The organism is Streptomyces roseirectus (genome assembly GCF_014489635.1).
In the GTDB taxonomy this organism is placed as follows: domain Bacteria; phylum Actinomycetota; class Actinomycetes; order Streptomycetales; family Streptomycetaceae; genus Streptomyces; species Streptomyces roseirectus.
Genome location: NZ_CP060828.1, coordinates 7377242 through 7491134 on the forward strand (window position 1 = coordinate 7377242; position 113893 = coordinate 7491134).

100 protein-coding genes, 1 tRNA gene and 2 pseudogenes (2 of these 103 cut by a window edge) are annotated in these 113893 nt (G+C 72.1%); 48 read left to right on the forward strand and 55 right to left on the reverse strand.

What is annotated here, in order from left to right:
- Positions 1-13, reverse strand: the 5' end (the start) of a protein-coding gene (locus IAG44_RS31710) for a cupin domain-containing protein (RefSeq protein ID WP_187750506.1). It extends 224 nt beyond the left edge of the window; the window shows 13 of its 237 coding nt (coding positions 1-13); it begins with the start codon at positions 11-13; its stop codon lies beyond the left edge, outside the window.
- Between the two features lie 46 nt (positions 14-59).
- Between IAG44_RS31710 and IAG44_RS31715 the strand changes: the two are divergent.
- The 3 genes and pseudogenes from IAG44_RS31715 to IAG44_RS31725 all read left to right on the forward strand — a co-directional run.
- Positions 60-374, forward strand: a pseudogene (locus IAG44_RS31715) (MarR family transcriptional regulator); the annotation flags it as partial.
- Between the two features lie 154 nt (positions 375-528).
- Positions 529-1395 carry an alpha/beta fold hydrolase gene (locus tag IAG44_RS31720; RefSeq protein ID WP_187750508.1) on the forward strand — a complete coding sequence of 289 codons (867 nt, stop codon included), beginning with the start codon at positions 529-531 and terminating at the stop codon, positions 1393-1395.
- A 107-nt stretch (positions 1396-1502) separates the two neighbouring features.
- Positions 1503-2117, forward strand: coding sequence for a class I SAM-dependent methyltransferase (locus IAG44_RS31725; protein WP_187750509.1), 615 nt, complete (start codon positions 1503-1505; stop codon positions 2115-2117).
- A gap of 97 nt (positions 2118-2214) precedes the next feature.
- Here IAG44_RS31725 and IAG44_RS31730 read toward each other — a convergent pair whose 3' ends face one another.
- A complete protein-coding gene (locus IAG44_RS31730; RefSeq protein ID WP_246562195.1) occupies positions 2215-2718 on the reverse strand; it encodes a ribonuclease FAU-1 family protein in 504 nt (167 codons plus the stop codon).
- A 10-nt stretch (positions 2719-2728) separates the two neighbouring features.
- Positions 2729-3661 (reverse strand): GNAT family N-acetyltransferase, encoded by a 933-nt coding sequence (locus tag IAG44_RS31735; protein ID WP_187750511.1) that lies wholly within the window; start codon positions 3659-3661, stop codon positions 2729-2731.
- Positions 3662-3758: 97 nt separating this feature from the next.
- Here IAG44_RS31735 and IAG44_RS31740 point away from each other — a divergent pair, with 97 nt between their 5' ends.
- Positions 3759-4127: a GntR family transcriptional regulator gene (locus tag IAG44_RS31740; protein WP_187750512.1), complete on the forward strand. Its 369-nt coding sequence runs from the start codon at positions 3759-3761 to the stop codon at positions 4125-4127.
- Between the two features lie 83 nt (positions 4128-4210).
- Here the strand turns inward: IAG44_RS31740 and IAG44_RS31745 are convergent, their stop codons facing one another.
- From IAG44_RS31745 to IAG44_RS31765, 5 genes and pseudogenes are all read right to left on the reverse strand, one after another.
- Positions 4211-5308, reverse strand: a complete 1098-nt coding sequence (locus IAG44_RS31745) for a DUF5925 domain-containing protein (protein WP_187750513.1) — start codon at positions 5306-5308, stop codon at positions 4211-4213.
- 120 nt (positions 5309-5428) lie between these two features.
- The gene (locus tag IAG44_RS31750) at positions 5429-6229 is read right to left on the reverse strand and encodes a polysaccharide deacetylase family protein (RefSeq protein WP_187750514.1); all 801 of its coding nucleotides are present in this window, start codon (positions 6227-6229) and stop codon (positions 5429-5431) included.
- On the reverse strand, positions 6226-7287 hold the full coding sequence (locus IAG44_RS31755) for a glycosyltransferase family 2 protein (RefSeq protein ID WP_187750515.1): 1062 nt from the start codon (positions 7285-7287) through the stop codon (positions 6226-6228). The genes IAG44_RS31750 and IAG44_RS31755 overlap by 4 nt, the downstream gene beginning before the upstream one ends.
- 245 nt (positions 7288-7532) lie before the next feature.
- Positions 7533-8336 (reverse strand): annotated as a pseudogene (locus IAG44_RS31760) (glycosyltransferase family 2 protein); the annotation flags it as partial.
- Positions 8337-8890: 554 nt separating this feature from the next.
- Positions 8891-10099, reverse strand: a complete 1209-nt coding sequence (locus IAG44_RS31765) for a S8 family peptidase (RefSeq protein ID WP_187750516.1) — start codon at positions 10097-10099, stop codon at positions 8891-8893.
- A 319-nt stretch (positions 10100-10418) separates the two neighbouring features.
- On the opposite strand from IAG44_RS31765, the gene IAG44_RS31770 reads away from it, so the two are divergent.
- Positions 10419-11216, forward strand: a complete 798-nt coding sequence (locus tag IAG44_RS31770; protein WP_187750517.1) for an SGNH/GDSL hydrolase family protein — start codon at positions 10419-10421, stop codon at positions 11214-11216.
- A gap of 6 nt (positions 11217-11222) precedes the next feature.
- On the opposite strand, the gene IAG44_RS31775 is transcribed toward IAG44_RS31770, so the two are convergent.
- The 4 genes from IAG44_RS31775 to IAG44_RS31790 form a co-directional block, all read right to left on the reverse strand.
- Positions 11223-12803 (reverse strand): serine/threonine-protein kinase, encoded by a 1581-nt coding sequence (locus IAG44_RS31775; RefSeq protein WP_187750518.1) that lies wholly within the window; start codon positions 12801-12803, stop codon positions 11223-11225.
- Between the two features lie 45 nt (positions 12804-12848).
- Complete coding sequence (locus IAG44_RS31780; protein ID WP_187750519.1) at positions 12849-14537, reverse strand: urease accessory protein UreH domain-containing protein; 1689 nt, start codon at positions 14535-14537, stop codon at positions 12849-12851.
- Positions 14534-16471: a tetratricopeptide repeat protein gene (locus tag IAG44_RS31785; protein ID WP_246562196.1), complete on the reverse strand. Its 1938-nt coding sequence runs from the start codon at positions 16469-16471 to the stop codon at positions 14534-14536. Before IAG44_RS31785 ends, IAG44_RS31780 begins: the two co-directional genes overlap by 4 nt.
- A 176-nt stretch (positions 16472-16647) precedes the next feature.
- Complete coding sequence (locus IAG44_RS31790) at positions 16648-18180, reverse strand: DUF4331 domain-containing protein (RefSeq protein WP_187750520.1); 1533 nt, start codon at positions 18178-18180, stop codon at positions 16648-16650.
- Positions 18181-18387: 207 nt separating this feature from the next.
- Between IAG44_RS31790 and IAG44_RS31795 the strand changes: the two genes are divergently transcribed.
- The 3 genes from IAG44_RS31795 (at position 18388) to IAG44_RS31805 (ending at position 20185) form a co-directional block, all read left to right on the forward strand.
- Positions 18388-18930, forward strand: a complete 543-nt coding sequence (locus tag IAG44_RS31795; protein ID WP_010354373.1) for a sigma-70 family RNA polymerase sigma factor — start codon at positions 18388-18390, stop codon at positions 18928-18930.
- Complete coding sequence (locus tag IAG44_RS31800; RefSeq protein ID WP_187750521.1) at positions 18927-19781, forward strand: anti-sigma factor; 855 nt, start codon at positions 18927-18929, stop codon at positions 19779-19781. Before IAG44_RS31795 ends, IAG44_RS31800 begins: the two co-directional genes overlap by 4 nt.
- A gap of 128 nt (positions 19782-19909) precedes the next feature.
- Positions 19910-20185: a hypothetical protein gene (locus tag IAG44_RS31805; RefSeq protein ID WP_187750522.1), complete on the forward strand. Its 276-nt coding sequence runs from the start codon at positions 19910-19912 to the stop codon at positions 20183-20185.
- Between the two features lie 372 nt (positions 20186-20557).
- On the opposite strand, the gene IAG44_RS31810 is transcribed toward IAG44_RS31805, so the two are convergent.
- Together IAG44_RS31810 and IAG44_RS31815 are read right to left on the reverse strand one after the other, a co-directional pair.
- Positions 20558-21340 carry an ABC transporter permease gene (locus IAG44_RS31810; RefSeq protein WP_187750523.1) on the reverse strand — a complete coding sequence of 261 codons (783 nt, stop codon included), beginning with the start codon at positions 21338-21340 and terminating at the stop codon, positions 20558-20560.
- Positions 21337-22338 carry an ATP-binding cassette domain-containing protein gene (locus IAG44_RS31815; RefSeq protein ID WP_187750524.1) on the reverse strand — a complete coding sequence of 334 codons (1002 nt, stop codon included), beginning with the start codon at positions 22336-22338 and terminating at the stop codon, positions 21337-21339. Before IAG44_RS31815 ends, IAG44_RS31810 begins: the two co-directional genes overlap by 4 nt.
- Before the next feature lie 63 nt (positions 22339-22401).
- Here IAG44_RS31815 and IAG44_RS31820 point away from each other — a divergent pair, with 63 nt between their 5' ends.
- Positions 22402-23118 (forward strand): TetR/AcrR family transcriptional regulator, encoded by a 717-nt coding sequence (locus IAG44_RS31820; RefSeq protein ID WP_187750525.1) that lies wholly within the window; start codon positions 22402-22404, stop codon positions 23116-23118.
- A gap of 17 nt (positions 23119-23135) precedes the next feature.
- Here IAG44_RS31820 and IAG44_RS31825 read toward each other — a convergent pair whose 3' ends face one another.
- The 3 genes from IAG44_RS31825 to hmgA all read right to left on the reverse strand — a co-directional run bounded on the left by IAG44_RS31825 (position 23136) and on the right by hmgA (position 27262).
- Positions 23136-24266, reverse strand: coding sequence for a type ISP restriction/modification enzyme (locus tag IAG44_RS31825; RefSeq protein WP_187750526.1), 1131 nt, complete (start codon positions 24264-24266; stop codon positions 23136-23138).
- Between the two features lie 909 nt (positions 24267-25175).
- Positions 25176-25925 (reverse strand): GntR family transcriptional regulator, encoded by a 750-nt coding sequence (locus tag IAG44_RS31830; RefSeq protein WP_187750527.1) that lies wholly within the window; start codon positions 25923-25925, stop codon positions 25176-25178.
- On the reverse strand, positions 25922-27262 hold the full coding sequence (hmgA, locus tag IAG44_RS31835; RefSeq protein WP_187750528.1) for a homogentisate 1,2-dioxygenase: 1341 nt from the start codon (positions 27260-27262) through the stop codon (positions 25922-25924). The genes IAG44_RS31830 and hmgA overlap by 4 nt, the downstream gene beginning before the upstream one ends.
- Before the next feature lie 162 nt (positions 27263-27424).
- Between hmgA and IAG44_RS31840 the strand changes: the two genes are divergently transcribed.
- From IAG44_RS31840 to IAG44_RS31870, 7 genes are all read left to right on the forward strand, one after another.
- Entirely contained in the window at positions 27425-28189 is a 765-nt protein-coding gene (locus tag IAG44_RS31840) for a nuclear transport factor 2 family protein (RefSeq protein WP_187750529.1), read from the forward strand.
- Positions 28186-28803, forward strand: a complete 618-nt coding sequence (locus IAG44_RS31845; protein ID WP_187750530.1) for a TetR/AcrR family transcriptional regulator — start codon at positions 28186-28188, stop codon at positions 28801-28803. The genes IAG44_RS31840 and IAG44_RS31845 overlap by 4 nt, the downstream gene beginning before the upstream one ends.
- A gap of 111 nt (positions 28804-28914) precedes the next feature.
- Positions 28915-31146 carry a molybdopterin oxidoreductase family protein gene (locus IAG44_RS31850; protein WP_187750531.1) on the forward strand — a complete coding sequence of 744 codons (2232 nt, stop codon included), beginning with the start codon at positions 28915-28917 and terminating at the stop codon, positions 31144-31146.
- Between the two features lie 135 nt (positions 31147-31281).
- Entirely contained in the window at positions 31282-32721 is a 1440-nt protein-coding gene (locus IAG44_RS31855; RefSeq protein WP_187750532.1) for a CitMHS family transporter, read from the forward strand.
- 70 nt (positions 32722-32791) lie between these two features.
- Positions 32792-34054 carry an MFS transporter gene (locus IAG44_RS31860; protein WP_246562199.1) on the forward strand — a complete coding sequence of 421 codons (1263 nt, stop codon included), beginning with the start codon at positions 32792-32794 and terminating at the stop codon, positions 34052-34054.
- 192 nt (positions 34055-34246) lie between these two features.
- Positions 34247-35545, forward strand: a complete 1299-nt coding sequence (locus tag IAG44_RS31865; protein ID WP_187750533.1) for an ABC transporter ATP-binding protein — start codon at positions 34247-34249, stop codon at positions 35543-35545.
- Between the two features lie 125 nt (positions 35546-35670).
- A complete protein-coding gene (locus tag IAG44_RS31870; protein ID WP_187750534.1) occupies positions 35671-36990 on the forward strand; it encodes an MFS transporter in 1320 nt (439 codons plus the stop codon).
- Here IAG44_RS31870 and IAG44_RS31875 read toward each other — a convergent pair.
- The gene (locus IAG44_RS31875; RefSeq protein ID WP_187750535.1) at positions 36956-37615 is read right to left on the reverse strand and encodes a TetR/AcrR family transcriptional regulator; all 660 of its coding nucleotides are present in this window, start codon (positions 37613-37615) and stop codon (positions 36956-36958) included. The two genes, IAG44_RS31870 and IAG44_RS31875, sit on opposite strands and share 35 nt — an antisense overlap.
- Before the next feature lie 65 nt (positions 37616-37680).
- On the opposite strand from IAG44_RS31875, the gene IAG44_RS31880 reads away from it, so the two are divergent.
- From IAG44_RS31880 to IAG44_RS31890, 3 genes are all read left to right on the forward strand, one after another.
- Complete coding sequence (locus tag IAG44_RS31880) at positions 37681-38832, forward strand: acyl-CoA dehydrogenase family protein (RefSeq protein ID WP_187750536.1); 1152 nt, start codon at positions 37681-37683, stop codon at positions 38830-38832.
- Positions 38833-38909: 77 nt separating this feature from the next.
- The gene (locus tag IAG44_RS31885) at positions 38910-39194 is read left to right on the forward strand and encodes a YiaA/YiaB family inner membrane protein (protein WP_187750537.1); all 285 of its coding nucleotides are present in this window, start codon (positions 38910-38912) and stop codon (positions 39192-39194) included.
- Between the two features lie 86 nt (positions 39195-39280).
- Positions 39281-39907, forward strand: coding sequence for a TetR/AcrR family transcriptional regulator (locus IAG44_RS31890; protein ID WP_187750538.1), 627 nt, complete (start codon positions 39281-39283; stop codon positions 39905-39907).
- Positions 39908-39951: 44 nt separating this feature from the next.
- On the opposite strand, the gene IAG44_RS31895 is transcribed toward IAG44_RS31890, so the two are convergent.
- Positions 39952-40413, reverse strand: a complete 462-nt coding sequence (locus IAG44_RS31895) for a MaoC family dehydratase (protein WP_187750539.1) — start codon at positions 40411-40413, stop codon at positions 39952-39954.
- Positions 40414-40555: 142 nt separating this feature from the next.
- Here IAG44_RS31895 and soxR point away from each other — a divergent pair, with 142 nt between their 5' ends.
- Positions 40556-41020, forward strand: coding sequence for a redox-sensitive transcriptional activator SoxR (soxR, locus tag IAG44_RS31900; RefSeq protein ID WP_187750540.1), 465 nt, complete (start codon positions 40556-40558; stop codon positions 41018-41020).
- Positions 41021-41035: 15 nt separating this feature from the next.
- On the opposite strand, the gene IAG44_RS31905 is transcribed toward soxR, so the two are convergent.
- Positions 41036-41938, reverse strand: a complete 903-nt coding sequence (locus tag IAG44_RS31905; protein ID WP_187750541.1) for a hypothetical protein — start codon at positions 41936-41938, stop codon at positions 41036-41038.
- A 252-nt stretch (positions 41939-42190) separates the two neighbouring features.
- Between IAG44_RS31905 and IAG44_RS31910 the strand changes: the two genes are divergently transcribed.
- Positions 42191-42997: a G1 family glutamic endopeptidase gene (locus IAG44_RS31910; RefSeq protein WP_187750542.1), complete on the forward strand. Its 807-nt coding sequence runs from the start codon at positions 42191-42193 to the stop codon at positions 42995-42997.
- A gap of 115 nt (positions 42998-43112) precedes the next feature.
- Here the strand turns inward: IAG44_RS31910 and IAG44_RS31915 are convergent, their stop codons facing one another.
- The gene (locus IAG44_RS31915; protein ID WP_187750543.1) at positions 43113-43715 is read right to left on the reverse strand and encodes a hypothetical protein; all 603 of its coding nucleotides are present in this window, start codon (positions 43713-43715) and stop codon (positions 43113-43115) included.
- A gap of 231 nt (positions 43716-43946) precedes the next feature.
- Here IAG44_RS31915 and IAG44_RS31920 point away from each other — a divergent pair, with 231 nt between their 5' ends.
- Positions 43947-46703, forward strand: a complete 2757-nt coding sequence (locus tag IAG44_RS31920; protein WP_187750544.1) for a penicillin acylase family protein — start codon at positions 43947-43949, stop codon at positions 46701-46703.
- Positions 46704-46749: 46 nt separating this feature from the next.
- On the opposite strand, the gene IAG44_RS31925 is transcribed toward IAG44_RS31920, so the two are convergent.
- On the reverse strand, positions 46750-47994 hold the full coding sequence (locus tag IAG44_RS31925) for a serine-threonine protein kinase (protein ID WP_187750545.1): 1245 nt from the start codon (positions 47992-47994) through the stop codon (positions 46750-46752).
- A 194-nt stretch (positions 47995-48188) separates the two neighbouring features.
- On the opposite strand from IAG44_RS31925, the gene IAG44_RS31930 reads away from it, so the two are divergent.
- The 3 genes from IAG44_RS31930 to IAG44_RS31940 are packed head-to-tail and all read left to right on the forward strand — an operon-like array spanning position 48189 to position 51230.
- Positions 48189-48953 (forward strand): SDR family oxidoreductase, encoded by a 765-nt coding sequence (locus IAG44_RS31930; RefSeq protein ID WP_187750546.1) that lies wholly within the window; start codon positions 48189-48191, stop codon positions 48951-48953.
- A complete protein-coding gene (locus tag IAG44_RS31935) occupies positions 48950-50611 on the forward strand; it encodes a class I adenylate-forming enzyme family protein (protein ID WP_187750547.1) in 1662 nt (553 codons plus the stop codon). The genes IAG44_RS31930 and IAG44_RS31935 overlap by 4 nt, the downstream gene beginning before the upstream one ends.
- A 25-nt stretch (positions 50612-50636) precedes the next feature.
- Positions 50637-51230, forward strand: a complete 594-nt coding sequence (locus IAG44_RS31940) for a TetR/AcrR family transcriptional regulator (protein WP_187750548.1) — start codon at positions 50637-50639, stop codon at positions 51228-51230.
- An 84-nt stretch (positions 51231-51314) separates the two neighbouring features.
- Here the strand turns inward: IAG44_RS31940 and IAG44_RS31945 are convergent, their stop codons facing one another.
- The 3 genes from IAG44_RS31945 to IAG44_RS31955 all read right to left on the reverse strand — a co-directional run bounded on the left by IAG44_RS31945 (position 51315) and on the right by IAG44_RS31955 (position 54019).
- Positions 51315-52529, reverse strand: coding sequence for an acyl-CoA dehydrogenase family protein (locus tag IAG44_RS31945; RefSeq protein WP_187750549.1), 1215 nt, complete (start codon positions 52527-52529; stop codon positions 51315-51317).
- Between the two features lie 5 nt (positions 52530-52534).
- Complete coding sequence (locus IAG44_RS31950; RefSeq protein WP_187750550.1) at positions 52535-53560, reverse strand: phosphotransferase family protein; 1026 nt, start codon at positions 53558-53560, stop codon at positions 52535-52537.
- Between the two features lie 162 nt (positions 53561-53722).
- Positions 53723-54019, reverse strand: coding sequence for a hypothetical protein (locus tag IAG44_RS31955; RefSeq protein WP_187750551.1), 297 nt, complete (start codon positions 54017-54019; stop codon positions 53723-53725).
- A 134-nt stretch (positions 54020-54153) separates the two neighbouring features.
- On the opposite strand from IAG44_RS31955, the gene IAG44_RS31960 reads away from it, so the two are divergent.
- On the forward strand, positions 54154-55116 hold the full coding sequence (locus IAG44_RS31960; RefSeq protein WP_187750552.1) for an NADP-dependent oxidoreductase: 963 nt from the start codon (positions 54154-54156) through the stop codon (positions 55114-55116).
- A gap of 924 nt (positions 55117-56040) precedes the next feature.
- Here the strand turns inward: IAG44_RS31960 and IAG44_RS31965 are convergent.
- Positions 56041-56400 carry a DUF202 domain-containing protein gene (locus IAG44_RS31965; RefSeq protein ID WP_187752933.1) on the reverse strand — a complete coding sequence of 120 codons (360 nt, stop codon included), beginning with the start codon at positions 56398-56400 and terminating at the stop codon, positions 56041-56043.
- Positions 56397-56789 (reverse strand): YidH family protein, encoded by a 393-nt coding sequence (locus IAG44_RS31970; protein WP_187750553.1) that lies wholly within the window; start codon positions 56787-56789, stop codon positions 56397-56399. Before IAG44_RS31970 ends, IAG44_RS31965 begins: the two co-directional genes overlap by 4 nt.
- Before the next feature lie 65 nt (positions 56790-56854).
- Here IAG44_RS31970 and IAG44_RS31975 point away from each other — a divergent pair, with 65 nt between their 5' ends.
- Positions 56855-57631 (forward strand): hypothetical protein, encoded by a 777-nt coding sequence (locus tag IAG44_RS31975; RefSeq protein ID WP_187750554.1) that lies wholly within the window; start codon positions 56855-56857, stop codon positions 57629-57631.
- On the opposite strand, the gene IAG44_RS31980 is transcribed toward IAG44_RS31975, so the two are convergent.
- Both IAG44_RS31980 and IAG44_RS31985 read right to left on the reverse strand, forming a co-directional pair.
- Positions 57603-58121 carry an NUDIX domain-containing protein gene (locus IAG44_RS31980; RefSeq protein WP_187750555.1) on the reverse strand — a complete coding sequence of 173 codons (519 nt, stop codon included), beginning with the start codon at positions 58119-58121 and terminating at the stop codon, positions 57603-57605. The two genes, IAG44_RS31975 and IAG44_RS31980, sit on opposite strands and share 29 nt — an antisense overlap.
- A 1394-nt stretch (positions 58122-59515) precedes the next feature.
- Positions 59516-60409 (reverse strand): DMT family transporter, encoded by an 894-nt coding sequence (locus IAG44_RS31985; RefSeq protein ID WP_187750556.1) that lies wholly within the window; start codon positions 60407-60409, stop codon positions 59516-59518.
- 478 nt (positions 60410-60887) lie between these two features.
- On the opposite strand from IAG44_RS31985, the gene IAG44_RS31990 reads away from it, so the two are divergent.
- From IAG44_RS31990 to IAG44_RS32000, 3 genes are all read left to right on the forward strand, one after another.
- On the forward strand, positions 60888-61931 hold the full coding sequence (locus IAG44_RS31990) for a tetratricopeptide repeat protein (RefSeq protein ID WP_187750557.1): 1044 nt from the start codon (positions 60888-60890) through the stop codon (positions 61929-61931).
- A 118-nt stretch (positions 61932-62049) separates the two neighbouring features.
- Positions 62050-62787, forward strand: coding sequence for a molybdopterin-dependent oxidoreductase (locus IAG44_RS31995; RefSeq protein ID WP_187750558.1), 738 nt, complete (start codon positions 62050-62052; stop codon positions 62785-62787).
- Positions 62771-63409 (forward strand): cytochrome b/b6 domain-containing protein, encoded by a 639-nt coding sequence (locus tag IAG44_RS32000; RefSeq protein ID WP_187750559.1) that lies wholly within the window; start codon positions 62771-62773, stop codon positions 63407-63409. Before IAG44_RS31995 ends, IAG44_RS32000 begins: the two co-directional genes overlap by 17 nt.
- A 53-nt stretch (positions 63410-63462) precedes the next feature.
- Here IAG44_RS32000 and IAG44_RS32005 read toward each other — a convergent pair whose 3' ends face one another.
- The 4 genes from IAG44_RS32005 to IAG44_RS32020 all read right to left on the reverse strand — a co-directional run bounded on the left by IAG44_RS32005 (position 63463) and on the right by IAG44_RS32020 (position 67385).
- Positions 63463-64479: an L-idonate 5-dehydrogenase gene (locus IAG44_RS32005; RefSeq protein ID WP_187750560.1), complete on the reverse strand. Its 1017-nt coding sequence runs from the start codon at positions 64477-64479 to the stop codon at positions 63463-63465.
- A 14-nt stretch (positions 64480-64493) separates the two neighbouring features.
- The gene (locus tag IAG44_RS32010; RefSeq protein ID WP_187750561.1) at positions 64494-65252 is read right to left on the reverse strand and encodes an SDR family oxidoreductase; all 759 of its coding nucleotides are present in this window, start codon (positions 65250-65252) and stop codon (positions 64494-64496) included.
- 10 nt (positions 65253-65262) lie between these two features.
- Positions 65263-66660 (reverse strand): GntT/GntP/DsdX family permease, encoded by a 1398-nt coding sequence (locus tag IAG44_RS32015; protein WP_187750562.1) that lies wholly within the window; start codon positions 66658-66660, stop codon positions 65263-65265.
- A 215-nt stretch (positions 66661-66875) separates the two neighbouring features.
- Positions 66876-67385, reverse strand: a complete 510-nt coding sequence (locus tag IAG44_RS32020; RefSeq protein ID WP_187750563.1) for a gluconokinase — start codon at positions 67383-67385, stop codon at positions 66876-66878.
- 141 nt (positions 67386-67526) lie between these two features.
- On the opposite strand from IAG44_RS32020, the gene IAG44_RS32025 reads away from it, so the two are divergent.
- A complete protein-coding gene (locus IAG44_RS32025) occupies positions 67527-68228 on the forward strand; it encodes a FadR/GntR family transcriptional regulator (RefSeq protein WP_187750564.1) in 702 nt (233 codons plus the stop codon).
- A 30-nt stretch (positions 68229-68258) separates the two neighbouring features.
- On the opposite strand, the gene IAG44_RS32030 is transcribed toward IAG44_RS32025, so the two are convergent.
- The 4 genes from IAG44_RS32030 to IAG44_RS32045 form a co-directional block, all read right to left on the reverse strand.
- Positions 68259-68654, reverse strand: a complete 396-nt coding sequence (locus IAG44_RS32030) for a YchJ family protein (protein ID WP_187750565.1) — start codon at positions 68652-68654, stop codon at positions 68259-68261.
- 32 nt (positions 68655-68686) lie between these two features.
- The gene (locus IAG44_RS32035; RefSeq protein WP_187750566.1) at positions 68687-70036 is read right to left on the reverse strand and encodes a M1 family metallopeptidase; all 1350 of its coding nucleotides are present in this window, start codon (positions 70034-70036) and stop codon (positions 68687-68689) included.
- A gap of 65 nt (positions 70037-70101) precedes the next feature.
- Positions 70102-73944 (reverse strand): Pls/PosA family non-ribosomal peptide synthetase, encoded by a 3843-nt coding sequence (locus tag IAG44_RS32040; protein ID WP_187750567.1) that lies wholly within the window; start codon positions 73942-73944, stop codon positions 70102-70104.
- Positions 73945-74214: 270 nt separating this feature from the next.
- Positions 74215-74299: transfer RNA gene (locus tag IAG44_RS32045), tRNA-Leu, on the reverse strand.
- Positions 74300-74483: 184 nt separating this feature from the next.
- On the opposite strand from IAG44_RS32045, the gene IAG44_RS32050 reads away from it, so the two are divergent.
- The 3 genes from IAG44_RS32050 (at position 74484) to IAG44_RS32060 (ending at position 77187) form a co-directional block, all read left to right on the forward strand.
- Positions 74484-75809 carry a M20/M25/M40 family metallo-hydrolase gene (locus tag IAG44_RS32050; RefSeq protein ID WP_187750568.1) on the forward strand — a complete coding sequence of 442 codons (1326 nt, stop codon included), beginning with the start codon at positions 74484-74486 and terminating at the stop codon, positions 75807-75809.
- 132 nt (positions 75810-75941) lie between these two features.
- Entirely contained in the window at positions 75942-76175 is a 234-nt protein-coding gene (gene chpH, locus IAG44_RS32055) for a chaplin ChpH (protein ID WP_187750569.1), read from the forward strand.
- A 142-nt stretch (positions 76176-76317) separates the two neighbouring features.
- A complete protein-coding gene (locus IAG44_RS32060) occupies positions 76318-77187 on the forward strand; it encodes a chaplin (protein ID WP_187750570.1) in 870 nt (289 codons plus the stop codon).
- Between the two features lie 196 nt (positions 77188-77383).
- Here the strand turns inward: IAG44_RS32060 and IAG44_RS32065 are convergent, their stop codons facing one another.
- Positions 77384-77572: a DUF5703 family protein gene (locus tag IAG44_RS32065; RefSeq protein ID WP_187750571.1), complete on the reverse strand. Its 189-nt coding sequence runs from the start codon at positions 77570-77572 to the stop codon at positions 77384-77386.
- Between the two features lie 47 nt (positions 77573-77619).
- On the opposite strand from IAG44_RS32065, the gene IAG44_RS32070 reads away from it, so the two are divergent.
- Complete coding sequence (locus IAG44_RS32070) at positions 77620-78336, forward strand: hypothetical protein (RefSeq protein ID WP_187750572.1); 717 nt, start codon at positions 77620-77622, stop codon at positions 78334-78336.
- Between the two features lie 52 nt (positions 78337-78388).
- On the opposite strand, the gene IAG44_RS32075 is transcribed toward IAG44_RS32070, so the two are convergent.
- Together IAG44_RS32075 and IAG44_RS32080 are read right to left on the reverse strand one after the other, a co-directional pair.
- On the reverse strand, positions 78389-80761 hold the full coding sequence (locus IAG44_RS32075) for a helix-hairpin-helix domain-containing protein (RefSeq protein WP_187750573.1): 2373 nt from the start codon (positions 80759-80761) through the stop codon (positions 78389-78391).
- Positions 80758-81744: an aldo/keto reductase gene (locus IAG44_RS32080; RefSeq protein WP_187750574.1), complete on the reverse strand. Its 987-nt coding sequence runs from the start codon at positions 81742-81744 to the stop codon at positions 80758-80760. The genes IAG44_RS32075 and IAG44_RS32080 overlap by 4 nt, the downstream gene beginning before the upstream one ends.
- Positions 81745-81902: 158 nt before the next feature.
- Here IAG44_RS32080 and IAG44_RS32085 point away from each other — a divergent pair, with 158 nt between their 5' ends.
- The 7 genes from IAG44_RS32085 to IAG44_RS32115 all read left to right on the forward strand — a co-directional run bounded on the left by IAG44_RS32085 (position 81903) and on the right by IAG44_RS32115 (position 89706).
- A complete protein-coding gene (locus tag IAG44_RS32085; protein WP_187750575.1) occupies positions 81903-82958 on the forward strand; it encodes an LLM class F420-dependent oxidoreductase in 1056 nt (351 codons plus the stop codon).
- Between the two features lie 927 nt (positions 82959-83885).
- The gene (locus IAG44_RS32090) at positions 83886-84668 is read left to right on the forward strand and encodes a ferritin-like domain-containing protein (protein WP_187750576.1); all 783 of its coding nucleotides are present in this window, start codon (positions 83886-83888) and stop codon (positions 84666-84668) included.
- 117 nt (positions 84669-84785) lie between these two features.
- Positions 84786-85469 (forward strand): histidine phosphatase family protein, encoded by a 684-nt coding sequence (locus IAG44_RS32095; protein WP_187750577.1) that lies wholly within the window; start codon positions 84786-84788, stop codon positions 85467-85469.
- Between the two features lie 87 nt (positions 85470-85556).
- Complete coding sequence (locus IAG44_RS32100; RefSeq protein ID WP_187750578.1) at positions 85557-86147, forward strand: DUF3090 domain-containing protein; 591 nt, start codon at positions 85557-85559, stop codon at positions 86145-86147.
- Positions 86111-86944: an SCO1664 family protein gene (locus IAG44_RS32105; RefSeq protein WP_187750579.1), complete on the forward strand. Its 834-nt coding sequence runs from the start codon at positions 86111-86113 to the stop codon at positions 86942-86944. Before IAG44_RS32100 ends, IAG44_RS32105 begins: the two co-directional genes overlap by 37 nt.
- A 138-nt stretch (positions 86945-87082) precedes the next feature.
- Positions 87083-88312, forward strand: coding sequence for a cysteine--1-D-myo-inosityl 2-amino-2-deoxy-alpha-D-glucopyranoside ligase (mshC, locus tag IAG44_RS32110; RefSeq protein ID WP_187750580.1), 1230 nt, complete (start codon positions 87083-87085; stop codon positions 88310-88312).
- A 425-nt stretch (positions 88313-88737) separates the two neighbouring features.
- Positions 88738-89706: an SMP-30/gluconolactonase/LRE family protein gene (locus tag IAG44_RS32115; protein WP_187750581.1), complete on the forward strand. Its 969-nt coding sequence runs from the start codon at positions 88738-88740 to the stop codon at positions 89704-89706.
- A gap of 47 nt (positions 89707-89753) precedes the next feature.
- Here the strand turns inward: IAG44_RS32115 and IAG44_RS32120 are convergent, their stop codons facing one another.
- The 8 genes from IAG44_RS32120 to IAG44_RS32155 all read right to left on the reverse strand — a co-directional run bounded on the left by IAG44_RS32120 (position 89754) and on the right by IAG44_RS32155 (position 98173).
- Positions 89754-90671 (reverse strand): PAC2 family protein, encoded by a 918-nt coding sequence (locus IAG44_RS32120; RefSeq protein WP_187750582.1) that lies wholly within the window; start codon positions 90669-90671, stop codon positions 89754-89756.
- Positions 90672-90825: 154 nt separating this feature from the next.
- Positions 90826-91497, reverse strand: coding sequence for a FadR/GntR family transcriptional regulator (locus tag IAG44_RS32125; protein WP_187750583.1), 672 nt, complete (start codon positions 91495-91497; stop codon positions 90826-90828).
- A gap of 98 nt (positions 91498-91595) precedes the next feature.
- Positions 91596-92882 carry an amidohydrolase gene (locus IAG44_RS32130; RefSeq protein WP_187750584.1) on the reverse strand — a complete coding sequence of 429 codons (1287 nt, stop codon included), beginning with the start codon at positions 92880-92882 and terminating at the stop codon, positions 91596-91598.
- On the reverse strand, positions 92879-93628 hold the full coding sequence (locus IAG44_RS32135) for a phosphorylase family protein (protein ID WP_187750585.1): 750 nt from the start codon (positions 93626-93628) through the stop codon (positions 92879-92881). Before IAG44_RS32135 ends, IAG44_RS32130 begins: the two co-directional genes overlap by 4 nt.
- On the reverse strand, positions 93625-94494 hold the full coding sequence (locus tag IAG44_RS32140) for an ABC transporter permease (protein ID WP_187750586.1): 870 nt from the start codon (positions 94492-94494) through the stop codon (positions 93625-93627). The genes IAG44_RS32135 and IAG44_RS32140 overlap by 4 nt, the downstream gene beginning before the upstream one ends.
- A complete protein-coding gene (locus IAG44_RS32145) occupies positions 94494-95534 on the reverse strand; it encodes an ABC transporter permease (protein ID WP_187750587.1) in 1041 nt (346 codons plus the stop codon). The genes IAG44_RS32140 and IAG44_RS32145 overlap by 1 nt, the downstream gene beginning before the upstream one ends.
- A 1-nt stretch (position 95535) precedes the next feature.
- Entirely contained in the window at positions 95536-97110 is a 1575-nt protein-coding gene (locus tag IAG44_RS32150) for an ABC transporter ATP-binding protein (RefSeq protein ID WP_187750588.1), read from the reverse strand.
- The gene (locus IAG44_RS32155; protein WP_187750589.1) at positions 97091-98173 is read right to left on the reverse strand and encodes a BMP family ABC transporter substrate-binding protein; all 1083 of its coding nucleotides are present in this window, start codon (positions 98171-98173) and stop codon (positions 97091-97093) included. The genes IAG44_RS32150 and IAG44_RS32155 overlap by 20 nt, the downstream gene beginning before the upstream one ends.
- A 316-nt stretch (positions 98174-98489) precedes the next feature.
- Between IAG44_RS32155 and mtnA the strand changes: the two genes are divergently transcribed.
- Positions 98490-99521: an S-methyl-5-thioribose-1-phosphate isomerase gene (gene mtnA, locus IAG44_RS32160; protein WP_187750590.1), complete on the forward strand. Its 1032-nt coding sequence runs from the start codon at positions 98490-98492 to the stop codon at positions 99519-99521.
- 60 nt (positions 99522-99581) lie between these two features.
- Here the strand turns inward: mtnA and mtnB are convergent, their stop codons facing one another.
- From mtnB to IAG44_RS32175, 3 genes are read right to left on the reverse strand one after another with little or no spacing between them, the layout of a single operon-like run.
- Positions 99582-100190 (reverse strand): methylthioribulose 1-phosphate dehydratase, encoded by a 609-nt coding sequence (gene mtnB / locus IAG44_RS32165; RefSeq protein WP_187750591.1) that lies wholly within the window; start codon positions 100188-100190, stop codon positions 99582-99584.
- A complete protein-coding gene (gene mtnC / locus IAG44_RS32170) occupies positions 100187-100906 on the reverse strand; it encodes an acireductone synthase (protein ID WP_187750592.1) in 720 nt (239 codons plus the stop codon). The genes mtnB and mtnC overlap by 4 nt, the downstream gene beginning before the upstream one ends.
- Positions 100903-101487: a 1,2-dihydroxy-3-keto-5-methylthiopentene dioxygenase gene (locus IAG44_RS32175; RefSeq protein ID WP_187750593.1), complete on the reverse strand. Its 585-nt coding sequence runs from the start codon at positions 101485-101487 to the stop codon at positions 100903-100905. The genes mtnC and IAG44_RS32175 overlap by 4 nt, the downstream gene beginning before the upstream one ends.
- Before the next feature lie 349 nt (positions 101488-101836).
- Here IAG44_RS32175 and IAG44_RS32180 point away from each other — a divergent pair, with 349 nt between their 5' ends.
- From IAG44_RS32180 to mtnK, 4 genes are read left to right on the forward strand one after another with little or no spacing between them, the layout of a single operon-like run.
- Positions 101837-102937: a substrate-binding domain-containing protein gene (locus IAG44_RS32180; protein WP_187750594.1), complete on the forward strand. Its 1101-nt coding sequence runs from the start codon at positions 101837-101839 to the stop codon at positions 102935-102937.
- Entirely contained in the window at positions 102924-104462 is a 1539-nt protein-coding gene (locus IAG44_RS32185) for a sugar ABC transporter ATP-binding protein (protein WP_187750595.1), read from the forward strand. Before IAG44_RS32180 ends, IAG44_RS32185 begins: the two co-directional genes overlap by 14 nt.
- A gap of 20 nt (positions 104463-104482) precedes the next feature.
- Positions 104483-105529, forward strand: a complete 1047-nt coding sequence (locus tag IAG44_RS32190; protein WP_187750596.1) for an ABC transporter permease — start codon at positions 104483-104485, stop codon at positions 105527-105529.
- Positions 105530-105538: 9 nt separating this feature from the next.
- Complete coding sequence (gene mtnK / locus IAG44_RS32195; protein ID WP_187750597.1) at positions 105539-106711, forward strand: S-methyl-5-thioribose kinase; 1173 nt, start codon at positions 105539-105541, stop codon at positions 106709-106711.
- A gap of 88 nt (positions 106712-106799) precedes the next feature.
- Here the strand turns inward: mtnK and IAG44_RS32200 are convergent, their stop codons facing one another.
- The 4 genes from IAG44_RS32200 to IAG44_RS32215 all read right to left on the reverse strand — a co-directional run bounded on the left by IAG44_RS32200 (position 106800) and on the right by IAG44_RS32215 (position 111985).
- Positions 106800-108416, reverse strand: coding sequence for a glycerol-3-phosphate dehydrogenase/oxidase (locus IAG44_RS32200; RefSeq protein ID WP_187750598.1), 1617 nt, complete (start codon positions 108414-108416; stop codon positions 106800-106802).
- Positions 108417-108460: 44 nt separating this feature from the next.
- Positions 108461-109999, reverse strand: coding sequence for a glycerol kinase GlpK (gene glpK, locus IAG44_RS32205; RefSeq protein WP_187750599.1), 1539 nt, complete (start codon positions 109997-109999; stop codon positions 108461-108463).
- A 98-nt stretch (positions 110000-110097) separates the two neighbouring features.
- Complete coding sequence (locus tag IAG44_RS32210; protein ID WP_187750600.1) at positions 110098-110883, reverse strand: MIP/aquaporin family protein; 786 nt, start codon at positions 110881-110883, stop codon at positions 110098-110100.
- A gap of 337 nt (positions 110884-111220) precedes the next feature.
- Positions 111221-111985, reverse strand: coding sequence for an IclR family transcriptional regulator (locus IAG44_RS32215; protein WP_187750601.1), 765 nt, complete (start codon positions 111983-111985; stop codon positions 111221-111223).
- Positions 111986-112508: 523 nt separating this feature from the next.
- Here IAG44_RS32215 and metH point away from each other — a divergent pair.
- Positions 112509-113893, forward strand: partial view of a methionine synthase gene (gene metH, locus IAG44_RS32225; protein WP_187750602.1) — the 5' end (the start) only. Its footprint extends 2137 nt past the window's final position; the window shows 1385 of its 3522 coding nt (coding positions 1-1385); the start codon lies at positions 112509-112511; its stop codon lies off the right edge, out of view.

Here is a 113893-nt window from a genome sequence, read left to right on the forward strand (position 1 = left end):
GGATGAGGGGCATGGGGGTCCTTCTGTGGGGTTGCTCGGGATGTCGTGAGGTTCTGTGAGGGGTGGTCGCGCGGGGGTTCGAGGGGGTTCGGCCCGCGCATGGGTTCGCGTTTGTGCGGTTGGCTCCGGACGGGGCGAGTGTGGGGGAGTTGGCGGTGCGTCTGGGGGTGACCAAGCAGGCGGCCAGTCAGATGGTGGAGGAGTTGGTGCGGAAGGGGTATGTGGAGCGGCGGGCCGCCGAGGAGGCGGCTGCGGAGGTGGTGGGGGAGTGGGGGGGGAAGTGGGGGGAAGTGTTGGGGGAGGGTGGGGTGCGGGTGTTGCGGGAAGGGCTGGGGCGGGTTGGTGGGGGTGGGGGTGTGCGGCCTGTGTGGTGAGGGGTGGTGGGGAGGAGTTCAGTTTTTACTGACGCGTAACTTCACAGGGGGGCTACTCGTCCGTAACTTGAACAGTGAACAGCATCCTCGTGATCCGGATCACAGGGCTTAGTGCCGTTGCACCTCCCCCCTTGAGCCGCAAGGAGATCGATCGATGCTGCGTTGGAGACGTCTGTTCAGACCGCTGGCCGCGTTGGCGTTGGCGGCTGTCGCCGTCACTGTTCCCGCTTCCGGTGCGCGGGCCGAGGGCTCGGCCGGCGTCAGCAGTGGGTGGAACGATTACTCGTGCAAGCCGTCGGCCGCGCATCCGCGGCCGGTTGTTCTGGTCCATGGGACGCTTGCGAACTCCGTGGACAACTGGCTCGGTCTCGCGCCGTATCTGGAAGGGCGCGGGTACTGCGTGTTCGCCCTGGATTATGGGCAGTTGGCGGGTGTGCCGCTGATTCATGGGCTCGGGCCGATCGACAAGTCGGCGGAGCAGTTGTCGGCGTACGTCGACAGGGTGCTGGCCGCGACCGGCGCGAAGAAGGTGGACGTCGTCGGGCACTCGCAGGGCGGGATGATGCCCCGGTACTACCTGAAGTTCCTCGGCGGGGCGGCGAAGGTGAACGCGCTCGTCGCGATCGCCCCCAGCAACCGGGGGACGACCCTCAGCGGACTCACCAACCTCCTCCCCTACTTCCCCGGCGCCCGCGAATGGCTCAACCTCAACACCCCCGCGCTCGCCCAGCAGATCACCGGCTCCGACTTCCTGACGAAGCTCAACGCCGGCGGTGACACGGTCCCCGGCGTCCAGTACACCGTCCTCGCCACGAAGTACGACGAGGTCGTCACGCCCTACCAGTCCCAGTTCCTCACCGGCGCCAACGTCAAGAACGTCCTCCTCCAGGACCTCTGCCCCCTCGACCTCTCCGAGCACGCGCTGATCGGCCTCACCGACCGCATCACGTTCCACGAGGTCGCCAACGCGCTCGACCCGGCACGGGCCACGCGGACGACGTGCGCGTCGGTCTTCAGCTGAGCGATTGCCGTCCCCTGGGGGCCTGTCCGGTGGTGTTCACGCCGGGCGGGCCCCTTGGGGTTTCCGGGCGGGGGCGGATTGTCAGTGGTGGGTGGCACGCTGGGGGCATGAGTGATCTACGTGGTGGTGCGGTGGCGGGCGGGGTCGACTGGGACCTCGCCGCGGGGGCCTTCGACGAGGAGGCGGATCACGGGCTGCGGGACCCCGAGGTGCGCGCGGCCTGGGCGGACCGGATGGCCGCGTGGCTGCCGCCGAACGCCGCTGACGTGCTCGATCTCGGCTGCGGCACCGGCAGCCTGTCGCTGCTCGCGGCCGAACGGGGGCATCGGGTGACCGGTGTGGACCGCTCCCCGGCGATGCTCGACCTCGCCCGCGCCAAACTCGCCGCGTACGACGCCGAGTTCCTGCTCGGGGACGCGCAGGAGCCCCCGGTGGGAACGGCCCGGTTCGACGTCGTCCTCGTCCGGCACGTCCTGTGGGCGCTGCCCGATCCCGCGCGGGCGCTGGCGAACTGGCGGGCGCTGCTGCGGGAGGGCGGGCGGATGGTGCTGGTCGAGGGGGTGTGGGGGTCGGTCACACCGGTGGGGATCCCGGCGGAACGGGTGGTCGAGCTGGTGGAGGGAGGTGGGGGGAGTGCTCGGGTGGAGCGGTTGGACGGCGATGATCGGCTGTGGGGTGGTGCTGTGGATGACGTCCGGTATGTGGTGGTGGCGACGGTGTGAGGGGGCGCTGTCGTGGGGCGGGGGTCCTGGGGAGGGCCGGTGTGGGCGGGCGACTCATCCGCCCTCCGTCCCGTCCGCTCGACAGCGCCGGGCGCCGCTACGCCAGCAGCCCCGCCAGACCGCCCTCCGTGCGCGCGTGCGCCTCCAGTTCGTCCAGTGCGCGGGTCGCGGCCGACGCCGCGACCGGGTCACGGGTGCGCAGGCCGCTGGCCTCGAACTCGTCCTCGTCCAGGCGGCGGACGTCGGTGCGGGTGGCGTTCAGCCAGAGGTCGAGGTCGAGGTCTTCGACGGTGAGGGTGTCGCCGGTGCGGACGGCGGGGCGGGTGATGTCGCAGTACCAGCCCTTGAGGGTGCCGTCGGCGGCGCGGACCTCCTTGATCGCGTACCAGCGGTCGCGCCAGTAGTGCTCGGTGAACACGTCACCGGGCTCGAAACGGACGAAGCCGAAGTCACGGGTGCCCGCGCCGGCCCAGGGGGCGCGGACGGTGACGCGGGTGCCGTCGTCGGCGAGGAGGTCGGCGGGGTAGCGGATCTTCGTGACACCGGCTTTGACGAGGACGACGTCCAGGCGGGCGGCGTTCCGGTCGGCCGTGCCAGTCATGGGCGTGCCCTCAGGCGACGTCGCGGACATAGCGCACCTCCGTCGCGCAGATCTCGTACCCGAACCACTTGTTGATCGCGAGCATCGGACCGTTGTCCGTGTCGTTGCCGGTGAGGGCGACCGTGCAGCCGGCCGCGCGGGCGCGGTGCAGGGAGGCGTTCTTGGCGAGTTTGGCGAGACCCTTGCCGCGGTGGGCGCGGGCCGTGCCGGTCATGGCGGTGTGGTAGCGGCCGGCACCGTCGGTGTGGGCGACGCTGAACGCGGCCGGCTGCCCGTCGACCACGGCGACGACCGTCAGATCGAGGTCCAGCAGGGGGTGGCGCCAGTTCTCCGCGACCCACGCCTCGTAGTCGGTGAACTCGGCGCCCACGTCGCTCGGTTCGTCGGCCGTCACCTCGGTGTCGAGGACGAACAGGGGGCGCGGGTCGGCGGCGAAGTCGGCGCCCGTCCGCAGCTCGACGCCCGGCGGAAGGCGCTCGGGCAGCGGCGCGAGGGACGCCGTCGTCAGGTCGAGGCGCAGGAAGTGGGCCGAGCGGCTGGCACGGTACCCGGCGCGCTGCGCGTACGCGCGGTTGCGGGGCGCGTCGAGGGTCCACGCGTAGAGATGTGTCGCGCCGAGGCCCGTCAGGTACTCCTCCGCCGCCTTGCGCAGGGCCGTGCCCGCGCCTTTGCCCTCGTGCGCCGGGTCGACGTACACGTTCAGGAAGCCCTTGCCGGGCTCCGGGGCGTCGTGGGCGAGGCCGAGCTGGGCGGTGCCGACGATGACGCCGTCCTGTTCGGCGACCAGCTTGCGCGCACGCGCGTCCGGGTGGGTGTGGGTGATTTCGTGGGCCACCGAGGCGGGGGTGAACAGGAGGAACGGGAGGGCGGCGTCGCGGACCCGGCAGAAGCCTTCGAGGTCGGCGGGCGCGTCGGGGCGGAGGTCTCGTACGGTGATGGTCATATGCGCGCAGATTAGGCGGGCGCTGGCGGGGGACGCCTCCTATTTTCAGGGCGGTCGCGCACGGCGTCCGGCCGCTCGGGTGCGGAAGAATCGGGGGATGACCTTGCAGATCGACATCGTCGAGGGCGTCGCGCCCTACGAGCAGGTACGCGCGCAGATCTCCGAGCGGGCCCGGACCGGGGCGTTGCCCGTGGGGTACCGGCTGCCCACCGTCCGCGCCCTCGCCGAGTCCCTGGGGCTCGCCGCCAACACCGTCGCCAAGGCGTACCGGGCGCTGGAGACGGACGGCGTGATCGAGACGCGGGGGCGCAACGGGACGTACATCGCGGCGGCCGGGGCGGCCGCGGAGCAGGAGTTGGCGGCTGCCGCGCAGGCGTATGTGGAGCGGGCGCGGCGGTTGGGGTTCGGGGAGGAGGCGGTGGTGGGGGCCGTGGGGGAGGCGGTGCGGGCGGCGTACGGGGGGTGAGGACGGGGTGGAGTGAGGTGCTTGCCGGAGCTTGGGGTGCGCGGTGGGTTTGTCGATTTATGGACGGTGTTCCGCTCCGGGTGTCACAGGTACAGCCCCGCCTCCGCGTTCCCCCTCGGCTCCGGGAGCGACGTCGGTGAGGTGCCCCGGCGCAGGGCGTACAGCTCGGCCAGCGTTGCGCCGTCGCGGCCGATGCCGTCCTCGGTGCCGAGCCAGGACACGGCCTCCGGGCGGGTGAGGGGGCCGACCTCGACGCGGGCGAGGCAGCGGCCGGGGCGGACGACGGCGGGGTGCAGGCGTTCGAGGTCCTCGTTGGTCGTGATGCCGACGAGGACGTTGCGGCCCTGGCCGAGGAGACCGTCCGTCAGGTTGAGCAGCCGGGAGAGCGCCTGGCCCGCCGTGTGCTTCGCCTCGCCGCGGATCAGTTCGTCGCAGTCTTCGAGGAGCAGCAGGCGCCAGCGGGACTTGCCGCCCGGGTCGTCCTCGCCGATCGCGATGTCCATGAGGTAGCCGACGTCGGAGAACAGCCGCTCGGGGTCGAGGACGCAGTCCACCTGGCACCAGTCGCGCCAGGTCCGGGCGAGCGTGCGCAGCGCGGACGTCTTGCCGGTGCCGGGCGGGCCGTGCAGGAGGAGCAGCCGGCCGGCGATGTCCTCCGGGGTGGTCCGCATGAGGCCGTCCATCGCGTCGGCGACGGGCGCGGTGTAGTTGGCGCGGACCTCCTCCCAGGTGCCGGCGGAGATCTGGCGGGTCGTGCGGTAGGGGCCCCGGCGTGGGGAGGCGTACCAGAAACCCATGGTCACGGCCTCGGGCTGCGGTTCGGGCTCGTCGGCCGCGCCGTCGGTCGCCTCGCCGAGGACCTTCTCGGCGAGTTCGGGCGAGGTCGCGGTGACGGTGACGTCCGCGCCCCGGTTCCAGCGGGAGATCAGCAGGGTCCAGCCCTCGCCCTCCGCGAGGGTCGCGCTGCGGTCGTCGTCGCGGGCGATCCGCAGGACCTTGGCGCCGGGCGGGAGCAGGGTCGCGCCCGCGCGGACGCGGTCGATGTTCGCGGCGTGCGAGTACGGCTGCTCGCCGGTCGCGAACCGGCCCAGGAACAGGACGTCCACGACGTCGGACGGCGAGTCGGAGTCGTCGACGGTGAGCCGGATCGGCAGGGCGTCGTGCGGGCTCTGGTCAGACATGTCCGCCATGATCCGGCACGGGGGCGGAGCGTGCACCCGTTTTAGGGGGTAGCGGTTGACGTACTTGAGGGGGACGTACGACGGTCCCCCTGCCGTCGTACGGGTACCCCCTGAGCCCCCTCAACTCAGCGCCCCCACCGCCCTCCTCGCCGTCTTGCGGGCCCCCCGCACCAACGCGTACCCCTTGGTCAGCGCGCGGTCGCCGGCGAAGGTCCGGGTGAGGGAGTCGCCGTCGAGGAGGCGGGCGAACTCGGCGGCCGAGGTGCGCCGGCGGACGGTCACCCGGCGCAGGGCGTACGGCCCCTGCGCGCGGTGGGCCAGCGCGTTGCCCACGGCCAGCGCCTGGGCGAACCCGCTCTCCCGGACGGCGGCGCGGACCCGGCGGTCGGAGTAGCCGTACGGGTAGGCGAACGACACGGGCGGCGCGCCGAGTTGGTCCGCGAGGAGGTCCCGGCAGCGGGTCAGCTCGGTGCGCAGGGACGTGTCGTCGAGCTGGTCGAGCTGGGGGTGGGAGTGGCTGTGGCCGCCGATCTCGACGTCCGCGTCGGCGAGTTGGCGGATCTGGGGCCAGTCCAGCATGGTGTCGAGGGCGCCGCCGGTGTCGTGCGCGCCCTTGATCCAGCCGGTGGAGACGAACAGGGTCGCGGGGAAGCCGTGCCCGGCGAGGGACGGGAGGGCGTGGCGGTGGACGCCCTCGTAGCCGTCGTCGAAGGTGATGAGGACCGGGCGTGGGGGCAGGGGGCGGTTCGTGCGCCAGTGGGCCGCGAGGCCGGCCGTGGTGAGCGGGGTGCGGCCGCGCGCGGCGATCAGGTCCATCTGGTGCGCGAACGCCTCCGGGGTGACCGACAACTCCCTTGTCGCCGGGCTGGGTTGGTCGGCGATCGCGTGGTACATGAGGATGGGGACGCGGGTGTCGGTCATGCGGCGTCCTCGATGGGGTCGTCGCCACAGCCGGGCGTGCTCCGTGACGCGATCTCGACTGCCTCGCCGGCCACCGCCGTTGCCGTGTCGATCGGGACCACCGCGAACGTCGTCCCCTGCCGCCGGGCCCGTACCGCGCCGACGACGTAGCCGGTCGCGGCGGTCAGTACCCCGGCGATGATCGCCCCCGCGCGCTGGGCTCCGCCGGGGCGGGCCCGCAGGGCGTCGCGCAGGCCGCGGGCGACTCCGGCGGGCAACACCCGTGTCGTGTACCGGCGTTCGGACTCCAGGCCCTTGCCGGCGCCGACGCTGCGGGCGACCAGCGCCTTGGACAGGCCCTCGGCGTAGGTGCGGGTGCGGAAGTAGGCGAAGTGCTCGCGGGCCGCGGGGACTTTGTGGTGGATGACGGCCCGGTCGTCGACGAGGAGGATCGCGTCGGGTCTCATGTGGCCGAGCCTGATGCACAGTTCGGTCTCCTCGCCGCCCATCGGCCGCTTGTCGCCGTCGCGTCCGATGCCGCTGGCGAACCCGCCGACGAGGTCGAACGCGCCGCGCCGGAAGGAGGCGTTGCCGCCGAGGATGTTGCGCACCCGGACCCGGCCGGGCGGCAGACCCCGGTAGGAGCAGCCCACCACCCAGTCGAACTCCTCCGGGAACCAGGTGGGCCGGCGCCCCGAGGACCAGACGGGCTCGCAGCGCCCGCCGACCGCCAGGACCCGGGGGTCGCTGTACGGGTCGGCGAACCGGCGCAGCCAGTCCCGTTCGGCCACGGCGTCGTCGTCGAGGAAGGCGATGATCTCGCCGGTCGAGGCGGCGATCCCGGTGTTGCGCCCGGCGGACAGGCCGCGCGGCCCGGCGTTGGGGAGGACCCGTACCTCCGAGGTCTCCCCGTACTCCAGGGCCAGGCGTGCCAGGAGCGCCGGGTTGTGGTCGACGACCAGCAGGATCTCCCGGGCCGGCCGGCTCTGCGCCCGCACCGAGGAGACCGCCGCGAGGACGTCGTCCCAGCGGTCCTCGGTGTAGACGCAGATCACCACCGAGATGTCGAGCGGGGTCACGCGACCTCACCCCGGGCTGCGCCCAGCTCCCGGCTCGCGCCCGACTTCCGGGCGGCGTCCAGCTCCAGACCGGCGTCCAACTCCCGTGCGGCGTCGGACTCCTGGGCCAGGCCGGTACCCGGGCCGGCGTCGAGCGCGCGGCCCGCGTCGGTCCTCTGGGCAGGGCCGGCGTCGAGCCCCCGGCCCCCGTCGGCCGCCGAGGCCGGGTCCGGCACGCGGGCGGCCTCCACCCCGCCCGCCCCCTCCAGCAGCGGCGACCGCCGGGTACGCCGGCGCAGTGCGCGCCGGTTGGAGCGTTCCTTGAGGATGACCCGTAGTACCCGTAGCCCGTCCCGGACGGCCCGCAGGTTGGAGACGCCGTGGATGCGCAGGTACTCGTGGCTCGGTATCTCCTGCACCTTCAGCCCCGCCTTGACGACCCTGATGTTGATCAGGGTCTCGATCTCGAAGCCGGTGCAGTCGAGGTCGATCTTGTCGAGGCAGTGCCGCCAGAACGCGTTGTAGCCGTAGCAGAGGTCGGTGTAGCGGGCACCGAACTTGCGGTTGACGACGGCGCACAGGGCGCTGTTGCCGAGCCGGCGGATGAAGGTCATGTCGTCGGTGCCGCCGCCGTTGGCGAAGCGCGAGCCCTTGGCGAAGTCGGCGCCGGAGACCAGCGCGGAGACGTAGGAGACGATCTCGTTGCCGTCGGCCGAGCCGTCCGCGTCGACCATCACGATGATGTCGCCGGTGCACGCCTCGAACCCGGTGATCAGGGCGTCGCCCTTACCGCGCCCGCGCTGGGGGACGACCTTGACGCCGGGCCACAGTTCGCGGGCGACGCGGACGGTCGCGTCGGTGGAGTTGCCGTCGACCAGGACCACCTCGTGGATCCAGTCCGGCAGGGTCTTGAAGACGTACGGCAGGTTCTCCGCCTCGTTCATGGCGGGGATCACCACGCTGACCGGCGGGGTGATCGCGAGGTGCGAGGAGATCGGGCGGTACGCGGCGGCCGTCTGGTCCGCGTGTCGGTCCCGGTCCGTGCTCGCCGGTTGCAGAACGGAACTCATGGGTCTGGTCCCTCTCGTCCGGCGGACCGCCCGCCCCAGGGGCGGCCCGGCTGGAAATCCGGTTCGAAAGGGGGGTTTCTCGCCCGGAGCGGCCAGGGCCCGGCGCATGCGACGTGAGCGCGTCGCGTCCGCCGGCCCGGGTACGCCGGGTGATGGCAAAGCTGACCGGCCGCCGGAAAACGACGACGGCCGACCGCGCGGCACGGCCCGGTCACCGTGACGGTCACCAGGCTCGGCACCCCCCTACCGCGCCCCGCACCGGTTGCCGCCGCGGTCCCTGAGCCCTCCCCTGGAGCCGATGCCGACGGTCCGATGCGAGTGAGATGTACGACGGTATTGATGAATGAGCCTGTATGGCAAGACCTGAAACGGGGGCTCACATTTTTGTTCGTTTGACCGATACACGCCCTGTCGTCCGTCTGTGGTTCCCTCTCCGCCCCGGAGAAATCCCTGATTTTCCGGCCCTGACATGGGAGTTCCCCGGAGGCGGTGGGGCGCCTCCGGGGAACGGTTACATCACCTGAGATGTACGGGTATTACGGGACCTACGGGTATTACGGGACGAGCTTCAGCAGCCGGTTGGGGGAGCCGCTGCCGGGGCTGGTGACGACGCTCGGGGTCGAGCCGGACACGAGCGCCGAGGCGACCTGCGCCGGGGTCGCCGACGTGTGGCCCGCGAGGTAGATTGCCGCCGCGCCCGCGACGTGCGGCGTCGCCATGGACGTCCCGGAGATGGTGTTGGTGGCCGTGTCGCTGGTGTACCAGCCGGCCGTGATCGAGGAGCCCGGGGCGAAGATGTCGAGGACCGAGCCGTAGTTGGAGTAGCTGGCGCGGGCGTCGGTGTTGGTGGTGGCGCCGACGGTGATCGCCTCGGTGACCCGGGCCGGGGAGTACGAGGAGGCGTTGGCGTTGCTGTTCCCGGCCGCGACGGCGTAAGTGACCCCGCTCGCTATGGAGTTGCGCACCGCCGTGTCCAGCGCGGCGGACGCGCCGCCGCCGAGCGAGAGGTTGGCGACCGAGGGCCCGGAGTGGTTCGCCGTCACCCAGTCGACGCCCGCGATGACGCCCGCCGTGGTGCCGCTGCCGCCGTTGTCGAGCACGCGCACGGCGACGATCTTCGCCTTCTTGGCGACGCCGTAGGTCGAGCCCGCGATCGTGGTGGCGACGTGCGTGCCGTGGCCGTTGCCGTCGGCGGCGGTGGTGTCGCCGTCGACCGCGTCGTAGCCGTACGAGGCGCGCCCGCTGATCTGGGAGTGCGTGATGCGGACGCCGGTGTCGATGACGTACGCCGTGACGCCGCTGCCCGCGCTGTCGGGGTAGGTGTAGGTGCCGGACAGCGGCAGCGCGCTCTGGTCGGTGCGGTCCAGGCCCCAGGGGGCGCTGGTCTGGGTCGTGTCGGCCAGGCGGACGGTCTGGTTCTGCTCGACGGCGGCGACGGCCGGGTCGGCGGCGAGTCTGCGGGCCTCCCGCGCGGAGAGGGTCGCCGTGTAGCCGTTGAGCGCGGAGCCGAAGGTCTTGTCGACCGTGCCGCCGTACTCCTTGATCAGGCTCTTGCCCGCGGCCGAGGCCGACTTGAGGCCGGCCCGCTGCTTGAGGGTGACGATGTAGCTGTCCTTGACGGCGGTGGGGGAGCCGGCCGCGACGACCGTGCCCTCGGCCGGGGCGGCCTGGGCGGGGAGCGCGGTGAGCCCGCCGGCGAGGGCGGCCGCCGCGACGGTGACGGCGGCGGTCAAGCGGGCCTTGTCGCTACGCAGTTGTGCCATGACGAGGGGGTCCTCCTCTGGGCGTGCCGCTCCTGGGTGGGGAGGGCGACTGTGGGGGAATGCGCACGTCGTCGCGCACATCCGCCGCTGAACGTTGCGTTCCGCTCGCGGCGTCGGGTAAAGACTCCGCCGTCTACCTGCGTAGAACAAGGGGGTTGACGATCTGTCAACAAACTTGACATGTACGCGAAATCAAGCGGGCGGAAAGCGGCAGAAAACGGTCCCGGTAGATCCTCGAAAGTCTTGGCATGGGCACTTCCCGTCAACACGTGTGGTTGCTACGACAGTTGTGGCAAGCATGCTGCTAAAGGGAGGTTCCATGAGACGTTCCCGATTTGCCGTATTCGTCAGTGCGACGCTCCTCGCCGCCGGCGCCGCCCTCACCGGGGGAGCCGGCCCCGCCCAGGCCGCCACCGGCGGTTACGTCGCCCTCGGCGACTCCTACTCCTCCGGGGTCGGCGCGGGCAGCTACATCAGCTCAAGTGGCGACTGCAAGCGCAGCACCAAGGCGTACCCGTACCTGTGGAACGCCGCCCACGCGCCGTCCTCGTTCACCTTCGCCGCCTGCTCGGGCGCCACCACCGGCGACGTCCTCGCCGGCCAGCTCGGCGGCCTCAACTCCTCGACCGGGCTGGTCTCCATCAGCATCGGAGGCAACGACGCGGGCTTCGTCGACGTCATGACGACCTGCGTCCTCGGCAGTGACAGCACCTGCGTCAACCGCATCAACACCGCCAAGGCGTTCGTCGACTCGACCCTCCCCGGCCGGCTCGACGGCGTCTACGACGCGATCAGCTCCCGGGCCCCCAACGCCCATGTGGTCGTGCTGGGTTACCCGCGCTTCTACAAGCTCGGCACCACCTGTGTCGGCCTCTCCGAGGCCAAGCGCAGCGCGATCAACGGCGCCGCCGACCACATCAACACCGCCATCGCCAAACGCGCCGCCGACCACGGCTTCACCTTCGGCGACGTCCGCACCACCTTCGCCGGACACGAGATCTGCTCCGGCAACTCCTGGCTGCACAGCCTCGAACTGCTCAGCCTCAGCGACTCGTACCACCCGACGGCGGCAGGGCAGTCGGGCGGGTATCTGCCGGTGCTCAACGCCAACGACTGACAGAGCTCAGTAGGTTGCGGAAGGTGAGGGGGAGGCTTCGCCCGACGGGGTCTCCTCCTCGCACGTCACCGAGAACGGCACCGAGTTGGACGTCGCCTTCGCGGGCCGGCGCACCTCCACCCACAGCTCGTTCTCGAACGTCCCGCTCTGCCGGCCCGTCGTCAGAAAGACCCGCGCCTGCTGCGAACGGCTCCCCCCGCCGGCGAACTCCAGTGTCCGCCAACCGGAGTCGACGGCCTTGCCGTCCTTCGACACCCACCGGTACGACACCGTCGCCGGCACCCGGCCCACCGTGAACGTCGCGGTGAACGCGGGAGCCGCGGACTGCTCCGGCGGACACGGCCCCGAGTACTCCGTGCCCCGGCCCGACACGCTCACCGCGACCGTCTGGGGCGGCGGCGAGGACGACTTCGACGCGCTCGGCGAGGGAGTAGGCGACTCGGAGGGCTCCTCGCTGCGACTCGCCGGCGGCGAACTCACGCCCTGCGACTGGCTGTTGGTCTGCTGACCGCCCTTGGCCTCGCCCCCGTCGCGGTTGTTCAGCAGCGCGTACGTCAGCCCTCCGATCGCCAGCGCGATGGCCAGCACCCCCGCGACCAGGACGGCCGTCGCCCGCCGGTTCCCGCCGGCGGACTCGGGCTGGTCGCGCACCAACGGCTCGGTGGCGGGCTGCTGTCGGTAGGACGGCTGCTGGTACGGCGGGGGCGGCGGAGGCGGCGCCGCCGCGAGCGTCGGCGTGTACGGCACCGTCCGCGCCGTGCCGCCCGCCGCGATGATCCTCAGGTCCTGCTCCGCGCGGCCGGCGGGCAGCCGTTCGGCGGGGTCCTTGCGCAACAGGCCCTCGATGACCGGCGAGAGAGGACCGGCCCGGCGCGGCGGCGGCAACTCCTCGTCCACGATGGCCCGCAGCGTGCTCAGCGGGGTGTCCTGGCGGAACGGCGACTGGCCCTCGACCGCCGTGTAGAGCAGCACGCCCAGCGACCACAGGTCCGACTCCGGACCCGGTGTACGCCCCAACGCCCGCTCAGGGGCCAGGAATTCGGGCGAGCCGATCACCTCGCCGGTCATCGTGATGGCCGAACTGCCCTCGTACGTCGCGATCCCGAAGTCCGTGAGGACGACCCGGTCGTCGTTCGACAGCAGCACGTTGGCCGGCTTCACGTCCCGGTGCAGCACCCCCGCGTCGTGCGCCGCCCGTAGCGCCGACAGCACCTCGGCACCGACGTACGCGGCCCGCGCGGGCGCCAACGGGCCCTCCGCGTCCAGGAGTTCGGCCAGCGAGATACCGCGCACCAGCTCCATCACGATCCACGGACGGCCGTCCTGCGCGGCGACGTCGTACACCGTCACGACGTTGCGGTTCGCCACCCGCGCCGCCGCCCACGCCTCGCGCTCCAGGCGCGCGTACATCCGCTCGACCTCGTTCGCCGGCAGACCGGCGGGCGCCCGGACCTCCTTGACGGCGACCTCGCGGTGCAGGACCTCGTCCCGCGCGCGCCACACCGTCCCCATGCCGCCCTGGCCGAGCGGGGTGAGCAGTCGGTAGCGGCCCGCGATCAGCCGCTCTCCACCGGGTCCCTCTGACATCGCGCCCCCCTCTTCGCACCCTCGCGAATTCTCCCCGAAACCGGCTCAACCCACCACAGTGGACGCCCCCTTGAGCATCAGACCGACGCCGAGCGCCACGACGATCAGCGCCGACCACAGCGGCATGTTGCGGCGGACGAGGGCGACGAGCCGGTGCGACGTCCAGCGCGGGCCCTCGTCCAGCAGCCGGGAGACCCTGCTGCCCAGCCGGACGACCGCGAAACCGGCGGCGGTCAGGGTGAGGGCGAGGCCGACGCCGTACGCGACGACCAGGAGCAGGCCGAACCACGCCTGGCCGAGGGCCGCCGCGCCGACCAGGACGACGACGGCGGAGGGGCTGGGGACCATGCCGCCGGCGAGACCGAGGAGGATGGTGCCGCGCAGGGTGGGGGCGGTGGAGTGGGTGTGGGTGTGGCCGTTGTGGGTGTGCGTGTGGGTGTGGGGGGTGTGGTGGTGGTCGTGGGGGTGGGTGTCGTGACTGTGGCTGTGGGCCGGGGAGTTGGGGAGGGCGGAGGTGTGGGCCGGGGTGGACTCGGCGCCCACCAGGGCGAGTTGGCGGGAGGGGGTGGGCTCGGGGGAGTGGTCGCCGTCGTGGGAGTGGGGGTGGCCGTGGTCGTCGCCGTGGCTGTGATCGTGCGTGTGGCCGTGCCCGTGGCTGTGGCCGTGACCGTGGCTATGTCCGTGCCCGTGCCCGCGGTTCTGCCAGGCCCGGCGCAGCAGGGTCACGCCCGCGACGGCGACCAGGGCGCCGCTCGCGAGGCCCAGCCAGGTGATGACGGAGGGCGCGGCGGCGGAGCCGGCGGTGACGAGGAGGCCGAGGGCGACGACGCCGATGGTGTGGGTGACGGTGACCGACGCGGCGAGCGGCAGGACGTCCTTCATGCGCGCCTTGCCGCCCCGCGCGGCGGCGGTCGCGGCCATGATGGTCTTGCCGTGGCCCGGCGCGACGGCGTGCATCGCGCCCAGGAAGATCGCGAGGACGATCGCCAGCGCGGCGAAGCCGACCGTGAGGTGCCGGCGCGCGACCAGGTCGTCCAGCGCCTGCGTCCAGCGGTCCGCGCCGCGCGGGAGGACGGCGGCGCCGGGCGCGGTGCGCTCGTCCGCGTCCTCGGCCAGGGCCGGGCCGCCGGGGCGGATCGTCGTGGCGGCGGTCGTGGTGTCCGCCGGGGAGGACAGCAACTCCTGCGGGTACGTGGTGAGTTCGCCGGAGATCGACTTCTCGGGGACGTCCGAGTCGGCGAGGGTCATCCGGTCGCCGCGTGCCGTGATCTCGCGCCAGCCGGGGCCGGTCGAGGCGCCCGCGCTGTGGAAGGCGAGGGCGATCGACTCGGTCTCGGGCAGCGGAGCCGTGAGGTCGCACTCGACGCGCAGGGTGTCGAGGCCCGCCTGACCCGGATGGACGACGGCCTTCGCCGACGTCGAAGTCAGGGCGACGGAACGGCCGTTGACGGTGAGGCGGCTCTCGGCGGCGGCCGTCTCGCAGCGTTGCCCGGCCCACGGGGTGAGGCCGCCCGCGCGTTCGATGGCCGGCTTGGCCTGGGTCGCCGGGATCTCGGCGAGGTCTTCGACATGGGCGACACGGAGCTTGCCCGGGGCGGCGACGAGGCCGTCGTACCGGTTGACCGTGAAGTTGCCGAGTGGGTGCGCGCTCGCGTTGGCGGTGGGAAGGAGCGCGAGCGCGCACCCGGCCGTCAGGACGGCCGCACCGGAGGCGAACAGACGACGGGAGATCACTGGTTCGCCTCCAGCGACTTGAGGACGGCGCGCGCGGTGCGGGCGCCGAGGGGGGAGAAGCCGGGGTTGAGGCCGAGGGCCTTGGTGAGGTGGGCGCGGGCGTTCTTCCTGTCGCCGGTCGCGTTCTCGATGACGCCCCGGTGGTAGAGGAAGGACGCGTTGCGGTAGCCGGTCGCGGTGGCGCGCCTCGCGTACGGAAGGGCTTCCGCGTCACGGCCGTTGACGTGCAGGGCCCACGCGAGGGCGTCCGCCGTGTGGACCGTCTCCCGGCGGTTCCACTCCGCCTGGGCCGCGCGCAGCGCCGCCTGCTTGTCGCCGTGGTCGGCCGCCGCGAGGGCCGTGTCCAGGTCGGCGTTGACGCCGTTGGCGCGGGCGAGGGCCGTCCAGGCGTCGACGAGGGCGTACTGGTCGGCGGCCTTCACGCGGTCGCCGTCCGCGCCGCGTGCCTCGTACAGCTCGCCGAGTTCGACCAGCGGGCCGGGGAGCGGGTATTGGGCGACGACTGACTCCAACCCCTTGACGGCGTCGGTCTGTTGGCCGTGCGCCGCCTGGGCCTTCGCGCGGCCCTCCAGCGCCGGGAGGTAGTCCTCGTCGGCGGCCAGGGCACGGGCGTAGTCGGTGAGGGCGGTGGTGTGGTCGCCCTGGTTCCAGGCGAGTTGGCCGAGCTGGGTGGCGACGTACGCGATGTCGCCCTTGGCCGTCGCACTCGCGAGGGCCTGTTCGAGGACGCGGCGGGCGGTCGTCACGTCGCCGCGCAGCTCCTGGACGTACGCGTACCGGGTGAAGACCGGGATGCCGGGGCGGCGGGTGTCGGCCGTCTCCGCCGCCGTCAACGCCTCGTCGTAGCGGCCGAGTTCGACCAGGGCGTCGATACGGGTGCACAGGGCGCGTTCGTTGTACGGGTTCTCCTTCAGGACCTGGTCCGCGTACTTCAGCGCGCCGGGGAAGTCGTGCCGGGCCGCGGCGAGGGCCGCGCGGCCCGCCAGTGCCTGGCCGTTGCCGGCGGAGAGGTCCAGGGACTTCGTGAACGCCTTCTCCGCCTGGGGGTAGCGCGAGGGGTCCCCCTTCGTGCGGGCCTGCTCGACGTACGCGAGACCGAGCGTGGCCCAGCTCCCGAAGTCCCTTGGCTGCGCACGGAGATGGGCCTGCAACGCGGTGATCGCGCTGTCGATGTCCCCGCTGCTGAGGAGGCCCGGGGAGACCGCCGCCGCCGTGGCGACCGGGGCCGCGGTCCCGTCCTTCATCGCACCGAACGCGATCGCCCCGCTGGTGAGGGCGACCGCCAACATCGCGGCGCAGGCGCCGAGTTGCGCCGCACGCCAGCGGCGGCCGGCGGCAGCGGCGCGGCGGACGGCGGCTACTCGGGGGTCGAGGGCGGGGGAGTCGGGGGCTTCGGACGGGATGTCGCCGGCCGGCGTGGGGGAGCCGGGCTCCGCCGGAACCGGGGCGTCGGAGCCGGGCTCAGTGGAAGTCGGGGCGTCGGAGCAGGGTTCGGCGGCAGCCGGGGGCGCGGTGGACGCGGTTGCGGGCGTGGGGTCCGCGGCGGCGTCCGTCGTGCTTCCGGCGTCCTTCGCGGAGCCCCCGTGCGCCAAGTCGCCCCGCCGCACGGCTTCGTCGGCGTCGGCGCCCGTCGCCTGCGTCGAACCGGCCGCCTCCGCAGGGGTGTTCTCCTGCCGCCGCACCTCTGCTTCCGGGCCGGCCTGTACCGAACCGTCCCGCCCTGAACCGGAGTTCGCCGGTGTCTCCTCGGTCCCCTTCGAAGAGTGCGCCGGTATAGAGGAGTTGGCCCCCGCTGGGGTGGCCGTGGGTGTCGGTGCCGCTTCGGCCTGCGGTGAACTTCCCTCGGGCCGCTGCCCCTTCGGCTCGTCGGTGGGGTCCGGGGTGTGCCCGGAGTCCGTCCGGTCCGGTTCGCCGTTGTCGGTGCGCGGGGCCATGCCCTCTCCTCGGTCGCTCTCGGTTGTCCTGCGGTCGGCGCGGCCCGGCCCGTGGGGGATGGGGTGGGCCGGGCCGCGCCGGTCTGCGGGGTGGGCCGGGGAGGTGCAGGGGCCTCCCCGGCTCGCCCGGTCACTGCGCGGGCGTCAGCGCGTCAACACGTCAACGCGCCGGCGCGTCAGTACGCGCGCCCCCGGCGCCGGAACCACATGAGGCCGCCGCCGATGAGCAGCACCCCGGCCGCGCCGGCCCCGGCGGACGCGGCGATCAGGGCGTTGTTGTCCGTCCCCGAAGTCCCCGACGGCTGAAGGGCGTTGCCGAGCTGGCTGCGGACGTCGTTGCCGCCGTCGACACCCTTGGCGACGGGACCGCGCGACCCCTCGGTGGGCAGGGCGACGTACGGGAAGGACTTCTCGAACTCCTTGTCGTTCTTGTCGACCGCGTCGCCCAAGTCGTTCTTGGCGCCCACGAGTTCACCCTCGACGACCTGGAGCGCGGCGTCGATGACGTCGTCCGTGAGGCGACGCCCGTTCGGGAAGCCCGCGTTGTCGCCGTCGAGCACACCGAGCCGCTTGGGGGCGGCGGTGGGCTTGATCGACGTGTTGAGCCGCAGCTGCTCAGAAGGCGTCACGTACGGCGGCTGGTTGAGGCCCTTGACGCCCTTGAGGAACACGTCGACGAGGTCGTTGCGCGGCTCCGCCGGGGCCTTGATCTTGTAGATCGCCTCGATGAGCTTGGGCAGTTCGGGGTTGGTGACGTTCTTCAGGAACTGCCCGTCGTCCTTGGGCTCGGACGCGTTGAACTTGTCCTTGTCCTTGATGGGGTTGACGACCTCGTTCACCAGCGGGTTGCCGAGCCGGGAGACCTGCTCGAACTTGCCGCGCGCGTTCTTGCGCTGCGTCGTCGACCAGATGCCGACGACCGGCTGGTGCTCCGCCTGGCGGATCATGTCGTTGGGCACCTGGAGGGCGATCGTGTTGACGTTGTAGCCCTTGAGGGTGTCGTTGCCGACCTCGGAGAGGTTCCCGCCGTACAGCAGGTCGAAGACGCGCAGGTCGAGGAAGAACGGGTCGTCGGCCTGGCCGGCGAACGTCTTCGAACCGTTGGAGAGCTTGTAGATCGCTTGGTCGCGCAGCTTGGCGTAGTTCGGCATCGACGCCTTGCCGACGTTCGACGGCGCCACCGGCACATCGTTGGCGATCTTCGTCTTCTGCTGGACCTTGCCCCGCTTGAGCTTGATCAGCTCCAGGTCGTAGGTCTGCGTGACGTTCAGGTCGGGGTCGTCCAGGCTCTCGACCGCGCCGGTGTTGTAGAGGAACGTCTTCTTGTTCTTCACATGCGTCTTGAACGTGTAACGGAACGTCAGATCCTGGCGCGCGTCACCGTCGTTGTCGATGTTGAGGTCGTACTGCGCGTCCTCCGCGAACGGGAAGAAGTTCGGGCCGCCGGCCGGTTCCTCGAAGGGGATCCAGTTGGCGACGAGCGTCGTCGTGTCCGGGTGGTCCGGGCTCACGAACGCGTACACGTCGGTGTTGTCGTACTGCGGAGTGCCGGAGATCAGCGGAGCTTCGCGGTGGCTGGACGCGGCGGCGACGCCCGGTTCCAGCAGGGCCACCGAGGCGGCGGTGAGCCCGCCCGCGGCCAGCGCGCCGCAGATGAGGGTCGCGATGCTCCTGCGCCCCGCGGCGCTCCGGAAGTGAGGTGTCGTCATGCCGTCCGTCCTGAGGTCCCAACTTGCTTGACGGACGGGTATACGGAGCGGAGGGCCTGTTCGGATTGGTCGATCCGAAAAAAATTTATTTTGGGTCCGCACCCGCGTTTTCGGCCCGTGCATCCGTACCTCCACCGGAGGTGTGTGCGCGTGCGAGTGCCTGGGGTGACGGGACGGCCCGGCTGCGGCCGCGGAGAGGGGAACCGCATGGAGGCGGACGACCTGCTGGTACTCGTCGCGCGAGGCGACCAACGGGCCTTCGAGCAGTTGTACGGTCTGGTCTCCGGCCCGGTGTTCGGACTCGTCCGGCGCGTGCTGCGCGATCCGTCCCAGTCGGAGGAGGTGGCCCAGGAAGTGCTGCTCGAATGCTGGCGCTCGGCCGCCACCTTCGACCCCGCGCGCGGCAGCGCCCTGTCCTGGATCCTCACCCTCGCCCACCGCCGCGCCGTCGACCGGGTGCGCAGCGTGCGCGCGGCCGGCGAACGCGAGCAGCGCGAGGCCCTGCGCACCCACCACCCCGCCTTCGACCAGGTCTCCGAGGAGGTCGAGGCGGGCATGGAGCGCGAGTGGGTGCGCCGCTGCCTCGGCCGGCTGACGACGCTCCAGCGGCAGTCCGTCACTCTCGCGTACTACGACGGCTACACATACCGTGAAGTGGCCGAGCGGCTTTCCCTGCCGCTGGGCACGGTGAAGACGAGGATGCGCGACGGGCTCACGCGGCTGCGCAACTGCCTGGGAGGTGCCGCATGAGCGTCCTGAACCGTCTGCTGCGCAGAGGTGACCTCCACTCGCTGGCCGCGCCCTACGCCCTCGACGCCCTCGACGGCGACGAGCGGCGCCGGTTCGAGAAACACCTGCGCTCGTGCGCCTCCTGCGCCGCCGAGGTCCGTGAACTCGCCGAGGACGCGGTCCGGTTGGCCTGGTCGACGGCGGCTCCCGCGCCGGCCGCGCTGCGCGACCGGGTGCTGGCCGCCGTCCAGGTCACCCCGCAGGAACGGGCGGGAGCGACGGGGACGGCGGGGGCGGCACGCTCCGCGCCGGAGCGCGCACCACAGCTTCCGCCGCACGTGTGGGGCGCGCAGCCGCCGCCCGCGCGCTCCCGTGCTTCCCGCGCCCCGCGTGCGCGCCGTCCGCTCTTCGTGCCGTTCGCCACCGTCACCGCCGCCGCGGCCCTCGTCGTCGCCGGCCTCTTCGCGGTCCAAACCAGCCGGACGCAGGACCAGTTGGACGCCGCCGAAGCGCGCGCCCGTGACATCGCGCAGGTGCTCTCCGCGCCCGACGCGCGCGCCGGGAACGGGCAGGACGCGCAGGGCCGCGGCATCGGCGTGATCGCCTCCGCGTCGGAGGGCGAGGCGATCGTCACGCTGCGCGGGTACGGCTCCCTCGCGGACGGCCGGGTGCGTCAACTCTGGCTCATGCGGCCCGATGTGCAGCCCCGCTCGCTCGGACTGTTCGACGGCGACACGCCCTTGGTGGCGACGGGTCTCACCACCGACGCGACGTCACTCGCTGTGACCGTCGAGCCCGCTGGTGGTTCACCTCAGCCCACTTCGCAGCCAGTTGTCCAACTCGCCCTGAAATCTGTTGGATTCGGAGAGTAATCGCGGGGGAGTCGTCAACCCCCTTGCGGGGAAGGTCAATCGTGTGGACGCGATACACGCGTGACCCCCGGGGGAGATAGGGTTACCCTGCCCGGGGTCGGGTGGACTCGTACGGGTGGGGAGTGACGATGGAACAGATAACGATGCGAAGCAGGGCGAGGGTCCCTGCGATCACCTGCGGCAGCAGCGCGACCAGTTCGCGGCTCGACCGCCACCTCTCGGTACTGGCGGGCCCCGCCATACCGCAGCGGGAGACGGTCGAGGCGACCTCGCTCATGCGTGAGCTGACCGCGCGTGACACCCAGCACCAGCCCAGCGACCAGGGTCGCCGAGTGAGCCGCGTCTCGCTCTTCGCCCCGCTGCGCCGGCTCCGTCGCACCCTCTTCGGCGGCCGTCGGCACTGAATCCCGCCACGGCGCGCCCGTCACGGCGCCTCGAAGACCCGCGCTCGGGCGGTCCGCCGCCCCGCCGCGCTCCCCGCCGCCCGTCATCCCCACGGCGCGCGGCGGAGCCCGGCGCATCCCGAGCGCGGGCGCCTCACCCCCCGATCGACGCCGGACCTCCCCGACCCCGGCGACCCGCAAGGGCTACCCGTAGTACTCCCCGACTCGGGTGCCCCCTGGGGACGTTCCCGTAATACCCCTGGTACTCCCGGCCGCCGGGCGCCCACCCGGCTCCGGCGACCCGTAAGGGCGTACCCGTAGTGCCCCGGAGCCACCCCGGCCTCCGGGACCACCCGACACCTCCGCTGCCGCTCCACCCCGCCCCGGCTCACCTCACCCCGTGGCGCGTGCGTATTTCCGCACCGCCAGCGGCGCGAAGACGCCGATCAGCAGCGCGCACCAGGCCAGTGAACCGGCGACCGGATGAGCCACGGGCCAGGCCGCGCCCTCGGGCACGGGCGCGTTGCCCAGAAGGTCACGCAGAGCGGTCGTCACCGCGCTGATCGGGTTCCACTCGGCGACCGTCCGCAGCCAGCCCGGCAGGTTGTCGACCGGGATGTACGCGTTGGACAGCAGCGGCAGCATGAAGGTGGAGCTGCCGAGTTGGCCCGCCGCCTCCTCGCTGCGCGAGAGCAGCCCGAGGAAGACACCGACCCACGTGCAGGCGAACCGGAACAGCAGGAGCAGCGCCAGCGCGCCGACCGCACCGAGCGCCGAGCCCTCGACCCGCCAGCCCACCGCCAGCGCCACCAGCAGGAACGGCACGGTCCCGACCGCCGTGACGACCAGATCGGCCACCGCCTGCCCCAGCGGCACCGCCGCCCGGCTCACCGGCAGCGTCCGCAGCCGGTCCGTCACCCCCCGATGGACATCCTGCGCCGCCTGGAACATCCCCGTCATGATCCCGTTCGCGGCGGTCGCCACCAGCAGCCCGCCGACGAGCACGGTGCGGTACCGCTCGCCCGGCATCGCCAGCGCGCTGCCGAACACGTAGCCGAAGAACAGCAGCATCGTGATCGGCATCGTCTGGGTCAGGATCACCAGCGCCGGATTGTTGCGCACCCGCAGCAGCTGACGGCCCAGCATGGCCGTCCCGTCGTAGGCCAACCCGCTCATGCCGCAGCCTCCTTGAGGTCGCCGGTGCCGCCGATGCCGGCGGTGTCGTCCGTGTTGCCGGTGTCGTCGGTGTTCCGGGTGAGCCGCAGGAACACCTCGTCGAGCGTCGGCGCCCGCAGGCTCGCGTCGAGCAACGGCACGCCCGCCGCGTCGAGTTCGCGCACCAGAGCGGGCAGGGTGAGGCCGGGGCGGCGCGAGATCGCCCCGACGGCGCCGCGTTCGTGGTCGAACGACGGCTTGCCGCCCGTGAGTTGGTCGAGCACCGCCGCGGCCCTCGGCAGCGCGTCCGGATCGGCGACGACGGCCTCCGCGAACGCGCCCACCAGCGCCTTGAGTTCGGCCGGTGTCCCGGTCAGCGCGGCCCGGCCCCGGTCCACCAGGGTGATGTCGTCGGCGAGTTGGTCGGCCTCCTCCAGGTACTGGGTGGTGAGGAGGACGGTGGTGCCCTGCCGCTTCAACTCCCTTACGGCGTCCCAGATGTCGTTCCTGCTGGCCGGGTCGAGACCGGTCGTCGGCTCGTCGAGGAAGAGCACCGCCGGACGCCGGACCAGGCTCGCGGCCAGGTCGAGCCGGCGCAGCATCCCGCCCGAGTAGGTCGAGGCCGCCCGGTCCGCCGCCTCCAAGAGGCCCATGCGCTCCAGCAGTTCGCCGACGCGCCGGTCCGGCCCGGGGACCCGGTGCAGCCGGGCGAACAGCCGCAGGTTCTGCCGGCCGGTGAGGTCGCCGTCCACGGACGTGCTCTGCCCGGTCACCCCGATGGCACGGCGGACGGCGGCGGCCTCCCGGACGAGGTCGTGCCCCGCCACGCGCGCCGAGCCCGCGTCGGGCCGCAGCAGCGTCGTCAACAGCCGCACGGCCGTCGTCTTGCCCGCGCCGTTCGGGCCCAGGACGCCCCGGACCGTGCCTTCCGGGACCGCGAGATCGAGGCCCGTCACGGCGCGGGTCTGCCCGAACCGCTTCTCCAGACCTTCACTAAGTACAGCGTACGTAGAAGTCATGGCGTGACCATAGCGCACTACGTACGGTGTACGTAACTACTATGAGGGGCGAGGTGATGATCGATGGCGAGGCGTCCGGCCGTGCCCGAAGTGATCTGGGCCCGTCCCGAACGGACCGGCCGGGGGCCGAGGCCCGCGTACACGCGCGCCGACATCGCGGCGGCGGCCGTCCGCATCGCCGACGAACAGGGGCTCGACGCGGTCTCCATGCGGCACGTCGCCGCCGAACTGGGCTGCGGGACCATGTCGCTCTACAACTACGTCCCCCGCAAGGAGGACCTGTACGAGCTGATGGTCGACCTGGTCAGCGGCGAACACGAACTGTGGGAGCCGGGCCCTGACTGGCGGGACGACATGCTGCGGGTCGGGCGCCAGACCCGGCGGCTGATGCTGCGCCACCCCTGGCTGCCCGGCCTGATGTCACCGGTCTACGGGTTCAGCCCCAACGCCCTGCGCTACCTCGAACACTGCCTGACCTGCCTCGATCCGCTGACTGACATGCGGTACGGCATGAAGCTGCAACTCGTCGGGATGCTCAACGGGGTGGTCACCACCTACGTCGCCAACGAGCTGGCCACCGCCGAGCGGACGCGGTCGCTGCCGTGGTCCGTGGAGGAGGAGAACGCCGTCCGGATCGCGTACCTGGGGACGCAGGTGGCGAGCGGGAAGTATCCCCGGATGGGCGCGGCGTTCGCGGAGGATCCGGGGCCGATCGATCTGGAGGCGGTGTTCGAGGAGGCGCTGCGGCGGGTGCTGGACGCGTTCGTGCCGCGCGGCTGACGGGCCCGCGGACGGCGTCACAGCAGAGTGAACTGGCCCGCCGGTCCCTCCTCCTGGAAGTCCAGGACCGAGGCCGGGTGGTGATACCTACGGGGTACGGGGAGTACGCCCGCCTCGCGCAGGTCCTCGATGCCGTGCTCCACCTCCAGCGGGTCCCGCAGGTCCGCCAGCAGCGTGAGGACCGTGATCAGCTCCAGGAGTTCGGACGTCCACGACTGGGGCCAGGTGCGGGGGCCGATCGCCGACAGGGTGCCCTGCTCACCGGGCTCGGTCCGTGCCGCGAACCACTGCTCCAGGATCCTCGTCCCGCCGTGGGTGAAGTCCCACGCCTCCCGGGGGACCGGGGAGACGCGGCCCTCGTCCAGGTGCAGGGTCTCCTCCTCGGGGTCGTACCTGAGGGTTACGGGTCGGGGCGGGAGCGGGGCCCGGACGTAGGGGCGGCGACCGCCGGGGAGCTTCGGGCGGTCGCCGTTGCGGCGGTGGAGCCACAGCACGTGGTGACCCCTGCGGGTTCCCTCGGCCCAGGTCTCGGGGTCGCTCGTCAGGGGGACCCGTAGTCCTGAGGTAGTGGTCGCGAGGATCCAGGCGAGGACGTCCTCGGGGCCCGGGATCTCCCCCAGACGGGCGGCGAGGTGGTCCAGGAGACCGGGGGCCAGGTTGGGTTCCTCGGCACCGGGACGGCGGTACAGGGGGCGGATCCGGGAGCCGCGGACGAGGGGGAGGCGCGAGGTGGCCAGCAGGCCGTCCGGGGTCTCCACCAGGAACACCTGGTGCTCGTCGGCGACCCGCCACAGCTCCGGGCGGGCCACGTCGATCAGCCGGTGGTCCGGGATCAGCCACTGCTCGTCGTACGGGGCGTACAGGACCCGGATCGGCGCCGGGCAGGGGCCCGAGGCGTGCGCCAGCCGGCCGGTCCCCGTTGCCTGCCCCGGCAGTTGGGCCACCGTCGAGTGCGGACCACGGACCCTGCTCACCTCGAACAGGCCCTCCCGCTCGGCCCCCTCGGCCCGCAGCAGCGCCTCCCAACGGGCCTTCAGAGCCCCCTCGTCAGGCCCCGCCGGCCACCCCCGGCCCAGCCGTGGGGGCCCGACGGACCACGGCATGAGGTCCGCGAGCGCCGGAGCGTCGTCGTGCGTCACGCTGGGCATGGTACGACGGAGCCGACGCGGCTCGTAGGGCGGACATAGGGGTTCATGTCGACGCGGGCCCACCGGAACGCACGTCCACGACGGCCCTTGGCCGGGGCCGCTCCACCGTGCCCCGGTCCCGGACGGCGACCCCGCGCCGCGCCGGCGATCTCCTCGACCCGGCGTGGAACCACCCCGGCCTGGGGCGCGGCGCACGGACCGAGGCCACAGCACCGGCCGATCGGCTCGACGCGGCGCCGCGCAGGTACTGCTCGGCAAGGACGCCTGGACGCCTCGGACGCCTCGGGCGCCTTGGGCGACGGCCCGCCGAACCCCACGGGCCCGGCCCGCAGCAGCCGGAAGGCGTTTCGGTCGCGGTGCCGCGCGGCGGGTGGAACGGACGGGTGTTCGTGGGCGTCGTGCGGCGGCGCCGCGTGACCGACAGCGGGCGAACGGCCCTCACGGCGGCGCCGGTTGAACAGCGCCCGACGATGTCACGAACCTCGGACGCCGCGCCCCGGCGCGCTTCTCCGGCGGAGCCGCGCCGCCTGGCTCGGGCTCGGTGTCCGCCTGGTCCGGCGGTTTTGTGGGTCTCGGACGGTGTGCTTCGGTGGGGTTCTCCGGCGGGGCTGTGTCGTCTGGCTCGGGCTCGGTGCCCGCCCGGCCCGGCGGCTTCGCGGGCCTCGGACGCCGTGCCCGGCACGGTGGTCCGCCGGGGCGACCCGCGCTCGGGTGCCCTGCCCGCCCCGGCGCCCTGGCGTCCCGGCCCTCGGCGAGCGCGCCGCGCCTCTTCGCCGATCTCACCTCCGCCCTGCGGAGCGCCCGCCTCGGACGGACGGTTGCCTGACTCGGCCGCCCGCCTCAGAAGGCCGCCCGACCTGGCCGCCCGCCTGACCAGAACGGTGTGCTCGCGCCCCGTCGCCCCCCTCCTCACGGCGCCTCCAGCGTCACCGTGAACGAGAACCGGTCCCCCCGGTAGTGGATGACGGCGACGTCCAGCACGCGCCCCGACGGGTCGTACGTGACGCCCGTGTAGTGCAGGATCGGGCTCAGCAGGGGGACGTCGAGGAGGCGGGCGGTCTCCGGGTCGGCGAGGCGGGCCTCGACGGTGTCGGTGATGCGGGCGATGTCGGCGTGGACGACGTCCCGCAGGACCTTGGTCATGGGGTGCCGGACGAGGTCGTCGGGGTCGACACGCGCGGCGAGTTCGGGGCGCAGCCAGTTGCGGGCGTGGTTGGTGGGCTCATCGCTCGCCTCGTCGCGGCGCAGCCGGTGATAGGCCGTCACCTCGGCCAAGTCCGGGAAGTGCTCGGCGAGTTCGGGCGGTACGGGAACCGTGCGCGTGTCCAGCAACTTCGTGCGCATGCCCGACTGCTGGGCCACGATCGCGTCGACCGACCCCAACAGCCGTACCGGCGTGCCGCGTTGGGCGCTCGGTTCGATGAAGGTGCCCCGGCGCCGGTGCCGGGTGATCAGCCCCTCGGCCTCAAGTTCCTTGAGGGCCTGACGCATCGTCAGGACGCTGACGCCGTAGTGGGCCGCGAGCTTCTCCTCCGTGGGCAGGCGCAGCGGGTCGTGCGGTGAGCGCCCGAGGATCGAGGCGCGCAGCGACTGCGAAACCTGGTACCAGAGAGGGAGTTTGCGGTTCAGGGTGAGCGAGTCGGGCGCGAAGGAGGTCACGGCGCCTGCCGGAAACGCCAGTGCGAGGGCCGGAAGTGCCGCTCCAGGCCCCGCCACACGTCGTCGTACCGCTCCTGAAGGTGCTCCCCGGCGTGCGGCGCGAGCGTGATCGGCCAGCGCGTCTCGAACATGAACGCCAGCCCGTCGTCCAGGCGTTGGGGCTTCAGCTCGGCCTTGCTCGCCCGCTCGAACGTCTCCCGGTCGGGGCCGTGCGCGGACATCATGTTGTGCAGCGAACCCCCGCCCGGCACGAACCCCCCTTCCCCGGAACTCTTCGCGTCGTACGCCCCCTCGATCAGCCCCATGTACTCGCTCATCACGTTGCGGTGGAAGTACGGCGGCCGGAACGTGTCCTCGCCGACCAGCCAACGCGGCGCGAACACCACGAAGTCGACGCCGGCCAGCCCCGGTGTGTCCGACGGCGACGTCAACACCGTGAAGACCGACGGGTCGGGGTGGTCGTACGAGATGGTCCCGATGACGTTGAAGCGGCGCAGGTCGTACACGTACGGGACGAGGTTGCCGTGCCAGGCGACGACGTCGAGCGGCGAGTGGTCGTACTCCGCCCGCCAGAGGTTGCCGCAGAACTTGTTGACGACCTCGACGGGCCCCTCGACATGCTCGTACGCGGCGACCGGGGCCCTGAAGTCCCGTGGATTGGCAAGGCCGTTGGCGCCGATCGGGCCGAGGTCGGGGAGACGGAAGTGGGTCCCGTAGTTCTCGCAGACGTACCCGCGTGCCGTCTCGTCGAGGAGGGTGACCCGGAACCGGACGCCTCGCGGGATCAGGGCGAAGTGCCCCGGCTCCGCCGCGAGTTGGCCGAACTCCGTGTGCAGGAGGAGCCCACCGTGCTCCGGGACGATCAGCAACTCGCCGTCCGCGTCGGAGAAGACGCGGTCCATCGAGGCGTTCGCGTGGTAGAGGTGCACGGCCATGCCGGTGCGCTGGGTGGCGTCGCCGTTGCCGCCGACCGTCCACAGCCCGCCGACGAAGTCGGTGCCGGGCGCCGGTTCGGGCAGGGGGTTCCAGCGCAGGCGGTTGGGGTCGGGGACGGTCTCGGTGAAGGGACCCGTACGGATCGCGCCGTTGTCGATCCGGGTGAACGCGGGGTGCGCGGCCGAGGGGCGGATCCGGTACAGCCACGAGCGGCGGTTGTGGGCGCGCGGCTCGGTGAACGCCGTACCGCTGAGTTGTTCGGCGTACAGGCCGAGCGGGGCGCGCTGCGGGGAGTTGCGGCCCTCGGGGAGGGCGCCGGGTACTGCCTCCGAGCTGTGCTCGTTGCCGAAGCCGGTGAGGTAGGTCAGCCCCTCGGCGGTCTTGCGCGCCTCCGTGCCCATGCTCGCTCCCTCGCGCGTACGAATCCTCTGCACCACCGTAGGATTCAGGGCTCTGCCCCGCAAGAGTTACCCCCGTAGTCCTCTGGTAGGACGATCACCGGGTGACGAGAACCAGACTCCAGGGGGATTCGAGTGCCGGACCGCTGTTCTAGGCTCACCGGCATGTCGTGGATGCGTGGTCTCATCGCCGCGCTCGTGGTCTGTGTCCTGCTGCCTGCCGGACTCGCGGGCTGCGGGTCGGGTGCCGGGTCGGAACAGGGGGACGGGAAGAACGGGGCGTCGACCGCCCCGGTCGGCAAACTCCTGGAGCACACGGACGAGGCGGGACGCCAGTACCGGGAGGTCGGCGCGAAGGGGGCGCCCTGGGTCGGCGTCCAGGTCGAGCCGGAGTCCGACGGGAGCTGGGAGGTCCGGCTCACCCTGCGCAACTTCCGGTTCTCCCCGCAGGGCGCCGCGCCCATGGCCGTGGAGGGGCGCGGGACCGCGCGCCTGTACGTCGACGAGAAGGCGCTCGCCGAGCTGCGCACCCCGATGTACCGCATCGGCGCCGGCTACCTCCCGCACGGCACGCACCACGTCACGGCACGGCTGTACGCGGACGACGGGACGGTGTGGGCGGTCGACGGAAAGGCCGTCGAGAGCACGGCCGACATCACGGCGTCCGAGCCGGAGGAGTCGAAGTCGCCGTCCGGGACCCCCGCCGGAAGTACTACGGGTACCACCGGGGGAGGCCCGACCCCCAAGCCCTCCCGCGAGGGACCCCCCAAGGGTTCCCCCTCTCCCTCGACAGGGGCGACCGGGGTACTGGGCGCGGGCGCGCCGCACACGGCGGTAGCCTCTAGCACCTCCGCGCAGTCGAGCGCGGCCGGTGCCCCTCCCCGTACCCAGGGGCGAGGCACAGCGGTCCCCGGCGGAAAGGCGTCATGAACTCCGTGCCCCAAGCGACCTCGCTGCGCCGCGCGCCCGTCCAGCGGCGCAGCGCGGAACGGCTGACCAGGATCCTCGACGCCTGCGCCGACCTCCTCGACGAGGTCGGCTACGACGACCTCAGCACCCGTGCCGTCGCCCAGCGGGCCGGCGTCCCCATCGGCTCCGTGTACCGCTTCTTCGGCAACAAGCGGCAGATGGCCGACGCGCTCGCCCAGCGCAACCTCGAACGGTACTCGGGGCGGGTCAGGGAACGGCTCGGGCAGGGCCCCGCCGGGGACTGGCGGGCGGCCATGGACGTGGTGCTCGACGAGTACCTGGAGATGACCCGCAGCGCCCCCGGCTTCTCCCTCGTCGACTTCGGCAACCAGATCCCGGTCGGCTCCCGGCACGCGGAGCCCAACACGCGCGTCGCCGACCGCCTCACCGAGCTGCTGTCGGACTACCTCGACCGCACCCCCGACGACGATCTGCGCCGGACCTTCCTGATCGCCGTCGAGACCGCCGACACCCTCGTCCACCTGGCCTTCCGGCTGGCTCCCGAGGGGGACGCGAAGGTGATCGAGGAGACCAGAGAGCTACTGCGCGCGTATCTGGCGCGGGTGCTGGACTGAGAGAGCCGAACCGAAGCCCGTCCCGAGTCCCCCAAGGGACTCCCCGTAATACCTACCGGTCGGTACGCTCGGGTCGTACGAGCGTCAGCGTCGCCGCACCGGGAGGAACCCATGCCCCGCACCGCACTCCGTGTCTGCCCCCTGTGCGAGGCCACCTGCGGGCTGACCCTGACGATCGAAGGGAGCAGGGTCACCCAGGCCAGGGGCGACCGCGACGACGTGTTCAGCAAGGGGTTCATCTGCCCCAAGGGCGCGTCCTTCGGGGCGCTCGACGGCGACCCCGACCGGCTGAGCGCACCGCTCGTCCGCCGGGACGGCGAGCTGCGCGAGGCGACCTGGGCCGAGGCGTTCGACGCGGTCGCGGCCGGCGTCCGGGGCGTCGTCGAGCGACATGGGGCCGACTCCGTCGGCGTCGTGCTCGGCAACTCCAACGTGCACACCGTCGCCGGCGCCCTCTACCCGCCCGTCCTGCTCGCCGGCCTCGGCACGCGCAGCTACTTCACCGCCTCGACGGTGGACCAGATGCCCAAGCACGTCTCCAGCGGACTCCTCTTCGGTGACGCCAACGCCATCCCCGTACCCGACCTCGACCGCACCGACCACCTGCTGCTCATCGGCGCCAACCCCCTTGAGTCCAACGGGAGTCTGTGCACGGCCCCCGACTTCCCGGGCCGCCTCAAGGCGCTCAAGGCGCGCGGCGGCACCCTCGTCGTCATCGACCCGCGCCGCACCCGGACGGCGAAACTCGCCGACCGGCACATCGCGATCAGGCCCGGCACCGACGCCCTCCTGCTCGCCGCGACGGCCCGCACCCTGTTCGAGGAAGACCTCGTGAAACTCGGGGAGTTGACCCCGCACGTCGACGGCCTCGCCGAACTCCGGGACGCCGTGGGCGAGTTCACCCCCGAGTCCGTCGCCGAAGCCTGCGACGTCGACGCCGGCACGATCCGCGCCCTCGCGCGGGACCTCGCCGCCGCCCCAACTGCCGCCGTGTACGGGCGGATCGGCAGCTGCACGGTCCCGTACGGCACGCTCGCGAGCTGGCTCGTGGACGTCCTGAACATCCTCACCGGCAACCTGGACCGCCCCGGCGGCGCCCTCTTCCCGCAGGCCCCGACCGACCGGACACCCCGCCCGGCCGGCCCGAGCCACGGGTTCGCCCTCGGCAGGTGGCACTCCCGGGTCGGCCGACACCCGGAGGCCAAGGGCGAGTTGCCGCTCTCCGCGCTGGCCGAGGAGATCGACACGCCGACGGCCGAGGGCGAGCCGATCCGCGCGTTGATCGCCGTCGCCGCGAACCCGGTGCTGTCCGCGCCGGACGGCGACCGGCTCGACAAGGCGCTGGCCGGCCTCGACTTCATGGTCAGCGTCGACCCGTACCTCAACGAGACGTCCCGGCACGCCGATGTCGTCCTGCCCCCGCCGCCGCCCGCGCAGAGCCCGCACCACGACTTCGCGCTCAACACCCTCGCCGTCCGCGCCCAGGTCCGTTACAACCGTGCCGCGGTCCCCCTGGAACCCGGGCGCATGGCCGAGAGCGAGATCCTGGCCCGTCTGACTCTCGCCGCGACCGGCATGCACGGCGCCGACCCCGCCGCCGTCGACGACATGGTCATCGCCCAGACCCTCGGCAAGGCCGTCAAGGAAGCGCACTCCCCGGTCCACGGCCGCGACCCGAAAGATCTCGCGGACCAACTCGCCGGTGAGAACGGCGTGGAGCGCCGCCTCGACCTGATGCTCCGCCTCGGCCCCTACGGCGACGGCTTCGGCACCCGGCCCGACGGCATCACCCTGGAGAAGGTCCTCGCGCACCCGCACGGCATCGACCTCGGCCCCCTGCGCCCGCGCCTCCCGCAGCCGTTGAAGACCCGCAGCGGCAGGATCGAGCTGTTCCCCGAGCCGATTGCCGCCGATCTGCCACGACTTGGGCGCGCACGGGACGAACTCCCCGCCGGACTGGTCCTGGTGGGCCGCCGCCACCTGCGCTCCAACAACAGCTGGATGCACAACGTCCCTGCCCTGACCGGCGGTTCGAACCGCTGCACCCTGCACGTCAACCCCGAGGACGCCGAACGCCTCGGCATCGCCGACGGACAGGACGTGCGTGTGCGGGGCGCCGGGGGAGCGGTCACCGCGCCCGTCGAGGTGACCGACTCGGTGCGGCGCGGCGTCGTCAGCCTGCCGCACGGCTGGGGCCACAGCCGCCCCGGAACCCGCCTGAACCACGCGGCCCTCGACCCCGGCGTCAACGTCAATCAGCTCCTCGACGGCGGCATGCTGGACCCCCTGTCGGGGAACGCGGTCCTCAATGGGGTGCCCGTGGAACTGAGCCCCGTCGACTGACGTCTTTCTGACCTGGAGTTTTGCGCTTATTGCTCGCGTGTCAACGTCTTGTTAACACTTCCCGGCGCCACCTAACGTCGTCGCACCGCCAGCCCCCGGTGGGATGTTCAAGGGCGAACGTTAGGTGTCCAACTCATGCTGACCATCCTCGGCTTCACCATGATCGCGACCTTCTTGGTCCTGATCATGCTGAAGAAGATGTCGCCGATCGCGGCGCTCGTACTGATTCCCGCGCTGTTCTGCGTGTTCGTCGGCAAGGGCGCCCACCTCGGCGACTACGTCATCGACGGCGTCACCGGTCTCGCCCCCACCGCGGCGATGCTGATGTTCGCGATCGTCTACTTCGGTGTGATGATCGACGTCGGCCTCTTCGACCCGATCGTGCGGGGCATCCTCAAGTTCTGCAAGGCCGACCCGCTGCGGATCGTCGTCGGCACGGCACTCCTCGCGGCGATCGTCTCCCTCGACGGCGACGGCTCCACGACCTTCATGATCACCGTCTCGGCGATGTACCCGCTCTACAAGCGGCTGAAGATGAGCCTGGTCGTGATGACCGGCGTCGCCGCGATGGCCAACGGCGTGATGAACACGCTGCCCTGGGGCGGGCCGACGGCCCGTGCGGCGACCGCGCTGAAGCTCGACGCCAGCGACATCTTCGTCCCGATGATCCCGGCGCTGGGCGTCGGCCTGCTCTTCGTGATCGCGCTCTCCTACGTCCTCGGCCGGCGCGAGCGCAAGCGGCTCGGTGTGCTGACGCTGGACGAGGTGCTGGTGGAGGAGAAGGAGTCGGAGACGGTCCTGGTCGGCGCGGGTACGCCGGGTACTACGGGGGCTACGGGCTCCAAGGCCGCCGCCGGAGGCACTGCGGGTACTACGGGTACTGCGGGTACTACGGGCAGCGGCGACAGTACGGACTCCGAGGACGACGACGGCTTCCGCGCCCTCGACCCCGACCGGCCCACCCTGCGCCCCAAGCTCTACTGGTTCAACGCGCTCCTCACGGTCACCCTGCTCACCGCGATGATCATGGAGTGGCTGCCGATCCCGGTGCTGTTCCTGCTCGGCGCGGCCCTCGCCCTGACCGTCAACTTCCCCCACATGCCCGACCAGAAGGCCCGTCTCGCCGCGCACGCCGAGAACGTCCTCAACGTCTCCGGGATGGTCTTCGCCGCCGCTGTCTTCACCGGCGTCCTCAAGGGCACCGGCATGGTCGACCACATGGCCCGCTGGCTCGTCGACAACATCCCCGACGGCATGGGCCCGCACATGGCCTTCGTCACCGGCCTGCTGAGCCTGCCGCTCACCTACTTCATGTCCAACGACGGCTTCTACTTCGGCGTCCTGCCCGTGCTCGCCGAGGCCGGCCAGGCGCACGGCGTGTCCTCGCTGGAGATCGCCCGTGCCTCGCTCGTCGGACAGCCGCTGCACATGTCCAGCCCGCTCGTCCCGGCCGTCTACGTCCTCGTCGGCATGGCGAAGGTCGAGTTCGGCGACCACACGAGGTTCGTCGTCAAGTGGGCCTGCCTCACCTGCCTGGTGATCCTCGCGGCGGGCATGCTCTTCGGGATCATCTAGGACAGGTACGTCTGGGGCAGGTACTACAGATACAGGTACTAGGGGAAACCCCGTACAACCGGAGGTATCAGTGGGGCCCGGCAGGAACCGCGGCTGGCTGCTCAGGCTCGTCGTCGCCTTCTCCTTCGCGCAGGGGGCGGTGTCGATGGCGCGGCCCGCCGTCTCCTACCGGGCCCTCGCGCTGGGTGCGGACGAGCGGGCGGTCGGTGTGATCGCGGGGGTGTACGCGCTATTGCCCCTGTTCGCGGCGGTGCCGCTGGGGCGGCGCACGGACCACGGGCGGTGCGCGCCGCTGCTGCCGGTGGGCGTGGTGCTGATCGCGGGCGGCTGCGCGCTGAGCGGGGTCGCCGGCTCGCTGTGGGCGATGGCCCTGTGGAGCGGGGTGATGGGGCTCGGGCACCTCAGCTTCGTCATCGGCGCGCAGTCGCTGGTGGCCCGGCAGTCCGCGCCGCACGAACAGGACCGCAACTTCGGCCACTTCACCATCGGCGCCTCCCTCGGGCAATTGGCCGGGCCCGTCGCCGCCGGCGCCCTCATCGGCGGCCACGACCTGGCCGGCACCAGCGCCCTCGCGCTGCTCGTCGCGGGGGCGGGCGCGGCCGTCGCGGTCAGCTCGCTGTGGCGGATCGAGGACCGGGCGACGATCCCCACGTCCCGTGCGCGGCAAGGCGACCGGGTGTCCGTGACGGGGATCCTGCGGACCCGGGGAGTGCCCGCCGGGATGCTCGTCAGCATGTCGGTGCTGTCCGCGACCGACATCCTCACCGCCTATCTGCCGGTGGTCGGCGAGGACCGCGGCATCTCGCCGGCGGCCGTCGGTCTGCTGCTCAGCCTGCGCGCCGCCGCGTCCATCGCCTGCCGGCTGATCCTCACGCCGCTGCTGCGCCTGCTCGGCCGCACCCGGCTCCTCACCCTGACCTGCCTGCTGGCCGCGCTGCTGTGCGCCGCGATCGCGGTTCCCGTGCCGGTGTGGGTGCTCGGCGTCGTCCTCGCGGCCCTCGGCTTCTGCCTCGGCGTCGGCCAGCCGCTGTCCATGACGACGGTCGTCCAGGCGGCCCCCGCCTCCGCCCGCTCGACCGCCCTCGCGCTGCGCCTCACCGGCAACCGCCTCGCCCAGGTGGCGGCCCCCGCCTCCGCCGGCCTCCTCGCCGGCGCCGTCGGAGTGGCGGCCCCCTTCCTGCTCCTGGGCACCCTCCTGCTCCTGTCCTCGGGGGTGGTCCTGCGGGCACCGGCACCCGAGAGGGACGAGAACCCCCAGGAGGACGACCCCCCGAACCGACCCGTACGCCAGGACTACCCCCTGAGTCGCAAGACCGAGGACCGACACCCCTAGGGGTATCCCGCACCCTGAATGGGGCATCCCGCACCCTGAATTCGGACGTCCGCTTTCTCATACTTCGGGACTAGGGGTCCCGAAGCCTTCCCCCGGGGTGGCCCGTCCATTAGCTTCCCTTGCTCACCCGTCCCGTACGACCCGTGAGGGACGGCCGAGGGCCGGGTGCCGGCGCAGCTGGGGACGAGTCTCATGACACGCGCGATCTCTCTGCACGATGTGAGCAAGGCTTATACGAAGGGCGTACGGGTGGTGGACGGTCTGACGCTGGACGTCGGGCCGGGGGAGTTCCTGGTGCTGCTGGGGCCGTCGGGGTGCGGAAAGTCGACGGTGCTGAGGATGATCGCGGGCCTGGAGGAGATCAGCGAGGGCGAACTCCTGCTGGACGGCGCGTACGCGAACGATCTCCCGCCCGCCGAACGGGACATCGCGATGGTGTTCCAGAACTTCGCGCTGTACCCGACGATGACGGGCCGCGCCAACATCGGCTTCCCGCTGCGCATGGAGGCGCCCGGCGCCGACCCGTCCCCCCAGGTCGACGCCACCGCTCGGATGCTGGGCATCGAGGACCTGCTGGAGCGCTACCCGTCCCAGCTCTCCGGCGGCGAACGCCAGCGCGTGGCGATGGGCCGGGCGCTGGCCCGCAGACCCTCCGCGTTCCTGATGGACGAACCCCTCTCCAACCTCGACGCGAAACTCCGCACCCACTTACGCGCCGAGATCGCGCAGCTGACGACGGGGCTCGGCGTCACCACCCTGTACGTCACCCACGACCAGGCGGAGGCGATGTCGCTGGGCGACCGGGTCGCCGTCCTGCGCGGCGGCGTCCTGCAGCAGGTGGACACCCCGCGCAACGTCTACGCGCTGCCCCGCAACGTCTTCGTCGCCGCGTTCATCGGCACCCCCAGGATCAACCTGCTGCGCGGCGTGGTGCGCGCCCCGCTCGACGGCGCGATGTCGATCAACCTCGGCCGGCAGGCCCTGCGGCTGCCCGAACCCCTGTCCGCCGAGCACAAGCTGCTCCGCGTCCAGCAGGGCCGCGAGGTGATCGTGGGCCTGCGCTCGGAGGCGATCCGGGTCGCCCCCGGCAGGGCGGCGCGCCCGGGGGAGGCCCTGATCACCGGCCTCGTGCGGCACGTCGAGTTCCAGGGCCACGAAGTCCTCGCCCACTTCGACACGGGCTCGGCCCCCGCCCAGGTCCCCACCCTGGAGTCCCCCCGCCCCGACCTCCCCCGCCCGCCCCGCCGCCGCAGAACCCCACCCCTCCTGACGCGGTTACGCCCCCACCCGGCGCCCCCGGAGACCCCGCCCCCTACCCCTCAGGTAGTAGTCCCCGGCGACCTGATCGTCCGGACCACTCCCGATCTCGACCTGCGCCCCGGCGCCCAGCTCCCCCTGCTGGTCGACCTCACCCGCCTCTTCGTCTTCGACCACCGAGGCGAACGCGTCTCCCCGGCCCCGGCCCACCACCTCCCCGACCTGGCGGAATGACCCACCCGCACCACCGAACCCAGAAACGGGTCGAGCACCCCGCTTCTCGTTCATCCCGTTGACCCCATACCGTCCGGTCAGTATGTTCCCGGGAACGTCCCCCGCGCCCCACGGAGTGTGCACGCATGGACACGTTCCCCACCGCTCACCCCCGTACCACCCCTGGCTCCAAGGCGTCCCACCGCCGCGTCGCCACCGCCGCCGCGCTCGCCTCGGCCGTCGAGTGGTACGACTACTTCGTCTTCGGCATCGCCGCCGCCCTCGTCCTCGGTGACCTGTACTTCCCCTCGGGCAGCTCGACCGCCGGCATCCTGGCCGCCTTCGCGACGTTCGCCGTCGGTTTCCTCGCCCGCCCCATCGGCGGCATCGTCGCGGGCCAGCTCGGCGACAAGCGGGGCCGCAAACCGATGCTCGTGCTCGCCCTGACCCTGATGGGCCTCGCGACCACCGGCATCGGACTCCTCCCCACCTACGACACGATCGGCGTCGCCGCGCCGATCCTGCTCGTCCTGCTGCGCGTCGTCCAGGGCGTCGCCGTCGGCGCCCAGTGGGGCGGCGCGATGCTGCTCGCCACCGAGTACGCGCCCGAGGGCAAGCGCGGCATCTACGGCAGCTTCGTCCAACTCGGCGTCCCCATCGGCGTGGTGAGCGCCAACTCCGTCTTCCTGCTGGCCGGCGCCTTCACCAGCGAGAGCGCGTTCGAGGCGTGGGGCTGGCGAGTCCCGTTCGTCATCGGCCTGTTCGTCCTCGCCCTCGCCTGGTACATACACACCCGCGTCGAGGAGACTCCCGAATTCCGGGCGGCGGAACAGAAGTTGGCCGAACAGGAGAAGTCCGAACAGGGCTCCCCGCTGCGCACGGTCCTACGCCACCACCTCGGCACCGTCCTCCTCGCCGGCGGCTCCTTCGCCGTCAACACCGCGACGTTCTACATCCTGATCACCGGCGTCCTCGACTACACGACCCGCGACCTCGACATGAAACGCGGCGCGGTCCTCACCGTCTCCCTCTGCGTCAGCCTCACCCAACTCGTCCTGATCCCCGCCTCGGCCGCCCTCTCCGACCGGGTCGGCCGCATCCGGATCTACGCCCTCGGTGCGGCCGGCATCGCCCTGTGGGCCGTCCCGATGTTCCTGCTCATCGACACCGGCTCGCTGCTGTGGCTGGCCGTCTCGACCTTCGTCGCCGGCTGCTTCCTCAGCATCATGTACGGACCCCAAGCGGCCCTGTTCGCCGAGCTGTTCACCCCCGAGATGCGCTACACCGGCGCCTCGCTCGGCTACCAGATCGCGGCGGTCGCGGGCGGCGGACTCGCCCCGTTCGTGATGGTGCTGCTCCTGGAGACGACGGGGACGTCGATGTCGGTCTCGGCGTACATCATCGGCCTCGCCGTGATCGCGCTGCTCTCCATCAAGGTCCTTGCGGACCGGGCCCGTTCACGCTGATCCGGGCGAACTGGGCCGCGAGGCCGTCCAGCAGCGCCGTCAGCCCGGTCTCGAAGGCCCGCTCGTCGATCGTCTCCTGCCGCTCGGCCAGCAGATGGGCCTGGCCGAGGTGCGGATAGTCGCCGGGGTCGTACGCGGCGCGGTCCTCCACGAAGCCACCCGCGAACGACCCCAGCGCGGAGCCCATCACGAAGTACCGCATCAGCGCCCCCACGGACGTCGCCTGCGCGGGAGGCCAGCCCGCCCGGACCATCGCCCCGTACACCGCGTCCGCGACCCGTAGTCCCGCAGGTCTACGACCCGGACCCCGGGCCAGTACCGGGACGATGTTGGGGTGGTCGCGCAGGGCGGCCCGGTAGGACATCGCCCAGTCGTACAGGGCGGTGCGCCAGGGGCGGCCGTCCTCGAACATCGACAGGTCCACCCGCGCGCTCACCGAGTCGGCGACCGCCTCCACGATCTCGTCCTTGGTGGCGAAGTGGTTGTACAACGACGGCCCGCTGACGCCGAGTTCGGCGGCGAGCCGGCGGGTCGACAGCGCGTCGAGCCCTTCCGCGTCGATCAGCTCCCGGGCCGCCTCGACGATCCGTCCGGTGCTCAGCAGGGGCTTGTGCGGTCGGGCCATGGCGCTCATAGTAGGGCTGCGCCAGAAAACTAGCAGTGATAATTTACCCTTACAGGAATCGCCGCATGAATCTGGAACTCACCGAGGAACAGACCGCCGTCCAGCGGCTCGCCCGGGACTTCGTCGACCGCGAGATCACCCCGCACGTCCGCGACTGGGACCGCGCCGAGGCCGTCGACCGGGGCATCGTCAAGAAGCTCGGCGAGGTCGGCTTCCTCGGCCTCACGGTCGACGAGGAGTACGGCGGCTCGGGCGGCGACCACCTCGCGTACTGCCTGGTCACCGAGGAACTGGGACGCGGCGACTCCTCCGTGCGCGGCATCGTCTCCGTCTCCCTCGGCCTCGTCGCCAAGACGCTCGCCGCGTGGGGCGGCGAGGAGCAGAAGCGGCGCTGGCTCCCAGGGCTGACGTCCGGCGCGCTGATCGGCTGCTTCGGGCTGACCGAGCCGGGGACCGGCTCCGACGCCGGGAACCTCGTCACCCGGGCCGTACGTGAGAGTGACACCTACGTCGTCAACGGCACCAAGATGTTCATCACCAACGGGACGTGGGCCGACGTCGTCCTGCTCTTCGCCCGCTCCACCGACGCCCCCGGACACCGGGGCGTCTCCGCGTTCCTCGTCCCCACCGACACCCCGGGGCTGACCCGCCGCACGGTCCACGGCAAGCTCGGGCTGCGCGGGCAGGCCACCGCCGAGCTGGTCTTCGAGGACGTCCGCGTGCCCGCGTCCGCGCTGCTCGGCGAGGAGGGGAAGGGGTTCTCCGTCGCGATGTCGGCGCTCGCCAAGGGGCGGATGTCGGTGGCCGCCGGGTGCGTCGGGATCGCGCAGGCCGCGCTGGACGCCGCCGTCGGGTACGCGGGGGAGCGGGAGCAGTTCGGGACGCCGATCGCCGGGCACCAGCTCGTTCAGGAGCTGATCACCGACATCGCGGTCGACGTCGACGCCGCCCGGCTGCTGACCTGGCGCGTCGCCGATCTCGTCGACCGGGGGCTGCCGTTCGCCACCGAGGCGTCCAAGGCGAAGCTCTTCGCGTCCGAGGCGGCCGTGCGCGCGGCGGGCAACGCGCTCCAGGTCTTCGGCGGGTACGGCTACATCGACGAGTACCCGGTGGGCAAGCTGCTGCGGGACGCGCGGGTGATGACGCTGTACGAGGGGACGAGCCAGATCCAGAAACTGCTGATCGGGCGGGCACTGACGGGGGTGTCGGCCTTCTGAGGTACCTCCTATGACTGAGTACTTACTGAGTACTACGGCGGATGTGGCGCGGGCCACGTCCGCCGAGACTCATCCCCATGAGTGACACACCCAAGCAGCAGAGCACGACCGCCTTCTACGGCCAGGCCGTGGCCTCCTTCTCCGTCGCCATGGCGGCCACCGCCGTCGGGATCTACCAGCTCAGCGCCGACGCCTGGGTCCGCGCGTTCCTCGCGATCGCCGTGCTCTACCTCGTGACGTCCTGCTTCACCCTCGCCAAGGTGATCCGTGACCGGCAGGAGGCCGGGAAGATCGTCAGCCGGGTCGACCAGGCGCGCCTGGAGAAGCTGCTCGCCGAGCACGACCCGTTCGAAAAGCTCTGACCGGAAGCTCTGACCGGCTGCCCTAAGCGCTCGCTCACCCGGGGCGGTATGGTAGGGCGACTGTCTGCGAGAAGGGTCGGTGAGCGATGAGTACGGCGCAGGACACGATCGGCGGCGAGGCCGAGCCGTGGGAAGAGGTCACGCCCGACGCGGCCCGGCGTCTGCTCGTCGCCGCGGTCGAGGCGTTCGCCGAGCGCGGCTACCACGCCACCACCACCCGTGACATCGCGAGCCGCGCCGGTATGAGCCCGGCCGCGCTCTACATCCACTACAAGACCAAGGAAGAGCTGCTCCACCGGATCAGCCGCATCGGCCACGACAAGGCCCTCGGCATCCTGCGCACCGCCGCCCGCCGCGAGGCCGGTGCCGCGCAGCGCCTCGCCGACGCCGTCAGCTCCTTCGTCCGCTGGCACGCCGTCCGGCGCACGACGGCCCGCGTCGTCCAGTACGAACTCGACGCGCTCGGCCCCGACGCCCGCGCCGAGATCGTCGCCCTGCGCCGCGAGGTGAACGCGGAGGTCCAGGGCATCCTCGACGACGGGGTGGCCTCGGGGGAGTTCGACGTCATCGACGTCCGCGGGACGACGCTCGCGATCCTCTCCCTGTGCGTCGACGTCGCCCGGTGGTTCAACGTCAACGGGACGCGGACGCCGGAGGAGGTCGGCGAACTGTACGCCGACCTCGTCCTGCGGATGGTGGGGGCGGCGAAGTAGCTCTGCCGGGGTAGCACTCCGGGAGTAGCCCCCGTGCTGCTTCTCTAGAGGTAGTACCGCGACACCGACTCCGCCACGCACACCGGCTTCTCGCCGCCCTCGCGCTCGACCGTGAACGCGACGGTGAGCTGGACGCCGCCCTGCACGTCCTCGACGGAGCTGATGCGGCCGGTGGCGCGCAGCCGGGAGCCGACCGGTACCGGGGCGGGGAAACGGACCTTGTTCGTGCCGTAGTTGACGCCCATCTTCGTGCCGTCGACACGGATGAGCTGGGGGCCGAAGAGGGGCAGCAGCGAGAGTGTGAGGTAGCCGTGCGCGATGGTCGTCCCGAACGGGCCGGCCGCCGCCTTCTCGGGGTCGACGTGGATCCACTGGTGGTCACCGGTGGCCTCGGCGAACAGGTCGATCCGCTTCTGGTCGACCTCCAGCCAGTCGCTGTACCCCAACTGCTCGCCCACCGCCGCCTTCAGCTCGTCGACGGACGTGAAGATCCTCGGCTCTGCCATGGTCCCGGCCTCTCGCTGTGAATCCCGAAGTGAAGTCCCGAAGGGGGAAGTCCCGAAGTCTAAGCAACTGCTTAGCATGGTCGGTCCGGAGGGCACTGTCAACGGACCTGTGACCCCACGGCCACCCCACTAGGCTGGCCGGGTGCCCCAGATCCGCGAGAACGTCCAAGAGCTGACCGTCGGCCAGTTGTCGGCGCGCAGTGGTGTAGCCGTGTCCGCCCTGCACTTCTACGAGTCGAAGGGGCTGATCACCAGCCGCCGCACGTCCGGCAACCAGCGCCGGTACTGCCGCGACGCGCTGCGCCGGGTGGCGTTCGTCCGGGCCGCCCAGCGGGTCGGCATACCGCTCGCGACGATCCGCGAGGCCCTGGCGCAGCTCCCCGAGGAACGGACCCCGACCCGCGAGGACTGGGCCCGCCTCTCCCAGGCGTGGCGTTCCGAACTGGACGAACGCATCAAGCAGTTGAACCGCCTCCGCGACCACCTCACCGACTGCATCGGCTGCGGCTGCCTCTCCCTCGACACCTGCGTCCTCTCCAACCCCGACGACATATTCGGCAACCGCCTCACGGGCTCCCGCCTGGTCGTCGAACACCGGGAGGACTGAGGCGAGCTCACCCCCTCACCCCCAGACCCACCGGATCCCGAACCGGCACTCCCCGGCCCCCAGCGCCACCGCGTGCACCGCCCCCGCCGCGTCCAGCCGCAGCCGCCGCTCCCGCCGGAACCCCGCCCCGCGCCCGGCAACCCCCTCAAGTCCCGTAGTACGAAAGGAGTAGCACGCGGACGGCAGCGCCTCGGGACGGAACCGCACCTCCAGGAGGTGTTCACGCATCGGGACATGGATCGCCGTCTCGATGCGGCGGGACACCGGACGGGGTTCGCGGTGCTCGACCGTGTAGTCCACGATCACCGTCTCCCCCCGGGCGAGGGGCCGTTCGAACAGCATCTCCGCGACGATCAGCCCCTCCTCGGGGAGCTCGACGACGGTCCCGAGGCGCAGCGGCCCGGCGGGGCGGAGCCGGGGCAGCGGGCCGGGGGAGTCGAGGCGGTAGAGGGCGATCCAGCGGTCCGCCCCGTCGGCCTCGGCCCGCAGCAGCCGCCGGCTGGACAGCGACCGCAGCCGCCGCTCCCCGTCGACCTCGGCCCGGTTGTGGCAGCTGAGCCGCGTCAGGGAGGCGTCCCAGCGGACGTCGACGGCGTCCCGGACGTCCCCCAGGGGCCACGCCCGGTCCAGCGCGGGGTGCCCCTCGGCGGGCGGCAGCCAGCGTCCGCGCGGCCGGGGCGGGGCGAGCCGCGCGCTGAGGGTCGCCGGCGGCAGCGCGAGGACGTCCTCCAGAACCGCCAACGCCGAGAGCGAGCGCCGCCGTTCGGGCTGGTGGCGCCCCGACTGCCAGGAGCTGAGCGTCGCCGCGGACACGGGTGCCCCGCGCAGCCGCAGCCGTTCGTGGATCCGGTCCAGGCTCAGCCCGCTCGCGGCGATGGCGGCCCGCAACTCCTCGTGGAACGGTCTCTCACCCTGCATCCGCACAGTCTCCGCCCGGCCCCCGCACGGTGCGGAAGGCCGCCGTCCGGATGTTGGGGGAAAGTTTCCGTGCGTTTGAACGGAACCGGCCGAATCCCAAGCCTTCCTCCAGCGGGCGTTTCGGCGGCGTTGCGGCTCAATTCCCGCAGGACTGAACGCACTCGGCCTCCTTGCCATGCTCATGCAAGCTCACGGAAGCTGCTGGTCACCGCCGCAGGATCCCCCCACCTCCCCCTGAACCACGGAGAGTTCATGTCCAGCATCAGGTCCGCGAGCCTCGCCGTCCTCGCCGCAGGCACCCTCACCGCCGCCCTCGCCACCCCGGCACTCGCCGCGTCGCAAGCAGCCTCGGCGCAGGCCCCTCAGCGGCTCACGCAGTCCATCGAACGCCACGAGAACCACGCCCCGCACGGCGCGCTGAAGCACGTCGGCAAGGTCAACGCCTCGGAGACGTCGACCAATTGGTCCGGCTACGCGGCCACCGGCTCGGCCGGCGCCTTCACCTCCGTCACCACGTCCTGGACCCAGCCCACGGTCACCTGCGGCTCGGCCACCACGTACTCCTCGTTCTGGGTCGGCCTCGACGGTGACGGCAACGACGCGCTGGAGCAGACCGGCACCGAGGCCGACTGCATCAACGGCCGTGCGGTGTACGGCGCTTGGTGGGAGGTCCTGCCGGCCGCCTCGACGGCGTGGGACGACGTCACCGTCGCCGGCGGCGACAAGCTGACCGCGACCGTGACCTACAACGGCAGTAATTTCACGATGACGCTGAAGGACGCCACGCAGGGCTGGACGAAGACCCAGACCGACGCCGGCTCCTCCGACTTCCAGAACGCCTCCGCCGAAGTCATCGCCGAGGCCCCCGAGGTCGACGGATCGCTCGCCAAGCTCGCGAACTTCGGCACCGTGAACTTCACCGGCGCGAAGGCCAACGGCTCCAACCTCGACAACGCCGCGCCCGACAAGATCACGATGACCAACAGCGGCGGCACGGTCCGCGCCCAGCCGGGCACGCTCTCGTCGGGCGCGTTCTCGGACACGTGGAAGTCCGCGTGACCCGGATGATCTGACGCCGCCCGGAATCAAGGACGGCGCCCGGATTCAAGGACAGCGCCCGGAATCAAGGGGGTGCGGCATCCCCGTCGCACCCCCTCTGCCCTGGCCCGGGGGCCTACGCCGACACCAGCATCCGCCCACGCCGCGCGGACGCCAGCGCCTCCGGGGTGAGGACGGGGCGCGGGACCAATATGCCGCACTCCGTGCAGACCGGGCCCGCCGACGGCTCGTGGTCCAGGTCGTACTTCCACAGCAGCCGTTCGCCACCGCACACCGGGCAGCACGCACCCGGCTCGCGCTCCAGCGCGGCGATCAGCCGGCGCAGCACCTCGGCCAGCGGCTCACGGGGATGAAGCCGCGGGTCGTCGCACCACGCCACGCCGAACCCGCCCCAGGTCAGCCGGTGCCAGTCGTCGAAACTCCCCGGCCTGCGCAGTCCGTCGTGCTTCTCTTTCCTGCGCCGTTCGGCGAAGCCCGCCTCGTAGGCCAGCCAGACCGTCCGCGCCTCCTCAAGCTCCTCCAGCGCGGCCACGAGCCGCGCCGGGTCGGGAGAGCGGTCCTCGGGGCCGAACCCGGCCCGCGAGCAGAGATGGTCCCAGGTCGCCCGGTGCCCGTAAGGGGCGAACCGCTCAAGGCACTTGCGCAGCGAATAACGCCGCAGTGCCAGATCGCTGCGCGGATCGCGCGCCTGTCTCGCCAGACTTCTGAATCCTGCCATCGCCTTGCACCTCCGTCACACCTGCACCTGTACTTCGGTCACTTCGGCGCCGTCGCGCCGAACTCGCGCGACGTCGTCGAATAGACGTATCGACTCTCGATTCGGCTCCATCCGATTTTCCGGACGGCCCCCGCCGGGTGAGCGCCGTGAAAAAACTTGACGCATGTTCATCTTCAATCCCGGGGATACCGGCGGTAACCTTCCGGCCACCCCCGTCGCTAGGAGCTGCACATGCCACGGCGAACTCCCTTCGACAGACTGAGAACTCCCGGCAGATTCCCCGGGTTCCTGAAGAGCGCGACCGTATGCGCGCTTCTCGCCGGTCTGTTGTCGCCACTCACCCAGGTCGCCACCGCCGAGGCGGCCGAACCGAACGACTACTGCGGCGGACAGTGTTCCGACATCCTGCCGCCCGGCCAGAACGGCAACGCCACCCTCGCGCAGATCATCCTCAACCAGGCGTTCGGCACCCAGCCCGAGCACGCCCAGGACCAGCTCGGCCCGTACAACAACCTGGCCAAGGGCTATCCGACGCTGACCAACGCCACCATCAACACCTTCTTCAACGACGCCTCCTTCGGCGTCCCCGCCGATCAGGTCGCCTCCACCCTCAAGCCGGCCGGCCGCAGCGACGTGACGATCGTCCGCGACAAGAAGACCGGCGTCCCGCACATCACCGGCACCACCCGGTACGGCACCGAGTTCGGCGCCGGATACGCGGCGGCCCAGGACCGGCTGTGGCTGATGGACGTCTTCCGCCACGTCGGCCGGGGCCAGCTCACCAACTTCGCCGGCGGCGACCCGTCCAACCAGGGCCTGGAACAGCAGTTCTGGCGCAACGCCCCCTACACCGAGGCCGACCTCCAGGCGCAGATCGACAACGCCGTCGCCACCAGCGGCGCCCGGGGGCAGCAGGCCCTCGCCGATGTGAACGCCTACCTCGACGGCATCAACGCCTACATCGACGCCTCCGACAGCGGGCGTTACTTCCCCGGCGAGTACGTCCTCACCGGCCACAAGGACTCCATCACCAACGCCGGCACCATCCAGCACTTCAAGATCACCGACATGGTCGCGCTCGCGTCCGTCATCGGCGCCCTCTTCGGCTCCGGCGGCGGTGGCGAGGTCAACAACGCGATCTCGCTGCTCGCCGCGCAGGAGAAGTACGGCGTCGCCGAGGGCACCAAGGTCTGGGAGTCGTTCCGCCAGCGCAACGACGCCGAGGCCGTCCTCACCGTCCACAACGGCGAGAGCTTCCCGTACGCCACCAAGCCCGCGAGCCCGCAGGGCACCGCGCTGCCGGACGCCGGGACGGTCACCGCGGAACCCCTGATCTACGACGCGACCGGCACCGGCGGCCCCGCCGCGACGGCAGCCGCCGCGGCGACGACGTCCGCGAAGCGCGGCATGTCCAACGCCCTCGTCGTCAGCGGCGCGCACACCGCGAGCGGCCATCCCGTCGCCGTCTTCGGTCCGCAGACCGGGTACTTCGCTCCACAGCTCCTCCTTCTCCAGGAGATCCAGGGTCCCGGAATCAGCGCCCGTGGCGCGTCGTTCGCAGGTCTCTCGATGTACGTGGAACTCGGGAGGGGCCAGGACTACGCCTGGAGTGCTACGACGTCCGGCCAGGACATCATCGACACGTACGCCGTCGAGCTGTGCCAGGACGACTACCACTACCTCTACCGAGGTACCTGCACGGCGATGGACAAGGTCGAGCAGAAGAACGCCTGGAAGCCGACGACGGCCGACGGCACCGCGGTCGGCTCGTACACCATGCGCGTGTGGCGCACCAAGTACGGTCCCGTCACGCACCGGGCGACCGTCGGCGGCAAGAAGGTCGCCTACACCACCCTGCGCTCGTCCTACCTGCACGAGGCCGACTCGATCATCGGCTTCCAGATGCTCAACGACCCCGGTTTCGTGAAGGGCCCGGACACCTTCAAGCAGGCGGTCGAGCACATCAACTACACCTTCAACTGGTTCTACGCCGACTCCCAGCACACCGCCTACTACAACTCCGGCGACAACCCGGTCCGCGCGGCCGGCGTCGACGCCGAGTTCCCGGTCTGGGCGCGGCCGGCGTACGAGTGGCGCAACTGGAACCCCGCCACCAACACCGCCGACTACACGCCCTCGGCGCAGCACCCCCAGTCCGTCGACCAGGACTACTACATCTCCTGGAACAACAAGCAGGCCAAGGACTACACCAGCGCGCCCTGGGGCGAGGGCTCGGTGCACCGCGGCAACCTGCTGGAGACCCGGGTCAAGAAGCTCGTCACGGCGGGCGGCGTCACCCGCGCCTCCCTCACCAAGGCGATGGCGGACGCGGCGCTGGCCGACCTGCGCGCCGAGGACGTCCTGCCGGACCTCCTCAAGGTCGTCAACAGCGCGCCGGTGACGGACCCGGCGGCAGCGGCGGCGGTCACGAAACTCCAGACGTGGCTCGCGAACGGCGGTAAGCGCACGGAGACTTCGGCAGGATCCAAGACGTACGCCGACGCCGACGCGATCCGCATCCTGGACGCCTGGTGGCCGCTCCTGGTCCAGGCCGAGTTCCAACCCGGCCTCGGCAGCGGCCTGTTCACCGCCATCACCACCAACCTCCCCGTGGACGAGGCGCCTTCGGCCGCCCACGGCCCGACCGGCTCGCACGCGGGCAGCTCCTTCCAGTACGGCTGGTGGAGCTACGTCGACAAGGACATCCGCGCGGTCCTCGGCGAGACCGTCAAGGACCCGCTGGCCCGCAAGTACTGCGGGGACGGCGTCCTGTCCGCCTGCCGCGACACCCTCATCGCCACCCTGAAGACCGCCGCGGGCAAGACCGCCGCCCAGGTCTACCCGGGCGACGCCCAGTGCGCGGCCGGCAACCAGTGGTGCGCCGACTCGATCTTCCAGCGCGCTCTCGGAGGCATCAAGCACTACAACATCAGCTGGCAGAACCGGCCGACCTACCAGCAGGTGGTGGAGTTCACCTCGCACCGGTAAGTCCCGTACGGGCGGGCCGGGTTCGCCAGGAACAGAGCCAACGGGCTCACCCCTGGGGAATCCGCCCCGCCCCCAGCACCACCCTCGCCAGCTCGGGGTGCACGATGTCACTGTGCGCCCCGGCCGGCGGCCCACCGCGCCGGACGACGGCCGCCGCGTCGACGTTGACACACCCGGACACCGGCAACGGCCCCCGCAGCGCCTCGGCGAGGCTCAACTCCCGGGTCCCCGCGACCGACTTGACCCCGTCGAACCCCATGGCACCCCACTTCGCGCCCAGCACTTCCCCGACCGCCCCGCGCGCGTCCCCCGCCATCCGCGAGGCCAGCGGGTACATCGTCCCGAGGGCCAGGTCGTGCGAGGAATGGCAGCACACCACCGGACCGTCGACCCGGCCGTGCCGCCCGGCGAGCGCCCCCTCGGCCGCGAACGCGTAGTGGGAGAAGGCCCCTTGGAGCAGCGTCACGGACTTCACCGCACGCACGCCCGGCGCGAGCCCGCTAAGCGCGAACGACACCAGGCGCCCGCCGAAGCTGTGCCCGACCAGATGGACCCGCACCCCGGGCGCGGACGCCGCCAACTTCCCCAGCAGCGGCCCGAGTCCACGCTCGCCGACCGTCCCGGCCCGGCGTTTCATCGCGTAGTACGCCGCCTGCCGCAGCACCTCCTTGGCGCCGTCCCAGGGGTTCGGCAGCGAGAACTCCCGTACGCCGCCCAGCTCGTGGAGCGCCTGGGCGAACTCCTCGCACACCTGGTCCACCGGCTCGGTGAGCAGCGCGGGCGTCTCCTCCTCCGGCAGGTCCGCCGCGCACCGCTCCGGCACGGCGTCCACGAGCTGCCCGACCAACTCGCCGAACTCCGCCAACGCGGCGTCCCCCGGCGGGCGTTGCTCCAGCAGCGCGGCGATCCGCTCGACGGCGTGGGCCTGGCCGGGGAAGGTCTCCAGCAGGGCGCGGCGCGTGCCGTCGTCCAGGCCGACTCCTTGACGGACCGTCAAGTGCGGGAAGTCCGGGACGGGTTCGTCGCAGAACCGCATCGACGGCCACACGACGCCGACGTACCCGAGTTTCGCCTTCGGGGCGAGGTGGGGGAACGGGGCGAAGAAGGCGCGGTAGAGGGCGGTCGCGCGGGTGCGGTCGTTGTTCCAGCCGTGCGAGAAGAGGATCAGGTCCCGGACCCCGCGCGGCCCGGCCTCGGTGAGGAGCCGGTCGCGTTCGGCGGGGTTCACGTCCCCGTCCGCGTCGAAGGTGAGTTGCCAGTAGGGAGTCACTGTCATTGCCGGTCCGGCCATCACGGCCTCCGTCCCCCGGAGCGATGTGGGCGCAGTGTCCTGCTAACCGGACCGGTTGGCCATACGTCACGGCATACGTCCGGGCCCGCGTCCGGGCACAGGTCCGGTACAGGCTGTCCGACGCCCCTTCCCCGCTACATACCGACTGGTTAGTCTGTACCCGTTCCGAGCCGTGTCGTGTCGAGGGAGACCCGATGGTGGAAGCCGTGCGAGGTGCCGGGGTTGTCGTGACCGGGGGCGGAGGTGGGATCGGGGCGGCGCTCGCGCGCCGGTTCGCCGCCGAGGGCGCGCGGGTCGTCGTCAACGACCTCGACGGCGCCAGGGCCAAGGCCGTCGCCGACGAGATCGGCGCGATCGCCGTCGCCGGGGACGCCTCCGTCGTCGTCGAGGAGGCCCGCGAGGCGCTGGGCGGCAGTGTCGACGTCTACTGCGCCAACGCCGGCGTCGGCTCGGGCGGCTCCGAGGCGGCCGGGGAGGACGTCTGGGCGCTCGCCTGGGACGTCAACGTCATGGCCCACGTCCGCGCGGCCAAGGCGCTGCTCCCGGGGTGGCTGGAGCGCGGCGAGGGCCGTTTCGTGTCCACCGTGTCGGCCGCCGGGCTGCTCACCATGATCGGCGCGGCGCCGTACAGCGTCACCAAGCACGGCGCCCTCGCGTTCGCCGAGTGGCTGTCCCTGACGTACCGCCACCGCGGCCTCAAGGTCCACGCGATCTGCCCCCAGGGCGTGCGCACCGACATGCTGGAGGCGTCCGGCAGCGCGGGCGACCTGGTGCTCAAACCGACCGCGATCGACCCCGAGGACGTCGCCGAAGCCCTCATGCGGGGCATCGAGGACGACCGCTTCCTGATCCTCCCGCACCCCGAGGTCGCCGGCTTCTACCAGGGCCGCGCCACCGACACCGACGGCTGGCTGGCCACCATGAACCGCCTCCAGCAGAAGTGGGAGGCGGCCCGGTGACGACGTCGATCTACGCGGCCAAGCCCTGGCTCGCCCTCCTGGACGACGTCCAGCGCGCCCCCGTCACCCCGCTGGACTCGATGGTCGACGCCCTGCGCGCAGCCGTCGGAACGGCACCGGATCGTCCTTTCCTCACCTACTTCGACGGCCGCCTCACCTATGCCGAGGTCGACGCGCTCACCGACTCCGTCGCCGCCCACCTGGCCGGCCGGGGCGTCGAACGGGGCGACCGGGTCGCCGTCCTCCTGCAGAACTCCCCGCACTTCGTGCTCGCCCTGCTCGGCGCCTGGAAGGCGGGCGCGATCGTCGTCCCCGTCAACCCCATGTACAAGTCCGGCGAGGTCGCCCACGTCCTGCGGGACGCCGAGGTGGCCGTGCTGATCTGCGGCGAGCGCGCGTGGGAGACGTACCTGCGCGAGACGGCCGCCGACTCGCCCGTGCGGTTCGCCCTCACAGCGAGCGAGTTGGATTTCCAGACCCGCGACGACGCGCGCGTGCTGAACTTCGCCCGCACACCCACCGACGCGGACGACCTGGTCGACGTCGCCCGGCGCGGCGGCACCCCGCCCCAGGGACGCGCGCTCACCCCCTCCGACATCGCCCTGATCAGCTACACCTCCGGCACCAGCGGCACCCCCAAGGGCGCCACCAACACGCACGGCAACCTCATGGGCAACGCCGACCGCCAGCGCGCGTGGCTGCACCTGCCCGACGTCCCCGTGTACTACGCGCTCGCGCCCCTGTTCCACATCACCGGCATGGTCTGCGAACTCGGCGCCTGCCTCAACAGCGCGGGCACGCTGGTGCTGACGTACCGCTTCGAACCCGGCGTCGTCCTGGACGCGTTCACCGAGCACCGCCCGCACTACACCGTCGGCCCCTCCACCGCGTTCATGGCACTCGCCGCGCACCCCGGCGCGACCCCGGAACACTTCGCCTCCTTCGCGCACATCAGCTCCGGCGGGGCCCCCGTGCCGCCGGCCCTCGTCGAGAAGTTCCGGGCGGGCTTCGGGCCGTACATCCGCAACGGGTACGGGCTCACCGAGTGCACCGCCCCCGCCGCCTCCGTGCCGCCCCAGCACGAGGCGCCCGTCGACCCCGCCTCGGGCACCCTCGCGGTCGGCCTGCCGGGCCCCGACACCGTCGTCCGCGTCCTCGACGACACGGGCGCCGAGGTGCCCTTCGGGGAGCACGGCGAGATCGTCGTGCGCGGGCCCCAGGTCGTCCCCGGCTACTGGCGGCGGCCCGAGGCGACCGCCGAGACCTTCCCGGACGGCGAACTGCGCACCGGGGACATCGGGTTCATGGACGAACAGGGCTGGCTGTACGTCGTCGACCGCAAGAAGGACATGATCAACGCGTCCGGGTTCAAGGTGTGGCCGCGCGAGGTCGAGGACGTGCTCTACACGCACCCCGCGGTCCGCGAGGCGGCCGTCGTCGGGGTGCCCGACGGGTACCGCGGGGAGACCGTACGGGCCTACATCAGCCTCCGTCCGGACGCCGACGCGACCCCCGCCGACCTCGCCGCGTACTGCAAGGAGAGACTGGCCGCCTACAAGTACCCCCGGCAGGTGGAGATCCTGCCCGACCTGCCCAAGACGGCAAGTGGGAAGATCCTCCGTCGGGAACTGCGTTCCCGCAGCACAGACAGCGACTGACTTCCAGGAAAGGCAGGTGGCGGCAGTGCCCAGGACGACGGACGGCGACGGTACCCCCGTCCCCCAGCGGCTCCTCGCCGCCGCCACCCGGCTCTTCGCCGAGCAGGGCTACGACCGGACCTCCGTCCAGGAGATCGTCGAAGCGGCCGGCGTCACCAAAGGCGCCCTCTACCACTACTTCGGCTCCAAGGACGACCTCCTCCACGAGGTGTACGCGCGCGTGCTGCGCCTCCAGCAGGAACGCCTCGACGCCTTCGCGAACGCCGACCGGCCCATCGAGGAACGCCTGCGCGCGGCGGCGGCCGACGTCGTCGTCACGACCATCGACAACCTGGACGACGCCGCGATCTTCTTCCGCTCGATGCACCACCTGAGCCCCGAGAAGTACAAGCAGGTCCGCGCGGAACGCCGCACCTACCACGAGCGGTTCCGCGCGCTGGTGGAGGAGGGCCAGCAGGCGGGCGTCTTCTCGAAGGCGACCCCGGCCGACCTCGTCGTCGACTACCACTTCGGCTCGGTCCACCACCTGCCGACCTGGTACCGCACGGACGGCACCCTGACCCCCCAGGAGGTCGCGGAACACCTGGCGGACCTGCTGCTGAGGGCGCTGCGGCCGTAGCCGCACAGGGCATGTGACGCAGGACGTGTAAGGGGCGGTCGCCATGGACGACCGCCCCTTACACACGCGCTCTCGCCTACGCGCCTACGCGTACTTGCGCAGCTCCCGTCGCGCCAGCGACCGCTGGTGCACCTCGTCCGGCCCGTCCGCGATCATCAGCGTGCGCGCGCCCGCGTACAGCTCGGCCAGCAGGAAGTCCTGGCTGAGACCGCCGGCCCCGTGCAGCTGGATCGCCCGGTCGATGATGTCGACGACCGCGCGCGGGGTGGCGATCTTGATCGCCTGGATCTCCGTGTGGGCGCCCCGGTTGCCGACGGTGTCCATCATCCAGGCGGTCTTGAGGACCAGCAGCCGCAACTGCTCGACCGTCACGCGCGCGTCGGCGATCCAGTTGTGCACGACGCCCTGCTGGGCCAGCGCCTTCCCGAACGCCTCCCGGGACACGGCCCGCCGGCACATCAGCTCGATCGCCCGCTCGGCCATCCCGATGAGCCGCATGCAGTGGTGGATCCGGCCGGGCCCGAGCCGCGCCTGCGCGATCGCGAACCCGCCGCCCTCCTCGCCGATCAGGTTCGTGACCGGCACGCGCGCGTCGTCGAAGACGACCTCGGCGTGCCCCCCGTGGTAGTGGTCCTCGTACCCGAACACCTTCATGGCCCGCTTGACCGTGACACCCGGCGTGTCACGCGGCACGAGGATCATCGACTGCTGACGGCGTATGTCGGGTCCGTCGGGGTCGGTCTTGCCCATGACGATGAAGATCTTGCAGTCGGGGTTCATGGCCCCGGAGATGTACCACTTGCGCCCGGTGACGACGTACTCGTCCCCGTCCCGCCGGATGAACGTCGTGATGTTGGTGGCGTCGGAGGAGGCCACCTCGGGCTCGGTCATCGCGAACGCGGACCGGATCTCCCCGGCGAGCAGCGGCTCCAGCCACTGCTTGCGCTGCGCGTCGTCCCCGAACTGCGCCAGCACCTCCATGTTCCCGGTGTCCGGTGCGGAGCAGTTCAGCACGGTCGGCGCGAGCTGCGGTGAGCGCCCGGTGATCTCGGCGAGCGGCGCGTACTGGAGGTTGGTGAGACCGGCCCCGTACTCCTCGTCGGGCAGGAAGAGGTTCCACAGGCCCTGGCGGCGCGCCTCGGCCTTCAGCTCCTCCACGACCGCCGGGGTGTCCCACGGGGACGCCAGGGCGGCACGCTGCTCCTCGGCCAGGGCCTCGGCGGGGTAGACATGCTCGTCCATGAAGGCGAGCAGCCGCCCGCGCAGCTCCTCGGTGCGCGCGTCGTACGCGAAGTCCATCCCGGTCAGCCTTCCTGGAGAGTGGTCAGTCCGTGCTCGACGAAGACGGGGACGAGCTCGCCGATCCGGTCGAAGCCCCGCCCGACCGTCTGGCCGAGGGTGTAGCGGTAGTGGATGCCTTCGAGGATCACGGCGAGCTTGAACCAGGCGAACGCCGTGTACCAGGACACGTCCGAGACGTCCCGCCCGGAGCGCGCGGCGTACCGCTCGACCAGCTCGGCGGGGGAGGGGTGCCCGGGGGCCTCGGCGGTCGTCGAGACGGGGGAGTCGGCCATCTCCAGGGGCACGCTGTACATCACCAGGAGACCCAGGTCGGTCAGCGGATCGCCGAGCGTGGACATCTCCCAGTCGAGCACGGCGTTGATCCGGTCGTCGGGGCCGATCAGCACGTTGTCCAGCCGGTAGTCCCCGTGCACGACCGTCGCCGCGGGCGACACCGGCAGGCTGCGCCCCAGCGCCGAGTGCAGCTCGTCGATCCCGGCCAGCTCCCGGTTGCGGGACGCGTCGAGCTGCTTGCCCCAGCGCCGCAGCTGCCGGTCGAGGAAGCCCGCCGGACGGCCGAAGTCGCCGAGGCCGACCCCCTCAGGGGCGACGCCGTGCAGCTCGACGAGCGTGTCCACGAGCGACAGCACCGCGCCCCGCGTCCGCTCGGGCCCGAGCGGGGCCAGCTCCCCGGCGGTCCGGTACGGCGTCCCCTCGACGAACTCCATGACGTAGAACGGCGCCCCCAGCACCTCCTCGTCCTCGCACAGCAGCACCGGACCGGGCACCGGCACGGACGTCTCGCGGTGCAGCGCGCTGATCACCCGGTGCTCGCGCCGCATGTCGTGCGCGGTCGCCAGCACGTGCCCCAGCGGGGGCCGGCGCACGACCCACTTCGCCGCCCCGTCCGAGACGGTGTACGTCAGGTTCGAGCGCCCGCCCTCGATCAGCCGTCCGCTGAGCGGTCCCGTGACCAGTCCGGGCAGCTCGCGCTCCAGCAGGGCGCGCAGCCGGTCGAGATCGAGCCCGGGTGGATGATCGGTGCTCATACGGCGCTCCAGATTCCGTGCGGCGATGGACGTGGATCACATGATGCCGACCGGTCGGTATGTCGTCCAGTACGGGAGCCCCACGTGATCGGGGCCACCCTAGGGGTACGGCTCCCCGCGAGGTGTCGCGGGGAGCCGTGAGGAGCGATTTCCGGACGTGCGTCAGTGGTCGTCGTAGTGGCCGTCGTGCTCGGCGTGACGGTGGCCGTCGTGCAGGTAGTCCACGTGGTCGCCGTGCTGTACGCGCGCGTGGCCGCAGCCCTCGTCGTGACGGTGCTCGTGACCGGAGTGCGTCACGTGGCCGGCCGGCTCGCACTCGTCCCAGTGGCCCTCGTGCGAGCGGTGCAGGTGGCCGTCGTGCGCGTAGTCGACGTGGTCACCGTGGTCGACCTCGGTGTGGCCGCAGTCGGGCCCGTGCGCGTGGGGGTGGGTCGGGTGTTCCTGGTGCAGAACGCTCATGGTGCTCACCTTCGGAAGGTGTGGGGAAAACGTGGGGGAACTGCTCCCCTCAGGCTCCCACGTAAACGGCCCATATGGCGTATATAGGGGCACTCCGGTTGCGTGGCGCCGCCCCTGCCCGGAGGGTCGTGGACATGAAGGCCATCAGCTACCGCCGGTACGGCGGACCCGAGGTGTTCGAGTACGGCGAGGTGCGCGACCCCAAGGTCGGCCCCGACTCGGTGCTGGTCAAAGTCCGCGCCGCCGCGGTCAACCCCGTCGACTGGAAGGCGCGCGAGGGCTATCTCGACGGCATCATCGACCCGGTGTTCCCCGTCGTCCCCGGCTGGGACGTCTCCGGCGTCGTCGTCCAGCCCGGAGTCTCCGTCACGGAGTTCGCCGTCGGCGACGAGGTCATCGGGTACGTCCGTGAGGACTTCCTCTCCCGGGGCACCTTCGCCGAGTACGTCGCCGCGCCCGTGCGCACCCTCGCCCGCAAGCCCCGCAATCTCTCCTTCGAGGAAGCCGCGGGGCTCCCTCTGGCGGGCCTCACGGCCTACCAGAGCCTTTACCACGTCCTGCGCGTCAAACGGGGCGAGACCGTCCTCGTGCACGCCGCAGCGGGCGGCGTGGGCTCTCTCGCCGTCCAGCTCGCCCACCACCTCGGCTGCCGCGTCCTCGGCACCGCGAGCGAGGCCAACCACGACTTCGTCCGCTCCCTCGGGGGCGAACCCCTCACCTACGGCGACGGCCTCGCCGACCGCGTCCGCGGCCTCGCCCCCGAAGGCGTCGACGCGGCCCTCGACACCGTCGGCGGCGACGCCCTCAAGGCGTCCGCCGCGGTCCTCACGCCCGACGGGCGCCTCGCCTCCATCGCCGACGGCGACGTCCTCGCCTACGGCGGCCACTACTTCTGGGTCCGCCCCGACCCCCGCGACCTCACCCACCTCACCGAACTCGCCGAGCAGGGCGCGCTCTCGGTCCATCTCGCCGAGACGTTTCCTCTGGAGCGGGCGGCGGAGGCGTACCGCCTGAACCAGACGGGGCGGACTCGGGGGAAGATCGTGGTGACGGTGGACTGGGAGGAGGAGGGGGAAGTGGGAGAGACGGGGGATTAGGGGGGCGGGGGGAGGGTGGGTGGTTGGGCGGTCGATTCGCGAGAGGCCGGGCGGGGGCTGGGCGGTTGGTTTGTGGGACGGCGGGCGGCGGGTGGGTGGTTGTTTGTGGGACGCCGGGCGGGCGGGCCGACGCCGGCTGCTTGCTGCGGGTGGTCCTGGTGCGCGTGCGGGTGGCGTGCCGTCGAGTGGTGGAGAGCCGTTCGGAGCGTGCTGCGATCGCCTGCTCGGCCGAGGCCCGCGCTGCTGTGTGAGCCGGTCGGCGCGGCGGGGCTGGTTAGCGCGGCGGGCGGGACTCGGCGGTGACCTGCGAAGCAGCGACAGCTGAGCGGCTGCGCCACTTGGCGGACGCTTGATGGGACGCCATCCGCGTGCGCGAAGGGGGGAGGGTGGTCGGAGGGGCTGCTGCGGGGCAGGGCTCCTCGCGCGCGTACGTACGCGTGGTGCGGTGCGGGGTCGTGCGGTGACGTGGCGTGGCGAAGGCGCCGGGGTAGCCGTTAGCGGCCTCGCTGTGCCTCGCACGTGCGTGCGCGTAGGGCGGTGCGAACCCGGCAAGGTCCTCGTCCGCCTGCACAGCTCGCACGCGGGGGTGGTGTCTCGCCGGGTGGCTCGACGACGGTCGCCGCCGTGACTGCGCGAGCCGTGGCGCTGCCCGGCCTGCCGTCCGGGGCCGGATGCTCCTCGCGCGCTGGGTGACTTGCGTGTCGGTGCGGCGGTGTAGTGCTTGCCCTCGGGGCCCGCCCGCTCGCGCGCGGGGCCGCCGTCTCCGGTGGAGCACTCCTCAGCGTCCGCCCGGGGCCCTCTCGCCGCTGGCCTCCCCCTCGAACCACCAGAGCCCGCGCGGGGAACCCCCTCCGAGAGAGTCGGCGTTCCGCGCGGAAGGGGCATGGTGCCCCGCGAGTGAGCCCCCGTGCACCCACCCAGCCCTCACACCACCACCAACGCCGCCGCGCACACCGCCGTCGCCGCCGTGCACAGCACCGCCGCTGTCGCGAGGCGGGGGGCGAGGACGGGTGGGTGGGGGGTGGAGGTGAGGGTGCGGATGCGGATGTGGGCGAGGGAGAGGAACGCCAGCCAGAGGGCGAAACAGAGGGCGCAGATGAGGACGCCGGGGAGCGAGGGGCCGTCGTGGAGGGCGGTCTTCATGGCCAGGACGGCGGACACCGTGCCCGCCAGCGTCGTCCGGCGCCACGCGAGCCGCGTGCGCTCGGGCTGGAGCCCGGGATCACGGACGTCGGGGTCGGCAACCGGAACGCGCGCCCCGCCGACGTCGTCCCCGTCCCTCACTTGTTCCACCCCAGCACCACCGCCACGACCATCGCGACGGCGACGACGGCGACGACGAGACTGAGCACCGCGGGGAACCGGGACGCCGGCAGATCCTCCCCGCGCCGCATCGCCCGCTCGCACCGCACCCAGTGGTTCAACGCCCGCACCGCGCACAGCACCCCGGCGACCAACAGGGCCAGCGCGAGCCCGACGCGCCACCCCCAGCGCAGGTCGGGAAGGAACTGGTCGACCGCGAACCCGCCGCCGACCAGCGCCATCGCCGTACGGAGCCAGGCGAGGAACGTGCGTTCGTTGGCGAGCGAGAACCGATAGTCCGGCGTGGTCCCTTCCTCCCGGACGCGCTCGGGCGCGAACCACAGGCGGACGTTTCGAACAAAATCGATCACGCTCAGGACCCTACCCGGCGCCGGGGGAGGGGGCGTTGTCAGTGGCGGGCGTTACGGTCGGTGACATGGAGGTACCAGCGCCGCCGAGCGGCTACCCGCACCCCAACCCCGGCCTGACCCCGGCCGAACACCACCTCGCCCTGCCGGGCTTCTGGCCCGCCTACCTGGCCGTCCCCCAGGCCGACTTCGAGGAGTACGGCGCGGACGAGGCGGACGTCGACGCGGCGTGCGAGGCGCTGTACGACGCGACGGAGGCATGGCCGGCGCTCAGACTCCCGCTGCCCCGGGGCCGCGCGGTGCGGATCGTGTTCGCGAACCGTCCGGACGACCCGGGCGTCGAGTACATCCTCACCGACCCCGCCCCGCGAGCACTCGCCCCGACCGGAACCCGCCTCACCGCCCTCCCCTGGCCGGACCTCCTCGCCCTGGCGGAGGCGGTCGCGGACGACGGAGAGGGCGGGGCGGTCCTGGATGCCGGCGAGGGCGAGGCGATCGCGGACGGTGGCGAGGGCGAGGCGATCCCGGACGACGGAGAGGGCGGGGCGGTCCCGGATGCCGGCGCGGGTCAGGCGGTCGTGGACGGTGGCGAGGGTGAGGCGGTTCCGGAGGACGACGGCGAGGGCGTCCGCGACGCCCACCGCCGACTCCTCCTGCTGCTGCCCGTGTACGCCGCCACGGGCGCGCCCGCCGACGAGGCCCTGGCGCGCACGTGCACCGCCCTGACGTCGATCGGCGTACCCGCGCGCAGCGCCCCCGCCCTGGCCGGCCGGCTCCTCGACCGACCCCTCTGGGACGCGTCGGGCGCCAGCCCCCTCAGCGGAGCCCACCCCGGTGCTCTCTGAGCCGTTCGTACGCCGCCAGCCCGTCCGGCACCCACGTCCACTCCCTGAGCCGTCCCTCGACCTCCTCCTCGGACAGGAACCCGTACCAGTCGACCTCCTCCACCTGAGGCCGCACCGGCAGCGACCACCGCGCCTCGTACACGGCGGACCACCAACTGTTCCCCGCCCCGTCGTCGTACAGGAACTTGAACAGGAACTCCGGCTGCCCCAACCCCCTCACCCCCAACTCCTCCTCCGCCTCCCGCAACGCCGCCTCGTCATACGCCTCCCCGGCCCCGACCACCCCGCCCACGAACATGTCGTACAGCGACGGAAACACCATCTTCGTGGCCGTCCGCCGGTGCACGAACAACCGCCCCGCGTCATCCCGCACCTCGATGAACACACACCGATGCCGCATCCCCCGCGCATACACCTCCCCACGCGGCGCCCGCCCCACCACGTTGTCCCGTTCATCGACGACGTCAAGAATCTCGTCAGCAGCACTCATGGACCCATCCAAGCAGCCCCCACACCCCGACTCCCCAGCATCGACGCCCCCGGGCCGCCCACCCGGAACCGGTCACTCTACGGCCCGCCGTCCCGCGTCGGCCGTGCGTCGGCAGTCGCTCTGGACCGGCCGCCTCCGGCCCGGCTGCTCAGGCTGGCTGTTCCGGCGTCAGCCCACAGCCCCGCCTGCCTGGGACCGGTCACGCTGCGGCGCGCCGTTCCGCGTCGGTCGCGTGTCGCCAGTGGCTCTGGACCGGTTGTCTCCGGCCCGGCTGCTCAGGCTGGCTGTTCCGGCGTCAGCCCACAGCCCCGCCTGCCTGGGACCGGTCACGCTGCGGCGCGCCGTTCCGCGTCGGTCGCGTGTCGCCAGTGGCTCTGGACCGGTTGTCTCCGGCCCGGCTGCTCAGGCTGGCTGTTCCGGCGTCAGCCCACAGCCCCGCCTGCCTGGGACCGGTCACGCTGCGGCGCGCCGTTCCGCGTCGGTCGCGTGTCGCCAGTGGCTCTGGACCGGTTGTCTCCGGCCCGGCTGCTCAGGCTGGCTGTTCCGGCGTCAGCCCACAGCCTCGCCTGCCTGGGACCGGTCACGCTGAGGCCCGTCATCCCGCGTCGGCCGCGTGTCGCCGTGGCTCTGGACCGGTTGTCTCCGGCCCGGCTGCTCAGGCTGGCTGTTCCGGCGTCAGCCCACAGCCCCGCCTGCCTGGGACCGGTCACGCTGAGGCCCGTCATCCCGCGTCGGCCGTGCGTCGGCAGTCGCTCTGGACCGGCCGCCTCCGGCCCGGCTGCTCAGGCTCGCCGCTTTGGCGTCAGCCCAACAGCCCCGCTCTCGGCATCGTCCGCTCGGACCGGCCGCCCTCAGGCCCGCCGTCCCGCGTCGGCCGTGCGTCGGCAGTCGCTCTGGACCGGCCGCCTCCAGCCCAGCCGCTCAGGCTCGCCGCCCGGCGTCAGCCCCCTCCCGGCGCCCGGAACCTCCTCAGCCCTTACCGCCTCGGGCCAGTCACCCTCGCGCCATTTCCCCAAGCCGGCAGCCTCGGCGCCAGCCACCCGCACCGGTTGCCCCAGCCAGGCACCACCCAGGAGCGACCGCCCGGCACCAACTGCCCGGACCAGCCGCTGCCCGGACCGGTGACTCAGGCCGGCTGTCCCGGTGCCGGACATCCCGGATCGGCCGCTCCGGGCGCAAGCCGCCCCAACCTTGCCTCCCACGCCATCTCCAACGCTGCCTCCGCAGACGGCCACCCCAGGTGCTGACCACTACAGATGCCGCCCCCCGACACCGCCCTCCCGACACCGCCCTCCCGACACCGGCCGTCCCGGCCCAGCCGCCTCCCCAGACCTGCCCCGCAGACCAGCCCCGGTCAGGCCCTCTCTAGTCCGGCCCCCGGACCACCCCCACCCTCACCCCGGCTGAAGATTCCGCGCAGGTTCCCGCACCCCGCCCCCCTGCGGCATGGCCGGATGCAACCCCAGCAGCACGATCCCCGTGACGATCCCGGCCAACCCCGCCGCCTCCCAGGCGAGTGCCCCGGTGTCGGTCCGCAGCCGGTCGCCGAGGAAGCCCACGCCGCAGGCGATGCCGGCGAGGGGCTGGGCGGCGGTGAGGGCGGGGAGGGACATCCGCAGGGGCGCCGTCTCGAACGCGCTCTGGACGAGGACGAGCCCGGTGACGCCGAGCGCCAGGACGGCGTAGGGCTGCCACCCGGTGAGGAGCCCGGCGAGCCCGCCGGCGGCGAACCGCTGCCCGCTGACCCGCGTCAGAGCGTCCTGGACGCCGTACAGCAGCCCGGCCGCGAGGGCGAGCAGGACGGGCCCGGAGCTGAGCCGGGACCGCTTGGCGTACGCCGTCAGCAGCAGCGCGAGCCCGGTCATCGCGCCGATGATCAGCCAGTGCCGCAGCGGATCGGCGACCGCGTGCCCGCCGCGCGGCTCACCGGCGACGATGAACGCGGTCACGCCCCCGGCGAGCAGCGCGAGCCCCGTCCACCCCTGTTTCCCGAGGCACTGGCGGGTGTACCGGCGCGAGAGCGCCAGCGCGAAGAGCAGGTTCGTCGCGAGCAACGGCTCGACGAGGGACACCTCACCCCGTCCGAGCGCGACCGCGCCCAGCGCCATCCCGGCGACCATCAGCCCGAGCCCGCCCAGCCAGCGCGGCACCCGCACCAGGTCGAGCAGCAGCCGGGGCGAGAGGAAGTCGCCGAGCGGCGCCCGCCGCGCGGCCTGCTGCTGGAGCACGAACCCGAAACCCAGACAGCAGGCGGCGCTCACGGCGAGAGTCAGAACCAGTACCGACACGCTGCGTACCTCGATGATCGTCCGGTCGGACCACGGTCGTCGCGGCCGACTGTAGTGCCCCGCGCGCCGACCGCTCCGGGGAATGCGAGGAACGACGCCCACGGGTACCCCGCAGCCGTGCGCTCACCCCGCTGCAACGCGGAGCAAAGCGGACGGGAGGGGGCCGGCCGTCCCGACATCGTGGGCCGCGCCGCCCCGCCGCGCCATGGCGTACGCCACACCCCCGTCACGTCCGCGCCATACGCCACACCCGCGCCACGTGCCCCGCACCGCCCCCGACCAGCACTCCCGCCTGGTTGATCACCGGTCCAAGTCCCTTGGGACGGCAGTCACTTGATACGTGTCATGTTCCCCTGGCCCTTGACGCTGACCGCTACCTGGGGCTTTGCTGTGCGTGATCGGCCGATCGCAGGCCGACGGCAATCCGTGCCGTGCCCGTGTCGTGCCAGTCCTGCCAGGAGGATGAGGAAGTCCCGCGGTGCCCCCACCCCCGCCCTCCCCGGTTCCCGGTCGCGAACACCCGCCCAGGACCCTGGACGCCACCCTCGACGACGCCGAACTCGGCGTCGCCCGCGCCGCGCTGGCCCAGGGCCGCTGGCAGGCCGCCCGCACCCTCCTCGCCCGCACCGGCGACGACTGGGACCGCCGGGGCCACCGCGCCGCCGTCCTCTCACTCGAACCCCACGCCGCCCCCGGAGCCACGGAGTGGCTGACCGCCGAACCGCACAACCCCGACGCCGCGACGCTCCTCGCCCTCGCCCTCGTCCGCCGCGCCTGCCGGGACGAGCGCGCCTGCCGGGACGAGCGCACCTGCCGGGACGAACGCGCCCACCGGGGCGGGCCCATCCACCGGGACGAGACCGACGCGGACGACGCCCGCGCCGCCTGCCACGCGGCGGCCCGCCTCGCCCCCGCCGACCCCACCCCCTGGCTGGGCCTGCTCCGCCTCGACGGCGACGACGCCCCCGCCGCCGTCCGCCTCTTCGAGGAGGTCCGCGCGCGTCACCCCGACCACCACCAGGCCCACCACCTGATGGTCGCCCGCCTCGCCGAACGCCGTGCCGACAGCGGGCCCGACCCGCTCCACGAGGTGTACGACTTCGCCGCCTGGGCCGCCGAACAGGCGCCCGCCGACTCGCCGCTCGCGATCCTCCCGGTCGTCGCGCACGCCGAGCGCTACCGCGTCCTCGCCGCCCACGGCCACCTCTCCGCCGACCCCGCCGCCTCCGGGCACTGGGCCGGCGGGCGCTCCCGCGAGGTGATGAAGGCCGCGTACGACTGGTGGCTGGAGTGGGAGCACGAGGGGCACCCCCGCCGCCTCATCGACCTCAACTACCTCGCCCACGCCGCGACCTGCGCCGGCCGCCCCGCCGAGGCGTCCGCCCTCTTCCAGCGCATCACCGGCCACGCGACACCCCGCCCCTGGTCCTACCCGGACCGGGACCCGTACGACGCGTTCACGAGGGCGAGGGAACGAGCGCTGAGGAGGGGGTACGGGGAGGAGACCCCGTCATACCCGTAGTACTCAGCCATACCCGTAGTACCCCTACGCCCCGTAATACCCCCTACAACCCTGAGAACCCAGTGAGACTGCCCCCGAGGACTGGCCCTCACCCACCCCCAAGTGCTCGAATGGATACGTGAAACCCGAACCACCCGAGGAAACCCCCGCAGGCGACGGCACCCCCATCGGCCGCCGTGTCCTCCTCGGCACCCTCGGTCTCGGCGCCCTGGGCGTGGCCGCCGCGCCCGTCCTGCAGCGCGGCATGGAATCCGTGCTCGGCACGATCGCCGGCAAGGACCCCACGGGCCTCACCGGCCTCCTCCCGAACGGCGGCGGTTTCCGCTACTACTCGGTGACCTCGTCCGTCCCCCACAAGAACGACACGAACTACCGCCTCACCGTCGACGGCCTGGTGGACCGCCCCGCGACGTACACCCTCCCCGACCTGAGAGCCATGCCCCAGACCCGCATGGTGAAGGACGTCCAGTGCGTCACCGGCTGGCGCGTGCCCGACACCCCCTTCGAGGGCGTACGCCTCTCCCACCTCCTGGACGCGGCGGGCGTCCGGGCCAAGGCCGGCGCGATCCGCTTCACCTGCTTCGACGGCGCCTACACCGAGAGCCTGACCCTCGCGCAGGCCCGCCGAGCCGACGTCCTGGTCGCCCTGCGGATGCAGGACAAGGACCTGGGCCACGCCCACGGCGGCCCCGTCCGCCTGTACGTCGCCCCGATGTACTTCTACAAGTCCGCCAAGTGGCTCTCAGGTATTACGGTCACCGAGGACGTCGAACCCGGCTACTGGGAGGAACGCGGCTACGACGTCGACGCCTGGGTCGGCAAGTCGAACGGACGCGACGATGACCCCACCGCCTGACACCCTCACGCCGACGACGTCCGGCGTCCCCCGCTTCACCCGCGCCGAGCGGTGGATCCACCGCACGACCGCCTTCCTCATGGGCGTCTGTGTCGTCACCGCCGGCTGCCTCTACCTCCCCGAACTCGCCGAACTGGTGGGCCGCCGCGAACTCGTCGTCCGCGTCCACGAGTTCGCGGGCCTCGCGCTTCCCGTCCCGGTCCTGGCCGGCCTCTTCTCCCGCCCCTTCCGCAAGGACCTCGGCCACCTGAACCGCTTCGGCCCCCACGACCGCCGCTGGCTGCGCGCCGCCCTGCGCCGCGACCGGCACCCCGCCTCGCGCCCGGCCGCCAAGTTCAACGCAGGCCAGAAGATCTACGCCGCCTGGGTCGCCGGCGCCACCCTGGTCATGCTCGGCACCGGCCTCCTCATGTGGTTCACCCACCTCACCCCGCTCATGTGGCGCACCAGCGCCACCTTCGTCCACGACTGGCTGGCCCTCACCCTCGGCATCGTCCTCGCCGGCCACATCGGCATGGCCCTCGCCGACCCCGAATCCCGCCACGGCATGCGCACCGGCAGGGTCAGCCCCGACTGGGCCCTGCGCGAACACCCCCTGTGGCGTCCCGACGAACGGCCGTGAGCGGACCAGGACGACGCCCTGATCCGCTCACGGACACACGCCCGTCCCGGAGTTCACCCCCCGAAGCCCCCGAAGTCCAGCAGCACCTTGCAGGACCGCCCCCGGTCGGCCGCCAACTCGAACGCGGACTCGGCCTGCGCGACCGGCACCACCGCGCTCACCAGCCCGTCGAACGACGGCTGGGCGGCGAGGAGTTGAAGGGCCTCGTCGAACTCGGTGTCGAAGCGGAACGCCCCGCGCAGCTCGATCTCGCGGCTGACGACGAGGTTCCCGGCGAAGGGGCTGCGGCCGGACGGCAGCATGCCGAGCTGGACGACGACCCCGCCGCGCCGGACGAGGCGGAGGCAGGTGTCGAGCCCGGCGGCGACGCCGGACGCCTCGACGGCGACGTCAACCTCCAGAGGCCAGCCGGGATCTGACGGATCGTCGGCCCGGACGGCGGCGTCCGCGCCCGCGACCCGCCCGAACTCCAGCGCGGCGGGCAGGAGATCGGTCACCGTCACCCGCGCGGCCCCGGCGGCCTTCGCGGCGGCCACCACCAGGCACCCGATCGGCCCGGCCCCGGTCACCAGCACGTGCCGCCCGCGCACCTCCCCGGCCCGCCGCACGGCGTGCAGTGCGACGGAGAGGGGTTCCGCGAGAGCGGCCCGGCGCAGCCCGAGCCCGTCCGGCAGCACCCTCAACTGCTCCCGCGGAACGGCGATCCGGGCCGCGAACCCGCCCTGCACGTGCGGCGTCCGCGCCGCGCTGCCCAGGTACCGGGTGTCCCGGCAGACGTTGCGCCGCCCGTCCGCGCACTCCGGACAGACCCCGCAGGGCGTGGCCGGGTGCACGGCGACCGCCTGCCCGGAGAACGGCCCCGACAGCGCCGTCCCGACGACCTCGTGACCCAGCACCATCGGCTCCTTGAGCCGGAAGTCACCGACCCTGCCGTGCCGCCAGTAGTGCAGGTCGGAACCGCAGACCCCGCCGTAGCGGACGGCGACCAGCGCCTGCCCGGGTCCGGCCTCGACCGGCGTCAACTCCTCGACGCGCAGGTCCCCTTGACCGTGGATGACACAACTCAGCATGCCCGTACCCCCGTTCACAGCACGCTCGTCATGCCGCCGTCGACATACAGGATCTGCCCGCTGACGAAGTCCGCCGCCGGCGAGGCGAGGAACAGCACCCCGCCCACCAGGTCCTCGGTCCGCCCCCACCGCCCGGCCGGCGTCCGCCGGCGCACCCAGGCGCTGAACTCCTCGTCGTCCACGAGGGCTTGGGTCAGCTCCGTCTCGATGTACCCGGGCCCGAGCCCGTTGACCTGGACGCCGGACGGCCCCCAGTCCGCGCACATGCCCTTCGTCAGCATCTTCAGCGCGCCCTTGGTCGCCGCGTACGGCGCGATACCGGGCCGCACGACCTCGCTCTGCAGCGAGCAGATGTTGACGATCTTCCCGTGCCCGCGCGCCGTCATGTACCGGGCGGCCTCGCGGCCCACCAGGAACGCGCTGGTGAGGTTGGTGTCGAGCACGCGGTGCCAGTCGGAGTCGGTGAACTCCAGGAGCGGCGCCCGCAGTTGCATCCCCGCGTTGTTGACGAGGATGTCGAGCGGACCGACCCGCTCCTCGACGTCCTTGATCCCGGCGGCGACTGACGGACCGTCAGTGACGTCGAACACGGCCGTGTGGACCTTGCCGGGCAGCTTCCGCGCCGCCTCGGCCAGCCGCTCGCCGTCACGCCCGTTGAGGACGACCGTGCAGCCCGCTTCCGCGAGACCCCGGGCGAGCGCCAGGCCGATACCCCGGCTGGACCCGGTGACGAGCGCGGTCCGGCCGGTGATGTCGAAGAGAGGATGACTCATCGCCGTACTCCTAAAGGACCAGAGACAGAAGGAGGACCACACCGCCCGCGACCACGGAGATGATCGTCTCCATGACGGACCAGGTCTTGAGGTTCTGGCCGACACTCAGCCCGAAGTACTCCTTGACCATCCAGAACCCGGCGTCGTTGACATGGCTGAAGAAGAGGGACCCGGCGCCGATCGCGAGGACGAGCAGCGCGGCGTGCGTCGTCGACATGTCGGCCGCGAGCGGCGCCACGAGGCCGGCCGCCGACACCGTCGCCACCGTCGCCGAACCCGTCGCGAGCCGGATCGCGACCGCGATCAGCCAGGCCAGCAGGATCGCCGAGATCGACCAGTCCTCGGAGATCTCCAGGATCATCTGCCCGACCCCGGAGTCGATCAGCGTCTGCTTGAAACCACCGCCCGCGCCGACGATCAGCAGGATCCCCGCCATCGGCGCGAGGCTCTTCTCGACCAGCTCGTTGAGCCGCTGCTTGGAGAACCCGGCCGGCCGCCCGAGCGTGAAGATGCCGACGAGGACGGCCGCGAGCAGCGCGATCAGCGGCGAGCCGACGACGTCGAAGACCCGCTGGACGGTGTTCTCCTTGTCGTCGATCACGATGTCGACCAGCGCCTTCGAGAGCATCAGGACGACCGGCAGCATGATCGTGAACAGCGTCGCACCGAAGCTCGGCCGCTTCTCCAGGTCCTCCGACGGCCGCTGCGGCACCATCTTGTCGGGCGCCTGGACGTCGACCCAGCGGGCCGCGTACCGCGAGAACAGCGGCCCCGCGATGATCACCGTCGGGATCGCCACCAGCACGCCGAGCGCCAGCGTGACCCCGAGGTTCGCGCCGACCGTGTCGACCGCGACCAGCGGGCCGGGGTGCGGCGGGACCAGCCCGTGCATCACGGACAGCCCGGCCAGCGCCGGGATCCCGATCCGCATCAGCGAGTAGTCGCCGCGCTTGGCGACCATCAGCACGACCGGGATCAGCAGGACGACGCCGACCTCGAAGAACAGCGGCAGCCCGATCACCGAGGCGATCAGCACCATCGCCCACGGCATCGTCCTGCCGGTGGCCTTCGCGAGGATCGTGTCGACGATCTGGTCGGCGCCGCCGGAGTCCGCCAGCAGCTTGCCGAGGATCGCGCCCAGCGCGATCAGCACCCCGACGCCGGCGACCGTCGAACCGAGGCCGGAACTGAAGCTCGCGATCGCCTTGTCCAGCGGCGCCCCGGCGAACGCGCCCAGCGCGAGCGTGCCGATGGTCAGCGACAGGAAGGCGTGGAGCTTGAACTTGGTGATGAGCAGGACGATGACGGCGATGCCCGCCAACACGGCGATACCGAGCTGCGCGTGCCCGGCCGAGGTGATCGGCTCCGGCGCGTCCGCTGCCAGCATCTCGACGCTGAGTCTGGTCACGGGGGTCCCTTACGACTACGGGGAGGGATGGGTGAGGTGGGGGCGGGGATGGGGGAGCGGAGGGTGGTACGGGAGATGGCTCGGAGGTACTACGGGTCGGACGGCCGGGGAGCGGCGGATGATCAGACCGTCCGACGTCCCGCTCCTGCCCGGCCCCGCGCAGCCCAATCGATCAGCCGGACTACCCGGCGACTACCCGGCGACGACCCGGTGGACTACCCGGCGGACGACCCGAGCCCGGCGACCGCCCGCTCGGTGATCTCCTCCGGACGCCCAGAGACATCCACGACGACCCCCGCCTCGTCCTCCTGGAGGGGTTCCAACGTGGCGAACTGGGAGTCGAGCAGCGCGGTCGGCATGAAGTGGCCCTCCCGGTGCCCCATACGGTCCTCGATCAGCTCGCGCGAGCCGCTGAGGTGCAGGAACAGCAGCCCCGGGGCCGCCGCACGCAGCCGGTCCCGGTACGACCGCTTCAGCGCCGAACAGCTGACGACCCCGCCGAGACCGGCCCGCTCACGCGCCCACGCGCCGATCGAGTCCAGCCAGGGCGCGCGGTCGTCGTCGTCCAGCGGGGTACCGGCCGACATCTTCGCGATGTTCGCCGGCGGATGGAAGTCGTCGCCCTCGGCGTACGGGACACCGAGCCGGGCCGCGAGCAGGGGACCGATCGTGGTCTTGCCGGTGCCCGCGACGCCCATGACCACGACGACCTGGGGGGTGCTCATCACTACCTCGCTGTCTTCCTCGACGTACTGCCGACACGTGATGTCGACATCACTGAAACCTATTAGGTACGACGAATTCAAGCCCTCGTGACCAATAAATCTGACTTTTTGGGTCCGTGACCGGGGACGTACGCTGAGTGCATGACCATTCCGGGCCGAGGTCTGCACGGCCATGTACTCGACACCCTCGGACCCGCGATCACCGCAGGCGAGTTCCCCCCTGGCAGCGTTCTGCGCACCGACGAGCTGTCCCAGCGCTTCGACGTCTCCCGCTCCGTCATGCGCGAGGCCGTCCGCGTCCTCGAATCCATGCACCTCGTGGAGTCACGCCGGCGCGTGGGCGTGATCGTGCGCCCCACCGCCGAGTGGAACGTCTACGACCCCCAGGTCATCCGCTGGCGCCTCGCCGGCGCCGACCGCCCCCGCCAACTGCGCTCACTCACCGTCCTGCGCTCGGCGATCGAGCCGGTCGCGGCGGGCCTCGCGGCGAGGAACGCGACGCCGCAGCAGTGCGCCGAACTCACGGAGTGCGTCCTCGGCATGGTCGCCAACTCCAAAGGCCACCGACTGGAGGGCTACCTCATCCACGACGTCGCCTTCCACCGCGTCATCCTCACGGCCTCCGGCAACGAGATGTTCGCCCGCCTCGGCGACGTCGTCGCGGAAGTCCTCACCGGCCGCACGGAGCACCAGGTCATGTTCGAGGACCCCGACCCCGCCGCCGTCACCCTCCACGTCCAGGTCGCCGAAGCCGTCCGCGAAGGCAACGCCGAACGCGCCGAACAGCTCACCCGCGAGATCACCGAGGGCGCCCTCCAGGAACTGGACATCCTGGCGCCCTGAGCCGGCCTCACTCCCCAGGAGACCCCGGCCTCACTCCCCGGGAAACTCCCCGTCCACATACACCCAGGCCCCGTCGACCCGCTCGAACCGGCTCACCTCGTGCAGCGACCCACCCCGGTACGAGGCCCGGAACTCCACAACCCCCTTGGTGTGGAACGCCGTTCCGTCCCGAGTCGCGACGATCTCCAACCCGGTCCACCGCATCCCCGGATCCAGCTCCAGGCTCCCGGGCCGCGTCCGGGGATGCCACGTCCGCACGAGATACCCCGCGTCCCCCTTCACGAACGCGCTGTACCGCGACCGCATCAACGCCTCAGCGGTCGGCGCACCGACCGCACCGGCACCGACCACACCGGCGTGATACCGCCCACAACAGGCGTCGTACGGCTGGGGAAGCCCACAGGGGCAGAGGACGGGACGCACCATGCCCCCATTCTGCCGGACCCCGCCGAACCGCCCTACGCAGGCAACGGCGGCACCGGCGGCATCGCGGGAAACTCCGGCAGCACACCCCCATACACCCACGCGTCGAACAACTCCTCCACCCCCTGCCCGGCGAACCGCCCCACATGGGCGACGAACGTGGACGTCGTCACCGCACCCCCCCGATGCAACCCGGCCCATCCCCGAAGCATGGGAAAGAACGCGGAGTCCCCGAGAGCACACCGAATCGCATGGACGGCAACCCCACCCCGCTCATACAACCGATCGTCGAACATGTTCTTCCGCCCGGGATCGGCGAGCCGCAGATCCTGCGGCATCGAGGCGAGCAACCGATGCGCGGCGGCGGCGAGTTGGTGCGCGCTGCGCCCCCCGGACCGCTCCGACCACAGCCACTCCGCGTACTTCGCGAGCCCTTCGTTGAGCCAGATGTGCCGCCAGTCGGCGACGGACACACTGTTCCCGAACCACTGATGGGCCAGCTCGTGCGCGATGAGCCGTTCCGAACCCCGGGCCCCGTCCACATGGTTGACCCCGAACAGCGACAACCCCTGCGCCTCGACGGGCACATCGAGCTCTTCCTCGGTGACGACGACCGCGTACTCGTCGAACGGATAGGGCCCGAACACCTCCTGGAAGTACTCCATCATCGCGGGCTGCCGAGCGAAGTCCCGCGAGAACCGGGGCAGCAACTCGGCGGGGATATGCCCGTGTTGAGGCACCCCACCGGGCCCGATGTCACCGAGCAGCACCGTCTGGTACTTCCCGATGGCGAGCCCGACGAGATAACTGGAGGTCGGGGCGGACTGCTCGTACACCCAAGTCGTCGTGGACGCACGGGTGGTACGCGTGAGCAGCCGCCCCCCGGTCACCACGGAGTACGCGGACGGCACGGTGATGGACAGCAGATAGGACGCCTTGTCGGCGGGCCGGTCGTTGCAGGGGAACCAGGACGGCGCCCCCACGGGCTGGCTCGCCACCAGCGCCCCGTCCCCCAGCTCCTCCCAACCGATCCCGCCCCAGGGGCTGTTGACCGGCTTGGGATTCCCGGACCAGTGCACCTCGACGGTGAACGCGGCACCCCCGCGCACCGACTTGGCGGGCCGCACCCTCAACCGCCCGCCCCGGTGGGTGTATTGGGCCTGACGCCCGTCGACCCGCACCCGCCCGACCCGGAAGTCCGCGAGGTTCAGGTGGAATTCGCTCAGCGCCCCCCGCCCGGCGATCGCGTTGATCCGGGCCGTCCCGGACAACCGGTTCGGCCCGGGACGGTAGTCCAGCGTGATCTCGTAGCGATGCACGCGGTAGCGAGGGTCGCCGTTGTCCGGGAAGTACGGGTCCGGCCCCGCTGCCTGCTGAACTGCCACTACCGCGTCCGCTCCCTGCGCCGTGCCACTCGAATCGTCGCCCATGGGCACCGAGTGGCCTGGGCTCACGGGCGCCATGCCTCGATCGGGTTGCCGAGCCAGCGGGTGTCGTCGGGGACGGACTCCGCGGCCATGACGAGCGACGCGGGACCCAGCGTCGTACGGGCCCCGATCGTGCTGCCGGGCAGCACGATTCCGCCAGGGCCCAGCGTGGCACCCTCACGGAGTACCACAGTATCCGTCCGCAAGATCCGGTCGTGGAAGAGGTGAGTCTGCAGAACACAGCCCCGGTTGACCGTCGACCCCGCCGCGAGCGTCACGAGATCGGCCTCCGGCAGCCAGTGCGACTCCAGCCAGACCCCCTTCCCGATCCGCGCCCCGAGCCCCCGCTGCAACGCCGTCATGACGGCCGTCCCCGGCACCGCGCCGGCCAGCCACGGCACCGCGACGACCTCGACGAACGTGTCCGCCAGCTCGTTGCGCCACACGAACGAGCTCCACAGCGGATGCTCCCCGGCCCGATGCCGCCCCACCAGCGCCCACTTGGCGACGACCGCGAGCACCGAGCCCAGCACACCGGCGGCCAGCAGCACGACCCCGCCCGCGAGGAACCCCCACGGACCCAGCGCGCACAGCGCCGCGACGACCAGCACCGCGAGCCCCGCCGAGCAGAACACCGGCACGATCCGGCACAGTTCGACCAGCCCGCGCGCCCACAGCAGCCGCGCCGGCGGCTCGTACGTCCGGCTCTGATCGCCGTCCGACGCGCTGCGCGGCAGCTTCACCGGCGGCAGCCCGAGATACGAGCTGCCCTTCTTCGCCTTCTTCGGCGTCGCCGACAGCACCCCGACGAGCCCGCCCTCGGGCACCGACCGCCCCGGCGCCGTCATCCCCGAGTTCCCGAGGAACGCCCGCCGCCCGATCTCGGCCCGCCCGATCCGCACCCAGCCGCCACCCAGCTCGTACGGCGCGGTCAGGGTGTCGTCCGCGAGGAACGCCCCCTCGCCGACCGTCGTCAGACTCGGCAGCGCCAGCACGGTCGACACCTCGGCCCCGCGCCCGATCCGCATCCCCAGCGCCCGCAGCCACACCGGCGTGACCAGCCCCGCGTACAGCGGGAACAGCGTCTCGCGCGCCTGGTCCATCAACTGCGTCACGGTCCACGCCTGCCACCCGACCCGGCTGTGCGTCGGATACGTCCCCTCCCCGAGCCGCAGGCTCAGCAGCCGGACGCCGACGAGGATCAGGAACGCGTACACCAGCCCGTACGCCAGGGTCGCCGGGACGAGCGCGTACAGCACCCCCGGCCACACCGCCCCGCCGGGCCGCACGAACACCGACGCCACCAGCAGCGCGACGGCCGCCGCGGCCACCGGCAGCAGGCTGAGGGCGCCGCCCGACAGGCCGTACATGAACCGCCAGGCCGTACCCCGCGCCGGCCGCTCCTTGGGCCAGCTCCGCTTCGCCTTGCCCAGCTTGACCGCCGGAGCCCCCGCCCACCGCTGCCCGGTGGGCACCTGCCCGGCGACGGCCGACCCCGGGGCCACCTCCGCCCGCTTGCCGACCCGGGCCCCCGGGAACAGCACACTGCGCGTCCCGACGACAGCGTGCGCGCCCACCTTCAGCGCGCCGACCTCAAGCCGGTCCCCGTCCAGCCACCAGCCGGACAGGTCGACCTCGGACTCGACGGCCGCCCCGCGCCCCAGCTTCAGCATGCCGGTCACCGGCGGCAGCGAGTGCAGGTCCACCTCGGGCCCCACCTTCGCGCCCAGCGCCCGCGCGTACCGCTCCAGCCACGCCCCGGTCAGCGAGGTCGCCCCGCTGAACTCGGCCAGCCGCTCCGCCGTCCACAGCCGCAGGTGCACGCTCCCGCCGCGCGGATACCGGCCCGGCTTCACCCCGCGCAGCAGCAGCCGCGCGCCGCCGGCCGCGATGCCGAGCCGCCCCGGCGGGGTGAACAGCGCCAGCGCGGCGACGACGAGCGCCCACCACGGCGCCGTCGGCAACCACCCGTACCCCGGCAGCAGGTTCCCGGCCGCCGCGAGGACCGTCGCCCAGCGCAGCCCCGTCAGCGTGAACAGCGGCAGGAGCAGCAGGAGTTGGACGACCTGGGCGCGCACCGGGACCGGCACGATGACCCGCGCCGCGCCGTCGTCCTGCGCCGACTCCTCCAGCAGACGGGCGAGTTTGCGCAGCACCGGCTGCTGATAGATGTCCAGGACGGCCGCGCTCGGATACCGCTCGCGCAGCCGCGTCGTGAGCTGCGCGGCGGCCAGGCTGCCGCCCCCGATGGCGAAGAAGTCGTCCGACGCGCTCGTGACCGGCGTGCCCAGCACCGCGGTCCACTGCTCCGCCAGCCACGCCTCCGTGCCGTACAACTCCTCCTTCACCAAGGAGGTCTGCAGATCCGGCAGCGGCCACGGCAGCGCGTTACGGTCCACCTTCCCCGAGGTACGGGTGGGCAGTTCGTCGACCGGCGCAAGCAACGGCACCAGCGCGGCGGGCAGTTCGGTCCGCAGCCGCGCCACGGCGGCGGCCTGGTCCCAGCCCTCCTGCGTCACCACGTACCCGACGAGCAACTGGTTCCCGCTGCGCGCGGTGCGGACGGCGGCGGCGCCACCGGCCACGCCGGGCAGCGCCTGCAACGCGGCGTCCACCTCGCCGAGTTCGATGCGCCGCCCGCCCAGCTTGATCTGCTCATCCGCCCGCCCGAGGAACAACAGCCCCTCGGGATCGGCCCGTACGAGGTCACCGCTGCGGTACGCCCGCTCCCAGCCCAGGGACTTGAGCGGCGCGTACTTCTCGGCGTCCTTCTCCGCGTCGAGATACCGCGCGAGACCGACCCCGCCGATCACCAACTGCCCGGTGCCGCCCATCAGGACGGGCTCGCCGGCGTCGTCCACGACCGCCAGCTCCCAGCCGTCCAGCGGCAGGCCGATGCGGATCGGCTCCTCGCCGGTCATCAGCGCGGCACACGCCACGACCGTCGCCTCGGTCGGACCGTACGTGTTCCACACCTCCCGCCCCTCGGTCACCAGCCGCTGGGCCAGCTCGGGCGGGCACGCCTCACCGCCGAAGATCAGCAGCCGGACGTCGTTGAGGGTGTCGGGCTCCCACAGCGCGGCCAGCGTCGGCACCGTCGAGACGACGGTGATCTCCTGCTCCACCAGCCACGGCCCGAGATCGGCGCCGCTGCGGACCTGCGAGCGCGGCACCGGCACCAGACACGCCCCGTACCGCCAGGCCAGCCACATCTCCTCGCAGGACGCGTCGAACGCCACCGACAGCCCCGCCATGACCCGGTCACCGGGCCCGATCGGCTCCTCGGCGAGGAACAGCCGCGCCTCCGCGTCCACGAAGGCCGCCGCGCTGCGGTGCGAGACGGCGACGCCCTTGGGCTTGCCGGTCGACCCGGAGGTGAAGATGATCCACGCGTCGTGCTCGACCCCGGGGCGCCCCGCCGGGCCGCTCTCGCCGGGCTGCACGGTGATCGCGTTCCCCGCGGTGACCACGGCCCGCACATCGGCCTCGCCGAACACCAGCTCGGCCCGCTCGTCCGGGTCCTCCGCGTCCACCGGCACATACGCGGCGCCGGCCGCGAGCACGGCCAGGATCGCGACGTACAGGTCATTGGTCCCCGACGGAACCCGCACCCCGACCCGGTCCCCGAGCCCGACGCCCGCTGCGGCCAGCCGCCGCCGCATCCGCTCCACCTCGGCGGCCAGCTCCCGGTAGGTCAGCTGGGTGTTTCCGTCGTCGAGCGCGGGCTCGTCGCCGTAGAACCGCACGGTGCTCTCGAAGACGTCGACGAGCGTGCGCGCCGGGGCGGCAGAGCCACCCGAGAACCTCGCGAACGCCGTCTCTTCCTCCGCCAACAAGGCCGTGCTGACCTCGTGTATGGCCGCCATCAGGTCCCTCGCGTCTCGTTCCCGGAAACCTCCGGGGCGCTGGCGGGCCCGCAGGTATGCCTGGGGTTGTCCGGCTCCAGCCCGTAACAAGCCGGAAATTTTAGTACCAAGCTATGGATCAACCACTTCCCCTGCCACCCGAAAGGGCCGTTCGGGCCACCGGCGGACGCCCTGAGCAGGGCCCTGACCTGCGTGATCTTGGTGCCGGAGAGAGATCGGCCACATAACGACCGAAGGCCCCGACCGACTGGTCGGAGCCTTCGCTCACTGTGTCCGAGGGGGGACTTGAACCCCCACGCCCGATAAAGGGCACTAGCACCTCAAGCTAGCGCGTCTGCCATTCCGCCACCCGGACAAGGTGTCTGTCTCGCGGGGTTTCCCTCGCGGCGACGTCGTAAACATTACCAGGGTTTCCGGGGTGCTCGATCACGGGTGGAACGGCGTGAACGGTGTGTGACGAGGTGGGAGCGGTCTTGGGTGTGGGAGGCCGGGGAGAGAGGATGAGAGGGAGAGACACACCGGCAGCGGGAGGCAGTGGCGTGAGCGAGACGGGCACGGGTGGGTACGTCAGGGGCGAGGACGAGGTCGTCGACCTCTGTTCCGAGCTGATCAGGTTCGACACCAGCAACTACGGCGACCACTCGGGCCCGGGGGAGCGGCAGGCGGCCGAGTGGGTCGCCGGGAAGCTCGCCGAGGTCGGCCTGGAACCGAAGATCTTCGAGTCGCACCCCGGCCGCGCCTCCACCGTGGCCCGCATCGAGGGCGAGGACCCCTCGCGCCCCGCGCTCCTCATCCACGGCCACCTGGACGTCGTCCCGGCCAACGCGGACGACTGGACGCACCACCCGTTCTCCGGCGAGGTCGCGGACGGCTGCGTCTGGGGTCGCGGCGCCGTCGACATGAAGGACATGGACGCGATGACCCTCGCGGTCGTCCGCGACCGGCTGCGCGGCGGGCGCAAGCCGCCCCGGGACATCGTCCTGGCGTTCCTCGCGGACGAGGAGGCGGGCGGCACGTACGGGGCCCGGCACCTCGTCGACCGCCACCCCGACCTCTTCGAGGGGGTCACCGAGGCGATCAGCGAGGTCGGCGGGTTCTCCTTCACCGTCAGCGAGCAGCGGCGGCTGTACCTCATCCAGACGGCCGAGAAGGGCATGCACTGGATGAAGCTGACCGTCGCCGGGACCGCCGGGCACGGCTCGATGATCCACCGCGACAACGCGATCACCGAGCTGTCCGAGGCCGTCGCCCGCGTCGGACGGCACACGTGGCCCGTCCGCGTCACCAAGACCACCCGCGCCTTCCTCGACGAGCTGGGCGACGCGCTGGGCATGCCGCTCGACCCCGAGGACATGGAGGCCACCCTGGCCCGCCTCGGCGGCATCGCCAAGCTGATCGGCGCGACCCTCAGCAACACCGCGAACCCGACCCAGCTCGGCGCCGGCTACAAGGTCAACGTCATCCCCGGCGAGGCCACCGCCCACCTCGACGGCCGTTTCCTGCCCGGCTACGAGGACGAGTTCCTGGCCGACCTCGACCGGCTCCTCGGCCCCCGGGTCAAGCGCGAGGACGTCCACTCCGACAAGGCCCTGGAGACCTCCTTCGACGGCGCCCTCGTCGACGCGATGCAGTCCGCGCTGCTCGCCGAGGACCCCACCGCCAAGGCCGTCCCGTACATGCTGTCCGGCGGCACCGACGCCAAGTCCTTCGACGACCTCGGCATCCGCGGCTTCGGCTTCGCGCCGCTCAAGCTGCCCCCGGAGCTGGACTTCGCGGGCATGTTCCACGGCGTCGACGAGCGCGTCCCCGTCGACGGCCTCCAGTTCGGCGTCCGCGTCCTGGACCGGTTCATCGACGCGTCCTGACCCCTCGGGCGCACGTTCTAACACCCCTCGGACGGGTGAATCCGACCATACGCTCGTAGCCCCATTACTCCCTCCTCGTTACAGGTCATGCGGTCCGCACCTGGGGCCGCTTGCCAACGAGGAGGAATACACATGATCAAGAAGGTCGTCGCCGCCGCTGCCGCCACGGGCGGTCTCGTTCTCGCGGGTGCGGGCCTGGCCGTCGCCGACTCCGGTGCGCAGGGTGCCGCCGTGGGTTCCCCGGGTGTCGTGTCCGGCAACGTCATCCAGGTCCCCGTCCACGTCCCGGTGAACGTGTGCGGCAACACGATCTCCGTGATCGGCCTGCTGAACCCCGCCTTCGGCAACACCTGCATCAACAAGTGACGCCACCCCGCTGAGGGGGGCGTCCACACGCCGTACCGGCCCCGGAGCGCGCGCCATGCGCTCCGGGGCCGGACGGTTTCCAGGACATCGGCCAGCGGACACATCTAGCGGACACATCAGTTCAGTAAGGCAGGTAACAGCGATGCGACAGGTCACCCGCAAGGGGTTCATGACCGTGGCGGCGGCGACGGGGGCGATCGCCGCCGCGGGAGGGGTCGCGCACGCGGACTCGGGCGCGGGCGGCGCCGCCCAGGGCTCACCGGGCGTGCTGTCCGGGAACTCGGTGCAGGTGCCGGTGCACGTGCCGGTGAACGTCTGCGGGAACACCGTGAACGTGGTGGGGCTGCTCAACCCGGCGATGGGGAACTCGTGCGGGAACGAGAGCGGTCGGCACGGGGGCGGCGGGTACGGCGACGGGGGGTACGGGGGCGGAGGCCACGGCGCGTCCGGGGGCTCGGGGGGCGCGCACGCGGGCGGGCACGCCGGGGGGTCGCCCGGGGTGGGGTCCGGGAACGTCGTCCAGGTGCCGGTCGATGTGCCGGTGAACGTGTGCGGGAACAGTGTCGACGTCGTGGGGGTCGCGAACCCGGCGTTCGGGAACGAGTGCGGGAACGGGGGGCCGGGGTATCCGGGGAACCCGGGGAATCCTGGCGGGCCCGGAGGTCCCGGCGGTCCCGGTGGGCCGGGGAATCCGGGGAACCCCGGTGGTCCGGGGGGTCCGGGCGGGCCTGGTGGGCCGGGGACGCCGGGGCATCCCGGGAACCCGGGCAACCCCGGCACCTCGAACCCCTCCGGCCCCACGAACCCCACCACCCCCACCCACCACAACCCCCCGAACCACGCCCCCCACACCAGCCACACCACCCCTCACGCCTCCGCCCAGCACTCCACCCCCACGGGTGAGCTGGCGAGCACCGGTGCCGAACTCCCCCTGGGCATCGCCCTCCCGGCCGGCGCGGGCATCCTGGTCGCCGGCGCGGTGCTCTACCGCAGGGCGAGGACGTCGTTCTGAGGGCGATCTTCGGCCAAGCTTCGGCAACGGCCGTCAAAACCAGGGCAGAACAGCCCAAGCGATGACAACTGCCGTGAGAATGCGAGGGTGATCCCGGTCACGGCGATCATCCCGCGCCGAAAGCGCGACGGAGCGGGCCCCGACCCGGCGGGGCTCGCTCCGTTGTGTCGCCCGTCTCCTTCGTCCGCGTCTCAGCTCACCAGGTGGCCCGCGCCTGGCGGATGATCCGCCGCCGCAACCGCACCTTGCGGCTGCCGTCCCGCATGAGGCTCAGACGGTGCAACTCCCAGTGTCCGTACTCGGCATGGTCCGTCAGCAGCCGTGTCGCCTCCTTGCGGGAGACCCCGCGTGGCACGTACACGTCGACAAATTCGTATTCCGGCATCGCATCTATTGTGCGGGCTGGTGCCTCGTACGGATAGCGTCTGCACTATGTCTGATGCTGCGCAGCCCACCGCTGCCGAGGTACGCGCCGCCGCCGAGGCGGTGAAGACCGCGCTGGATCGTCACCTGGCCGCGGTCGAACGCCGGTCGGGGGAGGACGACCCGGCCGTCTACGAGGCGTTCAACGAACTGGCCGCTGCGGCGGAGACGTACGACGAACTGCTCTACGACCGCTACGACGAGGTCACGCCCTTCGAGATCCCCGGCACCGACGACTCGCTCCCGCCGTACGCGGGCCCCGAGGAGCCGAACGCCCTCAGCGTGCTGATCCGCCGCGACTACGCCGTGGCGGAGCCCCAGCGGCTGCTCGCGCAGGCCCAGCGGGTCGAGGCGGCGGACTACGACGGCGGCGAGGACACCGCGAGCACCGTCCACGGCGCGCTCGGCATCCTGTTCGGCGAGTACGAGCCGGACGAGATCGCCTCCCGGCACAAGGAGTTCGGCCTGGAGGAGGGCGACTCGACCCTCTGGGTCGTGGCCGCCGACGAACCGGCCGACCCCGGCGAATGGCTGGAGACCCCCTTCGAGCAGGCCGACCCCCAGCGGGTCGTCTGCCGCTTCGACGTCAGCGCCGTCTTCGACGAGGAGACGGACGACGAGGACTTCGACCTCGACGAGGCCATCGACGAGGACGACGCCATCGACGACGTCGAAGTCATCGACGAGGCCGACGACTTGGAACCGCTCGACGCCGACCGGCGCTAGCCGGGGTTCCCAGGGGCGCGGAGGTGATCACCTCCGCGCCCTTCGCTGTGCGCTACCCCACCGCCGCGGGCACCTGGCCGCGCAGCAGCACCGGCAGCCGGGTCGTCCTCGGCTTCGGCAGGACCTCGGCGACCGCGCGCGGGAGCGCCTGCTCCACGCCGTGGACGACCGACAGGTGCCGCTGCGCGCGCCCGAACGCCGTGTACACCCACGGCCGGGACAGCGCCTGAGCCGCGTCACCGGGCAGGACGACGACCGCCGCCGGCCACCTCCCGCCGACCGCCTGGTGCGCGGTGAGCGCCCAGCCGTGCCGCACGCTCCGCTCGACCTGCTCCTTGGGGACGACGACGGCGGCGCCCGCGCAGGTGAGGTGCAGGCCGTCCGCGTCGGCGCCGGTCACCCGGCCCGGCAGCGTACGGCCGGGCGCGGGGGAGTAGGCGACGAGGTCGCCCGGGTCGAAGCCGGCGAAGCGGCCGGGGCCGGGGTTGATCCGCTCCTTGAGGGCGGCGTTGAGCGCGCGCGTGCCGGCCGCGCCGCCGTGGCCCGGCGTGATCACGACCGTCTCCTCGGGGGTCACCCCGAACGCCCTCGGCACGGAGTCGGCGACCAGCTGAACCGTCCGGTGCACGGCTTCCCCGGCGTCCCGCACCGGCACGATCACGATCTCCTTGCCGGGCGCCTCGACCTGGTTCAGCTCCCCGATCCCGACCCCGGAGACCAACTCCCCGATCGGCCCCGGGTCCGGCGTCCGCGACGCGACCTGCGGGCACACGCGCGCGCCCACGAGATCCCCGAACACCCGCCCCGCCCCGGCCGACCACAGCACCCCGGGGTCCCCGCTCAGCACGAGCCGGGCCCCGTCCGCCAGGGACTCCACGACCATCGCGGCCGTCTCGACGTCCAGTTGGGGCGCGTCGAGCACGACCAGGAGGTCCAGGGCGAGGGTTCCGTCGGGGGCGCGCCCGGGGCCCTCGACGCCGGCGAGGAGGCCGGGGAGGGTGACGACGGGGGAGACGCGGTCGTCGGCGGGGGATCCTGGGTGCGGGATGCCCCCCGCGCTCGCGCCGGTATCCGTGTCTGCGCCCGCGCCTGCGCCCGTGCCCTCGCTCAGCAGGGCCGCGAAGCGGTCGCGGCCGTTGGGGGTGTGGCAGGCGGCGACCGCGCGCAGGCCGAGGGCGTGGGCGGCGTCGAGGAGAGCGGCCGGTTCGGCGCGGGACGCCTCGCCGCCGGTGTGCAGGACGAGGCCGTTCGAGGCGACGGCGCGGATCAGGTCGGCGGCGCTCCTGGGCGCCGAGGACACGGCCGTCTCCCACGCGGGCGAGCCGTCGCCGGGCAGCGCGTTGACGATCCGGGCGAGGCCGTCCGCCAGGCTCTCCTCCGCGAGCGCGTACCGCTCAAGGCCGACCAGGACACGGACGGGACGCTCCTCCTCGTCCCCGTCGCCCTGCGCGGGCGCGGCGCCGGGCTCCTCCAGGGCGTCCTGGAAGACCAGCGCCTCCCCTTCGGCGACGGTGTCCTGGACGGCGGCGTCGGCGTCCGGCACGCCCCGCTGGGCCAGCGCGGCGGTCAGCGCCGGCAGCTCCAGCGCCGTGTGCCCGGCCAGGGCCGCCTGCTCCAGCAGCCACAGCGTCACCGCGCGCCCGCGCCGCTCGTCCTGCGGCCCGCACGCGTCCCCGAGCAGCGCCCGCGCGAACCCGTCGGCCTGCTCGGGCCGCACCCCGGAGACCCGCAGCAACTGCCAGGGGTCGTCCCGCAGCGACTGCGCCGCGCTCTCCCCGAGGGCCACGGCGACCTGCGAGGCCAGCGCCTCCGGCGCGCCCCCGGACGCGAGGACACCCCGGACGGCGGCGACGGTCTCCGGCGCGGGTGCGGAGGGGGCTGCGAGGGGGTGTACGCCGAGGGCGAGGCCGCCGGCGCCAGGGCCGGTTTTAAGGCTGCTCTCCGAACCGGCGGCGGGTCCTGCGGCGACACGGGCGGCGTCCGGGTTGCCGCGAGCTTCGCCCGTGTCGGCTGCTGGTGTGGTGGCCGTGTTCGGTGACCCCGCGTCAGGCCGCGGCCCGGCCTCCGGGACACTGCGCGGGGCCGGTGCCACGTACGCGCTCGCGGGCTTGGCGCCGCTCTCCACCGCCCGCACGGCGGCCAGCAGATCCGCCGCCGAACCGCTCAGCTTGCCGCCGCTGGAGATCGGCCCGTCCTTCTCCGCCTTGCGCCGCTCGATCCGCTCCCGCTCGACCTTCTGCGCGGCGAGCTCGGCCTGGGCCTCGGTGAGTTCGGGCGCTGGGGCCTCGCCCTTCTGGGCCTCGCCCTTCTGGGCCTCGCCCTTCTGGGCCTCGCCCGCGTCGCCCTCGGTGGCTGCCTCCGCGTCGGCTTCCCCCTCCGGTGCCCCCGGCGCTTCGTTCTCCGTGGTCTCCGGGTCCGTGCTCACAGCGTGCTCCAGTCGTGATCGGGATAGCGGTGCACGGGCGCCGACACGTCGTCGAGGGCCCGGCAGATCTCGTCTGGAAGCGTAAGGGCCTCCACTGACAACGCGGCGCTGAGCTGCTGCGCGTTGCGCGGGCCGATGATGGGCGCGGCGACGCCGGGACGGTCGCGGACCCAGGCGAGGGCGACGTGCAGCGGGGTGACGGCGAGCCCGTCGGCGGCGGTCGTGACCGCGTCGACGATGCGGCTGGCGGTGTCGTCGAGGTAGGGCTCGACGAAGGGCGCGAAGTGGTCGGAGGCGGCGCGGGAGTCGGGCGGGAGGCTGTCGCCGCGGTACTTGCCGGTGAGGACGCCGCGCCCGAGCGGGGAGGAGGGCAGCAAGCCGATGCCGAGGTCGACGGCGGCGGGCAGCACCTCGCGCTCGACGCCGCGCTGGAGGAGGGAGTACTCCATCTGCGTGCTCGACAGGCGCGTACGCGTGCCGGGCGCGGCGAGCTGCCAGGTCGCGGCCTTGGCGATCTGCCAGCCGCAGAAGTTGGAGACGCCCGCGTACCGCGCGCGCCCGCTGGAGACGGCGATGTCGAGAGCCTGGAGGGTTTCCTCCAGGGGCGTGTGGGGGTCGTAGGCGTGGATGTGCCACACGTCCACGTAGTCCGTGCCGAGGCGGGCCAGCGAGGCGTCCAGCGCGGCCAGCAGGTGGCCCCGGGAGCCGTCGAAGCGGCGGTCGGGGTCGGGCACGCTGCCGGCCTTCGTCGCGATGATCAGGTCCCGGCGCGGGACCAGGCCCTCTATGAGACGGCCCAGCAGGTATTCGGCATCGCCGTCGCCGTACACGTCCGCCGTGTCGACGAGGGTGCCGCCCGCTTCCCAGAACGTCTTCAAGAGGTCCGCCGCGTCGTGCTCGTCCGTGTCGCGGCCCCAGGTGAGGGTGCCCAGACCGATGCGGGACACGCGCAGGCCGGTGCGGCCGAGATGCCTCTGCTCCATGAACGCCGAGATTACTGGCCAGAACCGGGCGGTGGGTGGCCTGTGGATAACCGAATCCGCAGGTTGTGGAATGCCGGGTCACCCCTCCCGGTCGCACGCGGGGGCGCGCTAAGGTCTGTGCACACGGGACGTTACTGATCAGTAAGGGGATGCGGCCAATGCAGCTCGGGATCAACCTCGGCTACTGGGGTGCCGGGATGGACGGGGACAACCTCGCCGTGGCGCAGGAGGCCGACCGGCTCGGCTACGCCGTCTGCTGGGCGGCCGAGGCGTACGGGTCGGACGCGGCGACCGTGCTGGCCTGGGTCGCGGCCAAGACCGAGCGGATCGACGTCGGGTCGGCCATCTTCCAGATCCCGGCCCGCCAGCCGGCGATGACCGCGATGACCGCCGCGACCCTCGACTCCCTCTCCGGCGGGCGCTTCCGGCTCGGCCTCGGCGTCTCCGGGCCGCAGGTGTCCGAGGGCTGGTACGGCGTCAAGTTCGACAAGCCGCTGGCGCGCACGCGCGAGTACGTCGAGATCGTCCGCAAGGCCATGACGCGCGAGCGGCTGTCCTACGACGGCGAGCACTGGACGCTGCCGCTGCCCGGCGGACCCGGCAAGCCGATCAAGCTGACCGTGCACCCCGAGCGCGAGCACATCCCGCTCTACATCGCCGCGATCGGCCCCAAGAACCTCGAACAGACCGGTGAGATCGCCGACGGCGCCCTGCTGATCTTCCCGTCCGCCGAGCACCTTGAGGACACCGCCCTCCGCCACATCCGCGCGGGGCGCGAGAAGGCCGGCCTCACCCTCGAAGGCTTCGACGTCTGCCCCACGCTCCCCCTCGCGCTCGGCGACGACAAGGACGTCGACAAGCTCGCGGACACCTTCCGGCCCTACACCGCCCTGTACGTCGGCGGCATGGGCAGCCGCAAGCAGAACTTCTACAACCAGCTCGCGCAGCGCATGGGCTACGAGGCGGAAGCGGCGGAGATCCAGGACAAGTACCTGTCCGGCGACAAGACCGGCGCCGCGGCGGCGATCCCCCACGACCTGATCGACAAGACCACCCTCCTCGGCTCCGTCCCCCGCATCGCCGACCGCATGAAGTCCTACGCCTCCGTGGGCGTGACCACCCTCACCCTCGCCCCCGCCGGCTTCACCCTCGAAGAACGCCTCGCCTCCCTGCGCGCAGGCGCCGAGGCGCTGGAACTGGCGGGCCTGGCGTAACCACACACGCGGGCGCGAGGCCGATGAACACGGCCCCGCGCCCGCGCACGAGGCGGCAGGGTGCAGGCGCGACAGAACGGGCCCGCGAGGAGGGCGCCCCACGCGCATCCAGCCGGACGCCGTCGTCGCAGCCCAAGGACGCGACGGAAGGGTCCTGGACAGACGCCGTGCGCGACGGTCGCCCCGCGCAAGGCGTGACGCCCGAGCGAGGCCGGCCGACAGCCGCGACCTCGGCTCCAGACGGAGTCGAACGGCCCGCAGGGATACACCACCCGGCGTGGGGTCACGTCCCGTTGGGCGGTGTACCGGCGTGGAGCCGGCGACTCCGCAGGCCGGCAGGCGCGGTTTCGGCTCCGGGCGGAGGCCGACGGCCCCCATCGCCACACCACCCGGCGGGACACCATCCAGCGTGGCCCCACCCCCGCCACGCGTACTTCCCCGACCGGCTTCGGTACGCCCGCGCGCGTGTCCCACGTCCCAGATGACGTGCGCCCGCACCTGCGGTCGGCGCCGCGTGTAGCTCCCCGGCGTGTTCCCCTGCGCCCGCGCGTGCGAGGACGGCACGGCACCCGACTCCTCGCGCCCGACGCCGACCCGTATGCGCCGCGCGTGCCTCAGACCGGTCCACGCCCCCGTCCGGCGCCGGCCTGGACCCTGGCTCCGCCCCCGGGCCCCTCCTCGGCCGCAGCCCTCTCCTCAGCCCCGACCCCCTCCCCACAGCCCAGCTTCGTTCTCTGCCGCAGCCGCAGCCGCAGCATGTGCCGCTCACCGGCGCCGGCGCCCCGATGCGACGCGCTGCCACCACCCGGTGGGGCGCCGCGGGCCCCGGTGTGGGGGAGGTTGTCCGGGGGACGTGTTGCGGTGGGTTTCGGATCGTATTTGGCTGGTTCTCTGTCGGATGGGGCGGATACGGGAGAGGTGATCGGGATGCTTTCGGCGAAGGGGTTGTTCGAGGAGATCGTGGCGGACGACGAGTCGTTCCGGCTGTTCTGCTCGATCGCGGCCGGCGGGGAGGCGCAGGGCGGCTGGGAGAACGGGAGGATCGCGGCGCTGGTCCCGGAGAGCGAGCGGGCGCTGGCGCCGAAGATCAGCCGGCACGGCGCGGACGAGGACAAGCACGGGAGGATCTTCGGCGCGCTGATGAGGAAGCGGGGCCTGGAGCCCGTCCCCGTCCCCCCGGAGACCGACTACACGATGCTCCTGGAGCGCGGCGGCATCGGCCTGGCGCACGACAGGCTGAAGGCGGACCGCCCGCTCACCGTCGAGGACATCGTCACCTACCTGGCCCACAGCAGGGTCACCGAACAGCGCGCCTCGGAGCAGATGGAACTGCTGCGCAAGCACTTCGCGGACCACCCCGACCTGGGCCGCGCGGTACGGATGATCTCGAACGACGAGGACAACCACCTGGCCTACTGCCACGAGGAACTGCTGCGCTTCGCGCGCGCGGGCCACGGCCGGACGATCCAGCGGACCCTGCGGGAGTGCGCGCTGGCGGAGATCAGGATCTACCGCGACGTCAGCCTGGCGGTCATGGCCCACATGGGCCGCATCCTGGGCTGGTCGAAGGCCAGGTCGGCCGCCCTCACCGCCGGCATCCACGCCCTCTACGCCTACGAACGCCTCGTCGGCTGGCACCGCATGGTCACCCTGAAACCCCCGGCCCGCCGCAACGCCCTGGGCGGCCCGCCCGCCCCCGAGTTCGCCTGACGACGGCACCAGCCTGACGGCACCGGACGGCCCCCGAACCCGCCCGCCGATCACACAGCGCACTTTCCAGCCGTCCCCCGACCCCCCCTGTCAGCGCGTGCCCCTACCCTGGGCCGCATGCCCACCCTGATCCTCGTCCGGCACGGACGGTCCACCGCCAACACCTCCGGAGTCCTCGCGGGCTGGACGCCAGGCGTCGCGCTGGACGAACGCGGCACGGCCCAGGCGGCGGCGCTGCCGGAACGGCTCGAAGCACTGCCGATAGCGGAAGTCGTCACGAGCCCTTTGCAGCGCTGCCAGGAGACCCTGCGGCCCCTCCTGGAGGCGCGCGGGATGACGGCCCACACGGACGACCGCATCGGCGAGGCCCACTACGGCGACTGGAGCGGACGCAAGCTCGCGGAGCTGAGCGGCGACCCCCTGATGGAGGTCGTCCAGACGTACCCCTCGGCGGCGGCGTTCCCCGGCGGCGAGTCGATGAGGGCGATGCAGACGAGGGCCGCGGAAGCCGTCCGCGAGTGGAACGCGCGCGTGGAGCGCGACCACGGAGAGAGCGCCGTCTACCTGATGTGCTCGCACGGCGACGTCATCAAGGCGCTCGTCGCGGATGCCCTCGGCCTGCACCTGGACCTGTTCCAGCGGATCTCCGTCGAACCGTGCTCCGTGACGGCGATCCGCTACACGCGCCTGCGCCCCTTCCTCGTGCGCCTCGGCGACACCGGCGACCTCGCCTCGCTCGCCCCGCGCGAGGAACCCCCGGGCGGGGAGGCGACCGTCGGGGGCGGTGCTGGCGCACCGTGATCGTCGCCCGCAGTAGGGTGAAGCGGTCCGCATAGCGCGCACACGCGCGGACGTATCCGAACTCACGACTCTTACTGGAGACAGGACGTGTCCCGTCAGGTGTTCCTCTACGACCCGCCGGACCGCTTCGTGGCCGGCACGGTCGGACTGCCCGGACGCCGTACCTTCTTCCTCCAGGCCGTCGCCGGCCCCCGGGTGACCAGCGTGGCCCTGGAGAAGACCCAGGTCGCCGCGCTCGCCGAGCGCATGGACGAACTGCTGGACGAGGTCGTGCGCCGCAGCGGCGGAAACGCCGCCGTACCCGCCGTCGCCCCCGCCGAGAACACCGACACCGGCCCCCTCGACTCGCCCGTCGAGGAGGAGTTCCGGGTCGGCACCATGGCCCTCGCCTGGGACGGCGAGGAACAGCGCATGATCGTCGAGGCGCAGGCCCTCGTGGAGCTCGACGCGGACTCCGAGGAGGACCTGGCCGAGGCGGAGGAACGGCTCCTCCAGGACGAGGAGAACGGCCCCCCGATGCTGCGGGTGAGGCTCACCGGCGCGCAGGCGAGAGCGTTCGCCAAGCGCGCCCTGGACGTCGTCAACGCGGGCCGCCCGCCCTGCCCGCTGTGCAGCCTGCCGCTCGACCCGGAGGGACACGTATGTCCGCGCCAGAACGGATACCGGCGAGGGGCGTGACGACCGTCGAACCGGCCGACGCGCACCTCCTGACGCGCGGCGAGCTGACCGTGCGCGGGCGCATCGGCGACGCCTCCAACGCCGCCCTGTACTGCACCGTTGCCCTGGACGGCCGCGAGGCCGCCTGCGTCTACAAACCGGTCGCCGGGGAGCGCCCCCTGTGGGACTTCCCCGACGGGAACCTCGCCCGGCGCGAGGTCGCCGCGTACGAGGTGTCCGCCGCGACCGGCTGGGACCTGATCCCGCCGACCGTCCTGCGCGACGGCCCCTACGGCGAGGGCATGTGCCAGCTGTGGATCGAGGTGTCGCCCGACGCCGAACTCCTCGCCCTGGTCGACGCCGAGGAACCCGGACCGGGCTGGAAGGCCGTCGGGTTCGCCGAGGTGGGGGAGGGGCGGACGGCGCTCCTGGTGCACGCCGACGACGACCGGCTGCGCCGCCTCGCCGTCCTGGACGCCGTCGTCAACAACGCCGACCGCAAGGGCGGCCACCTCCTGCCCACCGCCGCAGGACGGCTCTACGGCATCGACCACGGCGTCACCTTCCACACCGAGAACAAGCTCCGTACGCTCCTGTGGGGCTGGGCGGGCGAGCCCCTGACAGAGGAGGCTCTGGGCACGCTCAAGGCCCTCAGAGGCGCCCTGGAGCCCTCCGGAGCCCTCACGCAAACCCTCGCGCCCCTCATCACCCCGGCGGAACTCGACGCCACCCGCGCCCGCGTCGACGACCTCCTCACCACCGGGAAGCACCCCGAGCCCGGCGGCGAGTGGCCCGCCATCCCCTGGCCGCCCGTCTAGGACCCGGCTGGGCCCCGCCGGGCACCCGGAACCCGCACACCCTCCTGCACATCCCCCCGTTCCGCGCAAGACCGCCTTTCACGTCATCCGATGCGCTCCGGTTCGTATACCGAACTAAGTGCCGGTTACGCTCATGACATGCATGCCTGGCCCGCTTCCGAGGTCCCCGCCCTGCCTGGTCAGGGCCGCGACCTGAGGATCCACGACACCGCGACCGGCGGCTTGGTCACCCTCGACCCCGGTCCTGTCGCCCGTATCTACGTGTGTGGCATCACGCCGTACGACGCCACACACATGGGACACGCGGCGACCTACAACGCGTTCGACCTCGTTCAGCGCGTGTGGCTCGACAGCCAGCGGCAGGTTCACTACGTCCAGAACGTCACCGACGTGGACGACCCGCTGCTGGAGCGCGCCGAGCGCGACGGTGTCGACTGGGTCGCGCTCGCCGAGAAGGAGACCGCGCTCTTCCGCGAGGACATGACCGCCCTGCGGATGCTGCCCCCGAAGCAGTACGTCGGCGCCGTCGAGGCGATACCCGGGATCGTGCCGCTCGTCGAGCGCCTGCGGGACTCCGGGGCCGCGTACGAACTCGAAGGGGACATCTACTTCTCCGTCGAGGCCGACCCGCACTTCGGGAAGGTGTCGAACCTGGACGCCGCCGCGATGCGGCTGCTGTCCGCCGAGCGCGGCGGCGACCCCGACCGGCCGGGCAAGAAGAACCCCCTCGACCCGATGCTGTGGATGGCCGCCCGCGAGGGCGAGCCGAGCTGGGACGGAGCCTCCCTCGGCCGGGGCCGGCCCGGCTGGCACATCGAGTGCGTCGCCATCGCCCTGGAACACCTCGGCATGGGCTTCGACGTGCAGGGCGGCGGCTCCGACCTCGCCTTCCCGCACCACGAGATGGGCGCCTCCCACGCGCACGCGCTGACCGGCGAGTTCCCCATGGCCCAGGCGTACGTGCACGCGGGCATGGTCGGCCTGGACGGCGAGAAGATGTCCAAGTCGCGCGGCAACCTCGTCTTCGTCTCCCAGCTGCGCCGGGACGGCGTCGACCCCGCCGCGATCCGCCTCGCGCTCCTCGCCCACCACTACCGCGCCGACTGGGAGTGGACCGACCAGGTCCTCACCGACGCCGAGGCCCGCCTCGCCCGCTGGCGCGCCGCCGTCTCCCGCCCCGACGGCCCCGAGGCCGGCCCCCTCGTCGAGGAGATCCGCGACGCCCTCGCGCACGACCTCGACGCGCCCTCCGCCCTCGACGCCGTCGACCGCTGGGCCTCCCGCCAGCAGGAACAGGGCGGCACCGACACCGGCGCCCCCGGCATCGTCTCCCGAGCGGTCGACGCCCTCCTCGGCGTCGCCCTGTAAGGGCAACGCACCGACAAACAGGGGCGGTTCCCCCGTACCGGCACGTGTCACCGGTACGGGGGAACCGCCCCTCGCGCGCCCTCCCGGCGTCGCCTGCGCCCGTTGCCCGCGCTGCCCCGAAGCCGGCCCGCGCGCCGCCCCTGCCGGCCGACACCACCCCCCTCGTGCCCCGGGCGTCGTCCCCGCGCCGGCCCGCGCACCGCCTTTCTCACGCCGCGCGCCGTGCCCGTGTGCCGGTTCTCCCGCCCCCGCCCTCCCGCCCCCGGCACGGGCCGCCCCGGCGCGGCCCCCTCGGAAACCCGCGCCCCCCAAGCTATCGATGACCTGTCAACCCCTGTGTCCCGCGCGGCAGTTGTGATGGGGTGGGGTGTCAGTTGACCGCCGGATCGGCCAACTGCCGGTCCCCGCACGCGGAAGGACGCCCCGTGGCACCCACACACGGTTCCTTCGCACACCCCCTCTCCCGACGCCGGATGCTCACCGCCGGCGCGGCGGCACTCGGCGCCGCCGCCCTCGGCACGACGGCCCACGCCACCCCCGGCGCCGCCCGGCCCGACCTCATCCCCCTCCCGAACGGCTTCCGCCCCGAGGGCATCGCGATCGGCCGCGCCCCCTACGCCTACCTCGGCTCACTGGGCGACGGCTCCATCTACCGCGCCGACCTGCGCACCGGCAAGGGCGCGATCATCTCGGCCGGCCCCGGCACCCCGTCCGTCGGACTCAAACTCGACGACAGGGGACGCCTGTTCGTCGCCGCGCGCGGCGAGGGCGCCCGTGTCGTCGACGCCCGCAGCGGCGAGATCATCGCCTCGTACCGGCTCACCACGACGACCCCCACCTTCGCCAACGACGTCTTCCTCACCCCGCGCACCGCCTGGTTCACCGACTCCTTCCAGCCCGCTCTCTACGCCCTCCCCCTGGGCCGGGGCGGCGCGCTCCCGGCCGCCGCCGACGTCGTCCGCGTCCCCCTGAGCGGCGACTGGGCGCAGGTGCCCGGCGAGACCGTCAACGCGAACGGGATCACGCGGACGCCCGACGGGTCGGCGCTGCTCGTCGTGCAGTCCGGCGTGGGCGGGCTGCACCGGGTCGACCCGCGCACCGGGGTGACCCGGCTGGTCGACCTCGGCGACGCGGCACCGCTCACCAACGGCGACGGCCTGCTGCTCGACGGACGGATCCTGTACGTCGTCCAGAACCGCCAGAACGCCGTCGACGTGTTCAGGCTCGCCGCCGACGGCCGCAGCGGCGTCTTCCTGCGGCGGATCACCGACACCGACTTCGACGTGCCGACGACCGCCGCCGCGTACGGGGGCCGGCTGTACCTGCCCAACGCGCGCTTCACGACGACGCCGACACCGGAGACGACGTACGCGGTGGTCGCCGTGCCCGCGTGAGAGCGTGAACGACAGGGCGGGGGCACTGGATCAGCGCCCCCGCCTGCTCAGTCCTCCGACGAATCCTCGTCGTCCCCGCCCGCCTTCGGCGGTCTCGGCGGACGCGTCTTCTCGTTGGGGTCGTTCGGGTCCCGGCGGCGCAGGTACCGCTCGAACTCGCGGGCGATCGCCTCGCCGGACGCCTCCGGCAACTCGGCGGTGTCGCGGGCCTCTTCGAGCGTCTGGACGTACTCGGCGACCTCGCTGTCCTCGGCCGCGAGCTGGTCCACGCCGACCTGCCACGCGCGCGCGTCCTCCGCCAGCTCACCGAGCGGGATACGGACGTCGATGAGGTCTTCGAGGCGGTTGAGCAGGGCCAGCGTCGCCTTGGGGTTGGGCGGCTGCGACACGTAGTGCGGGACGGCCGCCCACAGGGACACCGCCGGCACGCCCGCGTGCGTGCACGCCTCCTGGAGGACGCCGACGATGCCCGTCGGGCCCTCGTACTTGGTCTCCTCCAGGTCCATCCGGCGCGCGAGATCCGGATCGGACGTCGTCCCGCTGATCGGCACCGGACGTGTGTGCGGGGTGTCACCGAGCAGCGCGCCCAGGATCACCACCAGCTCCACGCCCAGCTCGTGCGCGAAACCCAGCAGCTCGTTGCAGAAGGACCGCCAGCGCATCGACGGCTCGATGCCGCGCACCAGCACCAGGTCACGCGGCTTGTCGCCGCCGACCCGCACGACCGACAGACGCGTCGTCGGCCACGTGATCTTCCGCACGCCGCCGTCCATGAACACCGTGGGCCGGTTCACCTGGAAGTCGTAGTAGTCCTCGGCGTCCAGCGCCGCGAACACCTCGCCCTTCCACTCCCGCTCCAGATGCATGACCGCGGTGGAGGCGGCGTCGCCGGCATCGTTCCAGCCCTCGAACGCGGCCACCATCACTGGGTCGATCAGCTCGGGAACTCCCTCCAGCTCGATCACCCAGCGCCTCCTTCCGACGTGCCCTCGCCTGACCACCCAACCTTACGGCGTGCGGCAAGGGCGTCCGCAGCCCCCTTCCACGGGGGAGTGAACGGATCACTGCCCCGTCCGGCGCCATCGAACACCCCTGGCCGCGAACCCGGAGAAACCGGTTTCACAGGCTCGCCCGCAGCCACTGCTCCACGCTCGCGATGTGCACCGTCGCCCACGACCGCGCCGCCTCGGCGTCCCGGTCCCGCAGCGCGGCCAGGATCGCCCGGTGCTCGTGCAGCGTCCGCGCCACCGCGTCCTCCTGAGTCAGCCCCCGCCAGATCCGCGCCCGTGTCGTGGGACCTGACAGGCCGTCAAGCAGCGAGCACAGCACCGAGTTCCCGGCGCTCTGCACGATCCCCCGGTGGAACTCCAGGTCGCACGCGACCAGTTCCTCCACCGAGGGCGCCTCGCCCAGCCGGTCCAACTGCGCGCTCAGCGCGTCGAGTTGCTGCTCGCTGACGCGCAGCGCCGCCATCGCCGTCGCGGCCGGCTCCAGGATCCGGCGTACCGCGAGGAACTCCAGGACGGTGTCGTCGCGATGGAAGTCGACGACGAAACTCAGCGCCTCCAGCAGGAGTTGGGGGTCCAGGCTGGTGACGTAGGTGCCGTCGCCCTGACGCACGTCCAGGATGCGGATCAGTGACAGCGCCCGCACCGCCTCCCGCAGGGAGTTCCTGGACAGGCCCAGTTCGGCGGCGAGTTCGCTCTCCTTGGGGAGCCGGTCGCCGGGGCGCAGCGCACCCGAGACGATCATCCCCTTGATCTTCTCGATCGCCTCGTCGGTGACTGCCATGACCGGCCTCCCAAGTTCGCGCGCGTTCCGGATATCTCAGGCGTCCCAGACATCTCGGGTGACGGAAGACATCGGATGTCTGGGGGCCATTATGGGGCTCAGCCGATCAACGCCTCCAGATCCGCGACCACCGCACGTTCGTCCAGCGTCGTCAGCACCCGCCCCCGCATCAGCACCTTCCCGTCCACGACCGTGTCCCGCACGTCGTCCGCGCGCGCCGCGTACGCCAGCGCCGACCACGGGTCGTGCGGCGGCCGCAGATGCGGACCCGACAGGTCCACGACGACGAGATCCGCCCGCTTGCCCGCCTCCAGCGACCCCAGCCGCTCCCCGAGCCCGAGCGCCCGCGCCCCCCACGCCGTCGCCATCCGGACGGCCTGCTCCGCGCCCACCGCCGTCGGGTCACCGCCCGCCTTGTGCACCAGCGCCGCCTGCCGGACGGCACCCAGCACGTCCAGCGTGTTCGAGCTGACCGCGCCGTCCGTACCGAGCCCGACGGTCACCCCGGCGCCGAGCAGCCTCGGCACGGGCGCGATCCCGCAGCCCAGCTTCAGGTTCGACACCGGACAGTGCGCGACCGACGTGCCCGAGCGGGCCAGCGCCGCGATCTCCGGACCGGTCAGGTCGACGGCGTGCGCCAGCAGCACGTCCGGGCCGAGCAGCCCGAGCGAGTCCAGCAACTCCACCGGCCGTTTCCCGTACTTGACCTCCACCGTCGCTACCTCGGTCGCGTTCTCCGCCGCGTGGATGTGCACCAGCGCCCCGAACTCCCGCGCCAGCGCGAACACTTCGGTCAACTGCTCGGGCGACAGGGTGTACGCCGAGTGCGCGAACACGACCGGCCGAATCCCCTCGTGCGCCGCCAGGTCCGCACGCGCCCACGCCGCGCGCGCCGCGAACTCCCGCTTGTCCGGCGGCTCCGGGACGTCCATGAACGTCGGCCCGGTCAGCAGCCGCCAGCCCGCCTCCCGCGCCACCTGCTCGGCCGCCTCGTGGAACCAGTACATGTCCAGCGCCGACGTCACCCCGGCCCGGATCGACTCCGCCGCCGCCAGCCGCACCGCCGCCGCCACGTTCTCCGGCGTCAGCAGCTCGGCCTCCCACTTCAACACCCGCTCCAGGAACCCCTGGAGCGTCACGTCGTCGGCGCGCCCCCGCAGCAGGGTCATCGCGAGATGAGTGTGCGTGTTGACGAACCCGGGCAGGACGAGGCAGTTGGACGCGTCGATGAACTCGCGCGCCTCGTACCGCCGTCGCAGCTCCTCGGCGGGACCGACGGCGACGATCTCACCGTCACGGACGGCAACCGCCCCTTTTTCCACGACGGTTCCGGCGTCGTCCACCGTCAGGACGTCACCCCCGTGCACCAGCAGATCGACGCTCACAGCTCACTCTCCGCCAGCAGCCGCAGCGCCTCCAGCGAGACCACGGCACCCCGTTCGACACCCTCCGCGACGACGTCCCGGTGCGGGTCGTACACGCTGGTGCCCTCCTCGTCGACCAGCTCGTCGGCGTTCGCGCCGTCCACGACCACCACACCGCCCGCTGTCAGACCCCGCAGCGACGCCGTGATCAGCAGCGCGGACAGCTCCATCTCGATCGCGGCGAGACCGACGCCGCCGTACGAGAACAGGGGCAGCGGGCCCGGCTGGAACGCGGCCCGGGTCCAGACGACGCCCCGGTGGTGCGGGGCACCGGTCTCACGGGCGGCACGCTGGAGGGCGAGGACCGCCTCGGGGGTGGCGAACGCGGGGTACTCCGGCGGCAGGAGCTGCTGCGTGACACCGTCGTCCCGGACCGCCGCCTCGGCGATCACCAGGTCGCCGTCCGCTATCCCCGGCTTCATCGCACCCGCCGTGCCGAACCGGATCATCGTCCGCACGCCCGCGTCCGCCAGCTCCTGGAACAGCAGGTTCGCGCCCGGCGCGCCCACGCCGTGCGAGGCGACGACGACCGGCACGCCCTTCCAACTCCCGCTGAACACACGGTACTCACGGTGGTACGACACCTCGGCCGCGCCGTCCAGCAGCGCGGCGACGGCGGCGGCGCGCGCCGGGTCGCCGACGACCACCGCGTGAACGGGCAGACCGGTACGGGGAATTCGGGTGATCGGCAGGAGATCCTGCGTCATGAGACGGCTCCAGAGGAGGAAGGGGTACGGCGACGGCGGCGGGCCGTCGACAGGAACAGGGCGCCGAGCGTGACGACGTACGGGGCGGCGTCGGTGGCCTGTTGGGGCAGACCGACGCCCTGGAGACGGAAGCCCACCGCTTCCGCGAGCCCGAACAGCAGCGCCGCGAGCAGCACGCCGACCGGCAGCGCCCGGCCCAGCAGCACCGCGACCACCGCGATCCAGCCCCGGCCGGCCGTCATGTTCTCGGTGAACAACGTGACATTGCCCAGGGCGAGTTGGGCACCCGCGAGTCCGCACAGCACACCGGACGACAATACGGCCCCGTACTGGTACTTCGCCGGACTGACCCCCAACGTCGCGGCCGCGTCCGGGGATTCACCGACACCGCGCAGCCGCAGCCCCCACACGTGCCGGGACAGCAGGAGCGCGGCGACACCGACCGCGACCCAGGAGAGGTAGGCGAGCGGGCTCAACCCCCCTATCAGGGGCAGGCCGTTGAGGGCAGGGTCGCTGAACGTGCCCTGCACGCCGAACACCGTCCGCAGCAGGAAGCTCGTCAGGCCGACGGCGAGGAGGTTCATCGCGATGCCGAGCACCACCGCGTCGCCCTTCAGAGTCACCGCGCCGACCGCGAGGACCAGCGAGTACGCCGCCGCCGCGAGGGCCGCCGAGAGCACCCCCAGCCAGGGGCTGCCGGTGAACCAGCTCGTGGCGACCGCCGTGAAGCAGCCCAGCAGCATCATGCCTTCCAGACCGATGTTGAACACGCCCGCCCGCTCACAGATCGCGCCGCCGAGCGCGGCCAGCAGGATCGGGGTGAGGGCACGCAGGGCCGACATGAGGAGATCGGAGTCGAGGAACATCAGACGGCCCCCTTCTTCTTCAAGAGCGTGCGCGGGAACCGGAGCCGGGCCGCCAGGAACACGATCACGATCGCCTGGAGCACCTGCGTCAGCTCGCGCGGCACCTCCGTCGTCCGCTCCATCGCGAGCCCCCCGACCTGGAGGACCGCGAAGAAGAACGACGCGATCAGCGTGCCGACCGGCGCCGCCCCCGCGAGCAGCGCCGCCGTGAGCCCCGTCCACGTGTAGCCCGGCGCGGTCAGCGAGCCGTCCACGAACCGGTACGGGAAGCTCAACACGCCCACCGCGCCCACGAGTCCGGCGAGCGCGCCCGAGACCGACATCAACTTCAGCGTCAGGCCCGCCCGTTCGACCCCGGCGTACACGGAGAAACGGGAGTTGAGCCCCGTCATCCGGATCTCGTACCCGAACGCCGTCCACCGGTCCGTGAACCAGTAGGCCGCCGCCGCGAGGACGACGAGGACCAGGCCGACGGTGACGGTCGAGTCGCCGAACGCGGGCAGCGCGACGCCGTCCGGGAACGCCCGCGTCTGGGGCAGGCTCGAACCCGGCTCCTTCAACGGGTACCGGGCCAGGTACGACGCCAGCGACACCGCCGGATAGCTCAGCAACAGGCTGCTGACCAGCAGCGGAACGCCGAACCGGTTCTCGCACAGGGCGGCGAGCACGGCGTACCCGGCACCGGCGGCCATCCCCGCGAGGAGCGCGAGGACGACCGTCAGGGGCGCCGGCAGCGGGGAGTACAGGGCGGTTGCCGCGGCCGTGATCCCGCCCAGCACCAGTTGGCCGTCCCCGCCGAGGTTGATCAGCCCGGCCCGCAGCGGCACGGCCAGCGCGAGCGCCATGCCGAGGACGCTGGTCCCGGTGGTCAGCGTCGCCCCGATCCCGTCCGTGCCGAGCGCGCCGGTCAGGACGGCGTCGTACGCGGTGAGCGGGTCGGCGCCGGTGCCGAGGAGGAAGAGGGCGCCGACGAGGAGACCGGCGAGGACGGAGGCGGTGACGGGGGAGCGGAGGGCGCCAGATATTCGGGTGATGGTCATATCAGATTCCCGCGCTCTCGTTCGCGCCCGCGCCCGAGCCCGCGCCTTCGCCCGAGCCCGCGCCCGCATCCCCGCTCGCCCCCGCCATCGCCAGCCCCAACGTCCCCTCGTCCGCCGCGTCCTTCCCGTACGCCCCCACGACCCGCCCCTCGTACATCACCAGCACCCGGTCCGCGAGCCCCCGGATCTCGCTCAGCTCCGCCGACACCAGCAGCACCGCGTGCCCGGCGTCCCGGTAGGCGATCAACTGGTCGTGGATGTGCTGCACGGCACCGATGTCGACGCCCCGGGTCGGCTGCTCGACGAGCAACAGGGGCGCGTCATGGGCGAGTTCACGTCCGATGAGGAGCTTCTGGAGGTTGCCGCCGGACAGCGAGGAGGCCGGCGCCGCCACGGACGCCGCCTTCACCCCGAACCGCTCGACCAGCGTGCGCGCGTGCGTGCGGACGGCGCCGGGGGCGAGCAGCCCGCGCCGGGACAGCGAGGTCCGGTGGTGACCCATGGCCAGGTTCTCGGCGACGCTCGCCGCCGGCGCCGTACCGACCGCGTGCCGGTCCTCGGGCACGTACGCGAGCCCGTGGGCCCGGCGTTCGGCGGCCGAGGCGTGCGTGACGTCGCGGCCCCGGACGGACACCCGCCCGCCGGTCACCGCCCGCAGCCCCGCCAGCGCCTCGATCAGCTCGCTCTGCCCGTTCCCGGCGACCCCGGCGATCCCGACGATCTCCCCGGCACGGACGGTGACGTCCACATCGTGGACGCCTGCCGCCGACAGCCCGCTCACCTCCAGCACCGGCTCACCCGGTGTCCCCGCCGCGTGCACCCGGTCCAGCTCCACCGCGCGCCCCGTCATCGCGGAGGCGATCTCCCCGGCGGACGTCTCGGCGGTGACCAGCCGGGACACGACCCGCCCGTCCCGCAGGACCGTCACCCGGTCCGACCCCTCCAGCACCTCACGGAGCTTGTGCGTGACGAGGATGACCGAACGGCCTTGCGCGGCGAGGGACGTGAGGACGGCGAACAGGGCGTCCGCCTCCGCCGGGGTCAGCACGGCCGTCGGCTCGTCGAGGATCAGCGTGCGGGCACCCCGGTGCAACAGCTTCAGGATCTCGACGCGTTGCCGCAGCCCGACCGGCAACTCCCCGACGCGCGCGTCCGGTTCGACCGCGAGCCCGTGCTCCTCGGCCAGCTCCCGCACCCGGCGCCGGGCGGCCGCCCGGTCCACCAGCCCGAACCGGCGCGGCTCGGCGGCGTACACCACGTTCTCGGTGACCGTCAGCGAGTCGAACAGCTTGAAGCTCTGGTGGACCATGCCGAGCCCGGCCGCCATCGCGTCGGACGGACTCGCGAAGACGACGTCCCGCCCGTCGACCCGGATCGTCCCGGCATCCGGGCGCAGCATGCCGTACAGCACCGACATGAGCGTCGACTTGCCCGCCCCGTTCTCACCCATCAACGCATGGATCTCGCCCTGCGAGACAGTCAGGTCGACGGAGTCGTTGGCGAGCGTGCCGGGGAACCGCTTCGTGATCCCCCGCAGCTCGACAGCGACCGGCGCCTCAGCGCGCGGCGGGGTCATCGACGGCCAGCCCACCGGAGACGATCTGGTCGCGCAGCGCCTTCACCTTCGTCAGCACGTCCTTGTGCCGGGCGATCACGCACTGCGAGGAGTCGACGCCCGCATCGAGCCCGGTCAGGCTGATGCCGCCCTCCTTCAGCCCGTACGACACGGTCGTGCCCGCCTTCCCGCCGAGCACCGCGTCGATGCCCTTCTGAACGGCGACGTCCGTGCGCTTGATCACGTTGTCGACGACCGTGCCCGGGGAGGAGGGGCACTGGTTGACGTCGACGCCGTACGCGAACGCCCCCTTCGCCTTCGCCGCCTCGAACACGCCGTAGTTCCCGGCCGCCGCCGCTGCCATCACCTGGTCGTAGCCCTGCGAGAGGAGGGTGCCCGCCTGCTCCTTCGCGCGCGCCGAGTCGTCGAACGGGGACTGCCCGCCGACGAACCGCGTCCCGGTCGTCGTCCCCGGCGCGACCTTCTTCGCGCCCGCCGCGAACGGGTCGCTGTAGCGCCGGAACTGGGGCGTGTCGAGGACGTCGACGGCGCCGACCTTGCCCGACCTCGACAGCAGCCCCGCCTCGGCGCCCGCGAGGAACACCCCCTCGTGCTCGCGGAACACCGCGCAGCTCACGTTCGTGAAGGGCTTCGCCGTGCACGCGTCGACCAGCAGGAACCGCTGCCCGGGGTTGCGCCGCGCCTGCTGGGCGACGACGTCAGCGAACTCGAAGCCGACCAGGACGATGACGTCCGGCTTGGCGTCCACGGCCGCCTGCACGTTCTGCTGCTGAGACGCCGCGTCCGTCGACTGATACACGTGCTGCGTGCCGTCATGCTCCTTCGCCGCCGCCTCGACGCCCGTCACCGCGAGCTTCAGGAACTCGTTCTGGCCCACGGCGTCCGGGGTGACCAGCGTGAACGACTTCCCGGACGAGCCGGAGGCGGCCGTGCCGGTGTCCTTCTTGGCGGCGGCGTTGCAGGCCGTGGCCAGCAGGACCGTACCGGCGGCGAGCGCTGTGAGCTGGAGGGAACGGCGGTGCCTGAGCGTGCGGGCGCGAGTGCGGGGGGCTCTGGGGCGCATCGGGGACGACCTTCCGGGTATGACGAGCGGCGCTCCGGGAGGGCGACGGTGCCGTTCCGCGAGAGCGCTGGGAGGGAGGGTGCGAGGGGGCTCAGCCGCGACAGCGGTCGCCGCGACACCGGCCGAAGTCGAGGAAACGGCGCTTCGTGAACATCGGCACGTCTCCTCCTCCGTCTCGGCCAGTGGAATCGGTTGCGGACTGTACCACCCTGTTTCAGCCACCCGACAGACTGTCTCGAACTGTGGTTCGCCGAGGTCATGTACGGTGTCCGACACCACAGGACCCCCCCAGGCAGCACCCCAGGAGCGATCCCCTATGTCCCAGGAACTGCGCGCCGTCGACTGGACCGGATCCGGCCTCGCGCTCATCGACCAGACCCTGCTGCCGCACCGCACCGAGACCGTGGACATCCGCGATGTGGACTCCCTCGTCGACGCGATCCAGCGCCTCGTCGTCCGGGGCGCTCCCGCGATCGGCGCGGCCGGCGCGTACGGGGTCGCCATCGCGCTGATCCAGGGCGAGCGCGAGGACTGGACCGACCTCCAGATCCTCCAGGCCGTCGCCCGCATCCGCGAGGCCCGCCCCACCGCCGTCAACCTCATGGTGTGCGTCGACCGCGTCATGACCCGCTTCGCCGAGGGCCTGGACGCGGTCCTGGAAGAGGCGGCCGCCGTCCAGCGCGAGGACATCGAGGCGAACCGCGCGATGGGCGTCCACGGAGCGGACTGGCTGATCAAGAAGGCCGGCGTCGACCGCCCGCTGCGCATCATCACCCACTGCAACGCCGGCGCGCTCGCCACGTCCGGCTGGGGCACCGCGCTCGGCGTCGTCCGCGAACTCCACGCGCGCGGCCGGGTCGAGGTCGTGTACGCCGACGAGACGCGCCCCCTGCTCCAGGGATCCCGGCTCACCGCCTGGGAGTTGGCCCAGGAGGGCATCCCGCACTACGTCCAGGCGGACGGCGCCGCCGCCGGCACCATCCTGCGCGGCGAGGTCGACGCGGCGATCGTCGGCGCCGACCGCATCGCGGCCAACGGCGACACCGCGAACAAGGTCGGCACGGTCGCCCTCGCCCTCGCCTGCGCCGACGCCGGCATCCCCTTCCTCGTCGCGGCCCCTACGACGACCGTCGACCTCGCCACGGCCACCGGCGACGACATCCACATCGAACTCCGGGGCGAGGACGAGGTGTTGGAGTGGGGCGGCGTCCGCACCGCCCCCGCCGAGTCACGCGGCCACAACCCGGCCTTCGACGTCACCCCGGGCCGTCTCGTCACCGGACTCGTCACGGAACGCGGGGTGTTGGAGGTCTCGGCGGGCGAACTGCCGGGCGAGCGGCTGAAGTAGACGGCAGGTCAGGAAAGAAAAGAAGGGGGACCACAGGGTCCCCCTTCCTCCACAGATTCCTCAGCGCCGAGCCAGCTCCAACTCCAGCAGCCACTCCACCACTTCGGTGTAATGCCGCGCCTGACGCGGATCCGCCCCCCACACGTACAACCCGTGCCCGGCGACAACCACCGCCGGCATCAAGGGATTACGCGCCTCCTCAAGCCGGTCGCCCAGCTCCTTCATGTCCTGGCTGTTGGCGATGACCGGCAGCACCACTTCGACGTCGTGCGCGGGCTGCCCCACCCCCTTCAGCATCTCGACGTCCCGGAACGCGATCCCCCCGGGCTGCCGGTGCCCCATCGTCACGGACGCGACCGTGTGGACGTGGACGACCGCCCCCGCACCCGTCAACGCGGCGACCCGCGCGTGCAGTTCGGCCTCGGCGGACGGCTTCCCGCCCTGCACGGCAGCCCCCTGCCCGTCCACCAACACCACGTCGGCGGGCGTCAGTTCACCCTTGTCGTGCCCGCTCGCCGTCACCGCGAGCAGCAGCGGCTCCCGGGACAGCACCACCGACAGGTTGCCGGACGTGCCGCGCATCCAGCCGAAGGAGGCGAACCGGGCGGACTCGGCGGCGAGCACGGCCCCCGCCTCGTGGAGGTCCTGCGCGGTGATGTCGGCGGTCATGCGGTGCTCCCGGAAACGGTGATCTCGTCGAAGGACCCTGCCTGCGCATGATCCCCGACGCCTTGCGCGAAGTACGGCTCCCCGGGCCGCCGGACGCCGACGGCGTGCCAGCCGGCCTCTCGCGCCGCGTCCAGCTCGCCGGGCCGGTCGGAGAGGAAGAGGAGACGGGACGGCTCGACGCCCGTCGCCGAGGCGATCCGGCGGTAGGACGCCGCCTCCTGCTTGGGCCCGGCGTTCTCCGTGTCGTAGAACCCCGAGACCAGCGAAGTCAGGTCACCCTCAGGGCTGTTGGTGAACCACGCCCGCTGCGCGGCCACCGACCCCGACGAGTAGACGTACAGCCGCACCCCGGCCGCGTGCCAGGCGCGCAACTGCGGGACGACGTCGGCGTAGAAGTGCGAGACGAGATCGCCCCGCGCGAAGCCCTCCGCCCAGACGATGCCCTGGAGGGTCTTCAGCGGGGTCGCCTTGCGGTCCTCGTCCAGCCAGGCGTTGAGCGTCTTCTCGATCGCGGCGGCATCGGCGTCAGGCTCGCCGGTCAGCTCCCGCACCTGCGCGATCGCCCGCGCGACCTCGGGCTCGTCCGCCCGCTGGGACAGCAGGTCCGCGAACCGGTCACGCGAGTACGGGTACAGGACGTCCACGACGAACCCCGTGGCGCTCGTGGTGCCCTCGATGTCGAGCACCACGGCGTCCACGGCATACCGGAGCGTCACGCGACGTACCCGGCGGCGATCGTGTCGTAGTCCGGGAAGCGGGAGGCGATCGGCGACCCGGTGAAGTTGCCGATCCAGCCGTCCTCCTCGTGGAAGAAGCGGATCGCGGTGAAGGACGGGCTGGTGCCCATGTCGAACCAGTGCGTGGTGCCGCGCGGGACGCCGAGCAGGTCGCCCTTCTCGCAGAACACGGCGTGGACCTCGCCGTTCACGTGCAGGTAGAAGATGCCGGAGCCGGAGACGAAGAAGCGGACCTCGTCATCGTCGTCGTGCGTGTGCTCCTGGAGGAACTTCTCGCGGGCGGCCTTCGCCCTCGCCGGGAACTCCGGGTCGTCGCTGGGGTGCAGCCCGAGGACGTCGACCGTGGTGAAGCCCTCCTCCGCGTTCAGCTTCTCGATCTCCGGGCCGTACGCGGCGAACACGGTCTCGCTGTCCGCGTCGAAGGGGACGTCCTCGCGGATCGGCCACTGTTCGTAGCGCACGCCCAGCGGCTTCAGGGCCTCCGCGATCTCGGCGGGGTCGGAGGTCCGGCGGACGAGGGTGTCCGGGCCGGACTCGGGCCAGGTGGTCAGGAGGGTCATGACAACAGCTCCAGGTCTGTCTGGTTTCTTCCGCTGGAAGCGTCGATTCGGTGATGGTAACGCCGGGTCCGATGATCACCCGGTGTGACGTAGTCGTTGTCTCATTCCGTGAGAATCGCCTTTTACACCTTTGACGTTTGGCTGAAACCGTTCTCATGATCTGGGTATGAAGACGCTGCTGCTCGTGCGGCGGCTGTACGTGGACTTGCTCCGGTCGACCACAGCCAGCTGTCGCTGACCGTTCCCGGAGCCCTCGCGCCCCTCCCTCACCTGGCGTGATCCTTTCGCCGCTCCGGCTCCCGCTCTCCCCTCAGCCTCATCGCACCGCCCCCGCACCTGGAGCCCCCTTATGTCCCGTATCCGCCTTCCCCTCGCCGCGCTGTCGCTGGCCTCCGTCTCGGCCCTCGTGCTGAGCGGCTGCTCCCAGTCGTCGGACGCGTCCACGAAGACGAGCGGCGACACGGCCGCCTCCGCGCAGGCCGCCACCGGCAAGAAGCCCGCCCCCTTCGACGCGGGCGCCGTCAAGGTCGCCCTGGTCCGCCAGAGCGGCGCCGGCGACTACTTCGAGCAGTGGGGCAACGGCGCGAAGGCGCAGGCCAAGGCGCTGGGGATCGACCTGACGGTGTACGACGCCCAGGCCGACAACGCCAAGCAGGCCACCGACCTCTCCTCCGCGATCAACTCCGGCGCCAAGGCGATCATCGTCGACCACGGCTTCCCGGCGACGATCCAGCCGGAGATCGACCAGGCCGTCAAGAAGGGCATCAAGGTCGTCGTCTACGACGTCGAGACCGCGACCAAGGGCGTCGTCTCCACCCGGCAGAACGACGCGAGCATGGCCCAGGCCGTCCTGGACGTCATGGCGAAGACCCTCGGCAAGAACGCCAAGGTCGGCTACGTCAACGTCGCCGGCTATGCCGCGCTCGACAAGCGGGACTCCGTCTGGAAGACCGCGGTCACCTCGCAGGGCTGGAAGCAGGCGTTCAAGGTCGGCAAGGTCACCGACTCCACCGCCACGGACAACGTGCCGTTGGTCTCCGCCGCCCTCACCCAGAACTCCGACGTCACCGGCGTCTTCGCCCCCTACGACGAACTCGCCAAGGGCACCGTCCTCGCCGTCCAGAACAAGAAGCTCCAGACCAAGGTCAAGGTCTTCGGCGCGGACGTCTCCAACGCGGACATCCAGCAGATGACCGCCGCGGACAGCCCGTGGGTGGCGACGGCCGGCACCGACCCGTCCGCCGTCGGCGCGGCGGTCGTCCGGACGACCGCCCTGGAACTGGCCGGTCAGCTCGGGAAGACCACGGTCGAGTTCCCGGCGGTCGCCATCACCCAGGACTTCCTGCGCGAGAAGAAGATCGCCAACATGGACCAGCTCCGCACGGCGCTGCCCGCGCTGAACCTGTCCCAGGTGTCGACCGCGGACTGGATCGCGAATGTCGCCCACTGAGACAGGCGCCGCTCCCGAAACGCCCGCCGTCGCCCTCACCGACGTCAGCATGGCGTTCGGTGGCAAGACCGTCCTCGCCTCCGTCTCCCTCGACATCGCCCCCGGCAGCGTGGTCGCGCTGCTGGGCGCGAACGGGGCCGGGAAGTCGACGCTGATCAAGATCCTGTCCGGCGTGCACGCCGGACACGGCGGCGAGGTACGCGTCGCGGGCGAGGTCATCGCACTCCAATCCCCGTCCGCAGCACGCCGGTTGGGCATCCAGACGGTGCACCAGCGGATCGGTGAGGGCATCGTGCCCGGCCTGTCCGTCGCGGAGAACCTGGTCTTCGAGGAACTGGCCCAGGCCCGCGGCAACCCCTTCCTCAACGGCCGCCGCACCCTGGCCCGCGCCCGCGAGATCCAGGCGGGCCTCGGTCTCGGCTGGAGCGACGCCGTCCTCAAGCGGGACGTCACCGAACTCGGCATCTCCGACCGGCAGTTGCTCATCCTGGCCCGCGCCCTCGCGACCCGCCCCCGGCTGCTGATCCTCGACGAGCCGACCTCCGCGCTCTCCGCCGCCGAGGCCGAGCGCCTGTTCGCGCTGGTCGAGCGGATGCGCGCGGACGGCATCGCCGTGCTGTACGTTTCCCACCGCCTCGGCGAGATCGACGCGCTCGCCGACCGGCTGGTCGTCCTGCGAGACGGCCGTCTCACCGAGGACCAGGCCAAACCGTTCGACTGGGACGCCGCCCTGCGCGCGATGCTGGCCCAGGAACAGGAGGCGACGACCGCGCGGCCGGTCCGGGAGGGCTCCCAGGGGGATGTGGTCCTGTCCCTCAGAGGTGTCCGGCTCTTCGACGCCCAAGCCCCCCTCGACCTCGACCTGCGCTCCGGCGAAGTCACCGGCGTCGTCGGCCTGTTGGGCGCCGGCAAGACCGAGCTGGCCCGCGGCCTGTTCGGCGCCGAACCCTTCCTCGCCGGCGCCGTCGAACTCGACGGCACGGCGTACGCGCCCCGCCGCCCGGCCGACGCGATCCGCGCCGGCGTCCACCTCGTCCCCGAGGACCGGCACGCCGACGCGCTCGTCCCCGGCTGGTCCGTCGCCCAGAACGTGTCGCTGCCGTTCCTGAAGTCCCTGTCGCGGTTCGGCCTGCTCCAGAGCGCCAAGGAGGACGCCCTCGGCCGGGACACCGTCGCCGCGCTCGGCGTCGTCACCCGCGACGAGCACAGCGCCGTCGAGGAGCTGTCCGGCGGCAACCAGCAGAAGGTCGTCGTGGGCCGCTGGCTCGCCGAACCCCCGCGTGTCCTCATCCTGGACGAGCCGTTCCGGGGCGTGGACATCGGCGCCCGGCGGGACATCGGCGACCGCGCCCGCCGCCTCGCCGCCGAGGGCGCCGCCGTCCTCGTCCTGTCCGCCGACGTCGACGAGATCCTGGAGGTCGCCGACCGGGTCGTCGTCCTCGCGTCCGGTGAGATCCACCTCGACGCGTACGGCGAGGACGCCGAGCGCGACCGCGTGATCCAGACCATCTCGGCGTCCGTGTGACCCCCTTGAGGAAAGACGTCATGACCACCACCCAGAGCACCGAGACCCCGGTGAAGGCGGCGACCCCGCTCACCGCACCCGTGGGCCTGCGAGTCCAGAACGCCGTCATCAAGTACGGGTTCATCTTCGTGACGGTCGCGCTGTTCCTGTACTTCGCGCTCAGCGAGGGCTCCTTCCGCGAGTCGGCGACCCTCCTCGACACCTTGCGCTACGTCTCCGTCGCCGCGATCCTCGGCCTCGGCGTCACCCTCACGATGGCCGTCGGCGGGATGGACATGTCCGTCGGCGCGGTCGCCGGGCTCGGGGTGTCCGTCGCCGCGCAGACGATGGTCGTCCACAACCAGGTCGGTGCCGTCGCGATCGTCGCCGTGATCATCGCGGGCGCGCTCGCGGGGCTGCTCAACGCGCTGCTGATCGTCGTCCTGAAGATCCCCGACATGCTCGCCACGCTGGGCACGATGTTCGTCATCCAGGGCAGCAAGCTGATCCTCGTCGACGGGCAGTCGATCACGCCGGGCATGACCATGTCGGATGGGTCGACGGCGCCCGGCAAGTTCACCGCCGGGTTCCTGAAGATCGACCGGGGGACCGTGTTCGGGATCCCCGTCTCCGTGCTGATCTTCGGCGGGCTCACCGTCGCCGCCTGGGTCTTCCTCGCCCGCACCCGCTGGGGCCGCGTCCTGTACGCCATCGGCGCGAACCCCGAGGCGTCCCGGCTGGCCGGCATCCGCGTCGGCGCCTACCGTGCGCTCGCCTACGTCATCTCCGGTGTCCTCGCTTCGATCGGCGGCCTCATCCTCGCCTCCCGCATCGGGCAGGGCGACGTCAGCGCCGGGACCTCGCAGCTCCTCGAAGCCGTCGCCGTCGCGCTCGTCGGCACGTCCGTGCTCGGCCGGGGCCGCCCCAACGTGTGGGGGACCGCGCTGGGCGCCGTCCTCATCGGCATCATCACCACCGGCCTCACCATCAAGGGGCTGCCGTACTACACGCAGGACGTCGTCGAGGGCGCGGTCCTCATCCTGGCCCTCGTCTTCAGCTTCACCCTGTCCAAGCGCCGCACCGCTTAAGGAAGTTGCATGGGTTACCGCATCCTGGAACCGGCCGACGTCCCGGCCTACCTCAACGAGCGCGGCCACTGGGACGACCTGGGCGACATCGACGTCCGCGAGGTCTCCGACGGCAACATGAACCGCGTCTTCCTCGCCTCCTCCGCCGACGGCAGCCGCAGCCTCGCCGTCAAGCAGGCGCTGCCCTGGGTCCGCGTCGCCGGCCCGTCCTGGCCGATGAACCCCGACCGCGCCGACGCCGAGGCCCGCGCGTACGAGCAGGTCGCGAAGGTCGCCCCGGACAAGATTCCCGCGATCCACGGCTACGACCCCGAGAACTTCGCCCTCGTCATGGAGGACATGTCGGACCTCGAAGTCCTGCGCACGCTCCTCAACGAGGGCGCCCCCTACGGCCCGGACACCTCCGCCCGCATCGGCGAGTTCGTCGCGCAACTCACCTTCACCACCAGCGACTTCGGTATGCCGTCCGCCGAACGCAAGGCGCTGATCGCGGCGTCGGTCAGCCCCGAGCTGTGCAAGATCACCGAGGATGTGGTGTTGTCCGAGCCCTACATCGAGCACGAACACAACCACTGGCTCCCGGAGTTGACCGACCTCGCCGCCGCGTTCCGCGCGGACGCAGTGCTCCGCACCGAGGTCGCCGACCTGCGCCACACGTTCATGACCAGCGCGCAGGCCCTTCTGCACGGCGACCTCCACACCGGCAGCGTCATGGTGGGGGAGCGGGACGGCTCCCCCGTGGTCCGCGTCTTCGACCCGGAGTTCTCCTTCGTCGGCCCCATCGGCTACGACCTCGGCCTGTACTGGGCGAACGCGCTCGTCTCCGAGGAACGCGCGCGTGAACTGGGCCGGTTGACCGACCACGCGGACCAACTCCGGCTGTCCTGGGAGGCGTTCGAGTCCGAGTTCCGCCGCCTGTGGCCGACCCGGGTGGACGGGTTCTTCGACGACGCCTACCTCGACCGGTTCCTGCGCCGGGTCTGGACGGAGTCGGTGGGGTACGCCGGCACCGAGATCGTCCGTCGCATCATCGGCTTCGCCCACCTGACGGACCTGACGACGCTGCCGGACCCGGTGCCGGCGTCGCGCAGGGCGCTGCTGCTGGGCCGCGAACTGATCGTGCGGCGCGCGGAGTTGACGGATGTGGAGTCGGTACGTCAGCTCGTGTCCCAGTCGGCCTGAAACACCGCAGTCGGCCTGAAACACCGCGAAAGGGGCGGTACCTCCCGGAGCCCAAGCCGGAGGTGCCGCCCCTTTCGGGTCGTGCGGGTTACTTCTTGTCGAGCAGGTCCTGGACCTTCGCCCGCACCTCGTCCGTGGCCAGGCCGCGGATCGTCAGCGTGGTGCGGCGGCGCAGGACGTCGTCCTGCGTCTCGGCCCACTCGTTGTCCCGGGCGTAGACGACCTGCGCCCAGATCTCGGGGGCGTCGGGGTGGACGCGCTCGGCCAGTTCCGGGTTCTCGTTCGCCAGGCGGGCGATGTCGAACGCGAGAGAGCCGTAGTGCGTCGCCAGGTGCTTGGCCGTGTCGGCGGCCATGCGCGGGCCGGGCGCCGGGCTGTCGACCAGGAGACGGTGGGCGACCGCGCGCGGGTTGGCCACACCCGGCAGGGGCAGCTTCTTCGGCAGCGAGGAGATCGGCTCGAAGTCGTCGCCCAGCGGGTGGCCCGGCAGCGACTCCAGCTTCTGCATGACCGTGCGCCCGATGTGCCGGAACGTCGTCCACTTGCCGCCCGCGACGGACAGCATCCCGCCCCGGCCCTCGGTGACGACCGTCTCGCGCTTGGCCTTGGCCGTGTCCCCGGGGCCGCCCGGCAGCACGCGCAGACCGGCGAACGCGTACGTGATGTTCTCGCGGGCGAGCTGCTGGTCCCGGACGGAGAACGCGGCCTCGTCCAGGATCTGCGCGGTGTCCTTCTCGGTCACCGCGACGTCCGCCGGGTCGCCCTCGTACTCCTCGTCCGTCGTGCCGAGGAGCAGCATGTCCTCCCACGGCAGCGCGAACGTGATCCGGTACTTGTCGATCGGCGTGGCGAGCGCGGCCTTCCAGGGGGAGGTCCGCTTCAGGACGAGGTGCGCGCCCTTGGAGAGGCGGATGGAGGGCGCCGCGTTCGGGTCCTCCATCTTGCGCAGGTGGTCCACCCACGGGCCGGTCGCGTTCAGCACCAGACGGGCGTTGACCCCGAACTCGTCGCCCGTCGTCCGGTCCTTGAGGTCCGCGCCGGTGACCCGCCTGTTGGTGAAGCGCAGGCCGGTGACCTCGGCGTGGTTCAGGACGACGGCGCCCGCCTCGACGGCCGCGCGGACCGTCATGAGGGCCATGCGCGCGTCGTTCATCTGGTCGTCGCCGTAGACCGCGACGGCCTTCAGGTTCTCGGTGCGCAGCTCCGGCACGTCCTGCGCCGCCTTCGCGGGGGACAGGAGGTGGCCGACGCCGTCACCGAACGCGGAGAGCGCCGAGTAGGCGAAGACGCCCGCCCCGAGCTTCGCCGCGCCGTGCGGCCCGCCCTTGTAGACGGGCAGGTAGAACGTGAGCGGGTTCGCCAGGTGGGGGGCCACCTGACGGGACACCGCGCGCCGCTCGAAGTGGTTCTCCGCCACCAGCTTCACCGCGCCGGTCTGCAGGTAGCGCAGACCGCCGTGGAGCAGCTTGGAGGAGGCGGAGGAGGTGGCGCCGGCGAAGTCACCGGCGTCGACCAGCGCCACCCGCAGACCGGACTGCGCGGCGTGCCAGGCGGTGGAGATGCCCAGGATGCCGCCGCCGATCACGAGGAGGTCGTACGACGCCTTGGAAAGCTGCTCCCGGGTCTCGGCGCGGCTCGCGTTGGCGGCGGAGGCCGGGTGCGTACCCAGGGCAGGCACGGTCTGGAGGGTGGGCTGACTGGTCATGTCGGGTTCTTACTCCTCATCAGAGCTTGTGCGGGGGGTTCGCTTCAGCTCTCGTCCTCGATCCAGCCCATGGTCCGCTCGACGGCCTTGAGCCAGGTCTTGTACTCACGGTCGCGGGTCTCCGCGTCCATGCGGGGGGTCCACTCGGCGGCCCGGCGCCAGTTGGCGCGCAGGTCGTCGGTGCTGGTCCAGAAGCCGACGGCGAGACCGGCGGCGTAGGCGGCGCCGAGGCAGGTCGTCTCGGCGACCATCGGGCGCACCACCGGCGCGTCCAGGAAGTCCGAGAGGGTCTGCATCAGCAGGTTGTTGGAGGTCATGCCGCCGTCGACCTTGAGGGCCGCGAGCTCGACGCCGGAGTCCTTCGTCATGGCGTCGGTGATCTCACGGGTCTGCCAGGCCGTGGCCTCCAGGACGGCGCGCGCGAGGTGCGCCTTGGTGACGTACCGGGTCAGGCCGGCGATCACACCGCGGGCGTCGGAGCGCCAGTGCGGGGCGAACAGGCCGGAGAACGCCGGGACGAAGTAGGCGCCGCCGTTGTCCTCGACGGACAGGGCCAGCGTCTCGATCTCGGCGGCGGTGGAGATGAGGCCCATCTGGTCGCGCATCCACTGCACCAGCGAACCGGTGACCGCGATCGAGCCCTCCAGGGCGTAGACCGGGGCCTCGTCGCCGATGCGGTAGCCGACCGTGGTGAGCAGTCCTGAGTACGAGTTGATGATCTTCTCGCCGGTGTTCATCAGCATGAACGTGCCGGTGCCGTACGTGGACTTGGCCTCGCCCTCGGAGAAACAGGTCTGGCCGAACAGGGCCGCCTGCTGGTCGCCGAGCGCGGAGGCGACCGGGATGCCGCCGAGCAGTTCGCCGAGCGAGCCGCCGGTGACCTCGCCGTAGACCTCGGCGGAGGAGCGGATCTCGGGGAGCATCTGGAGCGGGACGCCGATGGATTCGGCGATCTTCTCGTCCCACGCGAGGGTGTGCAGGTTCATCAGCATCGTGCGGGACGCGTTGGTGACGTCCGTGACGTGCCGGCCGCCGTTCACACCGCCCGTCAGGTTCCAGATGACCCAGCTGTCCATGGTGCCGAAGAGGATGTCGCCCGCCTCGGCGCGCTCGCGCAGGCCCTTGACGTTGTCGAGCAGCCAGCGGGCCTTCGGGCCGGCGAAGTAGGAGGCGAGGGGGAGGCCGGTCTCACGGCGGAAGCGGTCCTGGCCGACGTTGCGGCCCAGCTCCTTGCAGAGCGCGTCCGTGCGCGTGTCCTGCCAGACGATCGCGTTGTGGACGGGCTCGCCGGTGTTCTTGTCCCACAGCAGCGTCGTCTCGCGCTGGTTGGTGATGCCGATGGCCTTGATGTCGTCGCGCGTGATGCCCGCCTTGGCGATGGCGCCGGCGACGACCTCCTGGACGTTCGTCCAGATCTCGTTCGCGTCGTGCTCGACCCAGCCCGGCTTCGGGAAGATCTGCTCGTGCTCCTTCTGGTCGACGGAGACGATCCGGCCGTCCTTGTCGAAGACGATGCAGCGGCTGGAGGTGGTGCCCTGGTCGATCGCGGCGATGAACGGGCCGGTGGTGTGGGAGTCGGTCACTGTGTGCTCCTGGGATTCCGTGGTTATGGGGCTTGACGATCGGCGTTCGCCGAGAGTTTCGAAAACCCGTACCTCGTACGGGTGAACTCCGCGGCTGCCTAAGCGAACGCGACGTTGTAGATGCCCGCCGCGATGGCGCCGCCGATGAGCGGGCCGACCACGGGAACCCAGGCGTAGCTCCAGTCGGAGCCGCCCTTGTTGGGCAGGGGCAGGAGCGCGTGCACGATGCGCGGGCCGAGGTCACGGGCCGGGTTGATCGCGTAGCCGGTCGGGCCACCGAGGGAGAGACCGATCGAGACCACCACGAGGGCGGTGAGCAGGCCGCCCAGCGTGCCGAGGCCCTTGCCGTCGCCGTTCAGACCCTGCGTGAGGACCGCGAGCACCAGCACGATCGTGCCGATGACCTCCGTGGCGACGTTCTGCCAGGCCACCCGGACCTCCGGGCCGGTGGAGAAGATGCCGAGCACGGGGCCCGCGCCCTTCTCCTGCGCCTCGACCGCCTTGGTCTTCGGCTCGCCGACGATCTCCTTGTCGGTGAGGTGCGCCAGGAACTGGCCGTAGTACGCGATCCACACCAGGGCCGCGCCGATCATGGCGCCGAGCAGCTGGCCGCCCCAGTAGACCGGGACGTCGCTCCAGTCGATGCCGTCCTTCTTGAGCGCGAGCGCGAGGGTCACGGCCGGGTTGAGATGCGCGCCGGAGAGCGGCGCGGAGGTGTAAACGGCCGTCAGAACGGCGAAACCCCACCCGAAGGTGATGGCGAGCCAACCGGCGTTACGGGCCTTGCTGGCCTTCAGCGTGACGGCGGCGCACACGCCGCCGCCGAGCAGGATGAGTATGGCGGTACCGATGGTCTCGCCGATGAAGATGTCGGAGCTGGACACCCGCGACTCCTTTGTCCTTCGTCCAGGGGAAGCCGAACCCCGGGTCCCTCCGGGGATTCCGCGCCCTCGGGGGTGAGAGCGATGCCGGCCCTTGGCACTGTCACACTCTAGCGCGTATTGCCGGTAGGTGTTCGACAATGCCGACCGATGGACGGGAGTCTTGCTCCGGCGTCACGCGTGAGTCAAGGGTTCTGTTATCGGAAACCTGATCGTTATTGATAGTCATGGGTTATTGATCTTCGCGAGTTCGGTCCGCGTCTGACCGCTTATGTCCGGTTCAGGGTATGCCGAGAACCGGAACGTCGCCCGACGTCCCGGTTGACCTCTCAGGTACTTCTCAGAACCGGCCCGCGCCCAGATCCCGCGACACCGCACGCGCGCAGTCCCGCACCGCCGCGATCAGCTCCGGCCGCAGCTCGCCGTCCGGACAGACCCGCTCCACCGCGCCCGTGATGCCCACCGCGCCCACCGGCATCCGCCGCCGGTCGTGCACCGGCGCCGCGACCGACGCGACGCCCTCCCAGGTCTCCTCCACATCCGCCGCGTACCCACGCGCGCGCGTGATGTCGAGGATCTGCTCGAACGCCTTCGCGTCGCACACCGTGCGGTCCGTGAACGACCTGCGCTCCGTCTCCAGCGCCTCGCTGTGCGCGACCGGGTCGTACGCCGACAGCACCTTGCCCAGCGCCGTCGAGTGCAGCGGCTGCATCGCCCCGATCTCCAGCACCTGCCGGCTGTCGTCCGGCCGGAACACGTGGTGCACGATCAGCACGCCCTGCTGGTGCAGCACGCCCAGATGGACGCTCTCGCCGCTCGCGCGCGCCAGGTCGTCCGTCCACACCAGCGCCCGCGCGCGCAGCTCGTGCACGTCCAGATAGGTCGTGCCCAGCCGCAGCAGCTCCGCGCCCAGCTGGTAGCGGCCCGAGGCGTCGTCCTGCTCCACGAACCCCTCCTGCTGGAGGGTGCGCAGGATGCCGTGCGCCGTGCCCTTCGCCAGCCCCAGGGCCGAGGCGATGTCCGACAGGCCGAGCCGCCGCTCGCCGCCCGCGAGGAGCCGCAGCATCGCGGCAGCCCGTTCGAGCGACTGGATGTTCCGTGCCATCGCCGTCCTGCCTCCGTCCCCTTCGACCGGCTCACGCCGACCCCGGCCGCCGTTCGTCCACACCGGCCGTCTACCCGATGACCCCACACACAGCCACCGTTCGGCAATGCCGAACACTACCGGTCCATGCCGACCTCCTGCCAATGCCCGGTCACCGCGTGTCGCCCCCCGGTCCGCCCACCGGCCACCCACCAGAACCCCCGAAGTATCCCCACGCAACCCCGAGAAACCCGAACCGGCCTCGCGGACCTTCTCCGGAACACGCCCCTGAACCCACAACACGGCACCACCCGAAGAAACCCCACCCCCGTCGGCCCCCGTCCCTGCCACCCCCACCCCCACCCCCGGCCACCCCCCTACCACCCCCACCACCTCCACGAACCCCGCCCCCTCAACCCCCAGCCCGCCCGAGAATCGCTCGACCCCCACCATTCCGTCCCGTGGAACGCACTGACGGTGGAGGCCCCCTCCCCGCTACGCTGAGCGGAAAGCCGACAGCCGTCGCACCTGAGGGAGCCCTTACATGGCCTCTGTGCCGCCGACCCCTTCCGCCGACAGCCGGACCCGTGTGTCCGCGCTCCGAGAGGCACTGGCCACCCGCGTGGTGGTCGCCGACGGAGCGATGGGCACGATGCTCCAGGCCCAGGAGCCGACTCTGGAGGACTTCCAGAACCTCGAGGGCTGCAACGAGATCCTGAACCTCACCCGCCCGGACATCGTCCGCTCGGTCCACGAGGCGTACTTCGACGCCGAGGTGGACTGCGTCGAGACCAACACCTTCGGCGCCAACTTCGCCGCGCTCGCCGAGTACGACATCCCCGAACGCGTCCACGAACTCTCGGAGGCGGGCGCGCGGATCGCCCGCGAGACCGCCGACGCGTACACCGCGAGGGACGGACGCCAACGCTGGGTCCTCGGCTCCATCGGCCCCGGCACGAAACTCCCGACCCTGGGCCACGTCGGATACACCACCATCCGCGACGCGTTCCAGCAGAACGCCGAGGGCCTGATCGAGGGCGGCGCCGACGCGCTGATCGTCGAGACCACCCAGGACCTCCTGCAGACCAAGGCCGCCGTCATCGGCGCCCAGCGCGCCCGCGAGAACGCCGGCCTGGACGTCCCGATCATCGTCTCCGTCACCGTCGAGACCACCGGCACCATGCTGCTCGGCTCCGAGATCGGCGCCGCGCTCACCGCGCTGGAACCCCTCGGTATCGACATGATCGGCATGAACTGCGCGACCGGCCCCGCCGAGATGAGCGAGCACCTGCGCTACCTCGCCCGCAACTCCCGCATCCCCCTGTCGTGCATGCCGAACGCCGGTCTCCCCGTCCTCGGCAAGGACGGCGCCAGCTACCCCCTCACCGCCCCCGAACTCGCCGACGCCCACGAGACGTTCGTCCGCGACTACGGTCTCAGCCTGATCGGCGGCTGCTGCGGCACCACCCCCGAGCACCTGCGCCAGCTTGTCCACCGCGTCCGGGACATCACCCCCACCACCAGGGACCCGCGCCCCGAACCCGGCGCCGCCTCCCTCTACCAGACCGTCCCGTTCCGCCAGGACACCGCCTACATGGCGATCGGCGAGCGCACCAACGCCAACGGCAGCAAGAAGTTCCGCGAGGCCATGCTGGAGGCCCGCTGGGACGACTGCGTGGAGATGGCCCGCGAACAGATCCGCGAGGGCGCCCACATGCTGGACCTCTGCGTGGACTACGTCGGCCGCGACGGCGTCGCCGACATGGACGAACTCGCCGGCCGCCTCGCCACCGCCTCCACCCTCCCCATCGTCCTCGACTCCACCGAGGTCGACGTCATCCAGGCCGGCCTGGAGAAGCTCGGCGGACGCGCGGTCATCAACTCCGTCAACTACGAGGACGGCGACGGCCCAGAGTCCCGCTTCGCCAA

Excerpts from the sequence above, each read along its gene's own strand:
- IAG44_RS31720 (WP_187750508.1), top strand. The coding sequence starts at position 529 with ATGCTGCGTTGGAGACGTCTGTTCAGACCGCTGGCCGCGTTGGCGTTG.
- IAG44_RS31725 (WP_187750509.1), top strand. The coding sequence starts at position 1,503 with ATGAGTGATCTACGTGGTGGTGCGGTGGCGGGCGGGGTCGACTGGGAC.
- IAG44_RS31730 (WP_246562195.1), bottom strand. The coding sequence starts at position 2,718 with ATGACTGGCACGGCCGACCGGAACGCCGCCCGCCTGGACGTCGTCCTC.
- IAG44_RS31735 (WP_187750511.1), bottom strand. The coding sequence starts at position 3,661 with ATGACCATCACCGTACGAGACCTCCGCCCCGACGCGCCCGCCGACCTC.
- IAG44_RS31740 (WP_187750512.1), top strand. The coding sequence starts at position 3,759 with ATGACCTTGCAGATCGACATCGTCGAGGGCGTCGCGCCCTACGAGCAG.
- IAG44_RS31745 (WP_187750513.1), bottom strand. The coding sequence starts at position 5,308 with ATGTCTGACCAGAGCCCGCACGACGCCCTGCCGATCCGGCTCACCGTC.
- IAG44_RS31750 (WP_187750514.1), bottom strand. The coding sequence starts at position 6,229 with ATGACCGACACCCGCGTCCCCATCCTCATGTACCACGCGATCGCCGAC.
- IAG44_RS31765 (WP_187750516.1), bottom strand. The coding sequence starts at position 10,099 with ATGGCACAACTGCGTAGCGACAAGGCCCGCTTGACCGCCGCCGTCACC.
- IAG44_RS31770 (WP_187750517.1), top strand. The coding sequence starts at position 10,419 with ATGAGACGTTCCCGATTTGCCGTATTCGTCAGTGCGACGCTCCTCGCC.
- IAG44_RS31775 (WP_187750518.1), bottom strand. The coding sequence starts at position 12,803 with ATGTCAGAGGGACCCGGTGGAGAGCGGCTGATCGCGGGCCGCTACCGA.
- IAG44_RS31785 (WP_246562196.1), bottom strand. The coding sequence starts at position 16,471 with ATGGCCCCGCGCACCGACAACGGCGAACCGGACCGGACGGACTCCGGG.
- IAG44_RS31790 (WP_187750520.1), bottom strand. The coding sequence starts at position 18,180 with ATGACGACACCTCACTTCCGGAGCGCCGCGGGGCGCAGGAGCATCGCG.
- IAG44_RS31795 (WP_010354373.1), top strand. The coding sequence starts at position 18,388 with ATGGAGGCGGACGACCTGCTGGTACTCGTCGCGCGAGGCGACCAACGG.
- IAG44_RS31800 (WP_187750521.1), top strand. The coding sequence starts at position 18,927 with ATGAGCGTCCTGAACCGTCTGCTGCGCAGAGGTGACCTCCACTCGCTG.
- IAG44_RS31805 (WP_187750522.1), top strand. The coding sequence starts at position 19,910 with ATGGAACAGATAACGATGCGAAGCAGGGCGAGGGTCCCTGCGATCACC.
- IAG44_RS31810 (WP_187750523.1), bottom strand. The coding sequence starts at position 21,340 with ATGAGCGGGTTGGCCTACGACGGGACGGCCATGCTGGGCCGTCAGCTG.
- IAG44_RS31815 (WP_187750524.1), bottom strand. The coding sequence starts at position 22,338 with ATGACTTCTACGTACGCTGTACTTAGTGAAGGTCTGGAGAAGCGGTTC.
- IAG44_RS31820 (WP_187750525.1), top strand. The coding sequence starts at position 22,402 with ATGGCGAGGCGTCCGGCCGTGCCCGAAGTGATCTGGGCCCGTCCCGAA.
- IAG44_RS31825 (WP_187750526.1), bottom strand. The coding sequence starts at position 24,266 with ATGCCCAGCGTGACGCACGACGACGCTCCGGCGCTCGCGGACCTCATG.
- hmgA (WP_187750528.1), bottom strand. The coding sequence starts at position 27,262 with ATGGGCACGGAGGCGCGCAAGACCGCCGAGGGGCTGACCTACCTCACC.
- IAG44_RS31840 (WP_187750529.1), top strand. The coding sequence starts at position 27,425 with ATGTCGTGGATGCGTGGTCTCATCGCCGCGCTCGTGGTCTGTGTCCTG.
- IAG44_RS31845 (WP_187750530.1), top strand. The coding sequence starts at position 28,186 with ATGAACTCCGTGCCCCAAGCGACCTCGCTGCGCCGCGCGCCCGTCCAG.
- IAG44_RS31850 (WP_187750531.1), top strand. The coding sequence starts at position 28,915 with ATGCCCCGCACCGCACTCCGTGTCTGCCCCCTGTGCGAGGCCACCTGC.
- IAG44_RS31855 (WP_187750532.1), top strand. The coding sequence starts at position 31,282 with ATGCTGACCATCCTCGGCTTCACCATGATCGCGACCTTCTTGGTCCTG.
- IAG44_RS31865 (WP_187750533.1), top strand. The coding sequence starts at position 34,247 with ATGACACGCGCGATCTCTCTGCACGATGTGAGCAAGGCTTATACGAAG.
- IAG44_RS31870 (WP_187750534.1), top strand. The coding sequence starts at position 35,671 with ATGGACACGTTCCCCACCGCTCACCCCCGTACCACCCCTGGCTCCAAG.
- IAG44_RS31875 (WP_187750535.1), bottom strand. The coding sequence starts at position 37,615 with ATGGCCCGACCGCACAAGCCCCTGCTGAGCACCGGACGGATCGTCGAG.
- IAG44_RS31880 (WP_187750536.1), top strand. The coding sequence starts at position 37,681 with ATGAATCTGGAACTCACCGAGGAACAGACCGCCGTCCAGCGGCTCGCC.
- IAG44_RS31885 (WP_187750537.1), top strand. The coding sequence starts at position 38,910 with ATGAGTGACACACCCAAGCAGCAGAGCACGACCGCCTTCTACGGCCAG.
- IAG44_RS31890 (WP_187750538.1), top strand. The coding sequence starts at position 39,281 with ATGAGTACGGCGCAGGACACGATCGGCGGCGAGGCCGAGCCGTGGGAA.
- IAG44_RS31895 (WP_187750539.1), bottom strand. The coding sequence starts at position 40,413 with ATGGCAGAGCCGAGGATCTTCACGTCCGTCGACGAGCTGAAGGCGGCG.
- IAG44_RS31905 (WP_187750541.1), bottom strand. The coding sequence starts at position 41,938 with ATGCAGGGTGAGAGACCGTTCCACGAGGAGTTGCGGGCCGCCATCGCC.
- IAG44_RS31910 (WP_187750542.1), top strand. The coding sequence starts at position 42,191 with ATGTCCAGCATCAGGTCCGCGAGCCTCGCCGTCCTCGCCGCAGGCACC.
- IAG44_RS31915 (WP_187750543.1), bottom strand. The coding sequence starts at position 43,715 with ATGGCAGGATTCAGAAGTCTGGCGAGACAGGCGCGCGATCCGCGCAGC.
- IAG44_RS31920 (WP_187750544.1), top strand. The coding sequence starts at position 43,947 with ATGCCACGGCGAACTCCCTTCGACAGACTGAGAACTCCCGGCAGATTC.
- IAG44_RS31925 (WP_187750545.1), bottom strand. The coding sequence starts at position 47,994 with ATGGCCGGACCGGCAATGACAGTGACTCCCTACTGGCAACTCACCTTC.
- IAG44_RS31930 (WP_187750546.1), top strand. The coding sequence starts at position 48,189 with ATGGTGGAAGCCGTGCGAGGTGCCGGGGTTGTCGTGACCGGGGGCGGA.
- IAG44_RS31945 (WP_187750549.1), bottom strand. The coding sequence starts at position 52,529 with ATGGACTTCGCGTACGACGCGCGCACCGAGGAGCTGCGCGGGCGGCTG.
- IAG44_RS31950 (WP_187750550.1), bottom strand. The coding sequence starts at position 53,560 with ATGAGCACCGATCATCCACCCGGGCTCGATCTCGACCGGCTGCGCGCC.
- IAG44_RS31955 (WP_187750551.1), bottom strand. The coding sequence starts at position 54,019 with ATGAGCGTTCTGCACCAGGAACACCCGACCCACCCCCACGCGCACGGG.
- IAG44_RS31960 (WP_187750552.1), top strand. The coding sequence starts at position 54,154 with ATGAAGGCCATCAGCTACCGCCGGTACGGCGGACCCGAGGTGTTCGAG.
- IAG44_RS31975 (WP_187750554.1), top strand. The coding sequence starts at position 56,855 with ATGGAGGTACCAGCGCCGCCGAGCGGCTACCCGCACCCCAACCCCGGC.
- IAG44_RS31980 (WP_187750555.1), bottom strand. The coding sequence starts at position 58,121 with ATGAGTGCTGCTGACGAGATTCTTGACGTCGTCGATGAACGGGACAAC.
- IAG44_RS32000 (WP_187750559.1), top strand. The coding sequence starts at position 62,771 with ATGACCCCACCGCCTGACACCCTCACGCCGACGACGTCCGGCGTCCCC.
- IAG44_RS32005 (WP_187750560.1), bottom strand. The coding sequence starts at position 64,479 with ATGCTGAGTTGTGTCATCCACGGTCAAGGGGACCTGCGCGTCGAGGAG.
- IAG44_RS32010 (WP_187750561.1), bottom strand. The coding sequence starts at position 65,252 with ATGAGTCATCCTCTCTTCGACATCACCGGCCGGACCGCGCTCGTCACC.
- IAG44_RS32020 (WP_187750563.1), bottom strand. The coding sequence starts at position 67,385 with ATGAGCACCCCCCAGGTCGTCGTGGTCATGGGCGTCGCGGGCACCGGC.
- IAG44_RS32025 (WP_187750564.1), top strand. The coding sequence starts at position 67,527 with ATGACCATTCCGGGCCGAGGTCTGCACGGCCATGTACTCGACACCCTC.
- IAG44_RS32030 (WP_187750565.1), bottom strand. The coding sequence starts at position 68,654 with ATGGTGCGTCCCGTCCTCTGCCCCTGTGGGCTTCCCCAGCCGTACGAC.
- IAG44_RS32040 (WP_187750567.1), bottom strand. The coding sequence starts at position 73,944 with ATGGCGGCCATACACGAGGTCAGCACGGCCTTGTTGGCGGAGGAAGAG.
- chpH (WP_187750569.1), top strand. The coding sequence starts at position 75,942 with ATGATCAAGAAGGTCGTCGCCGCCGCTGCCGCCACGGGCGGTCTCGTT.
- IAG44_RS32060 (WP_187750570.1), top strand. The coding sequence starts at position 76,318 with ATGCGACAGGTCACCCGCAAGGGGTTCATGACCGTGGCGGCGGCGACG.
- IAG44_RS32065 (WP_187750571.1), bottom strand. The coding sequence starts at position 77,572 with ATGCCGGAATACGAATTTGTCGACGTGTACGTGCCACGCGGGGTCTCC.
- IAG44_RS32070 (WP_187750572.1), top strand. The coding sequence starts at position 77,620 with ATGTCTGATGCTGCGCAGCCCACCGCTGCCGAGGTACGCGCCGCCGCC.
- IAG44_RS32080 (WP_187750574.1), bottom strand. The coding sequence starts at position 81,744 with ATGGAGCAGAGGCATCTCGGCCGCACCGGCCTGCGCGTGTCCCGCATC.
- IAG44_RS32085 (WP_187750575.1), top strand. The coding sequence starts at position 81,903 with ATGCAGCTCGGGATCAACCTCGGCTACTGGGGTGCCGGGATGGACGGG.
- IAG44_RS32090 (WP_187750576.1), top strand. The coding sequence starts at position 83,886 with ATGCTTTCGGCGAAGGGGTTGTTCGAGGAGATCGTGGCGGACGACGAG.
- IAG44_RS32095 (WP_187750577.1), top strand. The coding sequence starts at position 84,786 with ATGCCCACCCTGATCCTCGTCCGGCACGGACGGTCCACCGCCAACACC.
- IAG44_RS32105 (WP_187750579.1), top strand. The coding sequence starts at position 86,111 with ATGTCCGCGCCAGAACGGATACCGGCGAGGGGCGTGACGACCGTCGAA.
- mshC (WP_187750580.1), top strand. The coding sequence starts at position 87,083 with ATGCATGCCTGGCCCGCTTCCGAGGTCCCCGCCCTGCCTGGTCAGGGC.
- IAG44_RS32125 (WP_187750583.1), bottom strand. The coding sequence starts at position 91,497 with ATGGCAGTCACCGACGAGGCGATCGAGAAGATCAAGGGGATGATCGTC.
- IAG44_RS32135 (WP_187750585.1), bottom strand. The coding sequence starts at position 93,628 with ATGACGCAGGATCTCCTGCCGATCACCCGAATTCCCCGTACCGGTCTG.
- IAG44_RS32140 (WP_187750586.1), bottom strand. The coding sequence starts at position 94,494 with ATGTTCCTCGACTCCGATCTCCTCATGTCGGCCCTGCGTGCCCTCACC.
- IAG44_RS32145 (WP_187750587.1), bottom strand. The coding sequence starts at position 95,534 with ATGACCATCACCCGAATATCTGGCGCCCTCCGCTCCCCCGTCACCGCC.
- IAG44_RS32150 (WP_187750588.1), bottom strand. The coding sequence starts at position 97,110 with ATGACCCCGCCGCGCGCTGAGGCGCCGGTCGCTGTCGAGCTGCGGGGG.
- IAG44_RS32155 (WP_187750589.1), bottom strand. The coding sequence starts at position 98,173 with ATGCGCCCCAGAGCCCCCCGCACTCGCGCCCGCACGCTCAGGCACCGC.
- mtnA (WP_187750590.1), top strand. The coding sequence starts at position 98,490 with ATGTCCCAGGAACTGCGCGCCGTCGACTGGACCGGATCCGGCCTCGCG.
- mtnB (WP_187750591.1), bottom strand. The coding sequence starts at position 100,190 with ATGACCGCCGACATCACCGCGCAGGACCTCCACGAGGCGGGGGCCGTG.
- IAG44_RS32175 (WP_187750593.1), bottom strand. The coding sequence starts at position 101,487 with ATGACCCTCCTGACCACCTGGCCCGAGTCCGGCCCGGACACCCTCGTC.
- IAG44_RS32180 (WP_187750594.1), top strand. The coding sequence starts at position 101,837 with ATGTCCCGTATCCGCCTTCCCCTCGCCGCGCTGTCGCTGGCCTCCGTC.
- IAG44_RS32185 (WP_187750595.1), top strand. The coding sequence starts at position 102,924 with ATGTCGCCCACTGAGACAGGCGCCGCTCCCGAAACGCCCGCCGTCGCC.
- IAG44_RS32190 (WP_187750596.1), top strand. The coding sequence starts at position 104,483 with ATGACCACCACCCAGAGCACCGAGACCCCGGTGAAGGCGGCGACCCCG.
- mtnK (WP_187750597.1), top strand. The coding sequence starts at position 105,539 with ATGGGTTACCGCATCCTGGAACCGGCCGACGTCCCGGCCTACCTCAAC.
- IAG44_RS32200 (WP_187750598.1), bottom strand. The coding sequence starts at position 108,416 with ATGACCAGTCAGCCCACCCTCCAGACCGTGCCTGCCCTGGGTACGCAC.
- IAG44_RS32215 (WP_187750601.1), bottom strand. The coding sequence starts at position 111,985 with ATGGCACGGAACATCCAGTCGCTCGAACGGGCTGCCGCGATGCTGCGG.